103 protein-coding genes, 2 tRNA genes, 1 other RNA gene and 1 riboswitch (2 of these 107 running past the window's edge) are annotated in these 112351 nt (G+C 69.4%); of the genes, 37 read left to right on the forward strand and 69 right to left on the reverse strand.

All coding sequences use genetic code 11. From position 1 onward, the window contains the following. The 3 genes in view from aroA to G5S38_RS01910 are tightly spaced (at most 25 nt apart) and all read left to right on the forward strand, a layout consistent with a single transcriptional unit that may run on beyond the window. Positions 1 to 1380, forward strand: the 3' portion of a protein-coding gene (gene aroA, locus G5S38_RS01900; protein ID WP_165063641.1) for a 3-phosphoshikimate 1-carboxyvinyltransferase. 27 nt of this gene lie to the left of the window's left edge; 1380 of the gene's 1407 nt are visible here — the last part of the coding sequence; its start codon lies off the left edge, out of view; the stop codon is at positions 1378 to 1380. Between the two features lies 1 nt (position 1381). After that, on the forward strand, positions 1382 to 2407 hold the full coding sequence (rsgA, locus tag G5S38_RS01905; protein WP_165063643.1) for a ribosome small subunit-dependent GTPase A: 1026 nt from the start codon (positions 1382 to 1384) through the stop codon (positions 2405 to 2407). 25 nt (positions 2408 to 2432) lie between these two features. Continuing rightward, positions 2433 to 3263, forward strand: a complete 831-nt coding sequence (locus tag G5S38_RS01910) for an inositol monophosphatase family protein (RefSeq protein ID WP_328796073.1) — start codon at positions 2433 to 2435, stop codon at positions 3261 to 3263. 34 nt (positions 3264 to 3297) lie between these two features. Here G5S38_RS01910 and G5S38_RS01915 read toward each other — a convergent pair whose 3' ends face one another. The 6 genes from G5S38_RS01915 to prfB form a co-directional block, all read right to left on the reverse strand. Continuing rightward, positions 3298 to 4014, reverse strand: coding sequence for a hypothetical protein (locus G5S38_RS01915; protein ID WP_165063647.1), 717 nt, complete (start codon positions 4012 to 4014; stop codon positions 3298 to 3300). A 152-nt stretch (positions 4015 to 4166) separates the two neighbouring features. Further along, positions 4167 to 4559: a transfer-messenger RNA gene (gene ssrA, locus G5S38_RS01920) on the reverse strand. 139 nt (positions 4560 to 4698) lie between these two features. Continuing rightward, positions 4699 to 5175 (reverse strand): SsrA-binding protein SmpB, encoded by a 477-nt coding sequence (gene smpB, locus G5S38_RS01925; RefSeq protein ID WP_165063649.1) that lies wholly within the window; start codon positions 5173 to 5175, stop codon positions 4699 to 4701. Positions 5176 to 5314: 139 nt separating this feature from the next. Beyond that, a complete protein-coding gene (gene ftsX / locus G5S38_RS01930; RefSeq protein WP_165063652.1) occupies positions 5315 to 6232 on the reverse strand; it encodes a permease-like cell division protein FtsX in 918 nt (305 codons plus the stop codon). Then, positions 6229 to 6984, reverse strand: coding sequence for a cell division ATP-binding protein FtsE (gene ftsE, locus G5S38_RS01935; RefSeq protein ID WP_165063654.1), 756 nt, complete (start codon positions 6982 to 6984; stop codon positions 6229 to 6231). Before ftsE ends, ftsX begins: the two co-directional genes overlap by 4 nt. 105 nt (positions 6985 to 7089) lie before the next feature. Beyond that, positions 7090 to 8196 carry a peptide chain release factor 2 gene (gene prfB / locus G5S38_RS01940; RefSeq protein ID WP_165063656.1) on the reverse strand — a complete coding sequence of 369 codons (1107 nt, stop codon included), beginning with the start codon at positions 8194 to 8196 and terminating at the stop codon, positions 7090 to 7092. A 61-nt stretch (positions 8197 to 8257) separates the two neighbouring features. Here prfB and G5S38_RS01945 point away from each other — a divergent pair, with 61 nt between their 5' ends. Further along, positions 8258 to 9544: an MFS transporter gene (locus tag G5S38_RS01945; RefSeq protein ID WP_165063658.1), complete on the forward strand. Its 1287-nt coding sequence runs from the start codon at positions 8258 to 8260 to the stop codon at positions 9542 to 9544. A 27-nt stretch (positions 9545 to 9571) separates the two neighbouring features. Here G5S38_RS01945 and G5S38_RS01950 read toward each other — a convergent pair whose 3' ends face one another. The 7 genes from G5S38_RS01950 to G5S38_RS01980 all read right to left on the reverse strand — a co-directional run bounded on the left by G5S38_RS01950 (position 9572) and on the right by G5S38_RS01980 (position 14278). Next, positions 9572 to 10030, reverse strand: a complete 459-nt coding sequence (locus G5S38_RS01950; protein WP_165063660.1) for a pilus assembly protein TadG-related protein — start codon at positions 10028 to 10030, stop codon at positions 9572 to 9574. Further along, positions 10027 to 10482, reverse strand: coding sequence for a hypothetical protein (locus tag G5S38_RS01955; RefSeq protein ID WP_165063662.1), 456 nt, complete (start codon positions 10480 to 10482; stop codon positions 10027 to 10029). The genes G5S38_RS01950 and G5S38_RS01955 overlap by 4 nt, the downstream gene beginning before the upstream one ends. Beyond that, positions 10457 to 10864 (reverse strand): TadE/TadG family type IV pilus assembly protein, encoded by a 408-nt coding sequence (locus G5S38_RS01960; protein ID WP_165063664.1) that lies wholly within the window; start codon positions 10862 to 10864, stop codon positions 10457 to 10459. Before G5S38_RS01960 ends, G5S38_RS01955 begins: the two co-directional genes overlap by 26 nt. A gap of 80 nt (positions 10865 to 10944) precedes the next feature. After that, positions 10945 to 11160, reverse strand: a complete 216-nt coding sequence (locus G5S38_RS01965) for a hypothetical protein (protein ID WP_165063529.1) — start codon at positions 11158 to 11160, stop codon at positions 10945 to 10947. A 96-nt stretch (positions 11161 to 11256) separates the two neighbouring features. Next, a complete protein-coding gene (locus G5S38_RS01970; RefSeq protein ID WP_165063666.1) occupies positions 11257 to 12204 on the reverse strand; it encodes a type II secretion system F family protein in 948 nt (315 codons plus the stop codon). Continuing rightward, entirely contained in the window at positions 12192 to 13052 is an 861-nt protein-coding gene (locus G5S38_RS01975; protein WP_165063668.1) for a type II secretion system F family protein, read from the reverse strand. The genes G5S38_RS01970 and G5S38_RS01975 overlap by 13 nt, the downstream gene beginning before the upstream one ends. A gap of 2 nt (positions 13053 to 13054) precedes the next feature. Further along, positions 13055 to 14278, reverse strand: coding sequence for a CpaF family protein (locus tag G5S38_RS01980; protein WP_165063670.1), 1224 nt, complete (start codon positions 14276 to 14278; stop codon positions 13055 to 13057). A gap of 92 nt (positions 14279 to 14370) precedes the next feature. On the opposite strand from G5S38_RS01980, the gene G5S38_RS01985 reads away from it, so the two are divergent. Continuing rightward, positions 14371 to 15036 carry a TMEM175 family protein gene (locus G5S38_RS01985; RefSeq protein WP_165063672.1) on the forward strand — a complete coding sequence of 222 codons (666 nt, stop codon included), beginning with the start codon at positions 14371 to 14373 and terminating at the stop codon, positions 15034 to 15036. A 53-nt stretch (positions 15037 to 15089) separates the two neighbouring features. Further along, positions 15090 to 15171, forward strand: a tRNA-Leu gene (locus tag G5S38_RS01990). 38 nt (positions 15172 to 15209) lie between these two features. On the opposite strand, the gene G5S38_RS01995 is transcribed toward G5S38_RS01990, so the two are convergent. Both G5S38_RS01995 and G5S38_RS02000 read right to left on the reverse strand, forming a co-directional pair. Then, on the reverse strand, positions 15210 to 15488 hold the full coding sequence (locus tag G5S38_RS01995) for a hypothetical protein (RefSeq protein WP_165063674.1): 279 nt from the start codon (positions 15486 to 15488) through the stop codon (positions 15210 to 15212). A 518-nt stretch (positions 15489 to 16006) separates the two neighbouring features. Continuing rightward, on the reverse strand, positions 16007 to 16675 hold the full coding sequence (locus G5S38_RS02000; protein WP_165063676.1) for an SDR family NAD(P)-dependent oxidoreductase: 669 nt from the start codon (positions 16673 to 16675) through the stop codon (positions 16007 to 16009). Positions 16676 to 16779: 104 nt separating this feature from the next. Between G5S38_RS02000 and G5S38_RS02005 the strand changes: the two genes are divergently transcribed. Next, complete coding sequence (locus G5S38_RS02005; protein WP_235928851.1) at positions 16780 to 17538, forward strand: DedA family protein; 759 nt, start codon at positions 16780 to 16782, stop codon at positions 17536 to 17538. A 4-nt stretch (positions 17539 to 17542) separates the two neighbouring features. Here the strand turns inward: G5S38_RS02005 and G5S38_RS02010 are convergent, their stop codons facing one another. The 7 genes from G5S38_RS02010 to G5S38_RS02040 are packed head-to-tail and all read right to left on the reverse strand — an operon-like array spanning position 17543 to position 23899. Continuing rightward, positions 17543 to 18193 carry a HEAT repeat domain-containing protein gene (locus G5S38_RS02010; protein ID WP_165063678.1) on the reverse strand — a complete coding sequence of 217 codons (651 nt, stop codon included), beginning with the start codon at positions 18191 to 18193 and terminating at the stop codon, positions 17543 to 17545. A gap of 57 nt (positions 18194 to 18250) precedes the next feature. Next, positions 18251 to 18925, reverse strand: a complete 675-nt coding sequence (locus G5S38_RS02015; RefSeq protein WP_165063680.1) for a metal-dependent transcriptional regulator — start codon at positions 18923 to 18925, stop codon at positions 18251 to 18253. 4 nt (positions 18926 to 18929) lie between these two features. Continuing rightward, the gene (locus G5S38_RS02020) at positions 18930 to 20180 is read right to left on the reverse strand and encodes an Nramp family divalent metal transporter (protein WP_165063682.1); all 1251 of its coding nucleotides are present in this window, start codon (positions 20178 to 20180) and stop codon (positions 18930 to 18932) included. 9 nt (positions 20181 to 20189) lie between these two features. Then, positions 20190 to 20822 (reverse strand): RdgB/HAM1 family non-canonical purine NTP pyrophosphatase, encoded by a 633-nt coding sequence (gene rdgB / locus G5S38_RS02025; protein WP_165063684.1) that lies wholly within the window; start codon positions 20820 to 20822, stop codon positions 20190 to 20192. Further along, complete coding sequence (gene rph, locus G5S38_RS02030; RefSeq protein WP_165063686.1) at positions 20819 to 21577, reverse strand: ribonuclease PH; 759 nt, start codon at positions 21575 to 21577, stop codon at positions 20819 to 20821. The genes rdgB and rph overlap by 4 nt, the downstream gene beginning before the upstream one ends. Continuing rightward, entirely contained in the window at positions 21574 to 22413 is an 840-nt protein-coding gene (gene murI, locus G5S38_RS02035; protein WP_165063688.1) for a glutamate racemase, read from the reverse strand. The genes rph and murI overlap by 4 nt, the downstream gene beginning before the upstream one ends. 19 nt (positions 22414 to 22432) lie before the next feature. Next, the gene (locus G5S38_RS02040) at positions 22433 to 23899 is read right to left on the reverse strand and encodes a cryptochrome/photolyase family protein (protein WP_165063690.1); all 1467 of its coding nucleotides are present in this window, start codon (positions 23897 to 23899) and stop codon (positions 22433 to 22435) included. A 54-nt stretch (positions 23900 to 23953) separates the two neighbouring features. Between G5S38_RS02040 and G5S38_RS02045 the strand changes: the two genes are divergently transcribed. Genes G5S38_RS02045 through G5S38_RS02055 form a run of 3 tightly spaced genes read left to right on the forward strand, consistent with a single transcriptional unit; the run spans position 23954 to position 27002 of the window. Beyond that, the gene (locus G5S38_RS02045) at positions 23954 to 25246 is read left to right on the forward strand and encodes a nicotinate phosphoribosyltransferase (RefSeq protein ID WP_165063692.1); all 1293 of its coding nucleotides are present in this window, start codon (positions 23954 to 23956) and stop codon (positions 25244 to 25246) included. 57 nt (positions 25247 to 25303) lie between these two features. Further along, positions 25304 to 25798, forward strand: a complete 495-nt coding sequence (locus G5S38_RS02050; RefSeq protein WP_165063694.1) for a cation:proton antiporter regulatory subunit — start codon at positions 25304 to 25306, stop codon at positions 25796 to 25798. 7 nt (positions 25799 to 25805) lie between these two features. Then, positions 25806 to 27002, forward strand: coding sequence for a cation:proton antiporter (locus G5S38_RS02055; RefSeq protein WP_165063696.1), 1197 nt, complete (start codon positions 25806 to 25808; stop codon positions 27000 to 27002). Positions 27003 to 27047: 45 nt separating this feature from the next. Here G5S38_RS02055 and G5S38_RS02060 read toward each other — a convergent pair whose 3' ends face one another. From G5S38_RS02060 to G5S38_RS02070, 3 genes are read right to left on the reverse strand one after another with little or no spacing between them, the layout of a single operon-like run. Continuing rightward, positions 27048 to 27311: a DUF3039 domain-containing protein gene (locus G5S38_RS02060; protein ID WP_165063698.1), complete on the reverse strand. Its 264-nt coding sequence runs from the start codon at positions 27309 to 27311 to the stop codon at positions 27048 to 27050. A 23-nt stretch (positions 27312 to 27334) separates the two neighbouring features. Then, complete coding sequence (locus G5S38_RS02065; protein WP_165063700.1) at positions 27335 to 28903, reverse strand: ABC transporter permease; 1569 nt, start codon at positions 28901 to 28903, stop codon at positions 27335 to 27337. Beyond that, positions 28879 to 29652, reverse strand: a complete 774-nt coding sequence (locus G5S38_RS02070; protein WP_235928852.1) for an ABC transporter ATP-binding protein — start codon at positions 29650 to 29652, stop codon at positions 28879 to 28881. Before G5S38_RS02070 ends, G5S38_RS02065 begins: the two co-directional genes overlap by 25 nt. Positions 29653 to 29876: 224 nt before the next feature. Between G5S38_RS02070 and G5S38_RS02075 the strand changes: the two genes are divergently transcribed. The 4 genes from G5S38_RS02075 to G5S38_RS02090 are packed head-to-tail and all read left to right on the forward strand — an operon-like array spanning position 29877 to position 33045. Beyond that, positions 29877 to 30569 carry a phosphocholine cytidylyltransferase family protein gene (locus tag G5S38_RS02075; RefSeq protein ID WP_165063703.1) on the forward strand — a complete coding sequence of 231 codons (693 nt, stop codon included), beginning with the start codon at positions 29877 to 29879 and terminating at the stop codon, positions 30567 to 30569. A gap of 45 nt (positions 30570 to 30614) precedes the next feature. Next, a complete protein-coding gene (locus tag G5S38_RS02080) occupies positions 30615 to 31409 on the forward strand; it encodes an ABC transporter permease (RefSeq protein WP_201276553.1) in 795 nt (264 codons plus the stop codon). Continuing rightward, positions 31409 to 32161 carry an ABC transporter ATP-binding protein gene (locus tag G5S38_RS02085; protein ID WP_165063705.1) on the forward strand — a complete coding sequence of 251 codons (753 nt, stop codon included), beginning with the start codon at positions 31409 to 31411 and terminating at the stop codon, positions 32159 to 32161. Before G5S38_RS02080 ends, G5S38_RS02085 begins: the two co-directional genes overlap by 1 nt. After that, positions 32161 to 33045: a hypothetical protein gene (locus tag G5S38_RS02090; RefSeq protein ID WP_235928853.1), complete on the forward strand. Its 885-nt coding sequence runs from the start codon at positions 32161 to 32163 to the stop codon at positions 33043 to 33045. Before G5S38_RS02085 ends, G5S38_RS02090 begins: the two co-directional genes overlap by 1 nt. Positions 33046 to 33053: 8 nt before the next feature. On the opposite strand, the gene G5S38_RS02095 is transcribed toward G5S38_RS02090, so the two are convergent. From G5S38_RS02095 to G5S38_RS02135, 9 genes are all read right to left on the reverse strand, one after another. Further along, complete coding sequence (locus G5S38_RS02095; RefSeq protein WP_165063707.1) at positions 33054 to 34916, reverse strand: ATP-binding protein; 1863 nt, start codon at positions 34914 to 34916, stop codon at positions 33054 to 33056. A gap of 5 nt (positions 34917 to 34921) precedes the next feature. Continuing rightward, the gene (locus tag G5S38_RS02100) at positions 34922 to 36772 is read right to left on the reverse strand and encodes a sensor histidine kinase (RefSeq protein WP_165063709.1); all 1851 of its coding nucleotides are present in this window, start codon (positions 36770 to 36772) and stop codon (positions 34922 to 34924) included. A 99-nt stretch (positions 36773 to 36871) separates the two neighbouring features. Next, positions 36872 to 38131 carry a CDP-glycerol glycerophosphotransferase family protein gene (locus G5S38_RS02105; protein ID WP_165063712.1) on the reverse strand — a complete coding sequence of 420 codons (1260 nt, stop codon included), beginning with the start codon at positions 38129 to 38131 and terminating at the stop codon, positions 36872 to 36874. 32 nt (positions 38132 to 38163) lie between these two features. Further along, positions 38164 to 39039 (reverse strand): glycosyltransferase family 2 protein, encoded by an 876-nt coding sequence (locus G5S38_RS02110; protein WP_165063714.1) that lies wholly within the window; start codon positions 39037 to 39039, stop codon positions 38164 to 38166. Continuing rightward, positions 39036 to 39866 (reverse strand): CDP-alcohol phosphatidyltransferase family protein, encoded by an 831-nt coding sequence (locus G5S38_RS02115; protein WP_165063716.1) that lies wholly within the window; start codon positions 39864 to 39866, stop codon positions 39036 to 39038. Before G5S38_RS02115 ends, G5S38_RS02110 begins: the two co-directional genes overlap by 4 nt. A gap of 1 nt (position 39867) precedes the next feature. Then, positions 39868 to 40899 (reverse strand): glycosyltransferase family 2 protein, encoded by a 1032-nt coding sequence (locus G5S38_RS02120; protein WP_165063718.1) that lies wholly within the window; start codon positions 40897 to 40899, stop codon positions 39868 to 39870. A 204-nt stretch (positions 40900 to 41103) separates the two neighbouring features. Further along, positions 41104 to 42690, reverse strand: a complete 1587-nt coding sequence (locus G5S38_RS02125; protein WP_165063720.1) for a S1C family serine protease — start codon at positions 42688 to 42690, stop codon at positions 41104 to 41106. A gap of 160 nt (positions 42691 to 42850) precedes the next feature. Beyond that, the gene (locus G5S38_RS02130) at positions 42851 to 43681 is read right to left on the reverse strand and encodes a hypothetical protein (protein ID WP_165063722.1); all 831 of its coding nucleotides are present in this window, start codon (positions 43679 to 43681) and stop codon (positions 42851 to 42853) included. Positions 43682 to 43712: 31 nt separating this feature from the next. Further along, the gene (locus G5S38_RS02135) at positions 43713 to 44285 is read right to left on the reverse strand and encodes a hypothetical protein (RefSeq protein WP_165063724.1); all 573 of its coding nucleotides are present in this window, start codon (positions 44283 to 44285) and stop codon (positions 43713 to 43715) included. A gap of 110 nt (positions 44286 to 44395) precedes the next feature. Here G5S38_RS02135 and G5S38_RS02140 point away from each other — a divergent pair, with 110 nt between their 5' ends. After that, positions 44396 to 45598, forward strand: a complete 1203-nt coding sequence (locus G5S38_RS02140) for an aminotransferase class I/II-fold pyridoxal phosphate-dependent enzyme (protein ID WP_165063726.1) — start codon at positions 44396 to 44398, stop codon at positions 45596 to 45598. Between the two features lie 54 nt (positions 45599 to 45652). Here the strand turns inward: G5S38_RS02140 and G5S38_RS02145 are convergent, their stop codons facing one another. Further along, positions 45653 to 46477: a carbon-nitrogen hydrolase family protein gene (locus G5S38_RS02145; RefSeq protein ID WP_165063728.1), complete on the reverse strand. Its 825-nt coding sequence runs from the start codon at positions 46475 to 46477 to the stop codon at positions 45653 to 45655. Between the two features lie 75 nt (positions 46478 to 46552). Between G5S38_RS02145 and G5S38_RS02150 the strand changes: the two genes are divergently transcribed. Further along, entirely contained in the window at positions 46553 to 47563 is a 1011-nt protein-coding gene (locus G5S38_RS02150; protein ID WP_268921033.1) for a LacI family DNA-binding transcriptional regulator, read from the forward strand. Between the two features lie 11 nt (positions 47564 to 47574). Next, the gene (locus G5S38_RS02155; RefSeq protein WP_165063732.1) at positions 47575 to 48462 is read left to right on the forward strand and encodes an NAD-dependent epimerase/dehydratase family protein; all 888 of its coding nucleotides are present in this window, start codon (positions 47575 to 47577) and stop codon (positions 48460 to 48462) included. A 184-nt stretch (positions 48463 to 48646) separates the two neighbouring features. On the opposite strand, the gene G5S38_RS02160 is transcribed toward G5S38_RS02155, so the two are convergent. The 3 genes from G5S38_RS02160 to G5S38_RS02170 form a co-directional block, all read right to left on the reverse strand. Further along, positions 48647 to 48720 (reverse strand) — tRNA-Met (locus G5S38_RS02160). Between the two features lie 141 nt (positions 48721 to 48861). After that, on the reverse strand, positions 48862 to 51807 hold the full coding sequence (locus tag G5S38_RS02165; RefSeq protein ID WP_165063734.1) for a UPF0182 family membrane protein: 2946 nt from the start codon (positions 51805 to 51807) through the stop codon (positions 48862 to 48864). A 74-nt stretch (positions 51808 to 51881) separates the two neighbouring features. Continuing rightward, positions 51882 to 52994, reverse strand: a complete 1113-nt coding sequence (locus G5S38_RS02170) for a YlbL family protein (protein ID WP_165063736.1) — start codon at positions 52992 to 52994, stop codon at positions 51882 to 51884. A 100-nt stretch (positions 52995 to 53094) separates the two neighbouring features. Here G5S38_RS02170 and G5S38_RS02175 point away from each other — a divergent pair, with 100 nt between their 5' ends. Next, entirely contained in the window at positions 53095 to 54474 is a 1380-nt protein-coding gene (locus G5S38_RS02175; protein WP_165063738.1) for a zinc-dependent metalloprotease, read from the forward strand. An 84-nt stretch (positions 54475 to 54558) separates the two neighbouring features. On the opposite strand, the gene G5S38_RS02180 is transcribed toward G5S38_RS02175, so the two are convergent. The 3 genes from G5S38_RS02180 to nudC all read right to left on the reverse strand — a co-directional run bounded on the left by G5S38_RS02180 (position 54559) and on the right by nudC (position 58823). Next, entirely contained in the window at positions 54559 to 55170 is a 612-nt protein-coding gene (locus tag G5S38_RS02180; RefSeq protein WP_165063740.1) for a hypothetical protein, read from the reverse strand. Between the two features lie 964 nt (positions 55171 to 56134). Then, positions 56135 to 57853: an ATP-dependent helicase gene (locus G5S38_RS02185; RefSeq protein WP_165063930.1), complete on the reverse strand. Its 1719-nt coding sequence runs from the start codon at positions 57851 to 57853 to the stop codon at positions 56135 to 56137. Between the two features lie 13 nt (positions 57854 to 57866). After that, positions 57867 to 58823 carry an NAD(+) diphosphatase gene (gene nudC, locus G5S38_RS02190; protein ID WP_165063742.1) on the reverse strand — a complete coding sequence of 319 codons (957 nt, stop codon included), beginning with the start codon at positions 58821 to 58823 and terminating at the stop codon, positions 57867 to 57869. Positions 58824 to 58931: 108 nt separating this feature from the next. Here nudC and G5S38_RS02195 point away from each other — a divergent pair, with 108 nt between their 5' ends. After that, a complete protein-coding gene (locus tag G5S38_RS02195; protein WP_165063744.1) occupies positions 58932 to 59936 on the forward strand; it encodes a phosphotransferase in 1005 nt (334 codons plus the stop codon). Positions 59937 to 60003: 67 nt separating this feature from the next. On the opposite strand, the gene G5S38_RS02200 is transcribed toward G5S38_RS02195, so the two are convergent. Then, positions 60004 to 61341, reverse strand: coding sequence for an MFS transporter (locus G5S38_RS02200; protein WP_235928854.1), 1338 nt, complete (start codon positions 61339 to 61341; stop codon positions 60004 to 60006). 86 nt (positions 61342 to 61427) lie between these two features. Between G5S38_RS02200 and G5S38_RS02205 the strand changes: the two genes are divergently transcribed. Beyond that, positions 61428 to 62288, forward strand: a complete 861-nt coding sequence (locus G5S38_RS02205) for a LysR substrate-binding domain-containing protein (RefSeq protein ID WP_165063746.1) — start codon at positions 61428 to 61430, stop codon at positions 62286 to 62288. Positions 62289 to 62345: 57 nt separating this feature from the next. Here the strand turns inward: G5S38_RS02205 and G5S38_RS02210 are convergent, their stop codons facing one another. Both G5S38_RS02210 and G5S38_RS02215 read right to left on the reverse strand, forming a co-directional pair. Then, positions 62346 to 65669 carry an ATP-dependent DNA helicase gene (locus G5S38_RS02210; protein WP_165063748.1) on the reverse strand — a complete coding sequence of 1108 codons (3324 nt, stop codon included), beginning with the start codon at positions 65667 to 65669 and terminating at the stop codon, positions 62346 to 62348. Further along, positions 65662 to 68799 (reverse strand): ATP-dependent helicase, encoded by a 3138-nt coding sequence (locus G5S38_RS02215; protein WP_235928855.1) that lies wholly within the window; start codon positions 68797 to 68799, stop codon positions 65662 to 65664. Before G5S38_RS02215 ends, G5S38_RS02210 begins: the two co-directional genes overlap by 8 nt. 107 nt (positions 68800 to 68906) lie before the next feature. Here G5S38_RS02215 and G5S38_RS02220 point away from each other — a divergent pair, with 107 nt between their 5' ends. Next, the gene (locus tag G5S38_RS02220) at positions 68907 to 69131 is read left to right on the forward strand and encodes a DUF3107 domain-containing protein (protein ID WP_165063750.1); all 225 of its coding nucleotides are present in this window, start codon (positions 68907 to 68909) and stop codon (positions 69129 to 69131) included. A gap of 2 nt (positions 69132 to 69133) precedes the next feature. After that, positions 69134 to 69442 carry a hypothetical protein gene (locus G5S38_RS02225; RefSeq protein ID WP_165063752.1) on the forward strand — a complete coding sequence of 103 codons (309 nt, stop codon included), beginning with the start codon at positions 69134 to 69136 and terminating at the stop codon, positions 69440 to 69442. Between the two features lie 49 nt (positions 69443 to 69491). On the opposite strand, the gene G5S38_RS02230 is transcribed toward G5S38_RS02225, so the two are convergent. Beyond that, positions 69492 to 70217, reverse strand: a complete 726-nt coding sequence (locus G5S38_RS02230) for a ferritin-like fold-containing protein (protein ID WP_165063754.1) — start codon at positions 70215 to 70217, stop codon at positions 69492 to 69494. A gap of 161 nt (positions 70218 to 70378) precedes the next feature. Here G5S38_RS02230 and G5S38_RS02235 point away from each other — a divergent pair, with 161 nt between their 5' ends. After that, complete coding sequence (locus G5S38_RS02235; RefSeq protein ID WP_165063756.1) at positions 70379 to 71935, forward strand: DEAD/DEAH box helicase; 1557 nt, start codon at positions 70379 to 70381, stop codon at positions 71933 to 71935. A 121-nt stretch (positions 71936 to 72056) separates the two neighbouring features. On the opposite strand, the gene G5S38_RS02240 is transcribed toward G5S38_RS02235, so the two are convergent. Next, positions 72057 to 72908: a PHP domain-containing protein gene (locus G5S38_RS02240; RefSeq protein ID WP_165063758.1), complete on the reverse strand. Its 852-nt coding sequence runs from the start codon at positions 72906 to 72908 to the stop codon at positions 72057 to 72059. Between the two features lie 86 nt (positions 72909 to 72994). Between G5S38_RS02240 and G5S38_RS02245 the strand changes: the two genes are divergently transcribed. Together G5S38_RS02245 and G5S38_RS02250 are read left to right on the forward strand one after the other, a co-directional pair. After that, positions 72995 to 74017, forward strand: coding sequence for an endonuclease/exonuclease/phosphatase family protein (locus G5S38_RS02245; RefSeq protein ID WP_165063760.1), 1023 nt, complete (start codon positions 72995 to 72997; stop codon positions 74015 to 74017). A 42-nt stretch (positions 74018 to 74059) separates the two neighbouring features. Next, positions 74060 to 75676, forward strand: a complete 1617-nt coding sequence (locus G5S38_RS02250; RefSeq protein WP_165063763.1) for an aminopeptidase P family protein — start codon at positions 74060 to 74062, stop codon at positions 75674 to 75676. Positions 75677 to 75721: 45 nt separating this feature from the next. Here G5S38_RS02250 and G5S38_RS02255 read toward each other — a convergent pair whose 3' ends face one another. Continuing rightward, positions 75722 to 76213 (reverse strand): general stress protein, encoded by a 492-nt coding sequence (locus G5S38_RS02255; protein WP_165063936.1) that lies wholly within the window; start codon positions 76211 to 76213, stop codon positions 75722 to 75724. 43 nt (positions 76214 to 76256) lie between these two features. Between G5S38_RS02255 and G5S38_RS02260 the strand changes: the two genes are divergently transcribed. The 4 genes from G5S38_RS02260 (at position 76257) to G5S38_RS02275 (ending at position 80675) form a co-directional block, all read left to right on the forward strand. Next, a complete protein-coding gene (locus G5S38_RS02260; protein WP_165063765.1) occupies positions 76257 to 77615 on the forward strand; it encodes a magnesium transporter MgtE N-terminal domain-containing protein in 1359 nt (452 codons plus the stop codon). After that, positions 77602 to 78183: a DUF1003 domain-containing protein gene (locus tag G5S38_RS02265; RefSeq protein ID WP_165063767.1), complete on the forward strand. Its 582-nt coding sequence runs from the start codon at positions 77602 to 77604 to the stop codon at positions 78181 to 78183. The genes G5S38_RS02260 and G5S38_RS02265 overlap by 14 nt, the downstream gene beginning before the upstream one ends. After that, the gene (locus tag G5S38_RS02270; protein ID WP_165063769.1) at positions 78176 to 79387 is read left to right on the forward strand and encodes an Mrp/NBP35 family ATP-binding protein; all 1212 of its coding nucleotides are present in this window, start codon (positions 78176 to 78178) and stop codon (positions 79385 to 79387) included. The genes G5S38_RS02265 and G5S38_RS02270 overlap by 8 nt, the downstream gene beginning before the upstream one ends. A gap of 370 nt (positions 79388 to 79757) precedes the next feature. Continuing rightward, entirely contained in the window at positions 79758 to 80675 is a 918-nt protein-coding gene (locus tag G5S38_RS02275; protein ID WP_165063771.1) for a LysR family transcriptional regulator, read from the forward strand. 26 nt (positions 80676 to 80701) lie between these two features. On the opposite strand, the gene G5S38_RS02280 is transcribed toward G5S38_RS02275, so the two are convergent. After that, complete coding sequence (locus G5S38_RS02280) at positions 80702 to 81073, reverse strand: Sec-independent protein translocase family protein (protein ID WP_165063773.1); 372 nt, start codon at positions 81071 to 81073, stop codon at positions 80702 to 80704. A gap of 66 nt (positions 81074 to 81139) precedes the next feature. Between G5S38_RS02280 and G5S38_RS02285 the strand changes: the two genes are divergently transcribed. Then, complete coding sequence (locus G5S38_RS02285) at positions 81140 to 81772, forward strand: O-methyltransferase (RefSeq protein WP_235928856.1); 633 nt, start codon at positions 81140 to 81142, stop codon at positions 81770 to 81772. Positions 81773 to 81902: 130 nt separating this feature from the next. Here G5S38_RS02285 and G5S38_RS02290 read toward each other — a convergent pair whose 3' ends face one another. Both G5S38_RS02290 and dapE read right to left on the reverse strand, forming a co-directional pair. Next, on the reverse strand, positions 81903 to 82079 hold the full coding sequence (locus G5S38_RS02290; protein ID WP_165063777.1) for a DUF3117 domain-containing protein: 177 nt from the start codon (positions 82077 to 82079) through the stop codon (positions 81903 to 81905). 98 nt (positions 82080 to 82177) lie between these two features. After that, the gene (gene dapE / locus G5S38_RS02295) at positions 82178 to 83293 is read right to left on the reverse strand and encodes a succinyl-diaminopimelate desuccinylase (RefSeq protein WP_165063779.1); all 1116 of its coding nucleotides are present in this window, start codon (positions 83291 to 83293) and stop codon (positions 82178 to 82180) included. 39 nt (positions 83294 to 83332) lie between these two features. Between dapE and dapD the strand changes: the two genes are divergently transcribed. Further along, complete coding sequence (dapD, locus tag G5S38_RS02300) at positions 83333 to 84277, forward strand: 2,3,4,5-tetrahydropyridine-2,6-dicarboxylate N-succinyltransferase (RefSeq protein ID WP_165063781.1); 945 nt, start codon at positions 83333 to 83335, stop codon at positions 84275 to 84277. A gap of 6 nt (positions 84278 to 84283) precedes the next feature. Here the strand turns inward: dapD and G5S38_RS02305 are convergent, their stop codons facing one another. From G5S38_RS02305 to G5S38_RS02320, 4 genes are all read right to left on the reverse strand, one after another. Further along, positions 84284 to 85582 carry a citrate synthase gene (locus tag G5S38_RS02305; protein WP_165063783.1) on the reverse strand — a complete coding sequence of 433 codons (1299 nt, stop codon included), beginning with the start codon at positions 85580 to 85582 and terminating at the stop codon, positions 84284 to 84286. Positions 85583 to 85663: 81 nt separating this feature from the next. Next, positions 85664 to 86776: a succinyldiaminopimelate transaminase gene (gene dapC, locus G5S38_RS02310; protein WP_165063785.1), complete on the reverse strand. Its 1113-nt coding sequence runs from the start codon at positions 86774 to 86776 to the stop codon at positions 85664 to 85666. After that, complete coding sequence (fdxA, locus tag G5S38_RS02315; RefSeq protein ID WP_165063787.1) at positions 86773 to 87111, reverse strand: ferredoxin; 339 nt, start codon at positions 87109 to 87111, stop codon at positions 86773 to 86775. The genes dapC and fdxA overlap by 4 nt, the downstream gene beginning before the upstream one ends. Continuing rightward, a complete protein-coding gene (locus G5S38_RS02320; RefSeq protein WP_165063789.1) occupies positions 87108 to 88313 on the reverse strand; it encodes a PIG-L family deacetylase in 1206 nt (401 codons plus the stop codon). Before G5S38_RS02320 ends, fdxA begins: the two co-directional genes overlap by 4 nt. Before the next feature lie 132 nt (positions 88314 to 88445). Between G5S38_RS02320 and efeU the strand changes: the two genes are divergently transcribed. The 3 genes from efeU to efeB are packed head-to-tail and all read left to right on the forward strand — an operon-like array spanning position 88446 to position 91866. Next, positions 88446 to 89372, forward strand: a complete 927-nt coding sequence (gene efeU / locus G5S38_RS02325; RefSeq protein ID WP_165063791.1) for an iron uptake transporter permease EfeU — start codon at positions 88446 to 88448, stop codon at positions 89370 to 89372. Continuing rightward, positions 89369 to 90547 (forward strand): iron uptake system protein EfeO, encoded by a 1179-nt coding sequence (gene efeO / locus G5S38_RS02330; protein ID WP_165063793.1) that lies wholly within the window; start codon positions 89369 to 89371, stop codon positions 90545 to 90547. Before efeU ends, efeO begins: the two co-directional genes overlap by 4 nt. Further along, positions 90547 to 91866, forward strand: coding sequence for an iron uptake transporter deferrochelatase/peroxidase subunit (gene efeB, locus G5S38_RS02335; RefSeq protein ID WP_165063795.1), 1320 nt, complete (start codon positions 90547 to 90549; stop codon positions 91864 to 91866). The genes efeO and efeB overlap by 1 nt, the downstream gene beginning before the upstream one ends. A 31-nt stretch (positions 91867 to 91897) precedes the next feature. Here efeB and G5S38_RS02340 read toward each other — a convergent pair whose 3' ends face one another. From G5S38_RS02340 to G5S38_RS02365, 6 genes are all read right to left on the reverse strand, one after another. Continuing rightward, positions 91898 to 92371, reverse strand: a complete 474-nt coding sequence (locus G5S38_RS02340; protein ID WP_165063797.1) for a hypothetical protein — start codon at positions 92369 to 92371, stop codon at positions 91898 to 91900. Further along, positions 92368 to 94287 carry a translational GTPase TypA gene (gene typA / locus G5S38_RS02345; RefSeq protein WP_165063799.1) on the reverse strand — a complete coding sequence of 640 codons (1920 nt, stop codon included), beginning with the start codon at positions 94285 to 94287 and terminating at the stop codon, positions 92368 to 92370. The genes G5S38_RS02340 and typA overlap by 4 nt, the downstream gene beginning before the upstream one ends. A gap of 277 nt (positions 94288 to 94564) precedes the next feature. Continuing rightward, entirely contained in the window at positions 94565 to 96301 is a 1737-nt protein-coding gene (locus tag G5S38_RS02350) for a dipeptide ABC transporter ATP-binding protein (protein ID WP_201276554.1), read from the reverse strand. Between the two features lie 14 nt (positions 96302 to 96315). After that, positions 96316 to 97266 (reverse strand): ABC transporter permease, encoded by a 951-nt coding sequence (locus G5S38_RS02355; RefSeq protein WP_165063803.1) that lies wholly within the window; start codon positions 97264 to 97266, stop codon positions 96316 to 96318. After that, the gene (locus G5S38_RS02360) at positions 97256 to 98185 is read right to left on the reverse strand and encodes an ABC transporter permease (RefSeq protein WP_165063805.1); all 930 of its coding nucleotides are present in this window, start codon (positions 98183 to 98185) and stop codon (positions 97256 to 97258) included. Before G5S38_RS02360 ends, G5S38_RS02355 begins: the two co-directional genes overlap by 11 nt. A 164-nt stretch (positions 98186 to 98349) precedes the next feature. Continuing rightward, complete coding sequence (locus G5S38_RS02365) at positions 98350 to 100005, reverse strand: peptide ABC transporter substrate-binding protein (protein ID WP_165063807.1); 1656 nt, start codon at positions 100003 to 100005, stop codon at positions 98350 to 98352. 250 nt (positions 100006 to 100255) lie between these two features. Here G5S38_RS02365 and G5S38_RS02370 point away from each other — a divergent pair, with 250 nt between their 5' ends. From G5S38_RS02370 to G5S38_RS02380, 3 genes are all read left to right on the forward strand, one after another. Then, positions 100256 to 101053, forward strand: coding sequence for a CPBP family intramembrane glutamic endopeptidase (locus tag G5S38_RS02370; RefSeq protein ID WP_235928857.1), 798 nt, complete (start codon positions 100256 to 100258; stop codon positions 101051 to 101053). Between the two features lie 136 nt (positions 101054 to 101189). Then, on the forward strand, positions 101190 to 101546 hold the full coding sequence (locus tag G5S38_RS02375) for a DUF485 domain-containing protein (protein WP_165063811.1): 357 nt from the start codon (positions 101190 to 101192) through the stop codon (positions 101544 to 101546). Then, positions 101543 to 103159, forward strand: coding sequence for a solute symporter family protein (locus G5S38_RS02380; protein WP_165063813.1), 1617 nt, complete (start codon positions 101543 to 101545; stop codon positions 103157 to 103159). Before G5S38_RS02375 ends, G5S38_RS02380 begins: the two co-directional genes overlap by 4 nt. Positions 103160 to 103276: 117 nt before the next feature. Here the strand turns inward: G5S38_RS02380 and gcvP are convergent, their stop codons facing one another. The 9 genes from gcvP to G5S38_RS02425 form a co-directional block, all read right to left on the reverse strand. Next, positions 103277 to 106294, reverse strand: coding sequence for an aminomethyl-transferring glycine dehydrogenase (gene gcvP / locus G5S38_RS02385; RefSeq protein ID WP_165063815.1), 3018 nt, complete (start codon positions 106292 to 106294; stop codon positions 103277 to 103279). Further along, complete coding sequence (gene gcvH / locus G5S38_RS02390; protein WP_165063817.1) at positions 106294 to 106665, reverse strand: glycine cleavage system protein GcvH; 372 nt, start codon at positions 106663 to 106665, stop codon at positions 106294 to 106296. Before gcvH ends, gcvP begins: the two co-directional genes overlap by 1 nt. 2 nt (positions 106666 to 106667) lie before the next feature. After that, positions 106668 to 107789: a glycine cleavage system aminomethyltransferase GcvT gene (gcvT, locus tag G5S38_RS02395; RefSeq protein WP_165063819.1), complete on the reverse strand. Its 1122-nt coding sequence runs from the start codon at positions 107787 to 107789 to the stop codon at positions 106668 to 106670. A 129-nt stretch (positions 107790 to 107918) separates the two neighbouring features. Then, a riboswitch (glycine riboswitch) is annotated at positions 107919 to 108023 on the reverse strand. A gap of 47 nt (positions 108024 to 108070) precedes the next feature. Further along, a complete protein-coding gene (locus G5S38_RS02400; RefSeq protein ID WP_165063821.1) occupies positions 108071 to 108829 on the reverse strand; it encodes an SGNH/GDSL hydrolase family protein in 759 nt (252 codons plus the stop codon). Positions 108830 to 108909: 80 nt separating this feature from the next. Beyond that, complete coding sequence (locus tag G5S38_RS02405; RefSeq protein WP_165063823.1) at positions 108910 to 109773, reverse strand: ABC transporter permease; 864 nt, start codon at positions 109771 to 109773, stop codon at positions 108910 to 108912. Then, entirely contained in the window at positions 109770 to 110765 is a 996-nt protein-coding gene (locus G5S38_RS02410; protein ID WP_165063825.1) for an ATP-binding cassette domain-containing protein, read from the reverse strand. Before G5S38_RS02410 ends, G5S38_RS02405 begins: the two co-directional genes overlap by 4 nt. A gap of 31 nt (positions 110766 to 110796) precedes the next feature. Continuing rightward, positions 110797 to 111660 (reverse strand): DUF4097 family beta strand repeat-containing protein, encoded by an 864-nt coding sequence (locus tag G5S38_RS02415; RefSeq protein ID WP_165063827.1) that lies wholly within the window; start codon positions 111658 to 111660, stop codon positions 110797 to 110799. A 111-nt stretch (positions 111661 to 111771) separates the two neighbouring features. Beyond that, positions 111772 to 112260, reverse strand: a complete 489-nt coding sequence (locus G5S38_RS02420) for a histidine kinase (protein WP_165063829.1) — start codon at positions 112258 to 112260, stop codon at positions 111772 to 111774. Positions 112261 to 112335: 75 nt separating this feature from the next. Further along, positions 112336 to 112351, reverse strand: partial view of a hypothetical protein gene (locus G5S38_RS02425; RefSeq protein ID WP_165063831.1) — the end only. The gene runs 230 nt beyond the window's last position; the window shows 16 of its 246 coding nt (coding positions 231-246); the start codon falls outside the window, past its right edge; its stop codon occupies positions 112336 to 112338.

Here is a 112351-nt window from a genome sequence, read left to right on the forward strand (position 1 = left end):
GAGTTCAGCCCCTACGGCGATGACGAGCGGCAGGCCGTGAGCGACCCCGGCCCGTGGGCGGCTCCCGTGGCATCCGGGTCCCTCTCCGCGGTGGTCGAGCTGCCGGGGTCCAAGTCGCTGACCAACCGCGAACTGGTGCTCGCCGCCCTCGCGAATAGCCCGTCCACGCTGTTCTCGCCGCTACGCTCGCGCGATTCCTCGCTCATGGTCGAAGCCCTGCGCAGCCTCGGCACGGGCATCGCCGAGGGTGACGACGGAACGTACGGTCCCGACCTCGTCGTCACGCCGGGCGAGCTCACCGGTGGCACCTCCGTCGACTGCGGCCTCGCCGGCACCGTCATGCGGTTCCTTCCCCCCGTGGCATCCCTCGCGCTCGGACCGGTCGCGTTCGACGGCGACGCCGCCGCACGCCGGCGACCGATGCGCACGACCATCGACTCGCTCCGCGCGCTGGGCGTCGACGTCTCCGACGACGGTCGCGGCGCCCTGCCCTTCAGCCTGTACGGCACCGGGAAGGTCGACGGCGGGGAGCTCACCATCGATGCGTCGGCGTCGAGCCAGTTCGTCTCCGGCTTGCTGCTGTCGGCCCCGCGCTTTCGCCGCGGACTCGACCTCCGCCACGAGGGGGAAACGCTGCCGAGCATGCCGCACATCGACATGACGGTCGCAGCCCTGCGGGCGCGCGGCGTCACCGTGGATTCGCCAGAGCCGGGGCGCTGGGTGGTGTCGCCAGGCAGCATCGCGGCACTCGACGTGGTCATCGAACCCGACCTGTCGAACGCGGCGCCGTTCATGATCGCGGCGCTCGTGGCGGGCGGCACCGTCGCCATCCCGCGCTGGCCCGAACAGACCACCCAGGTCGGCGCACACCTCGAGGCGCTGCTGCAGCGGTGGGGTGCGACCATGACCCGCTCGGGCGGCGTGCTGACCGTCGACGGTCACGAGGGCGTTGCCGGTGGCCGGTCGCTGCCGGGGATCGACCTCGACCTGAGCCTGGGCGGGGAGCTCGCACCGGCGCTGGTGGCCCTCGCCGCCCTCGCCGACGGCGCGAGCACCATCACCGGCATCGGCCACCTGCGCGGGCACGAGACCGACCGCCTCGCAGCGCTCGCCCAGAACATCAACGCGCTCGGCGGCGAGGTCACCGAACTGCCCGACGGCCTGCACGTCGAACCGCGCCCGCTCGTCGGTGGTCCGTGGCGGGCATGGGACGACCACCGGATGGCGCACGCCGGGGCCATCATCGGGCTCGCGGTGCCCGGGGTGCTGATCGACGACATCGCCGCCACCGACAAGACGATGCCGGAATTCGCCGAGCTGTGGCGCCACACCGTGGGCGCAGCGCCGGCAACGAGGGTCGATCCCCTCGGCATCTTCTGACGTGAGCTGGCTTCCCGACGACATCGACGATGATGACGACAAGTACGCCGACTACGAGGCCAGGAACCGGCCGAACCCCAAGGGCAACCGCGCGAGGACCAAGACCCGGCCGGAGCACCTCGACGCGGTGACCGGCCGGGTGCTCACGGTCGACCGCGGCCGCTACGCCGTGCTGGTGAACGCGGGCGACCCCGACGAGCACGAGGCGATCGCATCGAGGGCGAGCGAACTGCGCAAGCAGCCCGTGGTCACCGGTGACCTCGTCGACCTGGTCGGCGACACCAGCGGCGACGACGGAACGCTCTCCCGCATCGTGCGCATCCAGGAACGCAAGACCCTCCTGCGTCGCAGCGCCGACGACAGCGACGAGGTCGAGCGCATCATCGTCGCCAACGCCGACCAGATGCTCATCGTCGTGGCCGCCGCGAACCCGGAGCCCCGGCCCCGTCTGGTCGACCGCTACCTGGTCGCCGCGTTCGACGCCGGCATCACCCCGATCCTCTGCATCACCAAGACCGACCTCGTTGACCCCGCGCCGTTCCTCGCGAACTTCGCCGGCCTCGACATCGCCGTCGTCGAGAGCGCCGAGAACGAGTGGCCCATCGAAAGGCTCACCGCGCTGATGAGCGGGCACTCGACGGTGGCGGTCGGCCACTCCGGGGTGGGCAAGTCGACGCTCGTGAACGCCCTCGTGCCCGAGGCGAACCGCGCGATCGGCCGGGTGAACGCCGTCACCGGGCGGGGTCGCCACACCTCGTCGTCGACGGTGTCGCTGCGTATCGGCGACGGCTGGATCATCGATACCCCGGGCGTGCGCAGCTTCGGGCTCGGGCACGTCAACCCCGACAACATCCTGCGCTCGTTCACCGACCTCGCCGCGATCGCCGCCGACTGTCCGCGCGGGTGCACGCACCTGCCGGATGCCCCGGATTGCGCCATCATCGAGCGGGTCGGTGCAGGCGAGCTGGGCGAGATCGGGCGGCTGCGGCTCGACTCCCTGCAGCGCCTGCTCACCGCCCTGGCGTGACCCGGACGCCCAGTACTCTGGACGGGTGACCGAGTACAGCCTGCAATCCGACCTCCTCCTGGCCCGTGAGCTCGCCGACATGGCCGACTCGATCGCGATCGACCGGTTCAGGGCCAACGACCTGCTGGTCACCATGAAGCCCGACATGACGCACGTCACCGACGCCGACAAAGCGGTCGAGGCGGCCATCCGAGGTGGCCTCGCCGACTCGCGGCCCGGCGACTCCATCCTGGGCGAGGAGTTCGGGGGCGATGCGGTGGCCGCGGGCAGCGTGGGCGCGGCCGGCAGGCGACAGTGGATCATCGACCCCATCGACGGCACGGCCAACTACGTGCGCGGTATCCCGGTGTGGGCGACGCTGATCTCGCTGGCGATCGACGGCGTGCCGGTGGTCGGCGTGGTGAGTGCCCCCGCCCTGCGCCAGCGCTGGTGGGCGGCCACCGGCCAGGGTGCGTGGACGAGCGAATACGTCTCGCAGAGCGAGAGGAGCGAGCGCCGCATCTTCGTCTCCGGCGTCACCGAGCTGGCCGACGCGTCGCTCAGCTACAACAGCCTCAAGGGCTGGGACGACGAGGGTCGGCTCGACCAGCTCACCACCCTCTCGCGCGAGGTGTGGCGCACCCGCGCCTACGGCGACATGTGGTCGTACATGATGGTCGCCGACGGGCTCGTCGACATCGCCGGCGAATTCGACCTCAAGCCCTACGACATGGCCGCGCTGGTGCCCATCGTCGAGGAGGCCGGTGGGCGGTTCAGCTCGGCCGACGGCGCATCGGGCCCGTGGGGCGGTTCGGCGATCGCGACCAACGGGCTGCTTCACGACCGCGTGCTCGAGATCGTGGCCGGCGACCGCTGACCCGCAGCACCCCGCCCAACCGGGGTGCGTTCCGCTACCTGCGGCGCTTCGGCGCGACGGTGAGGGCGAAGATGTCGATCATCTTGAGGTCGGCGATACGGATGCCGCGCTGGCTGGCATAGTCGGGATCCGGCGGGGTACCGCGGTACCAGTCGAGCCGGGTCTTGATGACCGAGCCGATCTCCTCCCACGCCTTCAGGCGCGCGGTCTCGATGACGTCGCTGACCAGGTCGTCGTCGCAGCGCAGCCGCTCCAGCTGAACGGCGAGGCTGCGGTACACCACGGCGCGGTTGCGCAGGGCCCGCTGGTCGCCCTTGCGGTAGTCGTGCCCGTGGGACTGCGGGCCGCGCGCCTTGCCCGCGACCTCGCCGATGTGGTCCATGCGGCGCGCGTACCCGACGTGGCGCTCGGAGAGGAGCCCGAGCTCCGTGCGAACGTACTCGGCGAGTTCGTCACGGTCGAAACGGGCGTCGTCGCGCAGCGCGCGGAGGATGATGTGGTTCTTGACGTCCATCGTGAGCGCCGACTTGGCGATCAGCAGCCCCTCCTGGGTCGCTCGCTCGACGGTGCCCCGCTCCGTGGCATCCGACACCGGCTCTTCTGGAGCAGCGGCCTTCTGGCGCGACGCGGCGGGTGCTGCAGCCGCGGGCTCTGGCGGCACTTCGCGCGGAGCCGGCGTGCGGATAGCGGGCGCGCGCGGCGCACGGGGCGGAACCTCTCCCGCCCACGCAGAGCGCAAGGACTTGCGCATCGAAACCCCCTCGCCCGGTAGGAGCCACCCACCGGGATTACCGCCACACTCCCATGCCAGCCGGCAATGCCGGACCGGCACTGCAAGTATGACCGACCACACGCGCGACCGCATGGATAGGGAGGAACTCAACAGCGCGTGACTGACCGACGTGGTGGAGATGGGGGGAATTGAACCCCCGTCCACTGCTGTGGTCCTGTGCCTTCTACGGGTGTAGCCAGTGCAGACGTTCTACTCGGCTCCGGAATTTGCCACTGGCACCTATTCCGACAAGCCCAGCCGTAGTTCGAGTCCCGCTGTGCCCTACGACACAACACAGCAGCAATCTCTCTAAATTACGCCAGTGGCCGGGTAGAGAGCATTCCCGGACTGACGGTCTCTGTAGTAGCTAGGAGAGACTACGCCGCGAGGGCGAAGTCAGCCTTGGCTGAGACAGTGCTGTTTGATTTGGCACTTATGTTTTACCGGGATCGTTTACGAGTTAACCCGGTGTCCTCGACCCGCTTCTCACAGTTGCGCAGGCAATGTCGAAACCGATCATCCCCATGTGCACCCGCTCGGAGTGGTGGCAGTCACGCGCTGTTGAGTTGTCAATCGCCGCACCTCGCGGTGCAGCCCTCTATCTTACGATGGATGCCTGCGCTCCACTACCAGGTCGGCATACTCGAAGCGGTGCCGCAGGAATCAGTCGCCGAGGTTACGGCGGGCGCCCATGGCCCGGTCGGCCTCGCGCTTGTCCTGGCGTTCGCGCAGCGTCTGCCGCTTGTCGTATTCGCGCTTGCCCTTCGCGACGGCGATCTCGACCTTGGCCCGGCCGTCGAGGAAATAGATCGAGAGCGGCACGATCGTGTACCCGCCCTCCTTGATCTTGTTGTGGATCTTGAGGATCTGCTGCTTGTGCAGCAGCAGCTTGCGCTTGCGACGGGGCGGGTGGTTGTTCCAGGTGCCCTCGTTGTACTCGGGGATGTGCACGGCGTCGAGCCACGCCTCGCCGTACTCGACGAACGCGTACCCGTCGATCAGCGACGCACGCCCGGCCCGCAGTGACTTGACCTCGGTGCCGGTGAGCACGAGTCCCGCCTCGTAGGTGTCCTCGATCGTGTAGTCGTGGCGCGCCTTGCGGTTGCTGGCGACGACCTTCTGGCCACGCTCCTTGGGCATTTCACTCTCCGTCGTACTGCTCGCGGGTGCTGCGGAACCGCACTGTTGCGCGAGCAGCCTTCGATCATATCCGACGGAGCCTGCGCGTCACGGCCGGGGCATGCCCGGAGCTCGGCCGGGCAGCGCCGCCTTGGCTCGATCAGACCTTGAGGTAGCGGTTGATCGCCACGCCGGCAGACGCCGCAGCGAGCAGCGCACCGATGACCAGCAGCACGGGCGCCACCAGCAGGGCCTCGGTGATGCCGATGTAGGCCGTCGTGGTCTGCAGGGTCGAGCCGAGGTAGTCGATCACGAAGAACCGCACGATGGCGATCACCGCGAGGGCCGCCAGCACCGAGCCGATCAGCGCGGAGATCACTCCCTCGAGGATGAAGGGCGTCTGGATGAACCGGTTCGATGCGCCGACCAGGCGCATGATGCCGAGTTCCCGCCGCCGGGAGAACGCGGACAGCCGGATGGTGGTGGCGATGAGCAGCACGGCCGCGACGAGCATCAGGCTGGCGATGCCGATGGCCGTGTAGCTCGCGGCGTTGAGGGCCGCGAAGATCGGGTCGAGGTAGCGCCGTTGGTCCTGCACCTCCTCCACCCCGGCGAGCCCCGACAGGCTCTCGACGAGCGCGTCGGACTGGGTCGGGTCGTTGAGGTTGACCCAGAACGCCTCGTTGAGGAACTCGGGTGAGACGAAGTCGGAGAACTCGCTGTCGGAGAACTGCTCGACATACCGGTCGTATGCCTGCTCGTGGCTCTCGAACTCGTAGTCGTTGATGAGCGAGGCGAGGGCGGGCGACGCCAGCTGGTCTTCTACTGCGTCCTTCTGCTCGTCGGTAGCCTCGGTCAGGTTGCAATTGCCGATCTCGGAGGCCGAGGTGCAGAAGTACACCGCCACCTGTGCCCGGTCGTACCAGTAGCCCTTCATCTGGCCGATCTGCGCCTGGAGCAGGATGGCGGCCCCCACGAAGGTCAGCGAGATGAAGGTGACGAGCACCACCGAGACCACCATCGAGATGTTGCGCCGCAGGCCGCCAGCGACCTCCGACATGATCAGGCCGAACCTCACTGTGCTGCCCCCTTGGTGACCGGGTTCGATACCGTGCCGTCGACGGTCTCGCCGAGCGTGGGAACGGCCTGGGTCTGGTACCCGCCCTGCCGTTCGTCGCGCACGACCTGGCCACTGACCAGCTCGATCACGCGGCGCTGCATCTGGTCGACGATGCCGGCGTCGTGGGTGGCCATGATGACGGTGGTTCCGCTCAGCGAGATCCGCTCGAGCAGGGTCATGATGCCCGCGCTGGTGAGCGGATCGAGGTTACCGGTCGGTTCATCGGCCAGCAGGATCGCCGGCCGGTTGACGATGGCCCTGGCGATGGCGACGCGCTGCTGCTCTCCACCGGAGAGCTCGTGCGGCAGCCGGGACGCCTTGCCAGCGAGGCCGACCATCTTGAGCACATCGGGAACGGCCTCCTGGATGAAGCCCTTGCTCTTGCCGATCACCTCGAGCGAGAACGCGACGTTCGCGAAGACGTCCTTCTGCGGCAGGAGGCGGAAGTCCTGGAACACCACGCCGAGGTTGCGGCGGAAGAACGGCACCTTGCGGTGCGACAGCCGACTGAGGTCGTTGCCGAGCACGTGGATGCGCCCCTTGGAGGGGTTCTCCTCCTTCAGCACGAGGCGGAGGAAGCTCGACTTTCCCGACCCGGATGCCCCGACCAGGAAGACGAATTCGCCCTTCAGGATCTCGAGCGTCACCGCGTTGAGGGCGGGTCTCGCGGTACCCGCATAGAGCTTGCTGACTTCATCGAACCGAATCATGACCACCCGAGCCTACGAGGGCCCGGGTACCGTCAGGTACCGACAGGCCGCCCCCAGCGCATTCATAGCCTGCGCAGCGCGGCCGTTGCGGGCCGATTTACCGTTCTATTCCTTGTCGCGCTTACGCCACTTGATGCCGGCGTTGATGAACCCGTCGAGGTCTCCGTCGAACACGTTCGAGGGGTTGTTGACCTCGTATTCCGTGCGCAGGTCCTTGACCATCTGGTAGGGCGCCAGCACGTATGACCGCATCTGGTCGCCCCAGCTCGCCGTGATGACACCGGCGAGTTCCTTCTTCTGTGCCGCCTCCTCTTCCCGCTGCAGCACGAGCAGTCGGGACTGCAGCACCCGCAGGGCTGCCGCGCGGTTCTGGATCTGGCTCTTCTCGTTCTGGCAGCTGACCACGATGCCGGTCGGGAGGTGCGTGATACGCACGGCGGAGTCGGTCGTGTTGACCGACTGCCCACCCGGTCCCGACGAGCGGAACACGTCGACCCTGATGTCGTTCTCCGGCACGTCGATGACATCGGTCTGCTCGATCAGCGGAACGACCTCGACCGCCGCGAAGCTGGTCTGCCGCTTGCCCGCCGAGTTGAACGGGCTCATCCGCACCAGGCGGTGGGTTCCGGCCTCGACGCTGAGGGTGCCGAAGGCATACGGCGAGTCGACCTCGATGGTGGTCGACTTTATCCCGGCCTCCTCGGCGTAGCTCGTGTCGAGCACGGTCGTGGAGTAGTCGTGCTGCTCAGCCCAGCGCAGGTACATGCGCTGCAGCATCTCGGCGAAGTCGGCGGCGTCGACCCCACCAGCGCCGGCGCGGATCGTGATGACGGCAGCCCTGGCATCCCATTCCCCATTGAGCAGGGTCTGCACCTCGAGGTCGCCGAGCACCTTCTGGATACTGGCGAGCTCGTCGACCGCCTCGGTGGCCGAGTCGTCGTCGTCGGCCTCGTTCGCGAGCTGCACCAGAACGGCGAGGTCGTCGAGGCGCGATTCGATGCTGGTGAGCTTCGCGAGTTCGGACTGGCGGTGGCTCAGTGCGCTGGTGATCTTCTGCGCGGCGTCGGGGTCGTCCCACAGGTTGGGCTCCCCCGCCTGCTCGCTCAGCTCGGCGATGTCGGATTCGAGTCGCTCGACGTCGATCACCGAGCGGATATCGGCGAAAGTCGACTGGAGGGCGGCGATCTGGTCGGAGATGTCAAGGTCGGTCATGGCGGCTACAGCCTACCGCCGCGCGTCTGGCTGCCTTCCGCCCGCGGGTAGCATCGAACCGATGACCACCGAAGAGCCCCCATTCCGCTGGCGTGGGATCGCTCTCCCGGCGCTCCTGCCCACCCTGCTCTTCTCGATCGGCGAGGGCGCCATCATCCCGGTCATTCCCATCGTCGCCGACCGCCTCGACGCGAGCCTCGCGGTCGCCGGCTTGATCGCCGCAATGCTCATGGTCGGGCAGCTGATCGGCGACGTACCCAGCGGCTGGCTGATCAGCAGGGTCGGCGAGCGCGCCGCGATGATCGGCGCGGCGTTCATCGCCGTGATCGCGCTGACCGGGGCGACCATCGCTCCCAATGAGTGGGTGCTCGGCGCGGCGGTGCTCGTGATCGGCATCGCGACCGCGGTCTTCGCGCTCGCCAGGCACGCGTTCATGACCACCTTCGTGCCCCTCGCCTACCGTGCCAGGGCGCTGTCGACCCTCGGCGGAACGTTCCGGCTCGGCCTGTTCATCGGCCCCTTCCTCGCGGCCGGCGTCATCCTGCTGACCGGGTCGACCTCCGCGGTGTTCCTCATTCACGTGATTGGATGCCTCGGCGCCGCCGCCACCCTGCTGCTGATGCGCGACCCGTCCGCGACGTTCGGGCCCCGCGTCACCGGTGGGGGCGGCTCGCCGTCGACGGCCGCGGGCGACCTGTCGGCTGACGGATCAGCGGCTGCCGCCGCATCCACTCCCGCACCTCGGCTCGGACTGTTCGCGACCCTGCGCGCCAACCGCGGCGTGCTCGCCCGGCTCGGCATGGGGGCGGCACTGGTCGGGGCGCTGCGGGCGAGCCGCTCGGTCATCGTGCCGCTGTGGGCGGTCAGCATCGGCCTCGGCGGCTCGGAGACCGCGCTCATCATCGGCATCGCCGGGGGCATCGACTTCGCGCTGTTCTACGTCAGCGGCCAGATCATGGACAGGTACGGCCGGCTCTGGACCGCCCTGCCGTCGATGATCGGGCTTGGCGCCGGCCACCTGCTGCTCGCCACCAGCCACGACCTGCCGGGCAATGTCACCTGGTTCATCGCGGTCGCCATGGTGCTCGCCGTGGCGAACGGGCTCGGCAGCGGCCTGCTGATGACGATGGGCGCCGACCTCGCCGACCGCCGGAACCCCGCACCGTTCCTCGGCGCGTGGCGGTTCACCGGTGACCTGGGCGGGGCGAGCGCCCCGCTCCTCATCGCCGGGGTGACCGCGGTGTCGTCGATCGCGATCGCGAGCGGCGTGATGGGCGTGCTGGGCATCGTCGGCGCCGGCGTGCTGCTGCGGTACCTGCCGCGATACGTGCCCCGCTCGAAGCTGTAGGGCTGCGCGCGGCGGCATGGCCCGCCCTCACCCGATGACCGCCCTGGCGACCGCGGTCACCTCGACTCGCACGCCCTCCGGCGCGATGATGCCGAGCACCGGCGGCCGCCAGTACGACGACAGCTGCACGGTGGCGCTTCGGCCGTCCGGGCTCTCGGCACGCTCGATGACGAGGGAATCGAAGTCGCCCGCTGCTGCGGCGTCGATGTACGAGCCGACGGCGGCCGCGACATCCACCGAATCGAGCTCGGCACGCACGCCCGTCTCGGTCACCGTGACGTCGTCGAGGTCGAACGCCTCCGCGCCGACCAGTGCGGCACCGTCGGCGAGCGTGAACAGGCGCTTGCGTTCGAGGTAGAGCGACGTCGCCGCGATGACCAGCAGGATCAGCGCGAGTGACAGGAACCCGTAGAAGATCGTGAGCACGAGGGTGGAGCCGGTGTCGTCCCGCGCCGCCCGCTCGGTCGGCCCCACCTGCCCGCTCATCCCGACCCCCAGAATCGCGACACCTGCTGGGTAGCCGACGACTGCAGCGGAACGGCGACCGCCCCGCCGAGGTCGAGCACCGGGGGCACGAGCGGCAGCGGCACGGTGACCCGCACGGTCACGGTCACTGACCCGCGCCGGGCGAGGCACTCCCCCGTGCTGCATTCGATCTCGACGATGGATGCCGCATCCTCCAGCCCGTAGTCGGCGAGCGTCACGTCGACCGCCCGCTGCGCTGCCGCCTGTGCCGCCGCGGCGTCCTCCGACTGCACGAACACCCGTGCCGCCTGCCGCGCTGCGCCCTCCACCGCGAGCGCTCCGCCCTGGATCGCGGATGCCACGAGCACGAGGTACACGATGGGCAGCAGTAGCACCATGCCCGTGGTCAGGAACTCGAGCGACGCGGACCCGCGCTCGTCGCGCGCGTCATCCCACCTCCTCGACGACGGCATGCCCGGTCACCTCCAGCCCGCCCTCGACGCCCACGAGTCCCAGCACGGGAAGGGGCGCACGCACGGTGACCGCGACGGACGGCATGCCGAGGTAGTCGCCCCTGGTGGCGCTCACGTCGCCCGCGTAGGTCGAGCCGAGGGCAGTGCGGAGCAGGTCACGGGTGCGCTCGGCGCCGTCTGCGAGGCCGTTGTCGGCGAGGGCTGCGACGCGGGCGCCCTCTGCCGCGGCATCCAGCGTCGTATTGCGAATGTGGAGGGCGAGTCCCAGTTGCAGTACCGAGAGGGTGAGCACCGTGAGCAGGGCGGCGACCAGCGTGAACTCGGCCGTGGACGAGCCGCGATCATCGGGCCAGCCCGGCGGGCGTCCCGCCGGCCGTCCCATCGGTCGTCCCGCTGGCGGGCAGGACTGCGCTGCTCGCCGCCCGTCGCGGGGCCGCCCGTGCCGCCTGCCCAGTCGCGTCATCAGAGTCCGGAGACGCGGGCGATCGCCTGCTCGAAGACGCCGCTGAGGGCGGGGCCCGCGACGGCCCAGATCACGAGCACGAGGCCCGCGGTCATCAGAGTGATCAACACCCAGCCGGGCACGTCGCCGCGGTCGTCGCCGAACCGGGTGCTGCGGTGGTCGATGCGGTGCCGCGGTGACGGCGAGGTGATGCGGGCGGAGAGCGATGCATCCATGGTGCTGGTCCTTTCGGGTGGTGGGTTCGGGTTCGGGTGGTGGGTTCGGGTGGTGGGTTCGGGCGGTGGGGTCAGGGACGGGCGCCATGTGGGGTGTCAGAAGCCGAGCTGCAGCACGTAGACGCCCGGGTAGATCGCGAAGATCACGGTCAGTGGCAGGATGAGGAAGACCAGGGGCACGAGCATGGCGACCTCCTTCTTTCCGGCCGTCTCGAGCAGGGCACGCTTCGCCTCGTCGCGGGCGTCCTGCGCCTGCGCGCGGAGTACGTCGGCGAGCGGGGTGCCGCGCTCCAGTGCGCCGACGATCTGGTCGATCGCGCGCGAGAGCGGGGCGACGCGCAGGTCGTTCGCCAGTCGATTCAGCGAATCACCGAACGGCACCCCGGTGTTGACGGCGGCGACGGTGTGTGCGAGTTCGACCGCGAGCTCCCCGACGCACACCCGGGAGACGCGGCGGATGGCGTCGAGGATGCCCTCCCCCGCCGAGAGGCTGAGGGTGAGGAACTCGAGCACCGTCGGCAGTTCGTCGGTCACGCGCGCGACCCTCGCCGTGGCGACGCGCTTGAGCAGGTAGTCGCGGAGGTAGACGCCGCCGATGCCGCAGACCAGCACGATGCCGCACTGCACGATGACCGATACCGATTGGGCACGCGACACGGCGACGGCGACGAGCGTTCCGATGCCGAGTCCGCTGATGCCCCAGAGGAGCTGGCGGGAGCGGAATTCCTCGATGCTCGAGGTCGATCCGGCCTGCCGCAGGCGCACGCGCGTGGCATCCGTGTCCCCCAGCGCACCTCCGAGCAGGGTCAGCAGCCGGTGGGTGATGGGCCCGAGCACAGTGCCGACGACGGGCAGCGGGTTGACCGCGCGGCGGGCCAGCAGGTCGCGGGCGCCCGCCGAGATGTCGATGAGATAGGGCGCCACCCGGTACTGCAGCCTCGGTCGGTTGAACAGCGGGATGAGGCTCACGAGCGACCACAGGCCGAACCCGAGGAGCACGCCGCAGAACGCACCCCACGCGACGAGGGAGGTCACCGGAACCATCGCTGCTCCTCCGGCATCCGCCCGATGCCGAGCATCACGCGGTAGGCGATCACGCTGACGACGAGGCCGCCGACGATCAGGGCGACGCCGGTCGCGGAGTTGTAGGCGGTCGCCGCCTCCGGCCGGGTCGAGAGCAGCGCGAGGATGATCCACGGCGCGGCGACCCCGAGCCTGGCCGCGTTGAGCACCCACGACTGGCGCGCCTCGACCTCGGCGCGCACCGCGGAGTCCTGGCGGAGGTACACGGCGAGGTTGCGCAGCACCGTGGTCAGTTCGCTGCCGCCGACCTCGCGTGACATGCGCATCGTCTCGAGCACCCGGTCGGCGACCGGATCGGCGAGGCGGTCCTTGAGGTTGTCGAGCGACAGGCCGAAGTTGCCGGTCGCGCGGTAGTCGCACTCGAACGAGGCGAACTCGCGGCGCACCGAGGCCGGCCCGGTGTGCGCGAGGGCAGAGACGCTGTCGGGCAGCGCCATCCCCGCCCGCACCGCCGAGAGCAGGTGGTCGACGATGTCTGGCCACACCGCCCGGTTCACGCGGCGCCGGCTGCGGGCCTGGGAACGGATGACGAGTGCCGGCAGCAGCACGCCGGCCGCCCCCGCGCACGCGGCGAGCGCGGTGACGGGCACCAGCGCGAACGCGAGCGCCGTCGTCGCCAGACCAGCGACCAGCGACACGACGACGAGGGTGGGCAGCGTCACCGAGTGCAGGCCGGCCTGGGTGAGCCGGTCTCTCGCGAGGGTCGCGAGTCTCGATGGCCCGGCTCCGGCCGTCGGCCGCGGCCAGAGGAACGGCGAGACGGCGAGGAGCAGGCCGATGCCGAGCACGCAGCCGAGCGCGAGAACCACGGTCAGTCCCTCGACAGCAGCGAGGGCAGGTCGATGCCCCGGCGGCGGTAGCCCGCGGTCTTGGCGGGGTAGCTTCCGGTGGCCGCGATGACCCCGTTGCGCACGGCGAAGATCGTGCTGGCTTCGACGACAGATCCGGCGACAGATCCCGACGTCGCGAGGATCTCGGTGACACGGCGATGGCCGTCGTGCTGGAGTTCGCAGAACACCACGATGTCGATGACCGAGGCGACCGTCGGCACCACGAACGCGGAGTCGATGTTGCGCCCGGCCAGCAGCGGCAGGGTCGACAACTTGACCAGCGCGTCTCGGGCGCTGTTGGCGTGGATCGAGCACATGCCGGGCAGACCACTGTTGAGCGCGATGAGGAGGTCGAGCGATTCGGCCTCGCGCACCTCCCCCACCACGAGCCGGTCGGGGCGCATCCGCAGGGCCTCCTTGATGAGCCGCCGCAGCGTGACCTCGCCGGTTCCCTCCAGGCTGGGTTGCCGGCACTGCATGGCGACGGTGTCCGGCGCCGACAGGTCGAGCTCGAAGGTCTCCTCGACGGTCACGATGCGCTCGCCCGGCGGCGCCGACGACAGCAGGGCGTTGAGCATGGTGGTCTTGCCGCTCTGCGTCGACCCGGAGACAAGGATGTTCTGCCCGGCGAGAACGCTCGCCCGCAGGAATCGCGCGGACTGCCGGGTCAGCGTGCCCAGGGCGACGAGGTGCTCGAGGTGCTTGATGCGGCGGGAGAACTTGCGGATATTGACCGACCAGAACCTGGTCACGTCGGGGATCACGCAATGAAGCCGGGAGCCGTCAGGCAGGGAGGCGTCGACGAACGGGGAACTGAGGTCGACGCGGCGACCCGAGGACTGCAGCATCCGTTCGACCAGGTCCCGGATCTCGGTGGCCGTGACCCTGGTGTCGGTGAGCTCCGCAACCCCGCTGCGCGCGACGAACACCCTGTCGGGCCCGTTGATCCAGATCTCCTCGATCTCGGGGTCGTCGAGGAACGGCTGCAGTACCCCGAACCCGGTGATGGTCGCGATGATCTGGTGCTCGGCCACCGTCTCGTCGCCGAGCATCGGCATCGCCCCGCCGAGCGCCCGCTCGCTGTAGCGCTGCACCTCGTCGCGCACGTACCGGCGGGCGAGGGCCTGGTCGCCGCCGAGATCGACCCCGTCGAGCCGCACGCGTTGGCGCACCTGGTCGGTGATGAACGAGAGCGGGGTGGCCATGGCCCCATGGTGCGTCGGGGGCGGGATCGGCGACCCGAGTTATCCACACTCTGGCCGGTGACCCCGGCGTGATGCATCGTTACCGTGTGCGGATGGGCACGGAGCGGATGGGCACGGAGCGAACGGGTACGCCGCGGGGCCTCGAGCGGCTCGTGTTCTTCACCGACGCCGTGGCGGCGATCGCCATCACGCTGCTGATCCTGCCGCTGGTCGAGGCGGTGGCAGAGTCGGCGACCACAGCGGCGTCGAACGATGCAGCAATGGATGCCGCGCTCGGCGAATTCCTCGGTGAGATCCGCCCGCTCTTCGTCAGCTTCATCATCAGCTTCGTGGTCATCGCGAGGCTCTGGGTCGCCCACCACGCCATCTTCGAGCACGTCGCTGCATACACACCGCGGCTGCTGGTGCTCTCCCTGCTCTGGACGCTGACCATAGTGGTGCTTCCGCTGCCGACCGCGATCATCAGCGAGTTCGACGCCACCCCGCTCGCCGTCGGCATCTATATCGGAACCATGACGCTCAACAGCCTGACGCTCACCACGATCGACTACTCGGTGCGCGCGAATCCGCGGGTCGAATCGGCCGACAATCCGATCGGCGAGGGGTCCGTCGCGGGCAGCACGATCTCGACCGCGCTGTTCATCGTCGCGCTCGTCGTGGGCGTGCTCGTGCCGGCCATCAACCTGTGGGCGCTCCTCGTGCTGCTCGCGTCGGGCCCGGTGGGGGTGGTCGTTCGCCGCATCAGGCGGCCCCGCTGACGGCTGGGTCGACACTGACCGCGCCGACCGCCCCGGCTACACTTGATCCGCTCGCGGGAGTGGTGAAATTGGTATACACGCAGGATTTAGGTTCCTGTGCCGCAAGGCGTGAGGGTTCAAGTCCCTTCTCCCGCACTCGGAACCGATTCACAGGCTCCGTCATCGCAGACGGGTCAGGAATTGCGTAGGGCGGCCACCAGGTCGGGCAGCACCGACGCGTCGGTCGACCAGAACACTCCTGATCCGCCGAGGAGGAAGCAGTCGTCGCCGAGATCGTAGGAAACGCAGAATACATCGCCGTCCGCAGACGGGGTGGACTGGTACCCACGAGACGTCAGGAGGGCACGCAGCTCGGCAATCCCTGCGTCGTTCATCGGCGAGTGGCCGAACCTCCAGGTGTTGTCGGTGTGGGCGAACCCGACCGAGCAGAGCGTTCCGCCGTACTCGATCATGCGCCCCAAGGTTTCAGGATTGGAGCCCACGGCTACCGTCTCGAAGTCCGGTGAGTAGACGAGCCCGTTGGCGGCTTCTCTGGTCTGGTGCTGCCTGTGCTCGTCGGTGAGAAGGCCCCAGCACTCGTCGGACGCATACGGAACGGGCAGTGCCGTGCCGGAAGGGGCACCGACGACCGGTGTCGGAGCGGCAGGATCCGGATCCTCCGACGGGCCCGGAGTCGGGTCCGTGGGAGGTGTCGCCGGAGCCGACGATGACGGCGACGGAGGGACGGCCGCTGGCGCTGGCTGTGACGGAGAGACAGGCGCGGAACCTGAGGGAGAAAGGACGGAACGCTCGGCGCCGACGCAGCCCGTGGTGATCAAGGCGCAGAGGATGATGACGGGGACGATGGGTGCACGCATGGCGCCGCTCCTTGGCTGAGTATTACTCGCACTGTAGCGCTGCGATCGGGGCCGCGGTTCAGTTCCCCGCGGTTGACGCCGAACCGTTACGACGTCGTGAACCCACCCCGCCCCTAGAACGCGGTGCTCGGCAGGTCCTTCTCGTTGTCGACGATCGCGCGGATTACCCGGGCGACGACGGCCTCTGGCTCCAGCCCGGCCGGGAAGGCGGGGGCGGTGCCGGCGATGGGCCGCGTGGTGAGGCCGGTCTCGGTGTGGCCGGGTCGGGCGTCGACGATACGGATGCCGCTGCGGCGCAGTTCCCGCGACACGGCCGTCGTGAACGCGGCCAGGGCGGCCTTCGATGCCGAGTAGGCCGCGAGGCCCGCGGTCGGGGTCTCGGCGACGACCCCGCTCAGCGTCACGATGAACGGTTCCCGCCCGTCGGTTGCCGATGCCGCCAGGTGCGGCATGGACTCGCGGATGAGGCGGATCGGCGCCAGGGCGTTGACCGCGAAGAGCTCGGCGAGCGTGGCGTCCGACAGCTCGCCCACCGGGCCGAAGGCGACGACTCCCGCGGCGATGATGACGCCGTCGATCCGACCGTGTTCCTCGGATGCCGCCTCGACGATGGATGCAGCGGCCAGCTCGTCGCGGAGATCACCCGCAACGCTGCCGGCGGTCGCATCCCGCGCCGCGCCGACGACGGTCGCCCCCTCGGCCTCGAGGGCCTTCGCGAACAGGGAGCCGAGGGCCCCGGTCGAACCGACGACGAGCACAACGGATCCGTGAAGAGAAGTCATGGTGTCAGCCTAGGGAGCCCCGCTGTTCGTCAGTATCACTCCCAGCACACACCCGCTAACCTGACAGCATCGTCGTGCGGGGCGACCCCGTCTCCCCGTTCCCCGTGACTGGAGAATTCGTGCTCGACCTGCTGTCGCTCCCGTTCGCACTGATCCCCTGGCTCGATCCCGAGACGCTGATCCAGGGCTTCGGCGCGTATGCGCTGGTCGGCGTGTGCCTCATCGTGTTCGCGGAGACCGGCCTGCTGTTCGGCTTCCTCCTGCCAGGCGACACCCTGCTCATCATCACCGGGCTGCTCGCCTTCGGCCCGGAGCGGGTGATCGAGATCGACATCTGGTGGGTGTGCCTCGCGATCGGTTTTGCCGCGTTCCTCGGCGGGGAGGTCGGTTACCTGATCGGCCACAAGTTCGGGCCGAAGATCTTCGAGCGCAAGGAGAGCGGCCTGTTCAGCCGCGAGAACGTCGAGCGCACCAACCGGTTCTTCGTGAAGTTCGGGGGCCTGAGCGTGATCCTCGCCCGGTTCGTGCCCATCCTGCGCACGTTCGTGCCGGTGGCCGCGGGCATCGGTCACATGCCGTACCGCAAGTACACGTTCTACAACTTCGTGGGCGCGATGCTCTGGGGGGCCGGGCTCACTTTCGCCGGGTACCTGCTCGGGTACATCCCGCCGGTCAGCCGGTTCGTGCAGGAGTACATCGATGTGATCCTGCTCGGCGCGGTGGTGCTGACGCTGATCCCGACCGGGCTGCACTACCTGCAGTCGCGCAAGCGGGCCCAGGCTGCGCTCCGCGCCGGGGTCACGCCGCTCACCGATGAGGAGATCGTGCTCGACAAGCGGTACTTCGACCAGAAGCCCGACTGAGGGGTCAGGCGCCCTGCGAGTCCGGGCTGGTGTCGGCGGTTGCGTCTGGCCCAGCGGTGCCGGCGGCAGCCTCGCCGGCAGCAGCACCGCCACCAGTAGCCTGACCGCCAGCCGCTCCGCCGGTGCGGGCGATGAGGGCGTCGCGCGACTGCTGGGCGGCCCGGCGCACCTCCTTCTCCGGGTCCTTCACGAGGGCGCCGACCGCGTCGATGTGCTCGGCGGTGCCGACCTCGGCGAGTGCGCGCAGTGCGGCGGCGCGCACCCTGGGCACCTCGTCGGTGAGCATCGCGAGAAGCTTCTGCGCCACGTGGATCTCGCGCACGACGCACACCTTCGCGCACGCCTCGCGCACGCGCCATGCCTGGTTCTCGAGCCCCTCGATGACCGCGGGCGCGGCGGACTGGTTCCAGACGTGCAGCAGCACCCTGGCGCCCCACGCCTCCGGCCAGTACAGCGGCGGAGCACCGTCGAGCACGCCCTGCGCGTGGCGGCCCCCGGCGTAGAGCAGAAAGTCGTCGCCGGCGTTCGCCCCGGCCATCAGCGCGACGGCGCGTTCGACGACCTCGTCGTTGCCGTAGTGCTGCACCGCGAGGTGCAGGCGCTCGTCGGTGGGCAGGTCGAGGGGAACAGAGCGGGGGTTCGGCTGGTTTGGCATGGCCCCCAACGTTAGCGGGTGATCCGTACGCCCGGCGCGGCGGCACCGCGCATGCCGCTAATGCGTGATCCAGATGGATGCCGCGGCGCCCGCATCCAGCACCCGCTCGACGCCCCCGACCCGCACGGTCACCGCACCCGGCACCCCGTCGGTGGCGGCCGCCCCGACCACGGTCACCTCGGACCCGACGACCACGGACTGCTCCCCCAGGCGTTGCAGCAGCGCCGAGTCGCGGTCGCTGATGCGCACGACGGTGCCGGTCGCGCCCACCGCAACGTCCCTCAGCAGGTCGGCGGCGGGGCGCGTGATGCTGCCGTCGGCCGCGGGAATCGGATCGCCGTGCGGGTCGGTCGTCGGGTCGCCGAGCTGCGCGGCGATCACCTCGAGCAGGCGGTCGCTCACGGCGTGCTCGAGCACCTCGGCCTCGTCGTGCACCTCGTGCCAGCCGTAGCCGCAGGCATCGACCAGCCAGGTCTCGATGAGACGGTGGCGGCGCACCATGCGCAGCGCGAGGGCCGAGCCATCCATCGTCAATTCGATCGCGCCGTAAGGGCGGTGCGTCACCAGCCCAGCGGCCTGCAGCTTCTTGACCATCTCGGTGACCGTCGACGGGGCGAGGCCGAGCCGTGCCGCGAGCTCGGACGACGTGATCGGCTTCGGCTGCCATTCGGTGTGCGCGTAGATAACCTTGACGTAGTCCTCGACGACCGTGCCGACGGGCGTGCCAACCACCGCGCTACCCGCCGCTCACCGTGAGCACGATCAGCGCGACGTTGAGGCTCACGATGAGCAGCACGCTGATGCGCAGCAGCCAGCGCACGATGCCGCCGTTCACCTGTTCCTGCATGAGGTCGCGGTCGCCGGTGAGCCTCAGCAGCGGGATGAGCGCGAATGGAATGCCGAAGCTCAGCACCACCTGGCTGACCACGAGCGCCCAGGTCGGGTCGACCCCGGCCCCGAGCAGGGCGAGCGCGGGCACCAGGGTGATGGTGCGGCGCAGGAGGAGCGGGATGCGGCGGCGCAGCAGCCCCTCCATGATCGTGGCCCCGGCGTACGACCCGACCGAGGTGGAGGCGAGCCCGGAGGCGAGCAGTCCGATCGCGAAGACCAGCGCGACCGCCGGGCCCAGCGCGACCGAGATCGCGGCGTGCGCGCCCCCGATGGTGTCTGTGCCGTCGACACCCTGCAGGTTCGCGGCCGCGAGCAGCAGCATCCCGAGGTTGACGGCCCCGGCGATGCCGAGCGCGAACCCGACGTCCCACTTGGTGGCGCGCAGCAGGCGCGTGCGGTCACCGGGCTCCGGGGCGTGGCCGTGCCGGTCGCGCGCGAGCGCCGAGTGCACGTAGATGGCGTGCGGCATGACGGTGGCCCCGAGCATGCTCGCCGCGAGCAGCACCGAGTCGGTGCCCTCGAAGCGGGGCAGGAGTCCCCCGACGACCCCGGCGGCGTTCGGCGGGTTGAACAGCAGGCCGGCGAGGAAGCCGATGGTGACGATGGCGAGCAGCCCCATGATGATCGACTCGAACGGGCGCTGGCCGAAGCGGTTCTGGGTGGCCAGCAGCATGGTCGACACCACGCCGACGATGATGCCGCCGACGAACAGCGGCAGGTCGAAGAGCAGGGAGAGCGCGATCGCTCCGCCGACGACTTCGGCGAAGTCGGTGGCCATGGCGATCAGCTCGGCCTGGCCCCAGAACGCGCGTCGCCGCTTCGGGCCGAGGCGGTCGCCGAGCAGCTGCGGCAGCGAGCGGCCGGTCACGATGCCGAGCTTCGCCGACTGGTACTGGATCAGGCACGCCATGAGGTTCGCGGCGACGAGCACCCAGACCAGCAGGTAGCCGTAGCGGGCCCCACCGGTGAGGTTCGCGGCGACGTTGCCCGGATCGACGTAGGCGACGGCCGCGACGAACGCCGGGCCGAGCAGCAGGATGCCGCGGGGGCTCCGCACCGGCGGCGGTGCGGCTGCGGGACCGGCAAGTTTCGGCATGCCGAAACTTTATACCCCCAGCTGGCTCCGAACGGTGGTGATGATGGCGCCGAAGGCACGAGCACGGTGGCTGTCGGCGTTCTTCTCGTCGGCGGTCAGCTCGGCGGCCGACACCGCGTGCCCCTCCGGCCGGAACACCGGGTCGTACCCGAACCCGCCGTCGCCGACCGCGGCCTCGAGCACCTCGCCCGGCCACTGGCCGAGCTCGACGTGCTCGAACGCGGTGCCGCCCTGCCCAGCCCCAGGCACGACCAGCGCGGCCGCGCAGTCGAAGGTCGCCGTGCGGTCGGCCTCCCCGACCAGGTTCGCCAGCAGCAGGTCGCGGTTGTCGGCGTCGTCACGGCTTCCCGCATAGCGCGCGGAGTGGATGCCGGGTGCCCCACCCAGCGCCGGAACGCTGATGCCGGAGTCGTCCGCGATGGCCGGCAGCCCGGTGTGCTCCGCGGCGGCGCGCGCCTTGATCAACGCATTCGCCGCGAAGGTGTCACCGTCTTCTACCGGCTCCGGTCCGTCGTACCCGACGAGCTCGATTCCGTCGAGCCGCGGCCCGAGGATGCGGCGCAGCTCAGTGACCTTGTGCGCGTTGTGCGTCGCGAGCACGAGCCGCACGGCAGGGGCGGCGCTTGCGGGGGCGTCGGTCATCGCGCGAGCTCCGCGGCGAGCACCTCGGCCTGCATGGCGGTGAGGGTCGCGGTGCCACCGAGCGCGAGGTCGAGCAGGCTGTCGAGCTCCGCGCGGTCGAAGGGGGCCGCCTCCGCGGTGCCCTGCACCTCGACGAACAGGCCACGCCCGGTCACGACGACGTTCATGTCGGTGTCGGCGCGCACGTCTTCGGTGTAGGCGAGGTCGAGCATGGGCGATCCGCCGACGATGCCGACGGAGACCGCGGCGACACTGTCGATGAGGGGCTTGGCGTTCTGGCCGATGAACCGCTTGCTGCGGCCCCACTCGAGCGCGTCGGCGAGCGCGACGTATGCACCGGTGATGGCGGCCGTGCGGGTGCCGCCGTCGGCCTGCAGCACGTCGCAGTCGATGACGATGGTGTTCTCGCCGAGGGACTTCATGTCGACGACCGACCGCAGCGACCGGCCGATCAGGCGCGAGATCTCGTGGGTGCGGCCGCCGATCTTTCCCTTGACCGACTCGCGGTCCATGCGGTCGTTGGTGGCGCGGGGCAGCATCGAGTACTCGGCGGTGACCCAGCCCTTGCCCTTGCCCGACATCCAGCGCGGAACGCCGTTGGTGAACGACGCCGTGCACAGCACCCTGGTGCGCCCGAAGGAGATGAGCGCTGAGCCCTCCGCCTGCTCGCTCCAGCCACGCTCGATGGTGATGGCGCGCAGGTCGTTCGCGGCGCGGCCGTCGATGCGGGTGGGGGCGGGGGTGGCGTCGGTCATGGTTGCCTTTCGGGTAACGAGATCGCGCCGGTTTCGACGAGCTCGACGGTGGAGACCTCGGGGCCGAGGAAGCGGCGCGCGAGGGTGAGGAATGCGGTCTTGCTCTTGCCGGTCGCCTCGAACTGGTAGGTCGGCGGGTCGCCTGCCGACCGTTCGATGCCGTGCTCGATGAGCGTGTTGTAGACCAGCTGGGCGGTCTCCTCGGCACTGGAGACCAGGGTGACGCCCTCGCCCATCACGCGCTGGATGGCGGCCGACATCAGCGGGTAGTGGGTGCAGCCGAGCACGACGGTGTCGACGCCGACCGCCTTGAGCGGTGCGAGGTATTCCTCGGCGACGGCGAACAGCTCGGGCCCGCTGGTGATGCCGGCCTCGACGAACTCGACGAAGCGGGGGCAGGCCTGGCCGAAGATCTCGAGGTGCGGGGCGGCCGCGAAGGCGTCGAGGTAGGCGTGCGACGAGATGGTGCCGACGGTGCCGATCACGCCGACCCGCCCGTTGCGGGTCTGGCGCACGGCGGCGCGCACCGCGGGCTGGATGACCTCGACCACGGGAATGCCGAGGCCCTGGGTGTAGCGCTCCCGCGCGTCGCGCAGCATCGCCGCCGATGCGGTGTTGCAGGCGATGACGATCATCTTGACGCCCTCGGCGACGAGGTCGTCGAGCACCGCGAGGGTGAATTCGCGCACCTGCGCTATGGGCTTCGGCCCGTACGGCGAGTGGGCGGTGTCTCCCACGTAGAGGATCGACTCGTGGGGCAGCTGGTCGATGATCGCCCTGGCCACGGTGAGACCGCCGACCCCGGAGTCGAATATCCCTATCGGCGCATCGGTCACGGGAGTCGAGCTTAGCTTTCTAGAACCCCTGCCGCTCCGCCTCCTGCAAGACCACGGCCTCACGGTCGGCGAGGCGCCGGAGGCCCGCGAGCGGCTGCGCCATGCGGTGGTTGCCGCGCAGCTTCGGCTCCACCCGGTCGAGGAACGCCCAGTACCCGGCGGTGAACGGGCAGGCGTCCGGCCCGAGCCGCACGGTGGGCTTGAACCGGCATCCGCCGCAGTAGTCGCTCATCTTCTTGATGTACGCGCCTCCCGCCGCGTACGGCTTGGTCGCGACGATGCCACCGTCGGCGTGCTGCGACATGCCGATCACGTTGGCGGGCATCACCCACGGGGTGCCGTCGACGAACATGCCGACGAACCAGTCGTTGAGCTGCTTCGGGTCGTACCCGCGCTGCAGCGCCCAGTTGCCGATCACCATCAGCCGCTGGATGTGGTGCGCCCAGCCGTGCTCGCGCACGCCGCCGATGGAGTGGCTGAGGCACCTCGCCTCGATGGCCTCCCCGTCGAGCTCGAGGAACTCCCGCGGCAGCGGGGTCGTCGCGGCGAGCGCGTTGTTGCTGGTGCTGTAGTCCTCGCCGAGGTGCCAGTACAGGTGCCACACGTAGTCGCGCCAGCCGGCGATCTGGCGGATGATGCCCTCGACGCTGGCGATCGGCGCGCGCCCCGCCCTGTATTCGGCCTCCACGGTGTCGATCACGTGGCGCGGGTCGATCAGCCCGAGGTTCATCGGCGCGCTCAGCAGCGAGTGCGCCATGGTCCAGTCTCCGGTCAGCGTGGCATCCTCGAACGGCCCGAAGTCGTTCAGGCGGCTCTCGACGAAGTCCCGCAGGGCGAGCTCCGCCTCCGCGCCGGTCGCGGCGAAGCGACGTGGCCCGTCGTCGCCGACCAGGTGGATGTCGCCGTCGGCCTGCCACCGGTCGAGGTCGCGCCTCACCTCGGCATCGATCTCGTCTTCCTCGGGCCACCACGGATCGGGCAGCCCGAGCGACACGGCGCCCTTCGGCGGCGACTGCCGGTTGTCGTGGTCGTAGTTCCACTGCCCGCCCGCCGGGCCCTCGCCGTCCATCAGTACGCCGGTGCGCACGCGCACCTCGCGGTAGAAGTCCTCGAGCAGGATGCGCTTGCCGCCGCGATTCGCGGCCCACGCGGCGAACTCTCCCTCGCTCGACACGAACCCCCGGCTGGGCAGGATGCTGGCACCGATGCGCCGCACGTAGGCCCTCGCGCCGTACGAGGTCGGGTCGATCACCTCGAGGTCATCGCGCCCGGCAACCACGTCGCCGTACTTCTCGACCCGGTGGTATTCGACGCGGTCACCCAGCTCGGCGGCGCGGTGGCGCATCGCCGACAGGATGAGGTGGGCCTTGGCCCGGTGGATGGGGGCACGGGCCAGCACCGACTTCGCTTCGACCAGCAGCATCCGCCCGCCGTCGTCGAACTGCTCGCCCAGCTGCCCAGCAAAGATCCACCGCGTGCGTTCCATGTGACCCCTCCGAGGTCGAATGCTAACCCGGGTACCGCTGGCTAGGCTCTCAGGATGACGACTGCCCTGTTGACCGATCGCTACGAACTGACGATGATCGACGCGGCCATCCGCTCCGGCACGCACGACCGCGAGTGCGTGTTCGAGATGTTCACCCGCCGCCTGCCGACCGGTCGTCGCTACGGCATCGTCGCCGGCACCGGGCGCCTGCTCGACCTGATCGCCGACTTCAGGTTCACCGACGCCGAGCTGCAGTGGCTGCGCGACGAGGCGATCGTGACCTCCGCCACCCTTGACTGGCTCGCCGACTACCGCTTCGCCGGGTCGATCCAGGGCTACCAGGAGGGCGAGGTGTTCTTTCCTAACTCGCCCATCCTCGTCGTGCAGGGCGGGTTCGCCGAGGCCGTGATCCTCGAGACCCTCATCCTCAGCGTCTTCAACTACGACTCCTCCGTGGCGAGTGCCGCGGCCCGCATGGTCGGCGCCGCCGACGGTCGCCCGCTCGCCGAGATGGGCTCCCGCCGCGCCACGGAGTGGGGCGCCGTCGCTGCCGCACGGGCGGCCTACATCGCCGGGTTCGGCGCGACCAGCAACCTCGAGGCCGGGCGCCGCTGGGGCATCCCCACCATGGGCACCGCCGCGCACGCGTTCACGCTGCTGCACGACACCGAGGAGGCCGCCTTCCGCGCCCAGGTCGACGCGCTCGGCCCCTCGACCACCCTCCTCGTCGACACCTACGACGTCACGGCAGCGGTCGCCCTCGCGGTGGAGGTCGCGGGCACCGAGCTCGGCGCGGTGCGGATCGACAGCGGCGACCTGCCTGAGCAGGTCGCGGCGGTGCGCCGCCAGCTCGACGACCTCGGCGCCACGAACACCCGCATCACCGTGACCAACGACCTCGACGAGTTCACCATCGCCGCGCTGCGGGCCGCCCCCGTCGACTCGTATGGCGTCGGAACCTCCGTGGTGACCGGGTCGGGGCATCCGGCGGCCGGGATGGTCTACAAGCTGGTGGCCAGGCGCGACGACGACGGCGAGTGGATTCCGGTCGCGAAGAAGTCGGCCGCCAAGGCGACGACGGGCGGCAGGAAGCATCCGGTACGCGACCTGGCCGGGGGCGTCGCCACATCGGAGACCATTCACGTCGGTTCCGACCCGCAGCCCGCCGAGGGCGCCCGCGCGCTGCTGGTTCCGCTGGTGGTGGGCGGGGTCGCCGACTCCCGGTACACCGGCGCCGCAGGAACCGCGCTGGCCCGCGAGCACCGCGCGGCTGCGGTCGCAGAACTGCCCAAGAGCGCCAGGCGGCTGGGCCGCGGCGAACCCGCGATCCCCACCGTCTACGCCTGAGCGGACCAGGCGGGCACCCATCCCTGAGGCCGCTGCGGTGGCGGTAGTGTGGCGACCGTGAGCGTGATAGTTGAGAAGATCGAGTTACCCGGCATTGGAACGCGGCACGACGTGCTCACCCAATCCGGCCGACGCATCGGCGTCGTCTCGCACCGCACCGGGGAACGCGAGATCGCCCTCTTCGACATCGACGACCCAGACGCCAGCAGCGACTCGATCGAGCTGACCGACGGCGAGGCGTCCGCCCTCGCCGACGTGCTCGGCGCCTCGGTGATGCTCGGCCAGCTGGTCGGCATCCGCGAGCAGGCCGCCGGGCTCGCCACCGAGCAGCTCGTGCTGCCCGCCACCTCTCCCTACGCCGGCGCGAGGCTCGGCGACACCCGGGCGCGCACCCGCACCGGAACGTCGATCGTCGCCATCGTGCACAACGCCGATGTCATCCCGTCGCCCAGGCCAGATACCCCCCTGCTCGCCGGCGACACCGTCATCGCGATCGGCACCCGCGCCGGCCTCGACGCCCTGTCGCGGCTGCTCACCGTCGGACCCGGCTAACCGCGCCATGCACGAGTCCACGCTGCTGCTCATCGAGGTCGGTGCGCTGCTGCTGGGGCTCGGGTTCCTCTCCCGGATCGCCGCGCGGTTCGGCCTCTCGCCCATCCCGTTCTACCTGATCGCCGGGCTCGCGTTCGGCAACGGCGGCGCGATCTCGCTCTCCGCGAGCTCCGAGTTCTTCGAGACCGGTGCCGAGATCGGCGTCATCCTGCTGCTGCTGATGCTCGGCCTCGAATACACCGCGACCGAACTGCTCAGCAGCCTCCGTCAGTCCCGCATGGCCGGACTCGTGGATGCCGCATTCAACGCCCTCCCCGGGGCGGCGTTCGCTCTGCTGCTGGGCTGGGGGCCGGTGGCCGCCGTGGCCCTCGCGGGTGTCACCTGGGTGTCGTCGTCCGGCGTGATCGCCAAGGTGCTGCGCGACCTGCGGCGGCTCGGCAACCGCGAGACCCCGACCATCCTCTCGATCCTCGTCATCGAGGACTTGGCGATGGCGTTCTACCTACCGCTGCTCTCGGCCCTGGTGATCGGGGCGGGGCTGCTCGCGGGCGCGACGGCCCTGGTGATCGCGATCGTCGTGGTGCTGGTGATCCTGTACCTGGCGCTCCGGCACGGGCGGGTCGTCTCCGCCCTCTTCGCGCCCAACCACGCGGAGTCGCTGCTGCTCGGCGTGCTCGGACTCACCATGCTGGTCGCCGGCTTCGCGCAGCACGTCAACGTATCGGCGGCCGTCGGGGCGTTCCTGGTCGGCATCGCGCTGTCCGGGCAGGTCGCCCACAACGCGCAGCAGCAGCTGTCACCGCTGCGCGACCTGTTCGCCGCGGTGTTCTTCGTCTTCTTCGGGCTCGCGACGGATCCGGCCGACATCGTGCCGGTCCTGCTGCCCGCGATCCTGCTGGCCGCGGTGACCATGGCCACCAAGACCTACACGGGGTACCGCGCGGCTGCCGCCGCCGGATTCGGGCGGCCTGCGCGCTGGCGCACCGGCCTGACGCTGACGCCGCGGGGCGAGTTCTCCATCGTCATCGCCGGCCTCGCCTTCAGCGCGGGCGTCGAGCCGCAGCTCGCGCCGCTCGCGACCGCCTACGTGCTGATCACCGTGATCTGTGGCCCGCTGCTCGCCCGCCTGCCGGAGGCGGCCTGGTTCCGTGAGGCGGTGCGTCCAAAGCCGGCGCGATCCGCGCGGACCCCGGTCACCGAGTAGCTGGTCTCCTGCTCAGCGGGAGCCGACCGAGGTGCGAGACTCGCGCTACTCGGTCATCTTCTCGTAGATCTCCTTGCAGGTCGGGCAGACCGGAAACTTCTGCGGGTCGCGCCCGGGCAGCCACACCTTGCCGCACAGCGCGATCACGGGGTTGCCCGAGAGCGCAGACGCGAGGATTTTATCTTTCTGCACGTAGTGCGAGAACCGCTCGTGGTCCCCGTCTTCCAACTGCTCCTGCGTGAGGAGTTCTTCGAGTTCGCGGTCGAGGGTGTCCGTGCCGCCGCCGCCCTGCTGAGTGTCGCCTGCCATCCTTCGATGGTAGTAGCCGGGGGTCAGCTTCGCTGGGTGAACGCCAGCAACTCGGGTGCCCGACGGCTGAAGATCGCTCCGCCGATCAGCGCGCCGCCCACGAATACAACGAGCCCCACTGCCAGACCGACCCAGAACGAGCGCATGGTGAGCTGCGGGTCGATCAGTCCGTACATGCCGAGCAGCAGCGCGGGGAGGGTGAGCAGCACGGTGGCGCCGAACGCCAGGGACTGCACGAGCGAGGCGACGCCACCGCTCGCCTGCGGCTGGCTGAACGGGCTGTCACCCGGCCGCACCGTCGGGTAGGGAAAGCTCGCCGAGGTGATGCTCGAGATGCCGAGCCCGCACAGCAGGATGCAGCTCGAGACGCCGACCAGCGACCACGCCACGTCGGGGTCGCCGTACGCCGACGCCGACACTGGCGCCCCGATCGCGATCAGCGGAATGCCGAGTGCGAGCACCGGAATGGTGCGCCCCACCCGGTCGGCGAGACCGGAGACGTTCGCCGCGACATGCATCCACAGCGCGGTGCTGTCGCCTGCGATGTCGTTGTGGATGGTCCAGCCGAGAAAGAGGCAGATCACCGGGAGCGGCAGCAGGGCGAGATTCTGCCAGTAGACCCCGCTGATCAACAGGATCACGATCATCAGCAGCGGCACCACGGGCACGATGACCAACTGCACGCGATACCGCGAATCGCGCATCCAGTAGGTGAGGCTGCGTGCGGCGACGGTCCAGGCAGTGGATGCCGGCAGCCAGCGGAACCAGCCGAGGCGCGCGTAGCTGCGGGGCCGCGATTCGCGGTGCGGCGTCACCAGCATGCGCCCGACCAGCAGCAGCCACGCGCCCGCGAGCACCGCGACGAAACCGAGGGCGATGAGCAGCGCGAGCACCGCCGCGCCGTACTCACCGACCGCAGCGTGCGCGGGCGCGGCCCACGCCGCACCGAGGGGCGTCCAGCCGGCGGCATCCGACACCCTGGCCAGCATGGCCGGCCCGTCGTCCTGCCAGTCGATGCTGCTGATGGCGGCGAGCGCCGGGGCGATGCTCACCAGCACGATGAGGGTGACGAGTCCGCTGAGCTCACGCGCGCGCCGACTGGCGAGCACGAACGCGGCGAGCGACGTCGTGACGCGGGCGCCGAGCACGCAGGTCACGACGATCACGGCGGCGCTGACAATCGCGAAGAAGGTGGGGCCACCGCCCCGGCTCCAGGTGACGACCTGCGCGACGGCGACGATGGCGATCACCAGCGCGGGAACGCCGATGAACGCGGTCATCGCGAGCAGGCCGGCGAGCCTCGTGGTGGGGATGCCGAACTGGCCGAACCGCCGGGGGTCGAGGGTGTCGTCGACGCCGAACGCGAGCGGGATGAGCAGGAACCCGAGCACGACGAGCGAGCCAGCGGCCACCACGATGTCGCCCGCGACGTCGGCGTCGGCGAGGCGCAGGCCGGTGAGGGCAGCCACCGCAAGGAATGCGGCAGCGAGGCCGTAGACGAGCGCGACAGCGACCCCGACGATCTGCCAGGGGCTCCGCCGGAACGTGTTGGCGAGCAGTCGGAGCTTCAGTCCGAGAAACTGTGCAGCCACTCCATGCCCTCCGCGGCCTTACGACCACCCGCGAGTTCGACGAACCGGTCCTCGAGGCTGTGGAATCCGCGCACCTCGCGCATGGTGCCGCTCGCGAGCACCTCGCCGCCCACGATGATTGCAACCGAGTCGCAGATGCGCTGGATGAGGTCCATGCTGTGGCTCGACAGCACGACGGTGCCGCCTGCCGAGGCGTAGCGCTGCAGGATCTCGATCACGTTGGCGGCGGAGACCGGGTCGACCGCTTCGAACGGTTCGTCGAGGATGAGCAGGCGCGGCGAGTGGATCATCGCCGATGCGAGGGCGATCTTCTTGGTCATGCCGGCCGAGTAGTCGGTGACCAGGCGCCCGAGCGACCCCTCGAGGCCGAACGCGACGGCGAGATCGGCGGAACGGGATGCAACGGTGGTGCGGTCCAGTCCACGCAGCGTTCCGGCGTAGTGCAGCAGCTGGGCCCCCGTGAGCCGGTCGAACAGGCGGAGCCGGTCGGGGAGCACGCCCATGTTGCGCTTCGCGGCCACCGGGTCTGCCCACACGTTCGCGCCGTGAACGAGCACCGTTCCGGCATCGGGCCTCAGCAACCCCGTGACCATCGACAGCGTCGTGGTCTTGCCTGCACCGTTCGGACCGACGATGCCGTAGATGGTGCCGGCCAGCACGGAGAGCGAGATGTCGTCGACCGCGACGACGTTCCCGTAGCTCTTGCGCAGGCCCTCGACCACCAGCACGTTGTCGGTTTCACGATCCACGGTCACACCGTATCAACGCGCACTCGAGACGGCCGCCGGAAATTGGTATTGCGTCACGAATGCGACACGGCTATCTGCTAAAGTCTGCCCAATCCGGGGGGTGCCGGGTATGGTCGAGAGTGCACAACGTTGTGTCTACCCGCGAGTCATGGGATGAACACCCGGTAAATTACCGTCGAACACTGCTTTCAGACTCGCTCCAGGTCAACCCGAGGAGACTAACCGTGAGCACGCAGATCGTCATTCTGGCAGCAGGAATGGGCAGCCGACTCGGTCGGTCACTGCCCAAGCCCCTGACCGAACTCAGCGATGGTCGCACCATCATGCAGCAGCAGTTCGACAACATCCACGACGCATTCGGCGATGACGCCGCCGTCACGATCGTCGTCGGATACAAGGCCGAGCACATCATCGAGGCCTTCCCCCAGGCCACCTTCGTGCACAACGAGCAGTACGACCAGACCAACACCTCGAAGAGCCTGATGCGTGCGCTGCGTGCATCGGCGACCGGCGGCGTGCTGTGGATGAACGGCGACGTCGTCTTCGACCCCACCGCGCTGCACCGCGCGGCCAAGGTCGTTCGCCGCGGGCAGTCGTTCGTGTCGGTCAACCGCGAGAAGGTCTCCGACGAAGAAGTCAAGTACACGACCGACGCCGAGGGGTACATCCGCGAGCTCTCGAAGACCGTGAAGAACGGTCTCGGTGAGGCCGTGGGCATCAACTACGTCGCGAAGCACGACAAGGCGGCGCTGCTGCGCCAGCTCGGCCGGGTCGACAACCAGGACTACTTCGAGCGCGGCATCGAATTGGCGATCGAGCAGGACAAGCTACGATTTGAGCCGATAGACATCTCCGACCTCTACGCCGTAGAGATCGACTTCGCGGAGGACCTCGAGAGGGCGAACCTCTTCGTCTGACGCCAGGGTCTCGGCATGTCTCCGTCGTAGAGGATTCCACTCGCCGTGACCGCTCTTCCCGCACGTCCGCAATGGACGGCGATCGGCCGCTACCGGCATGCGCTGTGGCTCCTGGCCAGCCGCGACCTGCGCGTGCGGTATTCGACGTCGGTGCTCGGGTACTTCTGGTCGATCCTCGACCCGCTGGTCATGGCGGGTATCTACTGGTTCGTCTTCACGCAGGTGTTCGACCGTTCGGTGGGCGAACAGCCATACATCGTGTTCCTCCTCGCGGCGCTGCTGCCGTGGATGTGGTTCAACGGGGCCGTCTCCGACTGCACGCGCGCGTTCCTCAAGGAATCGAAGCTCATCAGGTCGACGAAGATCCCCCGCACCATCTGGGTCACCCGCCTGGTGCTGTCGAAGGGTATCGAGTTCCTCGCGAGCATTCCCGTGATCATCGTGTTCGCGCTGTTCACCGGGGCAACCCCGCACTGGGAAGCGCTGCTGGTGGTGCTGGCGATCGCGATGCAGGCCGTGCTCATCGTGGGTATCGGGCTCATCGTCGCGCCCCTCGTCGTGTTCTTCCGCGACCTGGAACGCGCCGTCAAGCTCGCCCTGCGCTTTCTGTTCTACGCCTCCCCCATCATCTACAGCCTCGGCGACCTGCCTGAGGGCCTGCAGCTGTGGGCCGCGTTCAACCCGCTCGCAGGCATCTTCTCGCTCTACCGGGCGGCGTTCTTCCCCGGAGAGCTCGACTGGGTCGCGGTCGGCATCGGCGGTGCCGTCACGCTCGCGCTGCTTGGCATCGGCATCCTGGTCTTCCGCGGCAACGAGCGCGCCGTGCTGAAGGAGATCTGATGACGGCCACCGTCAGCGACCCGGTCATCCAGGTCTCGGGAGCCGGCATCCGGTTCCGCCGCAACCGACGCTCCCGACGCAGCTTCAAGGACCTGTTCTCGCGCAGCAGGCGCACGGCCGGCTCCGGCGAATTCTGGCCGCTACGCGACGTGAGCTTCTCCGTCGCGCCCGGGGAGGCCATCGGCGTCGTCGGACGCAACGGGCAGGGCAAGTCCACGCTGCTCAAGCTGGTGGCGGAGGTCATCCTCCCCGACGAGGGCAGCGTCCGGGTCGGCGCGGGCGTGGCCCCGCTGATCGAGATCACCGGCGGATTCGTCGATGACCTCACCGTGCGCGAGAACGTCTTTCTCACCGCGGGCCTGCACGGCATGCGCAAGCCCGAGATCGAGGCCCGCTTCGACGAGATCATCGACTTCGCCGAGATCGGCGACTTTCTCGACACGCCGTACAAGCACCTCTCGAGCGGCATGAAGGTGCGCATCGCATTCTCGGTGATCAGTCGGCTCGAAGAACCGGTGATCCTCGTCGACGAGGTGCTCGCGGTTGGCGACAAGGGCTTTCGCGAGAGGTGCTACCGGCGGATCGAAGAGCTGCTCGAGGGCGGGCGTACGCTGTTTTTCGTGTCCCACAACGAGAAGGACCTCAAGCGCTTCTGCAGTCGGGGCCTCTACCTCGACAAGGGAGCCCTGGTGCTCGACGCCCCCATCGGCGATGTGCTGGCCCGCTACAACAGTGACTACGGAGTGAAGTAATGAGCCAACTCGGACACACCCCACCGCAGGTCGAGAAGGGGATCGAGCGGCTGCTGTCAGTGCAGCGGCCCCTCGTGCTGTCGCATGTGCGCAGCATCCGTCGCCACCACCCCGATGCGAGCCCGGCGCGGGTGATCCAGATCCTCGAGCGGCGGTACCTCACCGCGGTGACCGGCGGCGGGGCCGCGGTCGGCGCGAGCGCCGTGCTGCCCGGGGTCGGTGTCGGGGTCTCGCTCGCACTCTCCGGCGTCGAGACCGCGGGCTTCCTCGAAGCGAGCGCCCTGTTCGCGCAGTCGGTGACCGAGGTGCACGGCATCGCGGTGACCGACCCGGAGCGGGCCAGGACCCTGGTGATGGCGATGATGCTCGGCACAGCGGGCTCCGACCTGGTGCGCCAGCTCGCCGGCCAGGTGACCGGCAAGGGCCAGAGCCGCTCCGGCTTCTGGGGTGAGCTCGTGACCAAGAGCCTTCCCCAGGCGGCGATGGGCAACATCGCCGACCGGCTCAAGCGCGACTTCGTGCGCCGGTTCGCCACGTCGCAGAGCGCGACCGTGCTGGGGCGGGCCATTCCGTTCGGCATCGGCGCGGTCGTCGGCGGAACGGGCAACAACATCCTCGGCCGCCGGGTGATCAAGAGCTCGCGCGACGCCTTCGGGCCCGCGCCTGACTGGTTCCCCATCGACCTCGAGCCGCGTGCGACGCCCGACAAGCCTCGCCTGCCGCTCGTTGCGCTGCGGCGGCGCATCAAGTTCCGCGGCGACAAGGACCTGCCACCCGTCGACTCCGACGCCTCCGACGTGTTCGCCGACGACATTGACGGACTCGACGGGCTCGAGGACATCGACGGGCTCGACGCCTCCGACCTTCCGGAGCGCAACCGCTAGCAGCCGGTTCAGCCGAGCGGCAGCACCATCGTGAACACGGTGCCGACCTCTTCCTCGCTGGCGACGTCGAGGCGTCCGCCGTGCGAGGTGACGATGGCGCGCGTGATGGTGAGACCAAGTCCCACCCCCTGAACGGCGTGCCGGGTGGCGGTGGAGGCCCGGAAGAAGCGGGAATACAGCTTGTCGAGCTCGTCGGCCGGGATGCCGATGCCCGTGTCGCGCACGCTGAGGCGCGCCTCGGCATCCACCACCTCGAGCGAGACCGTGACAGTGCCGCCTCCCGGTGTGAACTTGACCGCGTTCGAGATCAGGTTGTCGCAGGCCTGGCCGAGGCGGAAGCCATCGCCAGACACGATGAGCGGCGTGCGATCCGCGTCGCCGCACAGCCGCACGCCCTGCGACTCGGCCATCGGGGCAGCCGTCTCGAGGGATGCCGCCACGATCGCCCGCAGGTCGATGTCGGCCTTCTTGATCACGACGCCGCCGGACTCGACCTGAGCGGTGAACATGAGGTCGCCGACGAGGCGAAGCAGGCGGTGCGCATTGCGCTCGGCGACGCTGAGGTACTCGAGCCGCTCGTCGGAGAGCGGTTCGTCGTCGGTGTCGTCGCGCAGCAGCTCGATGTAGCCGAGGATCGAGCTGAGCGGCGTGCGCAGCTCGTGGGACACCAGGGAGATGAACTCGTCCTTGAGGCGCGCGACCTCGAGCTCGCGGGTGATGTCGTTCGCCACGAAGATGAACCCGACCGGGTGCCCGTCGGCGTCGGTGCGGAGGGTCACTGCCACGCGGACGCATACCCGGCTGCCGTCGGCCCGCACGTAGATCCACTCGCGCACGTCGGCGTTGCCCTCGGCGGCGACGATCACGAGCACCCCCAGGGCGAGCTGGTCATCGGTGAGGTTCGCGACGTCGTCGTGGAGGGCGACCTCGGCGGCGTCGGCGGTGGTTGAGTCGGTGGTGCCGGGGTCGGCTGCGGGATCGGCTGCGTCGGCATTGATGTCGGCGTCGGCGAGGTGGTTCGACGGCAGGGTGAGGCGGTGGACGTGCTTGCGAAGCTCGTCGCGGTCGTGGAAGTCGTAGATGTACCGATGGCCCTGCGTCTCGATCGCGCGGAGGCCGAGCAGGCCCTCCGCCCCGGGGTTCCACACGTCGATCAGCCCGGTGAGGTCGGTGCCGATCACCGACTGCTCGGTGACGGCGTCGAGCACGCTGCGGGTGAGCTGGTCTGCGGCGAGCAGACGGGTCTCCTTGACCCGGAGGTCGTCGGCGGCGCGGCTCGACTGGTCGAGCCGCTCGGTGAGCTCCTCGGCGAGCGCGCGCACCGAGTCGAGGTTGCGCCGCCCCCGGCGGGCGAGCTCGTTTACCACGGCCGCCCCGAGGGTGATGACGAGGGGCATGAAGAACACCCGCAGAATCTCGTTGGTGGTCTCGGGGAGACGGCCGGCCAGTACGTAGGTGAGCAGGATCGCGATGGCCGTTCCGGCCGCGCTGACGACGATCCAGCGCCTGCCCTCCTCCGCGGCGATCCACAGTACGGGTAGGAAAAGCAGCCCGTGGAACACGGAGACTCCCCCGCCGGTACTGGCCCTGAAGAGCCCGATGGCGAGCAGCGAGATGAATGGAACGACGAGCATCCAGCGCGGGTTCACCCTGTGGAACCGCACGGTGAAGAGCACCGCGACGGCGGTCGCCACCGCCATGGCCGCAATGCCCCCGTAGAGCACGGCCCGGTTGGTCACCAGGATCGAGTCGACGTTGACCGCGAGCACCGCCGCGATGGAGAAGGCGATCAGGGTCGGTACCTGCCGGAGGATCGGGGTCGTATCGGCGATGAGGAGCTTCGCCGCGCCAGCGCGGACCAGTGATGTCATGGGCGTCAGCTGTCTCGTGAGTCGTGCCCGGTCGCGGCGCCGACCGCGACGGCGGACCCACCGTCGAGTAGCGGAAGGAACATCGTGAACGCCGTGCCGACGCCCTCGGTGCTCTCGACGTCCATCGTGCCGTCGTGGGCCGTGACGATGGCGCGGGTGATCGACAGTCCGAGGCCCACCCCCTGCACGGCGTTGCGGGTCGCGGTCGATGCCCTGAAGAACCGGGAGTACAGCTGGTCGAGTTCGTCGGCGGGGATGCCCATGCCGGTGTCGGCGACGCGGACGATGGCCTCGTCGCCGTCGGTGCCGAGGGTGATCGTCACCGTTCCGCCCCGCGGGGTGAACTTGAGGGCGTTGGATACGAGGTTGTCGATGGCCTGGCCGAGCCGCAGCGGTTCGCCGTTCACGAACACCGAGGTCAGCGGCAGGTCGCCGACGAGGGTCACGCCAGCCGAGTGCGCGGCGGGGCGTGCCGAGGTGATGCGCTCCTGCACGATCGTCGACAGTTCGAGGCGCCGGGTGTCGAGGGGCAGCTGCCCGGATTCGACCTGCGCGGTGAAGAGCAGGTCGCCGACGAGGCGCAGCAGGCGGTTCGCATTGCGCTCGGCGACGGAGAGGAACTCGAGCTGCTCGTCGGAGAGCGGCGCGATGTCGTCGTCGCGCATCAGTTCGAGGTAGCCGAGGATCGAGCTGAGCGGTGTGCGCAGTTCGTGCGAAATGAGCCCGACGAACTCGTCCTTGAGGCGGGCGACTTCGAGGTCTCGCGTCACGTCGGTGCCGACGAAGATGTACCCGATGGTGGCGCCGCTGTCATCGACGCGCGGCGTCACGGCCACCCGCACCGACAGGCGCGTTCCGTCGTCGCGCACGTAGGTCCAGTCGCGCACCTCGGCCGACCCGAGGCGGGCCGATTCGACGAGGGCGGAGAACCCGGGGTTCAGCACGGTCTCGCCCGGGGGGTAGTTCAGTTCCCTGGAGCGTTCCTGCAGCTCCTGCTGCTCGTGGAACTCGAACACGAAACGCCGGCCCTCGACCTCGTGGGCGGCGAGCCCGAGCATCACGGCGGCGCCGGGGTTCCAGACGTCGATCAGGCCGGTGAGTCCGGTGCCGATGACGGACTGCTCGGTGACGGCGTCGAGCACGCTGCTGGTGAGCTCGTCAGCGGTGCGCAGCCGCTCTTCGTTGCTGCGGAGGTGGTCGGCGGCGGTGGTCGCGGCCGACAGGCTGATGCGCAATTCTTCGGCGAGCAGCTGGACGGATGCGGTGCTCGCGCGTCCGCGGCGGGACAGGTCGTTGACGACGGCGGCGCCCAGTGCGAAGACGAGCGGCACGACCCATAGGTGCAGCCACTCCCTGGCGGTGTCCGGCAGGGCGGCCCCCGCGGCGTAGGGCAGGCAGAGGGCGATGAAGGTGGCGAAGGCGGCAACCGCGACCCAACGCCTGCCGGCCTCCGCGGCGATCCAGATGACGGGGAGGATGAGCACGGCGGTGAACGGCGACACCATTCCCCCCGTACCGAGCCGCAGCAGGGCGAGGGCGGCCAGGGCGATGCCCGGCACGACGATGTGCCAGCGGGTACGGCTCTCGAGGGCCGCGAACCGGGCGGAGAGCACGGTCGCGAGCAGCATGAGTGCGGCGCTGACCGCGACTGCGGCACCGTCGGTGATGAAGAACTCGGAGAAGGCGACGGAGAGCACGAAGCAGACCCCGAAGGCCAGCGCGGATGGCAGGTTGCGCATCGCGGGCGACGGCATTCCGGTCGGCGTCGTACGGGGCCCTGGGCTGCCCGCCTCAGGTTCGACAACTACCGTTCCGGGGGCGCCGGGGCGGTCGGAACGGCGCGCGTCTCCAGCCATCAATTCCCCCCGGCATTGTGTTGTGTCGATGCTATCGGTCGCAGCCCTCCGCCCGGCGCCCGCGGCACCCCCCGTTCGCGTCGCGGCTGTACCCCGCGATCAGGCGGCGGGTGCCGGAGGGGGCGTGTCGTCTGCGGCGTGCAGCGCGGCGTGCCGGTGCCATTCGGCGTCGAGGCGCTCGATGGCGGCGTGGAAGCGGCGGGTGGCCTCCCCCGGCGCGGTGTCGCCGAAGTAGTAGTGCACCCAGTGCTCGAGGTCGGCGAGGATCGCGGAGTCGGTCGCGGCGCGGTCTACGGTCGCGATGACGTCGGACGCCGCATCCGCAGTCAGCCAGACCGCGCTGCCGAGGAACCCGTCGCTGTCGATCTCCGCCTCGGGGCTCACCGGCCTGGTCACGATGATGGGCTTGCCGGTCGCGAGCCGGTCGTAGACCATCGCGGAGATGTCGGTGATCGCGACATCGGCCGCCACCAGCTGCCAGCCCATGCCTGGGCCGTCGTCGAAAACGTGCTGCGCGGTCGCGTCGGCGGCGTTGGCCGCGGCGATGGCGCGGATGATCGCGGTGTTCGCTCGCCCGTATGCCGCGTCGACCACCCCGCTGCGGGGGTGCGGCCGGTAGATGACGCGGTAGCGCTGGTCGGCGAGCAGCGCCGTGACCAGGGCCACCCCGTGCGTCGCGACGGAGCCATAGGACGCCGAGGCACGGTCGCCCTCCCAGGTCGGGGCGTACAGCACGACGGTGCGGCCGTCTGGCAGGTACGGCAGATCGCCGGCGAAGTGGTCGGCCTGGGGTCGGCCGATCGTGATCGCACGGCGGTCGAGGTCGAAGTCCCACAACTTGCGGCCGAGCCGGTCGAGGGCGGCCTGCCCCGCGACGAGGCTGTAGTCGTAGGCCTTGAACTGGTTGGTGACCATGTAGACCTTGTCGCTCTCCCCGTGGTTGATGAAGACGTGCCACATGCGGGCGTATCGCATCATCTGGAAGTTCCGCGGGTTCTGGTTGACGTAGAGCACGACGTGCACCTGCTGCGCGGCGACGAACTCCTCGAGGTCGACGACCTGGCGCAGGTACAGCACCGGAACGGGCGACTCGTCCATGAGCAGCACCGCGGCGCCAGGCGACCGCGAGATGATGGCGACCGGCCAGCGCTTCGACAGTTCGGCCAGCGGCGCGTACCACTGGCGGATCTGGTACATGTTCACCTCGCTGTCGGCGAAGTACACCGCGATGGTGATGGAGCCGGGCTTCGGTGTCTCGTTCGTGGCGATGCGGCGGCTGAGGCGCTGGCGGGAGACACGGGAGCGCCACAGGTTGCCGACGACCCGCTTCGCGATGGTCACGTCATTGAGCAGTGGCACAGTGGTTCTCCGAATTGTTGGGGGGAGACCGATTAGACCACCGGGGGACGCCCGGCCCGCGTCATCCGCACCACCGTTATCCACCTGATACGGCGGCGCTCCCCCGGCGACTCGCGCCACCCCTCGAGCCAGCCGCCAAACCAGGCACGGAGCCCGGCGGGGCGTCGTGCCGAGCGCAGCAGCTGGATGGCGGTCCACGATGCCACGTACAGCGGGATGAACGGCACGGGGAGGTTGCGCCGCGCGAGCCAGACCCGATTGCGGGCGTTGAGCCGGTAGTAGTACGAGTGCCTGGTCGGGTTGATCGCCGGGTGGTGCGCAACCAGGTCGCCCGCGTACCAGGTGCGCAGCCCCTGGTCCCAGACCCGCCAGGCCAGCTCGATGCCCTCGTGGGCGTAGAAGAACGGCTCGGCCCAGCCGCCGGTGCGCACGAACACGGCGCGCGGCATGACGATCGCGCCCTCCCAGACGGAGAACACGTTGCCGGGCTCGGCGGGGTCGCCCTTGCGGATACGCGGCACCCAGCGCAGCGGACTGGTGGCCCCTGACGGGTCGATGACGCGGGGCTGCAGCATCCCGATCCCTGGATCGCGCCTGATGCGGGCGATGGCATCGGCGAGGAAGCTCGGGCTCGGGATGCTCGCGTCGTCGTCGAGGAAGAACAGGTACTCACCGGTCGCGGTGGCGGCGCCCCGGTTGCGCCCGGCCGGGATGCCGAGGTTCTCGGGCAACGCGAGCGCCCGCACGCCGTCGGGCAGCCCGGTGGGCGCCCATCCGTTGCCGACGACGACGATGTCGACCTCGACGCCGGCCTGGGCGAGGATCGAGTGGATGCCGCGATCCAGGTCGTCAGGCCGGGTGCCCTGGGTCAGCACGACCGCCGACACCGTGGGAACGGCGCTGGTCACCCGCGCACGCGCTTCGACGCCATGATCGCGACGAAGTGCCCGATGAGCGCCAGCAGCGACAGCGGCAGCAGCACGCAGACCAGGATGCGGTCGGCCTCCGGCCCGCCGATGACGAGGCCGACGAGAGCGGTGGCGAACGCGATGATGGTCAGCTCGACCGAGTGGTACAGGCGGTGGAACGGCACGAACCGGGCTGCCCTGCGCAGCCGGGCGATGATGCGGCCGCTGGGCTCCGCCTCCGACTTGCGGTCGGCGAGCTTCTCGAGGCCCGCACCGGCCCGGGCGACGTGCACCATGTCGTTCAGCGCCTTGTTCAACACGATCACCAGGGCGAGCGCAAAGCCGATCGTCGTCCACACGAAGTCGACGGGAACGTCGAACGGGTAGCCGGCGGCGCGGATGCCGAGCGCGATGGGGATGAGCGCCTCGGTGGAGTAGTGGCCCACCTTGTCGAGGAACACCCCGGCGGGCGACCGCGTGTTGCGCCAGCGGGCGACCTCCCCGTCGCAGCAGTCCACGAGCATCTGCAGCTGCCCGAGCACGAGGGCGAGGGCGGCGCCGCCGATGCCGGGGATGAGCAGCGCGAACGCCGTGCTCCAGCCGACCAGGATCATCAGGCCGGTGACGCCGTTCGCCGAGATGGAGGTCTTGAGCAGCAGCCAGGTCAGGTAGGGCGACAGGTCGCGCAGGTAGAGCGACGCCGTCCAGTGCTCGGCGTTCGCCCGCTGGCGCACCTCGGGCGGCTGGGTGACGTCGCGCAGCTCGGCGATCGACCGTGGACGTGCCTGTGGGGGCCTGGCCGGTCCGGCCTGGGAGTGGGCGGTCATGTCACCTTCCCGTGTGCGCCGTGATGTTCCTCGTCAGCGTGAGGAAGCCCAACACGAATCCGGAGCCCCACGCGAAGTGGATGCACGGCAACACTACGAGATACCTGAGGGCAGTGCGAAAACCGTCGCTGCGTGCCACCGGAACGGTCGCCCCGCCGACGAACAGCGCGTAGACGGCGGGGATGGCGAGTGCCGCCCGCGCCCATTTCGGCAGGAGGCCGGTGGATGCCGCAGCGCCGACGATCGCGGACGCCGTGACGCCCACCACCATCGCCGGCGGAACGAAGTAGCGCACCGAGTTCGAGGTGGGAAAGCGCCTCGCGAGTTCGCCCCGCCAGATGCCGGTCGCGACGAACTGCCGGATGAGCGCGCGCAGGCTCGACCGCGGGCGGTAGGTCACCGTGAGGCGCGGGGTGAACCAGACCAGTCCGCCGGTGGCGCGCAGCCTGCGGTTCAGCTCCCAGTCCTGGCCGCGCTTGATGGTCTCGTCGAACAGGCCGACCTCGACGAGTCGGTGTCGCTGGAACACGCCGAGGTAGGCGGTCTCCGACGGGCCTTCCGTACCGCCGACGTGGTGCGGGGTGCCGCCGAGGCCGGCCCGCGCACCGTAGGCGCGGGCGACGGCCTTCTCGAACGGGGTGGTGCCGACGGCGAGCATGATGCCGCCCACGTTGTCGGCGCCGGTGCGCAGCAGTGTCTCGACGGCGACGCTGGTGTAGTTGGGGGGCAGCACGGAGTGGGCGTCGACGCGCACCACTATGGGGTGGGTCGACGCGCGGATGGCGGCGTTGAGCCCGCCGGGGGTCGACCCGAGTTCGTTGGGGATGCGACGGATGCGGGGATCCTGGGCCACCAGCTCGTCGATCACGTCGTTGGTGCCGTCGACGCTGGGCCCGAGGGCCAGCACGACCTCGAACGGGCCTGGGTAGTCCTGCGCCGTGAGGCTGAGCACGGCGGCCTCGATGTGCTCGACCTCGTTCAGCACGGGCATGATGTAGGACACTCCGGGGTGCGTGTCGTGCTCGCTCGGCATGCTGTCCCGTCGTCGGCTGGTCTGCCGCGGTGCTGTTCCGCGGGGGTCTCGTACCGTGGCGATCGAATGCCGCGGTGGTCTGGCCGCGTCGTGCGTGCGGATGACGCCGATGAGCCTAACAGGCGAAAAACCCGCACCAGCTGCGGTAGCAGGTGCGGGTTTCCCGTGCTCGCGGCGGCGGCGTGGAAGGCGCCGCCGACGCCGTTACAGTGCGCCGAGCGTCACGTCGGCGGTCGAGGTGGCGCCGTCCCTGACGTAGGTGACGGTGGCGTCGGAGCCGGCCGCGAGGGCCCGCACCTGGGCGGTGAGGTCGGTGCTTCCGGTGATCGGCAGTCCGTCGAACGAGGTGATGATGTCGCCGGCGCGCAGCCCGGCGTTCGCCGCCGCGCCGTCGGCGCTGACGTTCTCGATGCGGGCCCCGACGACCGTGGACTCGGTGTCGGTGGCATCCGACACCGACGCCCCGAGCAGCCCGTGGCTGCCCTCGCCCGTCTCGATGATCTCGTTGGCGATGCGCTTGGCGAGGTTCGCCGTGATCGCGAAGCCGACGCCGATGCTGCCGGCCGTCGACGAACCGCCGGAACCGGCGCTCGCGATGGCGACGTTGATGCCGATCACGCGTCCCTCGTCGTCGAGCAGGGCGCCACCGGAGTTGCCGGGGTTGATGGCGGCATCGGTCTGGATGACCGAGAGCGCGATGGTCGACGTGGCGGTGGGTGCCTGCTGCTGCTGGTCTGGGGTGTCGAACTGCCAGAAGTCGAACGGACCTTGTTCGCCCTGGTTGCTGTCCGGCGCCTCTTCGGTGTCGGGGGCCGCGGCCGAGGCGACGGTGATGCTGCGGTTCAGCGCGCTGACGATGCCGTTGGTCACCGTGTTGGCGAGCCCCAGGGGCGCGCCGATCGCGATGGCGGTGTCTCCGACGTTGAGCTTCGACGAGTCGGCGAACTCCGCCGGCTGGAACTCGGTGTCGCTGTCGACCTTGATGACCGCGAGGTCGGAGATGGGGTCGGTGCCGACGATCTCGGCCGGGTACAGGCGTCCATCGGAGGTCTGGACCGACACGGTCGGGGCGCCGGTAGCGCCGTCGAGGGTCACGACGTGGGTGTTGGTGACGATGTAGCCGTCGGCGCTGAGGATCACGCCGGAGCCGCTGCCGCCGGATCCGTTCGAGCCGTCGGCGACCGAGATGGTGACGACAGAGGGGCCGGCCTGCGCGGCGACGGCCGTGATGGTCGTCGCGTCATCGGCGTCGTTGACCGTGATGTTCGCCGGCCCGGACTGCTGCCCGGCGAGCAGGGTGCCCTGGGCCGCGGTGAGGGCGACGGCGGTCACGCCGGCTCCCGCGACGCCGCCGACGAGCGCACCGACGGCGAGCGCCGCAATGATGCCGACGGTCGCACCGCGCTTGGCCTGCCCCTTCGGCGCGGCACCGACCTGGGCTGGCTGGTCGCCGGAACCGGTGGGCGGCTGCGGGGGCGATCCGTAGGTCGAGTTGTACGGCGGCGCCGAGAGTCCGGAGGCCGGCGGCAGGTAGCCGGATGCCGCGGGGGGCGCGTAGACGGACTGCTGGGGTCGCAGCGGCACGGTGGGCTGGGTGGAGCCGTTGCCGTTCTGCCCGGGCCGCGTGGGGTGAATGGGAACGGTGGGCTGGGTGGAGCCGTTCGTGTTCTGCGGGGGCTGTGTGGGCTGCAGCGGCACAGTGGGCTGCGTTGCGCCTGGTTCATCGTCGCGGCGAGGGGTGTTCTCACCGGGAGGGCGGGAGCCGTAGGGGTTTTCGGGTCCGTCTGACATGGGGTGCTCCTTCCAAGCGCTGCTAGCTTGAGCCGACAGCCTATGAATCCTATTTGGACGCGCTGAGAGCGGGCCGAAGCGAACTCCGACAACGCGAGGCGATCGGGACGGCGTCACGCCACCCGGGATCGGACCGGTCGTGCTCCGGCGGAGTGACGCGTCAGCACCCCAGGCCGGCTCGCGCAGAGGAACAGTCGCCGCCGACGAGCACTGTGTCTGCGCGCTGCACGGTGGCTGCCATCGGTGCCGACGGAACGGGCACCGAGCCCGCGATGGCGATCCAGTCGGTCTGCCCAAAGGTGTACTCGGCGCTGAAGTCGACGGTCAGGGTCGCGGTGACCTGGCCGCTGCCGGAGTAGACGTGGCTGGTGGGGGTCGGACTGAATTCCGGCAGGCCAGCAGCGGCCCACGACGAACCGGGTTCGGACACGACAGCGGTCGTGCCGTCGCCGTACGACCAGCGATACGCGACCGGGGTGAACCGCACCGACGCGGGGAGGCCGATGAGCAGGCCCTCCTGCACCTGCGGGCCGGCGTCGACCCAGAAGTTGGTGTGCAGTCCGACGACAGCCCATCCGTTCGGCTCCATGCGGGGCACCCCGACGACCGGTTGGAAGTTCACCAGGTCGGCGAGGGTGATCGGTCCGCGACCCTCACCGGGAACCGCGTCGGCGGGCGCGGTGATCGTGTACGGGTTCTGGCAGACGAGGCCGCACGGTGCCGGGGGGCCGACGGGGGCTCCGGCGCCTGTGCCTGTTCCGGAGCCTGAGCCTGAGCCCGCCGAGCCACCGGCGCCGGCGCCGTTGCCGTTAGCGCTGCCGGAGCCTCCGGTACCCGGCCGGGTGCCGGGGTCGGTGATGTTGACCCCGAGGTCGACGCCTCCGGAGCCGATGCCGACCGATGGGGTGCATGCTCCGCTTCGATAATCACCCGGGGAACATGAGGCAAGAGCCGCAAATGCAGCCGACGGAACGGTAAGAGCTAGAGACATCGCTACTGCGGCGCCCCATACGGAAAGTCGCCTAATCACAGATGCCCCCGCCATCCCACGGTTCCTCATGCGAGACAGTGAGGGTTCTCGACGCGGTCATCCATCTGAGTGACGCCACGAGCGCGTAGGTCGCCGGCCGGCCCTCTGACACCACGGAGTTGCCCTGTTCGTCGAGAATCTCTACATCCGAGACGTCAAGACACGCATAGATCTGGGCGCCTTCAGGCTCAGACCTGCCGACCAGTTGGGTTGCATCAACGAGTGAGGTACTAGCAACGCTGCTATTTCCCTCCTGACGCCAGCCCCGTTCGGCGTAATCTGCAACCGAATCAACAGCAGCCGACAGTGCTTCGTCAGTCGCGTATGAATCCAGAGCTCTGCTATCCAGGTCCTGAAAGGCATGATCCAACGCATCTTGGTACTCCGCGTACGCCTCGGTGGCCGCGGCGAGCGCTTCCTCGTCCGACGCGAACACGGGCTCGTCGCTTGCAGACGCTGACGGCGTCGGCTCGACCTCCGGCGCGTCGGCCGTGCACCCGCCCAGCAGCGCGACAGCCACCAGCGCGGCCGTCACCGCCGCCGGAACCCGCTGCACCCACACCATGGTTCGACGCTAAGTCACGTCCGTTCCGCAGGCCAGAAGTTTCCACAGCGCCAACGTGCCTACAGTTGAACCCCAGCCCGAGAAACTCCACCGCGATGACGAGGACCGACATGACCATTCCGGGAGCCTGGTCCCGCACCGCGCGGGCGGCGATGCTGCTCGGTGACGACGGCATGCTGCATCCAACCATCTTCGCGGAGATGTCCGCCCTGGCCGCCTCGACCGGATCGATCAACCTGGGGCAGGGGTTCCCCGACGAGAGCGGACCCCGAGAAGTGTTGGATGCCGCCTGCCGCGCCATCGCCGACGGCCACAACCAGTACCCGCCCGGCATGGGCGTTGCCGTGTTGCGCGCGGCGATCGCGGACCACCAGCAGCGCTTCTACGGAATGCCCGTCGACCCCGGCACGCAGGTGCTCGTCACCGCCGGAGCTACCGAGGCCCTCGCTGCGACACTGCTCGCCCTGCTCGAACCGGGCGACGAGGTCGTGACCCTCGAACCGTTCTACGACGCGTATGCCGCGATCATCGGGCTGGCCGGCGCCGTGCACCGCACCGTGCGACTGCGCGCGCCCGACTTCCAGCCCGACCTCGACGAGCTGGTGGATGCCGTCACCGACCGCACCCGCGTCATCCTGGTCAACACCCCGCACAACCCCACCGGGTCGGTGCTGCCCGCCGAGACGCTGCAGCTCATCGTCGAGCTGGCGCACCGGCACGACGCGATCATCGTGACCGACGAGGTGTACGAGCACCTCACCTACGACGTCGCGCACGTGCCCGTCGCGACCGTGCCCGTCGCGAGAGAGCGCACGGTCACCATCTCGAGCGGAGGCAAGACGTTCAACACCACTGGCTGGAAGGTCGGCTGGCTGGTCGCCCCGCCCGAGCTGCTCGGGCCGATCGTCGCGGTGAAGCAATACCTGACCTACGTGAACGGCGCCCCGTTCCAGCCCGCCATCGCCGTCGGGCTCGGCCTCCCCCGCGAGCGTTTCGACGCCATCGCGCTCGACCTGCGGATCAAGCGCGACATCCTCGCGGCCGGCCTCTCCGCCGCGGGCTTCGGCGTGACGCTCCCCCAGGCCGGCTATTTCGTGATCGCGGATGCCGCGCCCCTCGGTTTCGACGACGCAGCCGCCCTGTGCCGCCGCCTGCCCGACCTCGCTGGCGTCGTCGGCGTGCCCGTGACGGCGTTCGTGCATCCCGAGCACCACGGCGACTACCGGTCACTGGTGCGGTTCGCGTTCTGCAAGCGCATCGACGTGCTGGAGACCGCATCGGCACAGCTGGCGGGGCTCAGCGCGCGCACCTGAGCGGGCGGCATCCACCCCCTGCCGGGTCGGCGACACGACCCGCGCACGCGGCGATCAGCGCGGGACCACCCGGTACCGCCGCAGCTCGAGGGCCGGGTTCGTCTCGCGCACGCTGTCGATGCGCTGCCGGGAGATCCACGAGACTGCCACGTCGGACTGCTCGCCGATGGTCGCGATCTCGACTCCCATCGGATCGACGATCATGCTGTTGCCAGCGCCGATGGGCGGGGCGTGGTCGGCCGCGGCGACGTAGACGGTGTTCTCGATCGCCCGCGCGGTGACCAGCGTGCGCCAGTGCTGCTCCTTGAGCGGGCCGCGCACCCATTCGGCTGGCACCAGCACGACGTCGGCGCCGGCGTCGACGAGCACCCGGGTGGCCTCGGGAAAACGGATGTCGTAACAGGTCTGCATGCCGATCGTGAAACCGTTTACGGCGAAGAGCTGCGGCGGCTCGATGTCGCCCGCGCGCACGAACTCGCTCTCGCGCTGCCCGAACGCGTCGTAGAGGTGCTGCTTGCGGTAGGTGGCGACGACCACGCCCGCGGTGTCTACCGCCACGACGGTGTTGGAGAGGCGCTCGTCGTCGCCCGCCACCCGCTCCACCATGCCGGCCGCGATGTGCACGCCGAGCACCTTGGCGAGCGCTGCGAGGCCCCGAACGAAGGGTCCGTCGAGCGGTTCTGCGGCCGCAACGGCCTCGGGCCCCAGTTTTGGGGTGAAGAATGATGAATACTCTGGAAAAACGACGAGGGCGGCTCCCCTGGCGGCCGCGAGGGTGGCGAGATCCCTGATATTCCGGAGGTTCTCGGCCGTGTCGTCGCCCGGGGCGAATTGTGCCACGCCGATCGCCATCGTGCCGTTTGTGTCGTTGAGCGTCATGCGGCCAGCCTAGGACGCAGTTCATAGCTAGTTCCCGGGTTACACTCACATCTCCAAGAGCCCAGGGGAAAAAGCATGGCAGTGACACGCGCGGATGTAGCTCGACGGGCGGGTGTTTCGCCCGCAGTGGTGAGCTACGTTCTGAACCCCGGTTCGCGCCCGGTCTCGGCCGCGGCGCGCGCCCGTATCGAAGCCGCGATCGCCGAACTCGGCTACCGGCCCAACGCCGTCGCGCAGGCGTTGCGCCGCTCGGCCACCATGTCGATCGGCCTGATGGTCTCCGACCTCGCCAACCCCGCCATCGCCGCGGGTGCCAGGGCGATCGAGGACATCGCCTACGACCGCGGCTACGTGCTGTTCATCGGCACCGTCGGCCACGACACGGCCCGCGAGGAGCGCTACCTGCAGAGCTACGTCGACCGGCAGGTCGACGGACTGATCCTCGTCGGGGCGCACGCCACCGAGATGCTCGAGAAGCTCGCCAAGCAGGGCCTCCGCATCATCGTGCTCGGCGCCATCGAGCACGGCCTCGGCATCTCGTCGATCATGGCCGAGGGCAGGGCCGCAACCGAAGACGCCGTGCGCCACCTGATCGAGGTGCACGGGCACACCCGCATTGGCTGTATCACCGGCCCGTCGAACCAGCTCGGTGCGGTCGAGGAGCGCGTGAACGGGTGGCGTTCGGCGCTCGCCGACGCGGGACTCGCCAATGACGACAGCCTGCTCTACCGCGCGCCCGCCTTCAGCAGGACCACCGGGCACGACGGCGCCGCACACCTCCTCGATACCGCGAAGCCCACCGCGATGTTCGTCGCCTCCGACGTGCAAGCGGTCGGCACCATTGGCGCGATCCGCCGCCGCGGCCTGCAGGTACCCGAGGACATCGCCCTCATCTCCTACGACGGCTCCGAGCTCTCGACCCACGCATATCCGCGGTTCACTACGATCGACCCCGACATCGGTGCACTGGCCGAACTCGCGATGAAGCGCCTCATCGCGCTCCTCGACAAGAGCCAGACCGAAGAGACCCACGACGTACTGCCCGCACAACTCGCCATCCGCCGCAGCTGCGGATGCGTCGAATAATGGAGAGAACAATGAAGATCCTCATCACCGGAGCCCACGGCAAGGTCGGCAAGGGGGTCACCAAGGCGGCGATCGACGCCGGCCACGAAGTGTGGACCACCGACCTCAGCCGCCCGGGATTCGAGCGCAAGGAGGAGGGCACTCCGCGTTACACGCAGGCCGACCTCACCGACGCCGGCCAGGCCTACGCCGTCGTGCACGGCGCCGACGTGGTCATCCACATCGCCGCCATCCCAGAGCCGACCGGCAACCCGCCACACGTCGTCTTCCAGACCAACATGATGGCCACGTTCAACGTGCTCGAGGCGGCGGTCAGGTACGGCGTGCAGCGCTTCGTCTACATCTCGAGCGAGACCGTGCCCGGCTTCTTCTTTCCGGAGCGCGACTTCCTACCCGACTACGCGCCGGTCGACGAGCAGCACCCGATCGCGCCGCAGGACCCGTACGCGATCTCCAAGCACTTCGGCGAGCAGTTGATGGATGCCGCGATCCGCCGTTCCGATATCCGGTGCATCACCATCCGTCCCAGCTGGGTGCAGACCGAGGCGAACTACGAGCAGAACCTCGGCCCGCAGGTGCGTGACGCGTCGGTGCTGAGCCCCAACCTGTGGAGCTACATCGACGCCTACGACCTCGCCGACGCGATCGTGCTGGCCGCGGAGAGCGACCTGCCAGGCCACGAGGTGTTCTACATCGCCTCGCCCGACAACGTGGGCGGGCACGACTTCGCGGCGGTGCTGAAGGAGTACTACGGCGACACGATCGAGCTGCGCGACATCGACCGGGTCGACGCGTCGGGCATCAGCAGCGCGAAGGCGCAGCGCATGCTCGGCTGGACCCCGAAGCGGTCATGGCGCGACTACCTCGACGCCGACGGAAGGCTCATCGCGACGTCATAGCGCGCTGACGTACGAATAGCGAGAAGGGCCGGAACAGTCACTGTTCCGGCCCTTTCGCATTCCGGCGGGTGGCGTGTGGCCGGGCAGGTGGCCGGGCCAACACAGAAGGGCCAGCCAACACAGAAGGGCCAGCCAACACAGAAGGGCCGGACCAGTCTTTCGACCGGTCCGGCCCTTCTTCTTGTTGCGGGGACAGGATTTGAACCTGCGACCTCTGGGTTATGAGCCCAGCGAGCTACCGAACTGCTCCACCCCGCGGCACAAGAAGAAACACTACCAGACGTTCGTGCACTCCGTTACCGCGAGGTGTCCGGCAGTGAAACGGACGATGCCCGCCCCCAACCGGATGGTCGGGGGCGGGCATCGGTGGCGCTTACGAAGGCGCCTGTGCGGCGGGGATTACTCCGACGCGGCCAGGGCCTGCTCGATGGCCGTCTGCAGCCGCTGGTCGGCTTCTGCGGCGCCAACGAGGTCGTTGGTCGCATAGGCGTCGGCGCGGTCCGAGAGGGCCTGCTGGGCGTCTGCCAGGGCCGCGTCGAGCACGGCGTTGCCGGTCGACTGCGTCGGGGCATCTGCAGGCACGTCGGCGGGCACGTCGGCGTCAGGCGTGTCCTCGGCGGGCTCCTCGGTGCCGTCGGGCACCTCGGTGTCATCCGGGACCGTCGGCACTCCGCCGTCGCCAGCCACGGCACCGGAGTCACCGGCGAAGAGCGAGTCGAGGGCCGCATCCAAGGTGTCCTCGAAGGCGATCTGGTTGCCGAACGACACCAGCACCTTGCGGAGGATCGGGAAGCTGGTTTCCGCAGTGGACTGCACGTAGACCGGCTGCACATAGAGCAATCCGCCGCCGACTGGGAGGGTCAGCAGGTTGCCTCGCCTCACCTCGGTGTCACCCCGGGTCAGCAGGGCGAGCTGGTTGGCCACCTCGGTGTCGGTGTTGAAGTCGTTCTGCACCTGTCCTGGTCCCGGCACGGTCTCCTGGCGAGGCAGGGTGAGCAGGGTGAACTGGCCGTAGTTCTCGGCCACCTCGCCCGCCGTGCTTCCGGCGTTCGCATTGACCGCCATGTAGCCGGTCAGCACGTTTCGCGTTCCCTCGCCCTCGGCGTCGGGGATGTAGGTGGTGTAGAGCGAGAAGTCGGGCTCCTCCGCTCCCGGCACCTGCATGGTGAGGTAGTACGGCGGCTGGAACTGCGCCGTCGCGGCCGACTGGGTCGGGTCGTTCGGCGTGATCCACGCGTCGTCGTTCGAGTAGAACGAGTCGGTGTCGGTCACGTGGTAGGTGCTGAGGATCGCGCGCTGCACCTTGAACAGGTCGGCCGGGTAGCGAACGTGGCTGAGCAGCTCACCCGACATCTCGGTCATCGGAACGACCGTCGACGGGTAGATCTTCTGCCAGGTCTGCAGCACCGGGTCTTCTTCGTCCCACGCGTACAGCACCACTTCACCGCTGTAGGCGTCGACCGTGGCCTTGACCGAGTTGCGGATGTAGTTGATGTTGTCGATCGCGTAGGCGGGTGCCGGCGTGTAGGTGTCGACGATCGCGTTGCTGAGCTGCTGGATGTCGGAGTACGGGTAGTTCGCGCTCGTCGTGTATCCGTCGACGATCCACAGCACCTTGTTGTCGACGACCGCGGGGTACGCGTCGCTGTCGAGGGTCAGGTACGGGGCGACCTTCTGCACGCGCTCACGGGGGTCGCGGTCGTAGAGGATCTGCGACTCGTCGTTCACCGCGTCGGAGAGGAAGATCTCCTCAGACTGGAACTTGATCGCGTACAGCAGCTTCTTGAACACGTTGTCGATGGTCGGTCCGCCGTTGCCGGCGTACGTCGTGGTGGTGTTCTGTGCTTCCTCGTCTTCGGCAGACGGGTAGTCGAGTTCGACCGGCCGGGTGCCTTCCGGCGCACCGACGATCGAGAACTCCGGCGACGACTCACCGAAGTAGATGCGGGGTTCGTAGTCGGTTCCCAGCGCGCCCTCGGACGGGATGCCCGACTGCAGGAAGACCGGCAGGCCCTCCGGTGAACGCTGGTTTCCGTAGGCCGCGACGACGCCGTACCCGTGGGTGTAGACGAAGGTGCGGTTGTAGAAGTTGTTCGCCGAGCCGAGGCCCTCGAGGTCGAGTTCACGGGCGGCGATGACGGTGTCCTGCACCTGTCCGTCGATCTCGTAGCGGTCCACGTCGAGGTCATCGGGGAACTGGTAGTACTGGCGGAACTGCTCGAGCTGCGCGAAGGTGCGGGTGACCAGCGCGGGGTCGATGATACGGATGTTGGCGGTGGTCTCCGCGTCGCCGCGGAGCGCGCCGGCCGCGGTGTCCGTCGATGGCGTGAAGTCCTCTTCCACGACATCGGCCACACCGTACGCCTCCCGCGTGCCCTCGATATTCCGGTCGATGTATTCGGCCTCGAGGCTTCGCGCGCTCGGGTTGACCTGGAAGTTCTGCACGATGAACGGGTAGACGGTGCCGACCAGCAGTCCGCTGATGAGCAGCAGCGCGGTTCCGATGATGGGCAGGCGCCAGCGCCCGATGATGGCCGTGACGATGAACAGCACGGCGACGAGGGCGGCGGCGATCGCGAGGATCTGGCGGCCGGGGATGACCGCGTTGGCATCGGCGTACGAGGCTCCGACGAGCAGCCCGCTGCCGTTCTGCGACAGGGTGGCGTACTGGTCGAGCCAGATGCTGAAGGCCTGGATGAGCAGGTAGACCGCGGCCGTGATGGACAGCTGGATGCGCGCCTGCTTGGAGATGCGCACCTCACGCCCGTTGAAGCGCAGCGCGCCGTACAGGTAGCAGGTGGCCAGTGCGGCGATGGCGGAGATCAGCACGACGGCCGAGGCGAATCCCGCGACCGACTGGTAGAACGGCAGCTCGAACAGGTAGAACGAGACGTCGAGGCCGAACTGCGGGTCGGTCTCCCCCGACGGCGTGCGGTTCAGCCACTGCAGGGCGACCGGCCACCGCGAGGAGCTCGCGACACCGGCGAACAGGCCGAGCACGGCGGGGATGCCGATCATCGCGAGCCTGCGGAGCGGCTCGATGACCTGCTGGTAGCGGTCGAGCTGGGCGTTCAGCTTGGCGTAGACCGGGCGGGCGCGGAACGCCAGCGAGATGCTCAGGTAGACGGGAACCGCCATGGCCAGGAACCCGATGATGAACATCACCGACCCGGCGATCCAGCCGGTGGTGAGCACGTTGGTGAACCCCAGCTGCTCGTACCAGAGCCAGTCGGTGAACAGGCTGGCGAAGATGAAGAAGACCACGACCAGGGCGGCGATGACACCAGCCGTAATGGCGAGCGTCGATCTGGCGCGGGAGGCGGGGCGGGTGTCCGTAGACGTCAAGAGGGTACTCCTGGCTTAGGTTGGCGGTGTCAGCCCATCTTAAGGGCGGCCCGCTGCGAGTATCCCCGCGCCGGTCACTCTCCGGTAACGGTGCAGACCGGAAGTGCGCTCAGGTCTCCGTCGGAGGCGATGGTCTCGAGCACCGTGACGGCGTCGTCGAGGGTCGAAATGGCGTAGACGTCGAGCCCGTCGGGAATGTGCCCGACCACCTCGTCGCAGTTCGCGGACGGGGCGAGGAACTCGGTGGCCCCCGCGTCGACGGCGCCGTACAGCTTCTGGCGGATTCCGCCGATTCCGCCGACCGTTCCATCGGCGGTGATCGTGCCGGTGCCCGCGACGTCGGCCCCGCCGGCCAGCGAACCCGGCGTGAGCTTGTCGATGATCCCCAGCGCGAACATCATCCCGGCGCTGGGGCCGCCGACCTGCTCGAGCCGGATCTCGACCTCGAACGGGAAGTCGTATTCGGTGGCCACGCTGATGCCGACCACCGGGGGTGACCCCTCGCCGTCGGCCAGTACCGGAGTCACCTCGAGGGCGAGCTCGGCGCCGCCGCGTAGGACCGTCAGGGCGACGGGCTGCCCGGTGCCGTTGTCGGCGATGATCGAGCGCAGCTGTGTGACGTCGACCGGTTGCTGGCCGTCGACGTCGACGATGACGTCTCCCGCCTCGACGATCCCCTCGGCCGGGGTGCCATCCGGAACCTCGGCAACGGTCAGGGTGCTGTCGAGGTCGTAATCGAGCTGCCCGAGGGATGCCGCCACTGCGTCTTTCTGCGAGTTCTCCATGTCGACCGCGCTGCGCTCCTGCGACTGCTCGACGGTCTCCCCCTCCGGGTACACGGCATCGACCGGCACGACCGCCCGGCTCGGATCCACCCAGGAGGTGACGATCTCGAACCACGGCGGCGGCGACTCTCGGTTGCCCACCACGTTGACGGTCAGCAGGCTCAGTGACCCCTCCGTGGGGTAGGTCGTTTCACCGGGGATGTCGATGAGCGGCTCCTCGACGTCGTCGACCACGACGTCGCCGAGGGTGTCGAAGACGGGACCCGGGCGCTGGATGACGTAGGGCGACGGCAGGAGGCCGAGCCCGAGGACGGCCACGAGGCCGGACGACAGGATGATCCATCCCACGCGCCTTCGCTTCGGCAGGCGGGCGCTCGGGCCCGCGCCTCCCAACAGAGTCATTGCGGTCCTTTCACGGTGTTCGCCACGGGCGCACAGCGTGATGCCAGAGCGGAGGCCAAAACCCAGTCTTGCAGACGGGCCACGGGCTAGCGTAGATCGCATGCCTGATGATTCGCGGCAAGATCCGGAAGATGAATTCCGCGAGATGCTGAGGGAACTGCTTTCGGGCAATTCCGACATAGACCCTGCCCAGCTCGCCAAGGCGGCTGGCCTGCCCAACGATCCCGCCATGATGGCCCAGCTCATGAGCCAGCTGCAGAGCGCCATGCAGCACCAGGGCGACGGCGTCGACTGGAAGATCGCTTCGGAGCAGGCGAAGGCCATCGCGTCGAGCGAGACCGTGGCGACGACCCCGGCCGAGCGTGCCCAGCTCGACCAGGCGTTCGTCATCGCCGCGCTCTGGCTCAGCGAGGCCACCGTCGTCTCCGAGCTGACGGTGAACCCGCGCCTGATGAGCCGTTCGGAGTGGGTGAACGCCACCATGCCGGTGTGGACCCAGCTCGCCGAGCCGGTCGCCCTGAGCATCGCCGACGCGCTCACCGACGTGCTCAAGCAGCAGGCCCCCGAAGAGATGTCCGGCATGATCGAGGGCGCCAGCCGCATCATGCGCAACGTCGGCGGAACGCTGTTCGCCATGCAGCTCGGCCAGGTGGTCGGGCAGCTGTCAGGCGAGGTCGTCTCCGGCGGCGACATCGGCATCCCGCTGCTCGATGCCTCGGGCGGCGTCGACCTGCAGGCCGCGATCCTGCCGCAGAACATCGCGGCATTCGGCGACGGACTCGACATCGAGACCGACCAGGTGCAGCTGTACCTGGCAGTGCGGGAGCTCGCGCACGCGCGCCTGTTCCGTCACGCCAAGTGGCTGCGCCTCGGGCTGATGACGTCGATCACTGAATTCGCCCAGGGCGTGCGCGTCGACACCGGCAAGCTCGAGGAGCTCGCCGCCACCTTCGACCCGTCGAACCCCGAAGAACTGCGCGAAGCGATGGTGAGCGGCGCCCTGATCCCGCCGAAGTCCGACGCGCAGCGCGCCGCGCTCGATCGCCTCGAGACCATGCTCGCCCTGGTCGAGGGCTGGGTCGACGTGGTCACCGCGCAGGCGACCACCCGACTGCCGAAGTCCGCGGCCATCGCGGAGACCGTGCGTCGCCGTCGCGCCGCCGGTGGGCCCGCCGAGTCAGCGTTCTCCACCCTGGTCGGCCTCGAACTGCGCCCCCGCCGGCTTCGCGAGGCCGCAGCGATGTGGCAGCGCGTTACCGACGAGGTGGGCGCGGAACGCCGCGACGCCCTGTGGTCGCACCCCGACGTACTGCCGACCTCGGCAGACATCGACGACCCGGGAGCACTCGTCGCGCGCCTGCTCGGCGGCACCCCGGAACCCGACGACGTCGACCAGGCGATCGCCGACCTGCTCAACGACACGACCGACGACCGGCCGCACGAGAACACCGACGGTTCGGCCGACGAGCCGAAGGCCTGACGGCACTCGATCTCGTCGGATTCCCGGTCGTCGCCTCAGGGCGTCGGGCGGGAATTCCTCATGTCGTCGCTCGGGGGTTTCGCCTCAGGCCTTGGGCCGGGAATTTCTTAGGGCGTCGACGATCTGCTGCCACTGCGGCTCCACCCGGTCGGCGAGGGTGGCGAAGGTCTCGTCGCTGATCCCGGGATTGCGCAGCGCCCGGAGCGTCAGCTCCTGGGTGGGGTGCGCATCGACCACCTCGGAGACGAATGCGTCGCCGACGGCCTCGTTCTGTACGAGAAGATCCCAGAGCGCGGGATTCGACGACGTGATGAACCCGCGCAGCACGCCCAGCGGTGTGGACGGGTTGAGCAGTACCCCGAGGATCACGGGGCAGTCGTGGATTTCGGCGAGCCAGGTGAGGGTCTCGGCGCTTGCTGCCGGGTTGGCCGCCACCATGGCCCGCGCTGCTCCTGCGTTCGGCACGGACGGGTCGACCGGGCCGCGGGCGATCGCGTCGAGTACCGCGGGCGGGGTCATCGTCGAGGCGGCGAGCGCAAGTGCCTGGGTCGCGGCGTCGTCGGCCGCGGGCGACCCGGCATGCGCGGCGTCGTCGCCCTCCCGCTCGTCGCCGGGCTTCTGCTCGGCAGCGCGGTTCTCGATACCGCGATCCTCGACAGCACGGTCGGGCGACTCGGGGCGATCGGTGCTCATCATCATGTTCTCCTGCGGCTTGCGTATACCACGTCGGGTGGTGCGCGATAAGGACACCACGGTCCCCCGACATCCACCAGACCCCCAAGTGAGGTATCGTCTCGTTCCTGAGGGGTCCGGTGTCGTTACCCGGGCTCCTCTGCCGCACCAGCGCCTGTGGACGCTCTCGCGTCAGGGCCCCCGCCCCGTGGAATCATTCCCGCCATGGTGCTGCAGCTCGATCCCCGGTTCCCCCTGGTGTGGCGTTCCCCGCACAGCCTGCAACTGGGTGTCGATCGCCCCGCTGCCGTGCTGCACGACGTGACCGATGCGCAGGAGCGTATGGTGTCGGCACTCGTCTCCGGAATCAGTCGCCCCGGACTCGCGATGGTGGCCCGCTCCGCGGGGGCTGACGTCGGCGAGGTCGATGAGCTGCTGCGGGCCGTGGCTGGCGCGATGCGGCCGCCCGCGGCATCCACCCCACCGCATTCCGTGGTGCTGGTCGGACACGGGGCCACGGTCGACCGGCTCGCCGAGTGCCTGGCCGGGGCTGGAGTGGTTCCGCGGGTGGTCGGCCTCGATGACGAGGAGGCGGCGAGTGGCGAGGCCGGCGTGGGAGTGATCGTCGCCCACTACGTGGTGGACCCGGCATACTTCGGGCTGTGGCTGCGGCGGGACCGGCCGCACCTCGCTGTGCTGTTCGGCGACGCGAGCGTGCGGATCGGCCCGATGGTCGAGCCGGGCATCGGGCCGTGCCTGTGGTGCGTCGAGCGGGCCAGGTCGGATATCGATGCCGCGTGGCCGGCGATAGCGTCGCAGCTGTGGGGAAGGCGCAGCCGGCACGATGCCGGGCTGGTCGCCACGGAAGCGGCGGCGCTGGCCAGCCGGATGATCCTGGCGCGGCTGGTCGTGCAGGCGCCCGGCGCGGCGAGTGCAGCCGAGGCGGGTACGGCGGACTCCCTCAGGGTGGATGCCGCCACCGGAGTCACTACGCGCGAGACCTGGCGCCGGCACCGGGAGTGCGGCTGCGGAGCTCTTCCAGAAAACGCGACGGTCGACGAACCGCGGATCGCTGTGGCTGGGCCTCGGCCCACGAGAGGTGCAGCCGCTGGCGGGCCCGCGTGATGCCGACGTAGAGCAGGCGGCGCTCCTCGTCGATCGCGGCGAGCGTCTTGGCGTAGCTGATCGGCACCAGTCCCTCGCTGATGCCGACGAGGTACACGGTGTTCCACTCGAGGCCCTTGGCGGAGTGGAGGGTGGCGAGGGTCACGGCCGCCATCGTGGGTTCGTGCTGCCCCTCGGCACGCTGGGCGAGGTCGTCGGAGAACGCGCGGAGGGTGGTTCCCGGGGTGGCCGCTTCTGCGAGCTTCATGAGCTCGTTGAGGGACTCCCACCGGTCACGCACCGCCCCGCGGGAATCGGGGGCATCCTGCATCCACCCCAGGGATCTGAGTACATCGCTCACGGTCTTGAACAACGGCTCGACGGTGTTCGCGACCGCCGCTCCCTTGAGCATCATCATCGCCTGCTTGACCTCGGGCAGGTCGAAGAACCGCTGCCCGCCGCGCACCTGGTATCGCACCCCGGCATCGCCGAGGGCCGCCTCGAGGACGGCGCCCTGCGCGTTGACGCGGTACAGGATGGCGATGTCCTGCGGGCGGGCGCCTGCGGCGATGCGGTCGGCGATCTGCCCGGCGACGGCCCGCGCCTCCGAGCGGTCGTCGCGGTAGCTGATCACGGTCGGCTCGACCGGGCGGCCCTGGGCGGCCGTCGCGGCACGCAACGTGAGCGACCCGGCCCGGTCGCGCATCAGGCGGTTCGCGGTGTCGACGATGGCCGGCGTCGACCGGTAGTTCTGCTCGAGGCGCACCACGGTGGCGTTGCGGTACCGCGAGCCGAAGCCGAGCAGGTTGTCGGCGGATGCCCCGGCGAACGAGTAGATCGTCTGGCTGGCGTCACCGACCACGCAGAGGTCCTCGCGATCGCCCAGCCACAGCTCGAGGAGCGCCTGCTGGAGGGGCGAGACGTCCTGGTACTCGTCGACGACGAAGAACCGGTACTGCTCGCGCACCTGCTGCGCCACCCACGGTTCGGTCTCGATCATGCCGGCGGTCGCGAGCAGCACGTCTTCGAAGTCGAGCTGGCGGCGCTCGTCCTTGACCCGTTCGTACGCCGCGTGCAGCGCGACCATGCGGTCGACGGTGAGCGACGACGGCATGGCACGCGACTCGGCGGCCGTCGCGTACTGGTTCAGGGTGAGGCGGGAGACCTTGCGCCACTCGATCTCGGCAGCGAGGTCGCGCAGGGTCGGCGTGTCGAGTTTCAGCCGCAGGGTCTCCGCGGCGTGCGCGATGAGGCGCCCCTTGGATTCGAGGATGCGCGGCATGCTGCCGCCGACCACCTGGGGCCAGAAGAATCCGAGCTGCGAGAGCGCGGAGGCGTGGAAGGTGCGCGCGGCGACCCCGCCGGCGCCGAGCTCCCGCAGCCGCCCGCGCAGTTCGGCGGCGGCACGACTGGTGAAGGTGAGTGCCATCACGCGGCCGGGAGGATAGACGCCGGATGCCACGCCGTACGCGATGCGGTGGGTGATGGCCCGCGTCTTGCCGGTGCCCGCTCCCGCGAGCAGGCAGACCGGCCCGAGCAGCGCCTCTGCGGCCACCCGCTGCTCGTCGTCGAGCCCGTCGAGCAGGGACTGCGCGGTGGTCACCTGGGGCACCCGCTCACCAGTCGACGCGGTCGGGGATCGGGCCGCCGAACCAGTGCTCGAGGATGGCGCGCGCGATCGACGCGTGGCCGGGCAGCGCGATCTCGTCGAGCGACGCCGCGAGCTCCACCCTGCTGAACCAGCGCAGGTCGAGGATCTCCTCGCCGTCCGCGGCGAGCGTCGACTCCCTGGACGGGTCGACGGTCGCGATGAAGCCGAGCATGAGCGACGCGGGAAAGGGCCACGGCTGCGAGCCGAGGTAGACCGGGTCGACGATGCGGATGCCGGACTCCTCGTAGACCTCGCGCACGACCGCGTTCTCGAGCGACTCCCCCGGCTCGACGAACCCGGCGAGCAGCGAATACCGGTTGGCCGGCCACATGGCGTTGTGGCCGAGCAGGATGCGGTCGTCGGCGTCGACGATCCCGACGATGATGGCCGCGTCGGTGCGTGGGAAGAGGTCGCGGTCGGTCGCCCGCAGCTCGTCGCCGTCGGGCATCACGCGACGCACCCAGCCGCCCTCGGCCGACATGGTCGGCTGGCCGGTGCGGGGCGAGAACGCGTGCGATTCGTGCCAGTTGGCGAGGGCAAGGGCCTCGGTGAACAGCCCCGCCTCGAGGTCGCCGAGGGACGCACCCAGGGTGCGCAGGTTGCCCCAGGATGCTGCCGCGAACGCTTCGGCCGTGGCATCCATCACCACTGCCGCGAGGTAGGCGGTGCCGTCGTCGAGGGACCGGCCCAGGTAGAGCAGCAGCGCGTCGGTGGCGACGCCGGTGGGCAGGTCGCTCGGCGCACGGAGGGCGAGGCCGGTGCCGCCGTCGGCGAGCAGGGCGCTGCCGTCCGAGAGCACGATGACGCGGGTCGTCGGGTCGGCGAGCAGCTCGTCGAACAGCTCGGGCCGCGACCTGGCCAGGTAGTCGCGATCGATGCGGTGTCGCGAGAGCGGCAGCCGGTCGGTGAATCCTGCGGGCATAACCGTACCTAACACGTCGGGAGGGTGACTGTCTCCGGACCGTCACCGGGCTGGGGATTCTGCGTGGCGGTGGAACAGAGCCCCCGCGGAACGACCTACCCTGTCGGTATGGCCAGATCCCCCTTAACTCTAGCTGCGCTGGCCACTTCGGCCGTTGACGCGCTCGACGTGACCTCCGCCTCCCCGCTCGGCTCGACGGGCAGCGCCACCGACGCCGCCCTGCTCTTCACCCGCGACGGTTCGCGCCTGATCGTGCGCGTGCCGCGAACGAAGTCGTCGGATACCGCGCTCGGCGCCGAGCTCACGAGCCTGCGCGCCCTGAGCGGCGGCATTCGCGCGCGCCTACCCTTCCCGGTGCCGACGTTTCTCGGCGACGCCCCCGCCCCGCCCACCAGGGCCTTCGTCTACGACCACCTGGCAGGCACGCCCGTCGACGTGACGCGCATCGGCCGGGGTGACCCGCTCGCGGCGAACATCGGCCGGGGTATCGCCGCGGTGCACTCGCTGCCGACCAGCTTCGTCGCCGATGCCGACCTGCCCATCGTGCGTCCGCTCGACGCGCTCACCTCGGTGTCAGCCATCATGGACCGCGCCACCTCGACCGGGCTGGTGCCTGCCGCGCTCGTCGACCGCTGGGAGCACGCGACCGAAGACGCCGCGCTCTGGCAGTTCGCGCCGACGGTCATCCACGGCGACATGAGCTCGTCGGTCATCCTGCACGAGGGCGATGCGGTGACCGGCATCCTCGGCTGGCACGCGCTGAGCGTCGGCGACCCCGCGCGCGACCTGTTCTGGGCCCTCGGCTCGACGACGACCGGGGCCGCCGATGGCATCTTCGAGGCGTACAACATCGTGCGCGGCTCGACCGACCGGCAGACCCGCAAGCGCGCCATGCTCTATGCGGAGCTCGAGATCGCGAAGTGGCTGCTGCACGGAACCGAGCAGCGCAGCACCGACATCGTCGACGACGCCGTCGCGATGCTGCACGACCTCGTCGACGTGGTGCAGCACGACGGCACCCGCAACATCGACACGAACACCCGCCCGGTCATGACGGTCGAGGAGGTCGAGGCGATGCTCGACCGCGACGAACGGCACCCCGAGGGCCGGTAGCGGTCGGTCGCCGGTCGACGCATGCGCGGGGCGGCGCACGCGCGGGTCGGCGCGCTTACCGTTGAGGTCAGCTGGCCCGGCGGGTGCGGCGCACGATCGTGACCGGCGCCCGCGGGGCGCGCAGGTTGACCCGGAGGGTGAGCTGCCCGGTGCGCGCGAGGATCGCCGCGATCGTGACGCCCGCGATCGCCGGCACGAGGCCCGCGACCACCATGGCGGTGCGCGCGCCATACTCCTCGGCGATCCAGCCCATGAGCGGTCCGCCGATGGCCTGCCCGCCGAGCAGCACCATGATGTACAGCGACATGACGCGCCCGCGGATGCCGATGTTCGACGACAGCTGGGTCATCGATTCGGCCGCGGTCGCGAACAGCAGTCGCGACAGCCCGAGGCCCACCAGCAGTACGAGGAACGCGCCGCTCGACGGCGCGAGCGCCGCGAGGATGGTGACCACCCCGAACACGATCGCGGCGCCGACGATGGACCGCAGCCGCAACGTGGTGCGCCTGGTCGACGCGAGCGCTCCGAGGAAGGCACCGACCGCAGCGGCCGAGCTGTAGAGGCCGTAGCCGGTCGCGCCACTCGCGTACGTGTCATCCGCCATGGCCGTCAACAGCACCGGGAGCGACATTCCGAACGTCGACACGAAGGCGAGGGTGACCATCGACCAGAAGATCGCGGGCTTGGATGCCACGTAGCCGAGCGCCTCGCGGATCTGGCCGCCCGACCGCCCCCGACGCGGTGCCGGGCGCAGCTCCGAGGTGCGCATCAGCGCCAGCGCGCCCACGACGAGCAACGCGGCGACGGAATTGACGCCGATCGACCACCCGGATCCGACGATGACGATGAGGTAGCCGCTGATCGCGGGGCCGATCAGGCCGCCCAGGTGGAAGATCGACGCGTTGACGCTGATCGCGTTGCGTAGCCGCGAGTTGCCCACCATCTCGCTGACGAAAGCTGCACGCGCTGGCCCGTCGATGGCGGCGGTGGTGCCGAGCAGGAACGCCGCGAGCAGCACGTGCCACACCTCGACCACGCCGGCGAGGGTGACCGCGGCGAGCGTCGCGCACAGCACACCGACGATGGCCTGGGTCGTCATGAGCACCGCACGCCGGTTGAGGCGGTCGGCGATCACGCCGCCGTAGGCACCGAACAGCAGGATCGGTCCGAACTGCAGCATCACGGTGATGCCGACCATCGTCACGCTGCAGGTGAGCTCGAGCACCAGCCAGTCGACGGCGATGCGCTGCATCCAGACCGAGGTGTTGGAGATGACCTGCGAGATGACGTAGAGCCGGTAGTTGCGGATGGCCAGCGAGGCGAAGGTGTCGCGCAGCCGCGGCCGATCGAGCAGCATCGGGATGGGTTCGGTGGCGGGCGTCTGGAGATCGGTGAAGGTAGCCACTGATTCACCGTAGGCGCGCCCGCAGCATCATCGAACTGAATGCGGTCTATAACACCTATTCGATTTGACAATGATAGCGTTCGGTCATGTTCGATCCGGTGCTGCTCAAGACGTTCGTGGCCGTCGCGGAGACGCTGTCGTTCACCCGCTCCGCCGAGCTGCTCGGGATCAGCCAGCCCACCGTCTCGCAGCAGGTGCGGCGACTCGAGAAGGCGGCGGGACGGGTGCTCGTGGCCAGGGACACCCGCGACGTGAGACTGACCGACAACGGCGACGCGATGGTCGGGTTCGCCAGGTCGATCCTCGCCGCACACGACGAGGCGGCCGCATACTTCACCGGGTCGGCGATGAAGGGCCGGCTGCGCTTCGGGTCGGCAGACGACCTCGCGCTGACCCAGCTGCCGCTGATCCTCCGCGACTTTCGCCAGCTGTACCCGCACATCAACCTCGAGCTCACCGTCAACCAGAGCGGCGTGCTGTCGCGGCGCCTCGCGGCAGGGCAGCTCGACCTGGTGTTCGTCAAGCAGGAGCCGGGCGCGTCCGATGGCCGGGTCGTGCGTCGGGAGCGACTGGTGTGGGCGGCACACAAGGCGATGTCGCTGGATGCCGCGGCCACCGTTCCGCTGATCGCCTACCAGGCGCCCAGCATGAGCCGGGCTGCCGCGATCCGTGCCCTCGAGGACGCAGGGCGCACCTGGCGGATCACGTGCAACACCCGCGAGGTGAACGGGGTGATCGCGGCCGCTCGGGCGGGTATCGGCATCGCGGTGTTTCCGCAGACCATGGTGCCGCCCGACCTCGTCGACGTGACGAACGCCTTCGACCTGCCGGCCCTCGGCGAGGTGGAATTCGCGCTGCTCGCGAATGCCGCGACGGCGAGGGCACCCGTCGACACGCTGATCTCGGCGATCCTCGGCCGACCGAGCTCGCTCACGCCGGCCGGGTAGCGAACCGGGGGCAGCGCCGGGTGCAGCGACCCGGGTGCAGCGCCGAGTGGTCGGCGATCACGAGTCGGCCGGGGCAAGGCCCATGGCGTCGCGCCAGCGTGCCACGAGCTCGTTCTCGTCGAAGATGCGGTCGGGGGCGATGACGGTGTCGTCGGCGACGAAGTAGAACACCGCGTCGACGAGCGACGGGTCGATGCCCTTCCACCGGGCGAACGCGAGCCGGTAGAGCGCGAGCTGCAGCTGCTTCTCTTCGAGGTCGACGGCGCCGCGTGGTGCCTTACCCGTCTTCCAGTCGACGACCTGGTAGCGGTCGCCGTATCGGTAGACCGCGTCGATCTTGCAGACGATCACCTGCCCGTCGAGCGGCAGGTGGATCTCGCGCTCCACCTCGACCGGGCGCTTCTGCGCCCACTCGCTGGCCTCGAAGGTGGCGATGAGCTTCGCGAGCCTGGCGGCGTCTTCCGCAGGCTCCCCCGACTGAGCGAGGGAGTCGGCGGGGTGTTCCGGCGGGTTGTCGGCTGCAGCGCCCCCTGGGCGCCTATCACTGGGGTGTTCGCCGTCGGGTGCGGCAGCAGCATCCATCTCGACGGCGAAATCCACGTCGTAATCGAGGTCGAGGTCGAATGCGCCCGGCTCGACGTCAATCGTCTCGAGCGCCCCCGCGGCGCCGTAGCGATCCTCGACCCAGGCGTGGAAGAGGGTGCCGAGGCGGGTCGCCCGGTATGGACGCTCCGGCATGGGGCGGCGAAAGGACTCGGCGACGGATGCCGGGTCGGTGACGTAATCCTTGAACCGCGAGGCCGACACCCGGCGAGGCAGGGTGACGAGGTCACCGGTGGCGAGGCGCCGTGCCCGCTCCTCGAGCAGGCGAACCAGGTCGGACTCCCATTGCCCGCCCTCGCCGGGAACGGCGTCGCGCACGAGCTCGGCGGCCTGCTCAACGGCGCGACGGCGCCCGCCCAGCGGATCCATCGGCCACCGCATCAGGTCGGGCTCGCTTCCCAGCGGGTTCTCCTCGTACTCGCTGCGCTCCGGCAGCGCGGGGATGATGCCGCGTTCGGCGAGCGGGAGGAGGAAGGGACTGGGCCCGCGCGCCTTGGAGTGCCCGGCCCAGAACGACCCGGTGATGAGCAGGGAGTGGCGGGCTCGCGTGACGGCGACGTATGCGAGCCGTCGCTCCTCCTTCTCGTGCCGGGCCCGCACGGCGTCGCGGAACTCTTCCCTTGCCGCGACGAGCTCCTTGCGGGTCTCGGCGCCGCGCCAGGCGAAGACCGGCAGCTCGGCGCTGTCACCGCGGAATTCGTAGGGAAGCGCACCCCATGCGAGCCACCCGGAGTGTCCTTCGTTGGGCGTCGCGGGAAGCTCGCCACCCACCATGCGAGGGACGACCACGAGATCGTGCTCGAGCCCCTTGGCCCCGTGGATGGTCATGAGCTGCACCGTGCCAGGCTCAGGCTCCTCGGGGCGGGGCATCAGGTTGTCCCGCCATTCCGCCTCGCGCAGCCAGGCCAGGAACCCCGAGAGCGACGGTCGCTCCTCGACTCCGACGTAGGAGTCGAGTGCATCGAACAGGGCGTCGATGTTCGCCCCGCCAAGGGGCAGCGTGTCGTTGGCGACGACCTCGATGTCGAGGCGCAGCTCCTGTTCGACGAAGGTGACGTAGTCGAGCAGGTCGAGGCCGGTGCGGGAGCGCAGGGTCGCGAACGTACGGGCGGCATCGCGCAGCCGCTCGAGCCCGACCGCACTGAATCCCTCGAGGGCGGTGTGGCCGTCGCGGGCGGTTCCCACGAAGTCGAGCGCGTCGACGACCGAGGCCTGCTGCTCGTCGGTGACGGCGGCGCGCAGCACGGCGCGCAGCTCCTCGTCGAGGGGACGCTGCGCGTAGTCCCGCCTGCCGAGCCACGACGCGACCTGGCGCAGGGCCTCGAGGTCGCGCACCCCGATGCGCCAGCGCGATCCGGCGAGCAGTCGCACGAGCTCGGCACCGGCCGACGGGTCGCTGGCGACCGTGAGGGCGCTGACCAGGTCGGCGATCTCGGGCTCTGCCAGTAGCCCGCCGACACCGAGCACGTGGAACGGCACGTCGTGGCGGCGCAGCGCGTCGATGAACACCGCCTGGCTCTTGCGCGCCCGGAACAGCATCGACGCGGTGGGCGGTGCCGAGCGCGGCCCCGCCTTTCCGGGCTCGGCGAGTTTCGCCTTGAGCCAGACGGCGACGGTGTCCGCCTCGTCGAGCACCGTCTCTTCGAATGCGACCTGCACCGGCAGGTCGGACGCGGTCGCCGACGCGGTCAACCTCTCCACGCCGACCCTGCTCTCGGCGATGAGCGGGTCGATCAGGGCGTTGGCGACCGACAGGATGCTGCGCCCGTTGCGCCAGCTCGTGGTGAGCGCGTACTGCTGCACGGCGGTGCCCGCACCGAACTGTGCGGCGAAGCCCTCCAGGTTGGCGGCACTTGCGCCGCGCCATCCATAGATCGACTGGTTCGGATCGCCGACAGCCATCACCGGGTGGCCGGCGAAGAGTTCGGCGAGCAGCCAGGTCTGCACGACGCTGGTGTCCTGGTATTCGTCGAGGAGCACCACGCGGTACCGGTCGCGGTAGTCGTCGACGACCGACGGCACCCCCCGCACGATCTCGAGGGCGAGTGCGACCTGGTCGGAGTACTCCACGAAACCGCGGGTCGCCTTGGCCGCGTCGAACTGGGCGGCGAGGTTGACGAGCGCGGGCAGCGCACCGACCTTGCGGGCCATGTCGTCGACCTCGGCGTACGCTCCCCTGCCACCGGGGGCGAGGTCGGCGACGAACGCGAACTGCGCTCCGAACGACGCGACCGCGGCCGGGTCGACCACGTTCTCGCTCATCGCGTGACTGAGGGTGAGCACGTCTTTCGTGAGGCTGTCGACGCCGCGCGACATCAGCGGCAGCCTCGGGTCGGTGCTCCGCACAACGATGTCGCGGGCGAGCTGCCACGCGGAGGCCTCGCCGAGCACCGCACCGTCGCTCTCCCTGCCCAGGCGCACGGCGTTGTCGCGAAAGATCGTGTTCGCGAACGAGTTGTAGGTGGCGACGACCGGGGGCTCGAACGGGTCGTACTCCCCCGCGAGTCCCTTCGCGGCGAGTTGGGCGATGCGGTCGCGGATACGCTCGGAGAGCTCGCCGGCGGCCTTGCGGGTGAAGGTGAGCCCGAGGATCTGCCCCGCGGTCACGTGACCGTTGGCGAGCAGCCACAGCACGCGGCCCGCCATCGTCTCCGTCTTGCCGCTACCCGCGCCGGCGATGACGATGGCCGGGGTCATGTCGGCCTCGATGACGCGTTGCTGCTGCTCGGTGGGGCGCGGCAGGCCGAGCGCATCGGCGATGTCGATCGCGCTAATCACTGGTGACCGCCTTCACCCGGGTGAGGGCGGCGGCGGAGTTGCCGACCGCGGCCCAGCCGGTGACCTCGACCTCGCCGTCGAAGCCCGACGCGGCCATGACCTCGGCGGCGTCGAGGATGCGCTGCCGGAACGCGTCGAGCTCGTCGTCGTCGAGCGGTGCCTGCTCCGCCTCGCGATAGCTGCGCCCGGCGATGCCCTTCTTGACGAACAGCAGCTTCGCTCCTCCCGGCTTGTGGTCGCCGAGCGGGTCGAGCACGTCGTCGAGTTGCCCGGCCGCGTAGGCGAGCTGGTAGGCGCGCAGCTGGGCGTGGCGGGCGATGTCGTCGGCGCGGGTGATGGGGTTGCCGGTCTTGAGGTCGACGATCACGACCGAGCCGTCGGCTGCGCGCTCCACCCGGTCGATCGACCCGCTCAGTTTCGCCCGGCCGAGGGCGAGCTCGAACCTGGCCTCCGCCGCGGCGAGCCCCTTGCCGTCGCGGGCGAAATCGGCGAGGTACTCTGCGACGCCGGCCGCGAGGGTGCGGGCCGCGCGCTTCTGGAACTCCGAGATCCACGGTGACTCGAAGCTCAGCTCGGCCCACCGACTCTCGATCGCGGCGGCGAGTCCGTCGACGGTGTGGTCGGTCGCGGTCTCCATCGCCCAGTGGATGACGGTTCCGAGGCCCATCGCGGTGCTGGATCGCGACCCCGCGACACGGTCGACGAACCAGTCGAGCGCGGACTTCTCGACCCTCTCGAGCTGCGACGGCGACACCGGCACGGTCTCGTCGTCGCCGTACAGCGGCGCGTCGGTCGACGGGTCGAGCAGCCCGTGCCACTCGGCGGGGTCGGCGCCGGGCAGCCCATCGCGGGCCATGGTGGCGAGGGCGGATGCCGCGGCGGCGCGGTCTGCGGCCGACCGGTGTGGCAGCACCAGCTCGCGGCGCAGCACCCCGGTCAGGCGGCGCAGCGACAGCGGGCGCATGGTCGACGTGTCGGTGACCGGCAGGTCGGGTGGCAGCAGGCTGAAGAACACGCTCGGCGCCTCGTCATCGTTGGCGACCGCGGAGACGATGACCCGGCGGCGGGCGCGGGAGACGGCGAGCGCGAACATGCGCAGTTCGTCACCGAGCACCTGGGCGCGGGCATTCACGGTGCTGGTGTCGATGCCGGTGACGATGTCGACCAGCGCCTGGGGGTCGAGCAGCGAGCCGCGAAGGCGGAGGTTCGGCCAGCTGCCCTCCTGCACGCCGGCGACCACGACGATGTCGACCTCGAGGCCGACCACGCCCGATGGGGTGGTGACCAGCACCGCCTCGTCGTGTGACTGGGGCGAGAGGGTGTCTTCTGGCACCTCGGCGTCGAGCACGCCGTCGAGGAACACGCTCGGGGGGCTGCCTGGCGAGCGTTCGACGAAGCGGCGGGCGGCGGTGAAGAGGGCGAGCACGCCGTCGAGGTTGCGGTTAGCCTCCGGCGCGGTGATGCCGGCCCCGAGTGCCTGGTCTCGCCAGGTGGTGGCGAGCCCGCTGCGTTCCCATACCAGCCAGAGCACCTCCTCGATGGTGCCGCCGCGCACCACGGCGGCCCGCACGGAGGCGAGCATGGTGGCCATGCGGTCGGCGGAGCGTGCGACACGGTGGTCGATGGTGATGAACCGGCCAGGCGAGGCGAGCCCGTCGACGAGCAAGTCGTCACTCGTGCGGTCGCCGCCGCCGGAGAGTTCCTCGGCCCTGAGGGCGAGCCGGAGCCGGCGGAGCCCGAGGCGATCCAGCCCGCCGAACGGTCCGAGGAGCAGGTCGGTCGCGGCGCCCGGGGTGAGGGGCGAGCGGCCCATGCCCACGTCGACGACGGTGAGCATGGCACGCGCGGCGACGTCGTCGCGCAGCGGCCTCCCGCCGACCGAGGTTCTGGTGGGAACGTCGGCGAGGGCGAGAGCGCGCGCGACGGCGGGCACCTGGGCGCCGCTGCGCAGCACGACCGCCATCGAGCTGAATGGCACGCCGTCGAGCAGGTGGCTGCCGCGCAGCAGCCGGGCGATCGATGCCCACTGCCGGGACGGGGTGGCGGCCTGGATGCGCACGATCGCCTTCGGCGCCGGCGCGCCCGCCGCGAGCGCGGCACGCTGCGGGCCGGCCGCTGCCGTGCCGATGCGCTGCACGATCGTCGACGTGAGGCGGCGCAGCTCGGCACCCTGCCGGTGCACCGTGCCGAGGTACAGCACCGCGGCGTCTGGCACGCCGAGCACGCTGGGGAGTCGGCCGAGCGAATCCGGCTCGCCACCGCGGAAGGCATTCGCCGCGACATCCGGATCACCGAATGCGACCACGGTAACCCCCCGCGCCGCGAGCGCGGCGAGGAGCGAGATGGTCGACTCGGTGGCCTCCTGCAGGTCGTCGACGACCACCAGGCGCAGCGCCTCGATGCGCTCGCTGACCAGGCCGGACTGCAGCGCGCGCACCGCGGCGCCCACCAGTTCGGCCGAGTCGTACTGGCCGGGACGCAGCCACGCGCTCACCTGGGCGTATTCGTCGAAGAACTGCGCGGCCGCCGCCCACTCCGGGTGGTCGTGCTCGCGGGCGAGTCGTCGCAGGTCGTCGTTGCTGACGCCGTACTCGGTGGCACGCATGAGCAGGTCGCGCAGTTCGGTGCGGAACTCGCCGAGCGCGCGTACCTGCGGGCCGAGCTCGGGCGGCCACTCCGGCCCGGTGCCGTCGTCGAGGTGGCCGGCGAGCAGGTGGCTGATGTCGCTGTCCTGCTCGCCACCGGTGATGAGGCGTGGCGGTGGCTCGCCGGTGGTGGATGCCGCCGCCGCGACGATCTCGAAGGCCAGCGAGCCCACCGACCTCGCGAGCGGACCATTCGTGGGCACCGCGAGGCGCACCGCCAGCGTGTCGCGCAGCCGGGTGGCAGTCGATCGGTTCGGGGTGATCGCCACGATGCTCTCCGGAGCCCACCCGAGCCCGAGCACGCGATCGGCGACCAGCTCGACGAGCGTGGCGGTCTTGCCGGAGCCCGGGGCGCCGATCACCGCGGCCGACCGGCACGGCGCAAGGTCGATCACCGCCCGCTGACTGGAGTCGAGGGCGACCGGAGTTCCATTCACGCCCGCGGGATCGCTGGCGTCGCGACGCTGGAATCCGGTGCTGCTCACGGGGTCCACGGTAACTCGCCGCACCGACATCACCCCGCCGACCGCCGCCGTTCCGCTGACAACGAACGGGTTCAGAACGCCCACCGGCGATGTCGTAATGTGAGCGAGTGGACATTCGCATCGGCATCATCAACTCCCCCCGTGAACTCAGCTTCGAGACCAACCAGACGGCAGGCGAGATCGAGAGCCTCGTGACCGCAGCCCTCGAGGCCGGTGCGGGTCACCTCTCGCTCAAGGACGACAAGGGCCGCATCTACCTTGTTCCGACCGCGACCCTCGGATACGTCGAGATCGGTTCCGACAGCTCACGGCGCGTGGGGTTCGTCGCCTGACGATGGAACTCTTCTTCGTCGCGGTGATCGCGGTGGTGCTGGGCGTCGTCGCCCGGTACATCACGCCGGGTCGTCACACGCACGGAGCCGCGCTCGTACCCGCAATCGGCGTAGCAGCCGCCGCGCTCGTATGGACGGTGCTGACCTGGGTCGGCATGCCGTTCGACGGCGGGTGGATCTGGGTGATCACCATCGCCGTCGCCGTAGCCGCACCGCTGGTCGCCGCGAGGATGCTGCCGGGTCGTCGTGCGGCCGCCGACGAGCGCCTGCACGAGAAGCTGCTCGGCTCTACCCCTCGGGTCGCGTACTAGCGCGAGATCCGTCGGGACCGACCGAATGGGTCGCCGCAATCTCAGGCGATCAGGCCGTGAGGCCGAGGGCGTCCATGCGACGGGTGTGCGCCGCGATCAGCTCGGTGAATACCGGCTCGAGGCGCGCTTCATCTGGGCGGGTGTTCTCCGGCACGGCGAGCGCCGACCTCGCGACGAGCAGCGTGTCACCGACGAGCCGCCTGCCCCACATCGCGAGTCGCGATGCGAGCTGCGGATTCGCCGCGATGGCCTCGCGCAGTTCCTTGACAATGGCCTCGTTGCCGATGTCGGTTCCGAGCACGGCGGTCACCCGTCTCGCCTGCTCCGACGGAAGTCCGCCGGCGAGGCGCATGAAGAAGTCGTCGAGCAACCCCGCGGTGACGTAGCAGGTGACGAGGTTCTCGTACCAGTCGCTGCCCACCGTGACGCGCTGGAAGCGGTCGATGTCGCGCGTGTACGGCTCCATGGTCGCGCCGGGCTCATGACCGGTGCGGTGCAGCTCGTGGATGAGCCCCTCGTATTTCGCCATCGACAGCTTCGCGACCGTGCTCATCGCGTTCTTGCCGTGGATGGTGGGCGCGGTGGCGACGGCGCGCGCCGCCGTCTCGAAGATCGACAGCTGCAGGTAGGCGGCCCGTCCGAGGTAGGTGGTGGGGTCCGGCGTGAGTTCGCCGAGGGCGACCCGGTTGACGTTCTCCGCACCGTTCTTCAGGGCGCGTGGGCGAACCCGGGGAGAGTCGACGCTGTTCCCTCGCCGCTGAAAAATGGACACCACGCGGCTAGCCTAGCCGCGACATCGTCGGCGCCCCACACCGCGCTGCGCACTGTAACCCCTCCGGCGCACTAAACTGTGCCCAAGCCCCCTATCTGACGGGGGCACCTACGCCCCAGGACCAAGCGGGCGTAACCGCTTACTGACGACAGGGCTATTCTCTCGTGACTTTTTCCGAACTCAAGATCGACCAGGACATGGTCGACGCGCTCGCAACCAAGGGCATCGTCGAACCGTTCCCCATCCAGACCCAGACCATCCCGCTCGGGCTCGCTGGCCAGGACATCATCGGCCAGGCCAAGACCGGAACGGGCAAGACCCTCGGCTTCGGACTCCCCCTCCTGCAGGCGCTCGGCACCGACCCGGAGCCCGGCGTGAAAGCGCTCGTCGTCGTGCCCACCCGGGAGCTGTGCGTCCAGGTCGCCGAGGACCTCGTGCTCGCGGCATCCAATCGCTCCACCAAGATCGCCGCGATCTACGGCGGCAAGGCATACGAGGGCCAGATCGAGCAGCTCAAGGCCGGCGCGCAGGTCGTCGTCGGAACGCCCGGCCGCCTGCTCGACCTCGCGAGCCAGCGGATGCTGTCGCTCAAGGACGTCAAGGTCATGGTGCTCGACGAGGCAGACAAGATGCTCGACCTCGGTTTTCTCTCCGACATCGAGAAGCTCTTCGCGCAGACCGACCCGTCCAGGCACACCATGCTGTTCTCGGCCACCATGCCCGGCCCGATCGTCGCCCTCGCGCGCCGGTTCATGAACCGCCCCATCCACATCCGCGCGACCGACCCCAACGAGGGGCTCACGCAGGCGAACATCAAGCACGTCATCTACCGCGCGCACAGCATGGACAAGGACGAGGTCATCGCCCGCATCCTGCAGGCCGAGGGTCGAGGCAAGACCGTCGTGTTCACTCGCACCAAGCGTGCTGCAGCGAAGCTCGTCGAGGAACTCAACGACCGCGGGTTCAATGCCGCCGCCGTGCACGGCGACCTGAACCAGGAGCAGCGCGAGCGCGCCATGGCCGCGTTCAAGGCGGGCAAGAAGGACATCCTGATAGCGACGGATGTCGCGGCTCGCGGCATCGACGTGAACGACGTGACGCACGTGATCAACCACACCATCCCCGACGACGAGGACACCTACCTGCACCGCGCGGGACGTACCGGCCGCGCGGGCAAGACCGGCATCGCGGTCACGTTCGTGGACTGGGACGACCTGCACAAGTGGACCTCGATCAACCGCGCGCTCGACTTCGGCCAGCCGGAGCCGCTCGAGACGTACTCGTCGTCTCCTCACCTGTTCACCGACCTCGACATTCCGGCCGGAACGCGGGGACGCCTCGCGAGTGCTGGGCCCGCGCGGGTGCGCGAGCCGCAGTCGAAGACGTCGGATCGCGGCGGCCGTGACGGTGGACGTGGTGGCTCGGGCGGACGCGGCGGTGACTCGTCGGGCGGCCGCGGTGCGGGCGGACGCGGCGGTGACGGCGGCGGCGCGTCGGGTGGCGGCGACCGTACGCGGTCGCGTTCGGCACGGCAGGGGTCCGGTGCGCAGGCGTCGGGCGGCCAGGGCGATGGCGCCGCGGCATCCACTGCCTCTACGGGGTCGGGTGCGTCGAGTGACGCCGTCTCGACCGAAGCGAAGTCCGAGGGAACGCGCTCGCGTAGCCGCCAGCGCACCCGTCGCCGCAACCCCGGCGCGACCCCGCCGGCAGCAGCCAGCTAGGCGAGAATTCGACGCGTAGTCCTGACGGGGCGTTCCACGGTGGTTATCGTGGGGCGCCCCGTTCGTCGTGTGCGTGGGTGGTCGGGCAGCGTTCACCACGCGCGCGGGGCTCAGCGCGGGTTCAGCCGGTGTACGGGCGCGAACCGGTTCCCCGGGCGATGAGCCGTTCGTACACCTCGGGGGCGGTGCTGTTCTCGGCCAGCCGGTTCGGCTTGCCGTCGCCGTGGTAGTCGCTCGAGCCGGTCGTGGCGAGGTCGAACTTCGCGGCCAGTTCGGTGAGGCGGGTGCGCCCGCTCGTGGTGTTCTCGCGGTGGTCGATCTCGAGTCCGAAGAGGCCCGCGCGAACGAGTACGGCGAGGCGGTCCTCGGGGATGACCGCGTCGCGCCCTCGGGTGCCGGGGTGCGCAAGCACTGGAACCCCGCCGGCCGCGACGACGAGTTCCACGGCCTTCAGCGGGTCGGGGGCGTAGTGCGGTTCGAAGTATCCGGCTCGCGGGTGCAGGATGCTCTCGAATGCGGCGCTGCGGTTGGGCACGTGGCCGCGGGCGACCAGGGCGTCGGCGATGTGCGGGCGACCGAGTGTGCTGCCCTCCCCCGACTGGGCGAGCACGTCGTCCCAGGTGAGGTCGTAGTCGGCCGAGATGCGCTCGACGATGTGTTCGGCCCTGCGCAGGCGCGACTCGCGGATGCGGGCCGTCTCCGTGACGAGCCCCGAGTTCTCCGGATCGAACAGGTAGGCGAGCAGGTGCACACTGCGCCACCCGACCTGGGTGCTCAGTTCCATGCCGGGCACCACGGTGAGGCCGGTTCCGGATGCTGCGCCGAACGCCTCTGTCCAGCCCGCCGTCGAATCGTGGTCGGTGATCGCGATCGCACCCAGCCCGGCGGTGACGGCGGCCCGCACCAGCTGCGACGGCGTTTCGGTGCCGTCGGAGACGCTGCTGTGGGTGTGGAGGTCGATGGGGCCGAGCATTCTGTCATCGTATGCCGACGCTCCTGACTGCCCGACCGCGGCGCGTGCGCGGTCATGGCTCCGGCCACCGATAGGCTGAAAATCCCATGGTCAGACGCATCCTCGCCGCAGCCCTCGTGCTCATCGCGGCGGCGATGCTTCTCCTCGCCGCGTGGCCGCAGCTCGTCGGTGCGCAGATGCTGCCCGTCGTCGCGCAGGTGGTGTCGCTGCGGGCGATCGCCGGCGGTATCGCGGTGGTGCTGCTCGTCGTGATCTTCCTCCTCGCGGTGATGGCCCGGCCGTTCCGCAGGCTGGGTGCATCGTTCGCCGTGATGCTGCTCGCCTTCATCGCGGTCACCGGCGCAGTCCTCGCCACGCGCGGGTTCGGCGACAACACCGGGAACGCCGCGGGCGATGCGCCGGACGACGGCATCACGGTGCTGGCCTGGAACACCCTCGGCGACGAACCTGGATCCCGGGTCATCGCCGACCTCGCCCTCGAACAGGCGGCCGACGTTCTCTCCCTGCCCGAGACCACCGAAGCGGTCGCCATCGAGGTCGCGACCATCATGCGCGACGCGGGGCGCCCGATGTGGGTGCACCACGTGGCGTTCGACGACGTCTCGAAGGCGCGTTCCACCTCGATCCTCACCAGCTCAGACCTCGGCATGTACTCCGTGGACGACACGCGCGGCAACACCTCGGTCGTGCCGTCGGTCATCATCACGCCGGACGACGGCACGGGCCCCACCTTCATCGCCGCCCACCCGGTCGCCCCGATCATCGGGTACATGGACGACTGGTCGAGCGACCTCCGCTGGATGGCCGAGGCGTGCGTCGGCGAAGACGTCATCCTGGCCGGCGACCTCAATTCGACGATCGACCACTACCGCGGGCTCAGCACCGAGCCGACCACTCACTTGGGCGATTGCGTGGATGCCGCGGCCGCGACTGGCGACGCCGCCGTCGGCACCTGGCCCACCGGTCTCCCCGCCCTCCTCGGCTCCCCCATCGATCACGTGATGGCCACCGAGAACTGGCAGGCCACGTCGTTCTCGGTGATCCGCGACCTGGACGAGGCGGGGAGCGACCACCGCCCGATCGTCGCGCACCTCGTTCCCGCGGGCTGAGTCACTCCCGGCAGGCTTCCCGGCCGGTGAGAGAATGGGGGAATGGCTGACACAACCGAGACCACTCCCCCGCGCGCGACGGCGAATCGATCGACGACGCCCGCATCCGACGTGTTCTCCGACTTCATCAGCAGCAACTGGGCAGAGCGCGACGAGGTGACTCCGGCTCCCCGTGAACAGGCGTCGTACGCTGCCGCCCGGCGCGAGAGGATCAGCCGGCTGCATCCAGGACGCACCCTGGTTTTTCCGGCCGGGGACCCCAAGGTGCGGTCGAACGACACCGACTACCCGTATCGTGCGCATTCCGCTTTCGCGCACCTCACCGGGTGGGGCAGCGACACCGTGCCCGGCAGCGTGCTCGTGCTCACGCCGACTCCTGGTGGGACGGTCGCCGGGGAGACTCCCGCAGACGAGCCGACCGCGGGCGGGCACACCGCCGTGCTGTACTTTCGCGAGGGTGCCGGTCGCGATTCCGACGAGTTCTACGCGAACTCCGATATCGGGGAGTTCTGGACGGGGCCGCGCCCCTCGCCTGCCCACGTGACTGCGGACCTCGGCATCGAGACGCGCAGCCTGAGTGAACTCGCGGCGGTGCTCGATGGCCTGGATGCCAATGCGCTCGTGGTGCGGGGAGCCGATCGCGAGATCGCCGACGCGGTCGACGCCACGCGCACGCTGCTCGAGGCTGGCAGCGCCGGCGACACCCCCAGCGCTCCCACCGATGCCAGCGTGGCGGGCGCGGGCGCCGCTGATCCCGGTGACACCGCCGACGCGGCGGACTCCGCGGCGGACGAGCACACCGACGACTCCCTGGCTCGGGACGCGAGCGAACTCCGCCTGGTCAAGGACGACTTCGAAATCGCCGAGATGCGCGCGGCCGTCGCTGCGACGGCGCAGGGATTCGACGACGTGATCGCCGACCTGCCCGCGATCGTCGCCCACCCTCGTGGTGAGCGCCTCGTCGAGGGCACCTTCTACCGGCGGGCGCGAGCCGAGGGCAATACCGTCGGGTACGACACGATCGCGGCTTCCGGTCCGCACGCGTGCATCCTGCACTGGACCCGTAACGACGGGCCCGTGGTGCCAGGTGACCTCATCCTGCTCGACGCCGGCATCGAGCTCGACAGCTACTACACCGCTGACATCACCCGCACCTTCCCCATCTCGGGAACGTTCACCGATGTGCAGCGCCGCGTGTACGAGGCGGTGCTGGAAGCTGCGGATGCCGCGTTCCGCATCGTTCGTCCTGGTATCCGGTTTCGCGAGATCCACCAGGCGGCGATGGCAGTCATCGCGGAGCGAACCGCCGAGTGGGGACTGCTCCCCGTGAGCGCCGAGGAGTCGCTGCGGCCGGAGAACCAGTTCCACCGGCGCTACATGGTGCATGGAACCAGCCACCACCTCGGGATCGACGTGCACGATTGTGCCCAGGCGCGGCGCGAGTTGTACCTCGACGGCGTGCTCGAGGCCGGCATGGTCTTCACCATCGAACCGGGCCTGTACTTCCAGCCCGACGACCTGAGCGTGCCGGAGGAGTACCGCGGCCTCGGCGTGCGTATCGAGGACGACATCCTGGTGACGGAGACCGGGGCAGAGAACCTGTCGGTGCACATTCCGCGGACCGCCGATGCGGTCGAAGCGTGGCTTGCTGGGCGGTAGCAGCGACCGCGGTCGGCTAGGCAGCGGGCGGTCTCCTCGAGCCGGTCAGCCCTTCGGCAGTGGCCGGTCCATCAGTTCCTGCGCCCGCACGGTCAGGTTCGGGTCGACGATCACCTCGTACGCACTGGCCATCACCTGGTTCACCGAGGTGAAGTCGCGGCGACGACGATTGAGGGCGTAGGAGACGATCGCGAACGCCATACCGAAGCCGGCTCCGATGAGAACCGCCGCTCCGACGAACACGAACGACGCCGGCTCGGTCGAGAAGAGGAACAGCACGAGGCCGAAGAACAGTCCGATCCAGGCACCGCTGAGGGCACCCGCGCCAGCCGCCTTGGCCCAGGTGAGCTTGCCCGTGACCCGCTCGACGGACTTCAGTCCGCTCCCCACGATCGAGACCTGCTTGACCGGGAACTCGGCCTTCGCCAGGTGGTCCACGACAGCCTGCGCCTCGAGGTAGGTCTCGTAGCTGCCGAGCACGTCCCCGCGGGGAAGGCTGGGAGAAACGGGTGAACGTCGGGCGAAGGGGCTGGGCATGGTCACCAAATCATTGTCCCATCGACCAGATATGGTTTTACCCGTGAGTGCCGCGAGAGTCTTCGTCGCCCGGCTCGCCGGGTGCTCCGTTTTCGACCCCGCTGGCGACAAGGTCGGGCGGGTGCGCGACGTCATCGTGGTGTACCGCAACGCGCAGCCACCCCGCGTCGTGGGGCTCGTGGTGGAGGTCCCGGGCAAGCGCCGTGTGTTCCTCTCCATCGGCCGCGTGACGAGCATCGGTTCCGGCCAGATCATCACCACCGGCATGATCAACCTCCGCCGCTTCGAGCAGCGCGGTGGAGAACTGCGCCTCATCGCCGAGATGCTCGGCCGTCGCATGAAATTCGTCGACGGTTCCGGAACCGCCATCGTCGAGGACATCTCGATCGAAGAGCGCGAACCCAGTGAATGGGAGATCACCGAGCTCTTCCTCCGTCGCCCGAAAACCAGCGCGTCACCGTTCGCGAAGGGCCAGACGACGTTCGCCAAGTGGTCGGAGGTGCGCGACACGACCGTCACCGGCGAATCGCAGTCCGCCACCCAGTTGCTCGCGACCTACGAAGAGCTGCTGCCGGCCGACCTCGCCAACGCCCTGCTCGACCTGCCTGAGCAGCGCATGATCGAGGTCGCGGAGGAACTCTCCGACGACCGCCTCGCCGACGCGCTCGAGGAGATGCCCGAGACCGACCAGGTCGGCATCCTCAACCAGCTCGGCGACGACCGGGCAGCGAACGTCCTCGACCAGATGCAGCCGGATGACGCGGCCGACCTCATCGCCCAGCTGAGCGACGAGCGCGGCGAGGTGCTCCTCGACCTCATGCAGCCCGAAGAGGCCGAAGACGTGCGCATGCTGCTCGCCTACGCGCCGGACACCGCCGGTGGGCTCATGACCACAGAGCCCATCATCGTCAGCGCCGACGCGACCGTCGCCGAGGGACTCGCGCTCATCCGGCGCCACGAGCTCGCCCCGGCCCTGGGTGCCGCGGTCTGCGTCACCCTTCCTCCGTACGAGCCGCCCACCGGCCGCTTCCTCGGCATGGTCCACTTCCAGCGCATGCTGCGCTACCCGCCGAACGAGCGTCTGGGTACGCTGCTCGACCGCAACCTCGAGCCCGTGCGCGCCGACGCGTCGGCGGCCGAGGTCTCGCGCATCCTCGCGAGCTACAACCTCGTGTCGGTCCCCGTCGTCGATGTGAACCAGCGACTCGTCGGAGTGGTCACCATCGACGACGTGCTCGACTACCTGCTGCCCGACGACTGGCGAAGTACCGACAACGATGAACCCGTGCTGCCGCCGCGGGCACGCGCGCGGCAGTACACCTCGACGGAGACCACCCCGATCGCCGTCGGGACCCCACCACCGAACCGCAGCCCGAGGAGGTCGAACAATGGCACGAGCTAACCGCCTCGAGAACCGGCTCGACTCCCCCAAGGGCCTGCGCACCGGCCTCGGCCGCTCGGGGCAGCGACAGAGCCGCGACCGCTTCGGCCGGTTCACCGAGGGCGTCGCCCGCGCGATGGGCACGCCATGGTTCCTGCTCGGGCTCACCGTGTTCTGCATCATCTGGGTGGTCTACAACTCGTACGTTCCCGTCGACTGGCGGTTCGACTCCGCCGCCCTCGGTTTCACGGCGCTCACGCTCATCCTGTCGCTGCAGGCGTCGTATGCTGCCCCGCTCATCCTGCTCGCCCAGAACCGGCAGGACGACCGCGACCGCGTGCAGTTCGAGCAGGACCGCCAACGCGCCGAGCGCAACCTCAACGACACCGAGTACCTCGCCCGTGAGGTCGTAGCCTTGCGGCTCGCGATGAAAGACGTGGCGAGCAAGGACTTCATCCGTGCCGAGCTCAGGTCGCTGCTCGCCGACCTCGACGAACAGCACGTCGAACAGCGCGCCGAGCAGCAGGCGGAGCAGCAGGCCGACCGCGCGGAACGCGACGCCCGCGAGCGAAGCACCGCGCGTGACTGACGGCAACCAGCCCCCAACCACCCCGCCGCCCGCAGGCCAGCCCGCCCGGGAGCAGCCCGCCGCACAGCAGCCCGCAGCGTCCCCCCTCAAGGACAGCGTCCTCACCGCCCTCACCAGGGTCATCGACCCGGAGATCCGCAAGCCGATCACCGAGCTCGACATGGTCGAATCGGTCGCGGTGGACGCGGCGGGGCGCGCCACCGTCGTCGTGCGCCTGACGATCGTCGGATGCCCGGCGTCAGACCGCATCGAGCGCGATGTGACGGATGCCGCGGCATCCGTCACCGGCATCACCGCAGCCGACGTGCGGCTCACCGTCATGACGCCCGAGCAGCGCGCGGCCCTCACCGACAAGCTCCGCGGCGGTCGCGAGAAGAGCATGCAGTTCGGCCCCTACTCGCTCACCACGATCTACGCGATCTCGAGCGGCAAGGGCGGCGTCGGCAAGTCGACGCTCACCGCCAACCTCGCGGTGTCGCTCGCCGCCCGAGGGCTGGCCGTCGGGCTGATCGACGCCGACGTGTTCGGGTTCTCTATCCCCGGCATCCTGGGCATCGCGAACGCGAAGCCGACCCAGATCGACGGCATGATCCTGCCGCCGGTCGCGCACGGCGTGAAGGTCATCTCGATCGGCATGTTCCTGCCCGAGACGACCGACGGCTCCGCGACCGCCGTGTCGTGGCGCGGCCCGATGCTGCACCGCACCATCCAGCAGTTCCTCACCGACGTCTACTTCGGCGACCTCGACGTGCTGCTCATCGACCTTCCCCCCGGCACCGGGGACGTCGCCATCTCACTCGGCCAGCTGCTGCCACAGGCCCAGGTCATCGTCGTCACGACCCCGCAACCAGCCGCCGCCGACGTCGCGGGGCGATCCGGCGCCGTTGCGCGCCAGACCGGCCAGCGCGTGATCGGCGTGATCGAGAACATGGCCGGACTGCCGCAGCCCGACGGAACGGTGCTCGAACTGTTCGGCTCGGGAGGCGGCGCCCTGGTGGCGAGGCAGCTCTCCATCGGGCATGAGGCCGTGCCGGTGCTGGCGTCGATTCCCCTCAGCGTCGCGTTGCGCGCGGGCGGCGATGGCGGGGTGCCCGTGGTGGTGTCCGACCCGATGGATGCCGCATCCATCGCCATCACCGCCGTCGCGGGTGGCCTCGGTCGACGCGGTCTCGTGGGCAGGCCCCTCGGCTTCAGCGTCCGCTGAGACGCACCGCGCCAACGCGAGCACCCCGAACGCGAGCACCCCGAACACGACGAAGCCGCGCACACCCATCGGGCGTGCGCGGCTTCTGCGTCGGGGGGAGGGGCGGCCTCAGCCGCGGGGGCCTAGTAGACCGGGCGGGTCGGGATCGCGCGGTAGCCGTCGCGGAGGGTCATCGAGATCGTGCCGGCGATGCTGGCGAGGCCAATGATGCTGAGAATGCTGAGGGTGATGATGGCGAACATGATTGACCTTTCTGACTCCGGGTGACAGGAACACTGTTTCGGGAGTGATGGATGATTGGTTCCATTCCACACCTCGTGAGCGTGAAGGACAATCGAATCTTTCTTGGCCCACGATGTAGTGTTCCTACATGGACGTGCGCCGACTCGAACTGCTCAGGGAGCTCTCCGAACGCGGCAGCATCACCGCCGTCGCACGGGCGACGCAGCGCACCGCGTCGGCCGTGTCGCAGCAGCTCAAGGTGCTCGAACGCGAGGCCGGAGTGCCGCTCACCGAGCGCTCGGGGCGCGGCGTCATCCTCACCGGAGCGGGCCGCGCCCTCGCACGGACCGCGACCGATGTCGCCGTCGCCCTCGAGCGCGCCGACGCCCTGTGGGAGAACTTCAAGCACGCACCCCAGGGCGAGGTGACGCTCACGACCTTCCCCACCGCCGGCCAGATGCTGCTCCCCGGCCTGCTCACCGTCGTCGACGAGCTGCCGGGCCTGACACTGATCTGCAGCGACCAGGATCCCCTGCTGCCCGACTTCGCCGACCTCACCCCGAACTTCGACATCGTGGTCGCCGACTCCCCCGGCACGCTGCCGTCGTGGCGGGAACGCGGCCTCGCCGTCGTGCCCCTGATGCAGGAGCCGATGGACGTCGGCCTCCCCGAGGGGCACCGGCTGGCGAAGAAGAACACCCTGCACGCGAGCGACCTGGTCGACGAGGTCTGGCTGGGCACGCCGGACGGATACCCGTACGACCGCATCCTGCGCGAGATCGAGGTGACCAACGGGTCGCCGGCCCGCATCGGGCAGCGGTTCCTCGACAACGGCATCATCGAGGCGCTGGTCGCGGCCGGGCACGGCATCGCGGTGCTGCCGCGCTACACGACGACGGTGGGCAACGGCCTCATCACGCGCCCGCTCAGCGGCATCAGGGCCACCCGCCAGATCTCGGCGCTACTGCGACCCGACCGCGCCGAGCGTCCCTCCGTGCGCCGGGTGGTCGACGAATTGCGCACCGAGGCACAGCGCGTGCAGGCCGAGCACGATGCGACGCCGTGACCGGCCGCTGGAGCCCCGAGAACCGCTCAGGTGGACTCGGTGTCGTACGGGGTCGGTTTCGCCTCCCGCAGCAGCCGCTGGCGCTTCGCGTATGCCGACTCGACGACGGGACGGGGCATGGATGCCGCCGCCGGCGTCACCTCCGGCTCGTCGAGCAACGCCTCCCGGATGATGCGGCGCGGGTCGTACTGGCGGGGGTCGAGTTTCTTCCAGTCCACCTCGTCGAACTCGGGACCCATCTCGTCGCGCATGCGATCCTTGGCACCGTCGGCCATCGTGCGCACGGTCTTGACGAGCTTCGCGAGCTGGGCCGCGTAATGCGGGAGGCGGTCGGGTCCGAGCAGGAACACGGCGAGTATGCCCAGAATGAGAAGCTTGTCCATCGTGAGCCCGAACATGCAATCAGACTAATCCCGAAACCCCGAACGCCAGCCATACGCTGGAGCCAACCGAGGAGCAGCACAGTGTCTATCAATGAAACCAACTGGCGATATGCCGACGACTTCGTCACCGAGAGCGAGCACATCGCCGCCGCCAGGTCGCAGTCCGTCGAGCTCGGCATCGACGCGGTCTCCCCCGCGGTCGGCGCGCAGATCGCCGTCGTGGCTGCAGCGACCGACGCGACGAGCATCATCGAGATCGGCACCGGCGTGGGTGTGAGCGGGTTGTGGATGCTCACCGGCGCGGTGCGGGCGCACCTGACATCCATCGATATCGAGGCCGAGCACCAGCTCGAGGCACGCAAGCGGTTCACCGAGGCGGGCATCGCCGCAAACCGCATCAGGCTGATCACCGGTCGCGCGCTCGACGTGCTTCCGCGCATGAACGAGCGCTCGTACGACATCGTGCTGGTCGACGCCGACGCCGGGAAGGTCATCGAGTACGTCGAGCACGGCCTGCGGCTGGTGCGAGCCGGTGGCACCGTGCTGGTGACCCACGCCCTGTGGAAGGGACGGGTCGCCGACCCGGTGCAGCGCGATGACACGACGGTCGGATACCGCACCCTCCTCAAGGAGATCGCGGGATCCGACGCCGTGATCAGCGCGCTGTCACCGGTCGGCGACGGCCTGCTGCAGCTCACCAAGCGCGGTGACTGAACGCACGGCCGAAGGGCCCGGCAGCAGTCGATCCTGCCGGTAGTGCTGGGCCTGCCATGGGTTCTGGCCTGCCGGTGGTGCTGGGAAGAAGGCGATGCTTGCCGAAGCAGCGGCTTCTGTGGTGCTGCTGTTAAGAGGCGGCAGCGACGACCCCGGCGAGAGCGTCGTGCAGCTCTTTCGCCTCGGCGTCGTTGACGGAGACGACGAGTCGTCCCCCACCTTCGAGCGGAACACGCACGATGATGAGGCGTCCCTCCTTAACAGCCTCCATTGGTCCGTCTCCGGTCCTCGGCTTCATGGCTGCCATGATGGATCCCCTTTCGTGGAATTACATCCATTATCCTGCATATTTGCGCGATGTGAAAACGAGTGTCTTTCACACGTATTGCAGTTGCAACCGATTCGTCACGATGCGGGGGCGGCGGAGAGCCAGTCCCGCAGTCCGCGTTCGCACTCGGTGATCTGCTCGACGGCGACCCGCTCGTCATCGGCGTGCGCCTTGAGCGGGTCTCCCGGCCCGTAGTTCACGGCGGGGGTTCCGAGGGCGGAGAAGCGCGCGACATCCGTCCAGCCGTACTTCGGCTTGGCGTCGGCCCCGACGGCGGCGAGGAACTCCTGCGCGAGCGGGTCGGTAAGGCCGGGGCGCGCACCTTCGGCCAGGTCGACCAGGTCGACCTGGAACCCCGCGAACACCTCGCGTACGTGCGCCTCGGCCTCGGCCCCCGAGCGGCTCGGCGCGAACCGGTAGTTGACGTGCACCATGCACTCGTCGGGAATGACGTTGCCCGCCACTCCCCCGGTGATGCCGACCGCGTTGAGCCCCTCGCGGTAGACCAGGCCGTCGACGTCGACGTCGCGGGGCTCGTAGGCGGCAAGCGCCGCAAGGATGGGCGCCGCGTCGTGGATCGCGTTGTGGCCGACCCAGGCGCGGGCGGAGTGGGCGCGCTGGCCGAACGTGCGCACCTCGACGCGCAGGTTGCCGTTGCAACCGCCCTCGACCTGGGAGCCCGTCGGCTCGCCGAGGATGGCGAAGTCGCCGGCGAGCAGGTCGGGGCGGTTTCTCGCGAGGCGCGCCAGGCCGTTCTGAGCCTCGGACACCTCCTCGTGGTCGTACCAGATCCAGGTCACGTCGACGGTCGGCGCGGTGAGCTCGACGGCGAGCTTGAGCTGCACGGCGACGCCCGCCTTCATGTCGACGGTGCCGCGGCCCCACAGGTATTCGACGCCGTCGATGGTCTCGAACCGGGTGGGCAGGTTGTCGTTCAGCGGCACGGTGTCGATGTGCCCGGCGATCACGACACGCTTCGCCCTGCCCAGGGTGGTACTCGCCACGATGGCGTCGCCGTCGCGCAGCACGGTGAGGTGCTCCGCCCCCTCGAGGCTCAGCATGATCGCGTCGGCGATGGTGCCCTCGTTGCCGGACACCGACTCGATGTCGCAGAGCTGCTGGGTCAGGGCGATCGATGAGGCGCTGAGGTCGAGCACGGGAACGGGCAGGGTCTGGTCGGCTATGGGCATCATGCGAGTTTATCGCCGACCCGCACTGGGTAGCCTTGAGCCATGACGGAACGCGCTGCCTGGGGCTTTGGACTCATCACCACTTCGACCGACGGCACGGTGCTCGACACCTGGTTCCCGTCGCCGGCGCTCGGCTCAGTGCCGGCCGGCCGGGAGCGCCACATCGTGCCGTCCGAGCTCGAACCGTTCGTCGGCGACGACCCGAAGCGCGGCGTGCGCGTCGACTTCATCACCGTCGAGATCGATCTGGATGCCGCTCCCGCGTCGACCCCGGACGCCTACCTGCGACTGCACCTGCTGAGCCACCTGCTCGTGCAGCCCAACAGCATCGCGCTCGACGGCATCTTCGGGCACCTGCCCGTCGTCGCCTGGACGACCGCGGGGCCGATGCATCCATCGGACTTCGCCAGCGCCCGCCCCCGGCTGCAGCGCGAGGGCATCTCGATCACCGGCCTCGACAAGTTCCCGCGCCTGCTCGACTACGTGACCCCGGAGCGCGTGCGCATCGCCGACGCCTCCAGGGTGCGCCTCGGCGCCTACCTGTCGCCCGGCACCACGGTGATGCACGAGGGATTCGTCAACTTCAACGCGGGGACCCTGGGCGCATCGATGGTCGAGGGCCGCATCTCGCAGGGCGTCGTGGTCGGCGACGGCTCCGACATCGGCGGCGGAGCGTCGATCATGGGGACGCTGAGCGGCGGCGGCACCCAGCGCGTGTCGGTGGGCGCGCGCGCCCTGCTCGGCGCGAACTCCGGCATCGGCATCTCGATCGGCGACGACAGCGTCGTCGAGGCAGGGCTCTACGTCACGGCGGGAACCAAGGTGTCGGTGATCGGCGCCGCCGCGGACGGCGCCCAATCGGTCAAGGCCGTGCAGCTCAGCGGCGTGCCCGGGTTGCTGTTCCGCCGCAACTCCGCCACCGGCGCCGTCGAGGCGCTGTCCCGCTCTGGCCGGGGCGTGCAGCTGAACACGGCGCTGCACGCGTAGGTACGGCTAGCGGGTCGGCCACTCCCTGGCCGGCTCGCCGATGTAGAGCTGCTGCGGGCGACCGATCTTCGTCGCGCCGTCCTGGGTCATCTCGCGCCAGTGCGCGATCCAGCCGGGCAGGCGCCCGATCGCGAACAGCACGGTGAACATGCGCGACGGGAAGCCCATCGCCTTGTAGATGACGCCGGTGTAGAAATCGACGTTCGGGTACAGGCGGCGTTCCATGAAGTAGTCGTCGGCGAGCGCGACGGCTTCGAGCTCCTTGGCGATGTCGAGAAGGTCGTCCTGCACGCCGAGGGCGGCGAGTACCTCGTCGGCGCTCTCCTTGACGAGCTTGGCGCGGGGGTCGAAGTTCTTGTAGACACGGTGCCCGAAGCCCATCAGCTTGACGCCCTGCTCCTTGTTCTTGACGCGCTGCACGAACTTGTCGACGCCTTCGCCCGACTCCTTGATGCCCGCGAGCATGGTGAGCACGGCCTCGTTGGCTCCACCGTGCAGCGGGCCGTAGAGGGCGTTGATGCCGGCGCTGATCGACGAGAACATGTTGGCCTGCGTCGAGCCGACGAGGCGGACGGTCGACGTGGATGCGTTCTGCTCGTGGTCCTCGTGCAGGATGAGCAGCCGGTCGAGCGCCTTGGAGACGACGGGGTTGACCTCGTATGGCTCGGCCATGACCCCGAAGTTGAGCTTGAGGAAGTTGTCGACGAAGCTCAGCGAGTTGTCGGGGTAGAGGAACGCCTGGCCGAGGCTCTTCTTGTGCGCGTATGCGGCGATGACCGGGAGCTTCGCGAGCATGCGGATCGTGGTGATTTCCACCTGCTCGGGGTCGTGCACGTCGAGGGAGTCCTCGTGGTAGGTCGACAGGGCGGAGACGGCGCTGGACAGCATCGACATCGGGTGCGCACTGTGCGGGAGGGCGTCGAAGAACCTCTTGAGGTCTTCGTGCAGCAGGGTGTGGCGGCGGATCTTCTCGTCGAACTCGCCGAGCTGGTCGGCGGTCGGCACGTCACCGTAGATGAGGAGGTATGCGGTCTCGAGGTAGGTCGAGTTCTTGGCGACGTCTTCGATGGCGTAGCCGCGGTAGCGCAGGATGCCCTTGTCGCCGTCGATGTAGGTGATCGCACTCTTCGTCGACGCGGTATTCACGAAGCCCTGGTCGAGGGTCGTGTATCCCGTCTGCTTGGTCAGCGTGGAGATGTCGATACTCGACGCCCCGTCTGTGCTGCGGAGGATGGGGAACTCGGCGGACCCACCGGGATAGGTGAGTGTGGCCTTGTCGTCGGGTGTCGTGGCGTCATCGTTCACGCGTACAGCCTAAATGGCAGTCGCGCCCAGCCGTGACATCCGGCGGTTCACCGCCGATGTCGCGCGAACCCGGCCGCCAAGTCAGGCGAACGAGGCCGCGCGGAGGCGCTTCGCGGCCTCGCCGACCCGCTCGTCGGTGGCGGTGACCGCCAGCCGGACGTGGCGCTCCCCCGCCGGCCCGTAGAACGACCCGGGGGCCGCGAGGATGCCGAGGTCCGCGAGCGCGGTGATGGTGCTCCAGCTGTCGTCGCCCCTGGTGACCCAGAGGTAGAGTCCCGCCTCGCTGTGGTCGATGCGGAACCCGGCCGCGAGGAGCGCGTCGTGCAGTACCGTGCGGCGCGCGCGGTAGCGGTCTCGCTGCTGCGTCACGTGCTCGTCGTCGCCGAGGGCGACCAGCATCGCCGCCTGCACGGGATCGGGGGTGATGAGCCCGAGGTGCTTGCGGATCGCCACGAGGCCACTGACGGTGTCGCGGCATCCAGCGATGAAGCCGGCGCGGTACCCGGCCAGATTGGACTGCTTGCTGAGGGAGTACACCGCGAGCACGCCGGAGGTGTCGCCGCCCGTGACCGCGGGATCGAGGATGCTGGGAGTCGGGCTGCCCGCCCACGGGGCGTCCCAGGCGAGCTCCGCGTAGCACTCGTCGCCCGCGATGACGGCGCCGAGCTCGCGCGCCCGGTCGACCGCGGCGCGCAACTCATCGACGCCGAGCACGCGTCCGTCGGGATTGCCGGGACTGTTGACCCAGACCAGGCGGGTGTTCTCCGGCCACTCGGCAGGGTCGTCGCTCGCGACGACGGTCGCGCCGACCAGGGCAGCCCCGATCGCGTAGGTCGGGTATGCGGTGCGCGGCACCACGACGACGTCGCCCGCGCCGATACCGAGCCAGAGCGGCAGGCCGGCGACGAGCTCCTTCGAGCCGATCGTGGGCATCACCTGGTCGACGGTGAGGCCGGCGACGCCGCGACGGCGGTCGAACCAGTGCGCGATGGCCTCGCGCAGTGGAACGGAGCCGATGACCTGCGGGTAGGAGTGCGCATCGGTCGCCGCCGAGAGGGCGTCACGGATGAGCGCGGGCGTCGGGTCTACCGGCGATCCGACGGAGAGGTCGACGATGCCGTCAGGGTGCGCGCGTGCCCGCTTCGCGAAGGGAACGAGGGCGTCCCACGGAAAGTCGGGAAGGGAGAGCGTCACACCGAGTGTTCGGCGCCGACGGTCTGCGGGGGAAGGGCCTCGATGATCGGGTGGTCCTTGTGGATGACCCCGACCTTCGCGGCGCCGCCCGGGGAGCCGACCTCGTCGAAGAACTCGACGTTGGCCTTGTAATACTCGGCCCACTGGTCGGGCACGTCGTCTTCGTAGTAGATGGCCTCGACGGGGCACACGGGCTCGCACGCGCCGCAGTCGACGCACTCGTCGGGGTGGATGTAGAGCATCCGGTCACCCTCGTAGATGCAGTCGACGGGGCATTCGTCGATGCACGCCCGATCCTTGAGATCGACACACGGAAGAGCGATGACGTAGGTCACGGTGCGGTGGTTCCCTTCGATGCAGACGAAGTCTTCATCGTACCCTCCGCTGGCTGGACGGCTTTCGGCCACGCCAGCGCGAGGAACGCGATGCCGACCGACCCGTACAGCCAGACGTAGCCGAGGGTCGACTGCGGAATGAGCACCGATCCGCCCGCGCTCTCGAGCGAGAGGATGCCGACGGCGGCGAGCAGCCCGACCGTCGCCGCGCCCGGCAGTAGGCGCCCGTCGGTGAGCACGCGCAGCCCGACGACGAGGGCGGCGACGGTGAACAGCGCACCGATGACGCCGAGAGGCACCGCGACGCCGAGGTCGACGCGCACCTGGTGTACGACGGTTCCGAGCGCGCCGATGGCGAGGCCGGCGACGAGCGAGAGTGCGATGGCGACTGCCGCGGAGCCCGGGCCCGGTGGTGGTGGGGTGGATGCCGCATCCATCGTCTCGTCGATGAGCCGGAACCTCTCGACGCTCGCAATCGGCGCGACCTGGCCACCGGACATGACCATCGTGTCGCCGTCGACGGTCAGCTGGCTGCGGTGGGCGCGCAGGGCGAGGATCTTGCGGTCGAGCACCGGGGTCACGTCGACCTCGTACTCGACGAGGTCCACGCCGGGACGGTCGACGCCATCGGGGCTCTCGTAGCCGCCAGAGCCGTCTGGGCCGCCGAGGTCGTCGGGTTCGATGGCGAAGAACGGCACGTCCATGACGCGCGCGGCCGTTCGGGCGGCATTGTGGGCCGCGATGTGGTCGGGGTGGCCGTAGCCGCCGTAGGCGTTGTAGCTCACGACGGCGGTCGCGCCGGTCGCGGCGATGACGGTGGCGACATCGGCGGCGACCTCCCCGCTGTCGGCCGCGGCGAGCGAGTCGGCCTGGAGCGACGGCGGTGCCTCGGCGCCGTACTCGCCCCACACCATTCCGGAGTCGCGGTAGCGGCGGGGCTCGCGGCCCGCCATGCGCGCACTCGGCTCGCCGAGGAAGCGGTGGTCTGTCACGCCGAGCGCCCGCATGGCGGCGGCGAGCTCGACCTCGCGGTGCGCGGCGAGGGCATCTTGCCGCTCGACGAGGTGCTGCAGGTCGGCCGGGACGACCTCGCCGCATTCCCCGCGCGTGCAGGTGAGCACCGTCACGCCGGAGCGCTCGTCGACCAGTGTCGCGATGGTCCCGCCCGACGAGATGGTCTCGTCGTCGGGGTGCGCGTGCACGAACAGGACGTGCCCGGATGCCGGGAGGTTCTCGGCCCTCCGTGGGCTCTCAGTGGACAGGACGCACGCCCGGGCCTAGAGTCGGCGTTTGTAAGGTTAGGCTAACCATAGTTCAACTCCTGAAAGACGCCGGTGCTCGCAAACTTCCTGATCGGCCTCCGCGAAGGCCTCGAGGCCGCGCTGGTGGTCGGCGTACTGATCGCGTACGTGAGGCGAATCGGCCGTCACGACGTCATCCAGCGTATCTGGCTCGGTGTCGGCCTCGCTGTCGCGGTGTCGCTCAGCCTCGGCGCGGTACTCACCTTCGGCGCGTACGGCCTGAGCTTCGAGGCGCAGGAGCTGATCGGCGGGGCACTGTCGCTGGTCGCTGCCGCGTTCGTGACCTGGATGATCTTCTGGATGCTGCGCACGGCGCGGGACCTGAGCGGCCAGCTCCGATCGCACGTGAACCGCCACCTGGACGGCAGCGGATGGGGACTCGTCCTCGTGGCGTTCTTCGCCGTCGGCCGCGAGGGAATCGAAACTGCACTCTTCATCTGGGCGGCCGTGCAGGCCACCGGGGAGACGACGTTCCCGCTGCTGGGGGCGGCGGGCGGCATCGGCGTCGCCGTGGTGCTCGGCTACCTGATCTATCGCGGGACGCTCCGCATCGACCTCACGCGCTTCTTCACCTGGACGGGCGCGTTCCTCATCGTGGTCGCGGCCGGCGTGGTCTCCTACGGCGTCCACGACCTGCAGGAGGCCGGCGTGCTGCCGGGGCTGCGCGCCCTCGCGTTCGACGTCAGCGGCATCATCCCGCCGTCGAGCTGGTACGGCACGCTGCTCAAGGGCACCGTCAACTTCTCGCCGGCGACGACGTGGCTCGAAGCCATCGCGTGGGCCTGCTACGTCGTGCCCGTGCTGACGGTGTTCATCGTGACCGCGCGGCGGCAGCGTGCACGACCGCGCACGGCGGCGCCTGCGGGGGCTGCCGTCGCGGACACCGCTGCCGCGGCATCCACCCCACCATCCAGCACTGCGGATCGCGCAGCAGCGCCAGCACAGGGAGCATCCTCATGACCGCACCGACTATACGATTCGGCCTTTCCGCCCTGACGGCGATCGCGGTCGCCGTCGCGCTCGCCGGATGCGTCGCAAACAGCCAGCGGGCGGATGCTGCGGCACTCTCGGTCGAGAGCACAGCCGACGACTGCGTCCTCTCCTCCACGAGCGCACCCAGCGGAACCGTCGCATTCGACGTCACCAACAGCACGGACATCGCCACCGAGTTCTACCTGCTCGCCGACGACGGCCTGCGCATCGTCGGCGAGGTGGAGAACATCGCACCGGGCGCCCCCCGCACCCTCACCCTCGCGTTGCAGCCCGGGGAGTACTTCACCGTGTGCAAGCCGGGCATGATCGGTGACGGCGTCGGTCGTGCCGCATTCACGGTCACCGATTCCGGCTCCACCGTCGAACCGACCGGTGACGAGGCCCAGCGACTGGACGCCGCAGCAGCCAACTACGTCGCCTACGTCAAGGACCAGGTCGCGCAGCTCGTGCCGGCCACCCGGGCCTTCCTCGACGCATACCGCGCCGGCGACGACGACACAGCGCGGTCGCTCTACGCCACGTCGCGGGCCTACTACGAACGCATCGAACCGGTTGCCGAGTCGTTCGGCGACCTCGACCCGTCGATCGACTTCCGCGAGGCGGACGTCGCCGAGGGCGACGAGTGGACCGGCTGGCACCGCATCGAGAAGGACCTGTGGCCGCCGGCGGATTCCGGGTACGTGGCCCTCACCGCCGACGAGCGTTCCTACTTTTCCGACCTGCTGACCACCGACACGCAGGCGCTCTTCGATGCCGTGTACGCCACGGACTACTCGGTGACCATCGACGCGATCAGCAACGGCGCCATCGGACTGCTCGACGAGGTCGCCTCCGGCAAGATCACCGGAGAAGAGGAGATCTGGTCGCACACCGACCTCTGGGACTTCCAGGGCAACCTCGAGGGCGCGCGCGTCGCCTACGAGGGTGTCAGGGACATCGTCGAGCCGGGCGACCCCGAACTCGTCGGGACCCTCGACGCGGAGTTCGCGGAGCTCGAGGCGCAGCTGGCCACGTTCGGCAGCCTCGAGTCGGGATTCACCTACTACGACGACCTGACGACGGACCAGGTGAAGGGGCTCGCGGACGGCGTCAACGCGCTCGCGGAACCCCTCTCCCGGCTGACCGCCGCACTGGTGGACTGATGGCTGCGGACGAGGCACCCGGCGCAGAACGTCTCACCGCGACACCGTCGGCGAACGAGCAGCCCGGGCTTTCCCGTCGCCGTCTGCTCGGGCTCGTCGGCGCCGGTGCGGTGGGCGCGGGGGTCGGCATCGCCGCGGACCGGGCCGTGCTCGCTGCGGGTGCGGCGATGACGTCGGGGGCGGCATCCAGTTACCCGTTCTACGGAACGCACCAGTCGGGCATCGTCACCGCGGCCCAGGACCGCCTGCACTTCGCGAGCTTCGACGTGGGAGACATTAGCCGCGACGAGCTCATCTACCTGCTCAGGGACTGGACCGTCGCCGCAGCCCAACTGACGCGCGGCCTCGATGCCGGGGACGGAGGCGCGGTCGGCGGCGCATACGACGCACCACCCTCTGACACGGGCGAGGCCATCGGACTGCCTCCCGCGGGGCTGACGATCACGGTCGGCTTCGGGCCCGGCCTGTTCCAGTCGGCGGACGGGCGGGACCGCTTCGGCCTGGCATCCCGTCGCCCGGAGGAGCTGATCGATCTGCCGCACTTCTCCGGGGACGCGCTGGTCGAGTCGCAGACCGGCGGGGATCTCTGCATTCAGGCCTGTAGCGACGACCCCCAGGTCGCCGTGCACGCGGTTCGCAACCTGTCTCGAATCGCTTTCGGTCGCGCATCCATCCGCTGGTCGCAGCTGGGATTCGGGCGCACGTCGTCGACGACCCGTGGGCAGGTGACCTCGCGCAACCTGTTCGGGTTCAAGGATGGAACGGCCAATGTGAAGGCCGAGGACACCGCGCTCGTGAACGACCACGTGTGGGCATCGGCCGCACAGTCGCAGCCCTGGATGGCCGGTGGCTCGTTTCTGGTCGCCCGCAAGATCCGCATGACCATCGAAACCTGGGACCGCGCGTCCCTCCGCGAGCAGGAAAGGGTCATCGGCCGCACGAAGGGCGATGGGGCGCCACTCACCGGCGGTGACGAATTCGCGGGACTCGACCTTGACCGCACCACCGGAGACGGGATACCGCTCATCGACGAGGCCGCGCACGTTCGACTCGCGCACCCCGACAGCACGGGAGGAGCAGTGCTGTTGCGCCGGGGATACAACTTCGTCGACGGCAACGACGACCTCGGGCGGCTCAGCGCCGGACTGTTCTTCCTCTGCTACCAGAGCGACCCGCGAACCCAGTTCGTACCGGTGCAGGCGAACCTCGCGGCGAATGACGCGATGAACGAATATGTGCGGCACATCGGGTCGGCGATCTTCGCCGTGCCGCCCGGCGCCTCGGAGGGCAGCTACCTGGGCGCTCCGCTGTTCGCGTGATGCCCCGACGCGGCTTCGTGGATGCTGCGGCTCAGGCCGCGGGGGTCACGACGTAGGTCGCGGTGACGACGTCGTCGGAGCCCGTGGTGACGGTGAGGATCACGGTGTACCGGTCGGAGGTGAAGGTGCCGAATCCGCTGGTCTCGTCGGCGTTCACCGCCGAGCCCTCGAACCCCGCCCCTTCGAGCGCGGTCTGCGCTGCGGCGAATTCGCCGGCGTTCGCCAGGGTTGTGCGCACGACCCAGCCGGTCGCGTCCGTCCCGGCCCCGCCGCCCGCGACGGTGCCGGTGAGCGGCACGGCGTCGGTCGGGAAGCCGTTCGGTACGTTGCCGTCGGTGGAGACGCCCGCGCCGCCGAGTACGTCGGTGACGGCGTCATCCACCCCGCCCCGCACCTCGTCGACGACACCGCCGACCACGTTGTCTGCCACGCTGCACCCGGCGAGGGTCGTCATTCCGCCGAGGAGCAGCGCCGCGGACAGCGCCATCCGGACCCTTCGGGTCATGCGTTCTGCTTCTTGAGGCGGGAGGTCGACCGCGCCCGGGCGTTGGCATCGAGCTCGACCTTGCGGATGCGCACCACCTCGGGGGTGACCTCGACGCATTCGTCGTCGCGCGCGAACTCGAGGCACTCCTCGAGCGTGAGACGACGCGATGGCGTCATGCGCTCGAAGGTGTCGGAGGTCGACTGGCGCATGTTGGTGAGCTGCTTCTCCTTGGTGATGTTGACGTCCATGTCGTCTGCGCGTGAGTTCTCGCCGACGACCATGCCCTCGTAGACCTCCTGGGTGGGCTCGACGAAGAACGTCATGCGCTCCTGGAGGTTGACGATCGCGAACGGGGTGACAACGCCGGAGCGGTCGGCGACGATGGACCCGTTGGTGCGGGTGACGATCTCGCCGGCCCAGGGCTCGTAGCCGTGCGAGATCGCGTTGGCGATACCGGTGCCCTTGGTGATGGTGAGGAATTCGGTGCGGAAGCCGATGAGGCCACGCGACGGCACGAGGAACTCCATGCGCACCCAGCCGGTGCCGTGGTTGCTCATGTTCTCCATGCGACCCTTGCGGGCGGCCAGCAGCTGCGTGATCGCGCCGAGGTACTCCTCGGGGGCGTCGGTGGTGAGCTGCTCGAACGGCTCGTGCACCTTGCCGTCGACGCGCTTGGTGACCACCTGGGGCTTGCCGACGGTCAGCTCGTAGCCCTCGCGACGCATCTGCTCGACGAGGATGGCGAGGGCAAGCTCGCCACGGCCCTGGATCTCCCACGCGGCGGGGTTGCCGATGTCGACGAGCTTGATCGAGACGTTACCGATCAGCTCGCGGTCGAGGCGGTCCTTGACCATGCGCGCGGTGAGCTTGTGGCCCTTGACCTTGCCGACGAGCGGCGAGGTGTTGGTTCCGATGGTCATCGAGATGGCCGGGTCGTCGACCGTGATCGTCGGCAGCGGCCGAACGTCTTCTGGGTCGGCGAGGGTCTCACCGATGGTGATGTCCTCGATGCCAGCGACGGCGACGATGTCGCCGGGGCCCGCGGATTCGGTCGGAAAGCGGGTCAGCGCCTTGGTCTTGAGCAGCTCGGTGATCTTGACGGTCTGCACGCTGCCGTCGTGGCGGACCCATGCGACCTGCTGGCCCTTGCGGATCTCGCCGTGGAAGACACGGAGCAGGGCGAGGCGGCCGAGGAACGGCGAGGCGTCGAGGTTGGTGACGTGGGCCTGCAGGGGGTGCTCATCGTCGTAGACGGGGGCGGGCACATGGGTGAGGATCGCGTCGAACAGCGGCTCGAGGTCGTCGTTGTCCGGCAGGGTGCCGTTCTCGGGCTTGTTGTCGCTCGCGGCACCATTGCGGCCGGAGGCGTAGACGACGGGAACGTCGAGCACGGCGTCGAGGTCGAGGTCGGGCATATCGTCTGCCATGTCGCTGGCGAGGCCGAGGAGGAGGTCCTGGCTCTCGGCGACGACCTCGTCGATGCGCGCGTCGGGACGGTCGGTCTTGTTGACCAGCAGGATGACGGGCAGCTTGGCTTCGAGTGCCTTGCGCAGCACGAAGCGGGTCTGCGGAAGCGGGCCCTCACTGGCGTCGACGAGGAGCACGACACCGTCGACCATGGACAGGCCGCGTTCGACCTCTCCGCCGAAGTCGGCGTGGCCGGGGGTGTCGATCACGTTGATGGTGATCGGTCCGCCTGCGCCGTGCTCCGAGGCGTGCTTGCCGTTGTAGGAGATCGCGGTGTTCTTCGCGAGGATCGTGATGCCCTTTTCGCGCTCGAGGTCGTTCGAGTCCATCATGCGGTCTTCGCCCTCGAAGTGGGCGTCGAAGGAGTTGGTCTGCTTCAGCATCGCGTCGACGAGGGTGGTCTTGCCGTGGTCGACGTGGGCGACGATAGCGACGTTGCGCAGGTCTTTGCGGGTGGCAATGGCCATTGTGTTTGTGTCCTTGGTTACTGGGCACCGTCTCGGGCGTCTGGCAGCCTCGATCGGATGATGCGCGAGGAGGCATGACCAACACCCAGCGGGCGCTGGAGTGGGAGTCTCTGGGATCCGCAGGATCACGTCGGTGGTGCCCTGCGCCCGCCAGTCTACCGCGCCGCGCCTGATACGGGGTTCGCCCCCCGTTTCCGGGGGGCGAACTCGGGTGCCTCGGCCATGGATCGGCCGGTGCGGGGCGACGGTCGACTGGCGTCGCCTGACCGTCGTGCGGTCAGCGGCCGAACTCGAAGTGCGCGCCGGGGATGGCCTCGAGAAGGGTGCGGGTGTATTCCTCCCGCGGGTTGTCGAAGACCTCGTCGGTGGTGGCCCGCTCGACGATCTTGCCGCTCTGCATCACGCACACGGTGTCGGCGATGAGCCTGACCACCGCGAGGTCGTGCGTAATAAAGAGGTACGTGAGCTCGAGCTCGGCCTGCAGGTCGGTGAGCAGTTCGAGCACCTGGCCCTGCACGAGCACGTCGAGTGCGGAGACCGCCTCGTCGAGCACGAGCACGTCGGGCTTGAGGGCGAGTGCCCTGGCGATGGCGATGCGCTGCCGCTGGCCACCCGAGAGTTCGTTCGGGTAGCGGTTGACGGTGGATGCCGGCAGCGCGACTTGCTCGAGGAGCTCGTACACGCGTGCCGAGCGGGACTTCTTGTCGCCGATCCCGTGGGCCCTGAGCGGCTCGGAGATCGTGTTGCCGACGCTGTAGACCGGGTCGAGCGATCCGTACGGGTCCTGGAACACGGGCTGCACGCGGCGGCGGAACTTGAGCAGGTCGGCGCCCTTGAGCTTCGCGACATCCTGCCCATCGAAGCGGATCGACCCCGACGTGATGGTCTCGAGCTGCAGCATGAGCTTGGCGACGGTGGACTTGCCGGAGCCGGACTCCCCCACGATCGCGGTCGTCGTGCCGCGCGGCATGGTGAACGAGACGCCGTCGACTGCCTTGAGCTCGTCGGTCTTGAATCCACCGCGGCGGATCCGGTAGATCTTGGTGATGTCGTCGACGGTCACCAGGTTCTCGCTGGGGCCGCTGTCGCGCGCGTCGGCCTTGGCCATCATGCGGTCGTCGACCGAGCCGATCGACGCGATGTCGAGCTTCCTGGTGCTCTCGGGACGGCGGGCGGACTGGATGCGCCGGGAGGCAAGGTTCGGGGCCGCCGCCACCAGCTTCTGCGTGTAGGGGTGCAGCGGGTTGGCGAGGATGTCCACCGAACGGCCGGACTCCACGACCTTGCCCTTGTACATGACGACCAGCTGGTCGGCGCGCTCGACGGCGAGGCCGAGGTCGTGGGTGATGAACAGCACCGAGGTGCCGTAGTCACGCGTGAGGGTCTCGATGTGGTCGAGGATCTTGCGCTGCACCGTCACGTCGAGCGCCGAGGTGGGCTCGTCTGCGATCAGCAGCTTGGGGCGCGACGACAGGCCGATGCCGATGAGCACGCGCTGGCGCATGCCCCCGGAGAACTGGTGCGGATACTGCTTGAGGCGCACCTCGGCGTCGGCGAGACCGGCCTGCTGCAGCACCTCGATGGTGCGCGCACGCGCGGCCTTACCCTTGGCGACACCGTTGGCCCTGATCGCCTCCTCGACCTGGAAACCGATGTTCCACACCGGGTTGAGGTTCGACATCGGGTCCTGTGGCACGTAGCCGATCAGGTTGCCGCGCACGGCCTGCATCTCCTTGGGCGCGAGCGTCGTGAGGTCGCGTCCCTCGAAGAGGATCTGGCCGCCGGTGACCTTGCCTGCACCGGGCAGCAGGTCGATGATGGCCTGCGCGGTCGTCGACTTGCCGGAACCGGACTCCCCCACGATGGCGAGGGTCTGGCCGGCCTCGAGGCGCATGCTGACGCCCTCGACGGCCGGAATGAAACCGCGCTGGGTCTTGAATCCGACCTCGAGGTTCTTGATCTCGAGGAGCGGTGCGGCCGCTGCGCGGTCGCTGGAGCTCTGCGGGGAGGTCATTGCCTGGTTTCCAATCATCGGCGGGCCCGCGCCTTCGGGTCGAGCGCGTCGCGCACGACGTCGCCCAGCATGAGGAATGACAGCACGGTGAGGGACAGCGCCGCGGCCGGGTAGAACAGCACCATCGGCGCCGTCTGCACCGATGTGCGGGCCTGCCCGATGTCGTTGCCCCACGACATGATGTTCGGCGGCAGCCCGATTCCGAGGAACGACAGCGTCGCCTCGGCGACGATGAACGATCCGAGCGACGTCGTGGCGACGACGATGACCGGGGCGATGGCGTTGGGGAGCACGTGCCGGATGAGGATGCGGAACCGAGACACCCCGAGCGCGGTGGACGCCGTCACGTAGTCGGCGCTGCGGGCGGAGAGAACGGCGCCGCGCATGATGCGGGCGATCTGCGGCCACGCGAAGATCGCGAGTACCAGCGCGATGACGACGGGGGTGCGCTCCGGCAGCACGGAGATGAGCACGATGGCACCGAGCACGGTGGGGATGGCGAAGAAGATGTCGCCGACGCGCGAGACTACCGCGTCGAGGAATCCGCCGTAGTAGCCGGCCAGGGCGCCGATGACGATGCCGAACGCCGTGACGAGCGCGGTGGCGAGCAGCCCGACCACGAGGGAGGCCTGCGCACCGAATATCACGCGCGCGAACACGTCGCAGCCCTGGCGGGTGAAGCCGAATGGATGCCCCGCTTCTGGCCCGCCGTTGCTGTTGGGCAGCAGGCACCCCGAGTTCGGGGCCTCTGCGGTGAACAGCCGGGGGAACACGGCGACGAGCACGATGACGAAGATCAGCGAGAGGGCGATCCAGAACATCGGCCGGGTGCGCATGGCATCCCACGCGTCGGCCCACGTGCTGCGCGCCTTATCGGTCTCGTCGAGGCTGTCGACGACGTGCACCGGGGTTGCCGACGCGTCGGCGACGAAGTGCTGCGAGGTCTCTGGCAGGTTATTTGACATAGCGGATCCTGGGGTCGAGCGTCGCGTAGAGCAGGTCTACGAGCAGGTTGGCGAGCATATAGATGATCACCATCACGGCGACGAAGGAGACCACGGTCGGCCCCTCGCCCAGGGTGATGGCACGGAACACGGTGCCACCCACCCCGTTGATGTTGAAGATTCCCTCGGTGACGATGGCGCCGACCATGAGCGAACCGATGTCGACACCGAGGAAGGTGACGACCGGGATGAGCGAGTTGCGCAGCACGTGCACGGTGACGACACGCGGCCGGGACAGGCCCTTGGCCGTCGCGGTGCGCACGAAGTCGGCGCCGACGTTGTCGGCGACGCTCGCCCTGGTGAGCCTGACGATGTAGGCGAACGACACCGAGGCGAGCACGATGGCCGGCAGGATCAGGTCCTGGATGGGCGCGCCCGGTCCGACCGTGGTGCGGAACAGCCCCAGTTGGATGGCGAAGACGTACTGCAGGATGAAGCCGAGCACGAAGGTCGGCACCGAGATGAGCAGCAGGCTCACCACGAGGGCGCTCGCGTCGAAGAGCTTCCCCTTGCGGAGGCCCGCGATGAGCCCGACCAGGATCCCGGCGACGGCCTCGAAGAACAGGGCGAGCATCGCGAGGCGGAAGGTGATCGGGAACGCCTGGGCGAGCAGGTCTTCGACGGGGCGGCCGGAATAGGTGGTGCCCAGGTCGCCGGTGAGGATCCCGCCGACGTAGAGGAAGTACTGCACGATGAACGGCTCGTCGAGGTTGTACTCGGCCCGAATCGCGGCAATCACGCTGTCCGGCGGAGGTCGTTCTCCGAAGAGGGCGGCGATGGGGTCTCCCGGGAGGGAGAACACCATGAAGTAGATGAGGAACGTTGCCCCGAAGAAGACGGGGATCAGCTGGAGGAGTCGCCTCCCGACGTATCCGAGCATCAGTCGGCCGTACCGGAGTTCTGGAGCATGGAAATCGCAATCATTGGGAAATCAAGTCGTGGGGAGTCATTGCTTCGGGGTGTGGTGACCACGCGCCAGACGCCCGGGAGACTGGCGGCCTCCCGGGCGTCGGCGGTGCTGGTCACCGACCAGCGTAAGGCTGATTAGCCCTTGGTGATTTCGTAGTACAGCGGCACGGAGTCCCAACCGAAGGTGACGTTGTCGACGGTGTCAGCCGACACGCCGGTCACGTTCGAGTACCACAGCGGGATGGTGGGGAGGTCCTCGAGGAGGACTTCCTGTGCATCCTGGTAGACGGCGTTGGCGTCTTCGACGGTCGCGGCGGTCGATCCCTCGGCGAGCAGCGCGTCGAACTCTTCGCTGCTGTAGTCCTCGTAGTTGGAGCCTGCACCGGTCTGGTACAGCGGCGCGAGGAAGTTGTACAGCGACGGGTAGTCGGCCTGCCATCCGGCGCGGGTGGCACCGGTGAGGGCGTCGGAGTCACGGTCGCCGAGTGCTTCGGCGAAGGTGGCGTACGGCTTGCCCTGGGCGGAGATGCCGAGCGTGTTGCCGATGCTCTGCGTCACGGCGTCGACCCATGCCTGGTGTCCTCCGTCGGAGTTGTAGGCGATGTCGAACACGGTGTCGCCGTAGGGCGAGATCGCGTCGGCTTCTGCCCACAGTTCCTGGGCACGCTCCGCGTCGTATTCGAGCACGTCGGCACCCTCGAGGGAATCCGTGTAGCCGTCGATCACCGGGGAGGTGAAGTCGGTGGCCGGGGTGCGGGTTCCTTGGAAGATTACGTCGGTGATCTCTTCGCGGTTGATCGCGTGGGAGATCGCAGCGCGGCGCAGCTTGCCCTCTTCACCCGACCAGTGCTCGAGGTAGTAGGGCAGGTTCATGCCCTGGAAGATTGCGGCCGGCTGGTTGACCGCGCGGTCACCGAACTCGTCCTCGTAGGTCTCGAACGCGCTGTCCGGAACGGCGTCGAGCACGTCGAGGTTGCCACCCTGCACGTCGGCGTATGCGGCGTCCTGGCTGGCGTAGAACGTGATGGTCAGGCCATCGTTCTGCGGTTCGCGGGGGCCGTCGTAGTCGGGGTTGGTGACGAGGTCGATTCCAACGTCGTGCTGCCAGGCTCCCTCGCCGTCGAGCATGTACGGGCCGTTGCCGATCGGGTTCTCGCCGAAGGCTTCCATGTCCTCGAACGCGACCTCGGGCAGCGGGTAGTAGGCGGTGTAGCCCAGGCGCAGCGGCCAGTCGGCCTCGGGTGCCGACAGCTCCACGGTGAACGTGGTGTCGTCGACGACCGTCAGGCCGCTCATGGTCTCGGCGGTGGGCTCGGTGACGACGTTGCCCTCGTCGTCGAGCTCGGCCTGCACCTCGTCGTAGCCGACGATGTTGTCGAAGAAGTACGAGGCGCTCTGGGCGTTGGGGCCGTAGGCGCCGTAGTTCCACGCGTCGACGAAGGAGTTCGAGGTCACCGGGGTTCCGTTGGTGAACTCGAGGCCATCGCGCAGGGTGACGGTCCAGATGGTCGAGTCGTCGGACTCGATGGACTCGGCTGCGTCGTTCTCGATGGCGCCGTCGGCGTCGTAGGTGACCAGTCCGGCGAAGATGGAGGTCGTGATCTTGCCGCCGCCCGTCTCGGTGGTGTTGGTCGGGATGAGGGGGTTCTGCGGTTCGCTGCCGTTGGTGGTGATGATTCCATCGCCCGCCTGTGCAGCGTCGTCGTCTGCGCCTGCCGAGCATCCGGTCAACACGAGCGCCGAGGCGACGCCCATGCCGGCGAATGCCAGGCCGAGTCTGTTGCGTTTCACTGTTCCTCCTGTGCAAAGTGCGCGACGGCAGCACGAAATGGACTGGGCCGCGCGTGGATGTAAGTACCCTAAGTGGGGGTTTTCGTGACGCAAAACTGAGGGAAGAAAAGTTACACAGCGGAAACCCTGACGTGGCTTTCGAGCGTCGTCTTCAAGAATGTTGCGTGAATGACCGGATATCTGCACGATTCGGTCGTTTGAGGGTCGCTCGGTAACTTCTCGGGCGGCTCCAATGTCCGGACTTCCCGAGATGCGGAGATCACCAGTGCCCAATCCACCCCTCGGTGCGGTGCCCTCCCGGGGACGGATCGGCGCGGAGATCGCCATCGTGCTGGGGCTCTCGCTCGGCGCGTCGGCCGTCTACTCGCTCATCTCGATCATCAACGCGGCGACCAGGGAAGAATCGATCGGGTCGCAGACGACGACCCTGAACCGGTCGCTCAGCCCCCGCCCGATCTTCGACCTGGTGTACCAGCTGCTCGCCATCGCGGTCGACCTGGTGCCGGTCGCCCTCGTGGTGTTCCTGCTCTGGAGTTCTGCGAGGCCACACCTCGCGCGCCTGGGCATCGACTTCTCGCGCACCGGCCGCGACCTGGCATCGGGAGCTGCCCTCGCGCTCGTCATCGGCGTACCCGGCATCGTGCTCTACCTCGCGGGCCGCGCCCTCGACCTGGGGCTGAACGTGCAGGCTGCCGCCCTCGACGACCACTGGTGGACGGTGCCGGTGCTGCTGCTCTCGGCGGTGCGGGCGGGCGTGCTCGAAGAGGTGATCGTGATCGGCTACCTGTTCGCGCGCCTCACCGACCTCGGCTGGCGACCGTGGACCATCATCGTGGGCGCAGCCCTGCTGCGTGGCAGCTACCACCTCTACCAGGGGGTGCCCGCGTTCTTCGGCAACCTCGCGATGGGCATCCTGTTCGGCTGGCTCTACCGCCGCTACGGCCGACTGCTCCCCCTGGTGTTCGCGCACATCCTCATCGACGCCGCGGTCTTCGTCGGGTACGGCTGGGCGGCGGCGACCTTCCCCGACGTGTTCGGCGCGTCGTAGCGCCCGTTCACGGCGCGCAGTCTCGTGAAACACGCCCGAGCGTGGCGCTGGCGATCGATCCTGAGAGGCCCTTATGATTGGCGCGCCGCACACCGCCGTGCGCACGCCTACGGGTGAACCCATCTGAGGGGGATTTGTGAGCAACGCTGCACCGCATTCCACGCCCGCCACACCGGTCATCGATTATCAACAGGTCGAGAGCAAACCGAACTTCGTCGCCCTCAAGAAGAAGCACCGGAGTTTCGTTTTCCCGGTCGCCATCGGCTTCCTCGCCTGGTATTTCGCCTACGTCCTGCTCGCGGACTACGCCCACGAGTTCATGGCCACCCCCGTGATCGGCAACATCAACATCGGCCTGCTGCTCGGGCTCGGCCAGTTCGTGTCGACCTTCGCGATCACCACGTGGTATGTGTCGTACGCGAACCGCACCCTCGACCCGATCGCCGCCGAGATCCGCGGCGAGCTCGAGACCATTGAGGCGGCCCACAAGTGAGCGCGGGCGTCGTGCTCGCCGCGGCAGCGGACCCCGGGGTCGGCAACCCGGTCCTGAACATCTCGATCTTCGGGGCATTCGTCGCCGTCACGCTGATCGTCGTGCTGCGGGCCAGCCGCAACAACAAGACGGCAGCCGACTACTACGCCGCCGGTCGCTCGTTCACCGGCCCCCAGAACGGTACGGCCATCGCGGGCGACTACTTGTCTGCGGCATCCTTCCTCGGAATCTGCGGCGCGATCGCCATCAACGGCTACGACGGATTCCTCTATTCGATCGGATTCCTCGTCGCGTGGCTGGTCGCGCTGCTGCTCGTCGCCGAGCTGATGCGCAACACCGGCAAGTTCACGATGGCCGACGTGCTGTCGTTCCGCCTCAAGCAGGGACCGGTGCGCCTCGCGGCCGCCACCACGACCCTCGCGGTGTGCTTCTTCTACCTGCTGGCGCAGATGGCCGGCGCCGGCGGGCTCGTCTCGCTGCTGCTGGGCATCAACGACCGTGTCGGCCAATCCGTCGTGATCGCGGTGGTCGGCATCCTGATGATCATCTACGTGCTCGTCGGCGGAATGAAGGGCACCACCTGGGTGCAGATCATCAAGGCTGTGCTGCTCATCGCGGGCGCCGGCATCATGACCGTCTGGGTGCTCGCGATCCACGGCTTCAACCTGTCGACCCTGCTGGGAGCGGCCGCCGAGCTCGGCGGCGAAGGCGTGCTGAGCCCTGGCCTGCAGTACGGCCTGACCGACCTGTCGCGCCTCGACTTCATCTCGCTCGCACTCGCCCTGGTGCTCGGCACCGCGGGACTTCCGCACGTGCTGATGCGCTTCTACACGGTTCCGACCGCCAAGGAAGCCCGCCGCTCTGTGGTCTGGGCCATCTGGCTGATCGGCCTGTTCTACCTGTTCACCCTCGTGCTCGGCTACGGCGCGGGAGCGCTGGTCGGTGCCGACACCATCCGGGCGGCCCCCGGTGGCGTCAACTCGGCGGCCCCGCTGCTGGCGTTCGAACTCGGCGGCCCGGTGCTGCTGAGCATCATCTCGGCGGTCGCGTTCGCGACGATCCTCGCGGTCGTCGCCGGGCTCACCATCACCGCGGCGGCCTCCTTCTCGCACGACGTGTACGCCAGCGTCATCAAGAAGGGCAAGCCCTCCCCCGGCATGGAGGTCAAGGTCGCACGCATCACCGTCGTGGTCATCGGCATCCTCGCCATCATCGGCGGCATCGGCGTGCAGGGGCAGAACATCGCCTTCCTGGTCGCGCTGGCCTTCGCCGTCGCCGCGTCGGCGAACCTGCCGACGATCATCTACTCGCTGTTCTGGAAGCGCTTCAACACCCGGGGCGCCCTCTGGAGCATGTACGGCGGCCTCGGGTCGGCGATCTTCCTGATCGCGTTCTCGCCGGTCGTGTCAGGCAGCGAGACGGCGATGATCCAGGGGGCCGACTTCTCGTGGTTCCCACTGAACAACCCCGGCATCGTGTCGATCCCGCTCGGCTTCATCCTCGGCTGGCTGGGCAGCATCTCGCAGCGCACGCTGGAGAACCCGGTGATCGCCGCCGAGATGGAGGTGCGCTCGCTCACCGGGCACGGAGCCGAGAAGGCCACCGACCACTGATTCGATAGCGCTGCATCCACTACAGAGGGGCCGCCCGATCACCCGATCGGACGGCCCTTCCGCAGTTCACCGTGCTGCCAGCGCTACTCGAATGCCAGTGCTACTCGAATGCCGGTGCTACTCGAAGGCCTCCGGCGGCGGGCACGAGCACACCAGGTTGCGGTCGCCGTACGCCTGGTCGATGCGCCTGACCGGCGGCCAGTACTTCGACCTGATGAGGCTGCGAACCGGGTACACCGCCTCTTCCCTGCTGTATGGATGCGTCCACTCACCGTCGATGACGGACTGTGCCGTGTGCGGGGCGTTCCGCAGCGGGTTGTCATCGGCGGGGTAGCCCCCGTTCGCGACCACGTCTGCCTCGTGGCGGATCGCGATCATCGCCTCGATGAACCGGTCGATCTCGGCGAGGTCTTCGCTCTCGGTCGGCTCGACCATGAGGGTGCCCGCGACCGGGAACGACATCGTCGGCGCGTGGAATCCGTAGTCGACCAGGCGCTTGGCGACGTCGTCGACCGTGACGCCGGTGGCCGCGGTCATCGGGCGCAGGTCGAGGATGCACTCGTGCGCGATCAGCCCGTTGTCGCCCGAATACAGCACCGGGTAGTGCTCGCGCAGCCGCACGGCCACGTAGTTCGCGGCGAGCACCGCAGCCCCCGTCGCCTCGCGCAGGCCGGCCGATCCCATCATGCGCACGTAGGCCCAGGAGATGGGCAGGATGCTGGGCGAGCCGTACGGCGCGGCCGACACGGCACCGCGGTGCCACGTCGCCGGTGCCGCATCCGGCTCGGTCGGAAGCGGGAAGGTCGATGACTCCGGGTACGACGGACCGTCGACGAACGGCACGCCGCCCGCTCCGACGAGTTCCGACGCGCGCGACCGGCGGCCGGCGGCGTCGCGCTGGCCGATCAGCTCGCGCTGCGCCATCGGGTGGCCTGGCAGGTACGGGGCCAGGTGCGCCTTGGCGGCGACCGGACCGACGCCGGGCCCTCCCCCGCCGTGTGGGATGCAGAACGTCTTGTGCAGGTTGAGGTGCGAGACGTCGCCGCCGAAGTCGCCGAACCGCGCGAATCCGAGCAGCGCGTTGAGGTTCGCACCGTCGACGTAGACCTGGCCGCCCGCGTCGTGCACGGACTTGCAGATCGCGCCGACCTCGTGCTCATAGACCCCGTGGGTCGACGGGTAGGTGATCATCAGCGCGGAGATGGTGTCGGCGTGCTGCTCGATCTTGGCGCGGAGGTCGGCGAGGTCGACGTTGCCGAGCTCGTCGCAGGCGACCACGACGACGCGCATTCCGGCCAGCACGGCGGACGCCGCGTTGGTTCCGTGGGCGCTCTGCGGGATGAGGCAGACGGTGCGCTCGGTGTCTCCGCGGCCGAGGTGGTAGCCGCGGATCGCGAGCAGCCCCGCGAGCTCGCCCTGGCTGCCCGCGTTGGGCTGCAGCGACACCGCGTCGTAACCGGTCACGTCGGCCAGCCAGTCCTGCAGCTGCTCGATCATGGCCAGGTAGCCGCCGACGTCGGACTCGGGCGCGAACGGGTGGATGTTCGCGAACTCGGGCCAGGACACGGCTTCCATCTCGGTCGCCGCGTTCAGCTTCATGGTGCACGACCCGAGCGGGATCATCCCGCGGTCGAGCGCGTAGTCGTAGTCCGAGAGGTGCTTGAGGTAGCGCATCATGCTCGTCTCCGAGCGGTGCGTGTTGAACACGGGGTGGGTGAGGAACTCGCTCGTGCGCTGCAGGTCGAGCGGGATCCAGGCGTCGATGTCGCGCACGTACGGCTCGTCGGAGAGTTCCTCGCCGAGCAGCACGGCGACGGCGCGGAGGTCGTCGGCCGTGGTGGTCTCGTCGACCGACAGCTGCAGGTGGCGGTCGTCGACCAGGCGGAAGAGGTAGCCCGCGCGGTGGGCGCGCTCGACGATGGCCGTGGCATCCGTCTTCGTCCTCAGGGTGAGGGTGTCGAAGTAGTTGGCCGACAGCAACGTGTGCCCGGCTTCGCTGGCCGCGTGGGCGAGGATGCGTGCCTTGCGTGTCACGCCGAGGGCGATCTGGCGCAGGCCCTGCGGGCCGTGATAGACGGCGTACATCGAGGCCATCACGGCGAGCAGCACCTGCGCGGTGCAGATGTTCGAGGTCGCCTTGTCGCGGCGGATGTGCTGCTCTCGCACCTGCAGTGACAGCCGGTACGCCGGGTGGCCGGCGGCATCCTGCGAGACGCCGACGAGGCGGCCGGGCAGCTGGCGTTCGAGTCCCTTACGCACGGCCATGTAGCCGGCGTGCGGTCCGCCGAAGCCGAGCGGAACACCGAAGCGCTGGCTAGTGCCGACGGCCACATCGGCACCGAGCTCGCCTGGTGAGGTGACGAGCGTGAGGGCGAGCAGGTCGGCCGCGACGACGGCGATGGCGCCCATACCCTGCGCTGCGGCGATGACGGCGGAGGGATCCCACAGGCGACCGGACGCCGCGGGGTACTGGGCGAACAGGCCGAAGGCGTCGTGTCCGGCGAGCGGGTCCGCCCCACCGAGGGTCGCGAGCGGCAGTTCGACGAGCTGGATGCCGACGGCGGCGGCCCGGTTGGCGAGCAGCGCCTTGGTCTGCGGCAGCGCGTCGGCGTCGACGATGAACACGTCGGTCTTCGCCTTGGATGCGCGGCGCGCGAGCAGCATGGCCTCGACGACCGCGGTGCCCTCGTCGAGCATCGACGCGTTGGCGGTGGCGAGGCCGGTGAGGTCGCTGACCATGGTCTGGAAGTTGATGAGGGCCTCGAGGCGGCCCTGCGAGATTTCCGGCTGGTACGGCGTGTACGCGGTGTACCAGCTGGGGTTCTCGAACACGTTGCGCTTGATCACCGCGGGGGTGATCGTGTCGTAGTAGCCGAGGCCGATCATCGACCGGTTCACGGTGTTGCGGTCGGCGAGCCTGCGCAGTTCGGCGAGCGCTTCCCGCTCGGTCGCGGCGGGCGGGAGCACCGAATCTGCGGCGTCGCGAAACGCATCGACGTGAATGGACGCGGGCACGGCGGCATCCACCAGCTCATCGACGCTGCGGTACCCGATCGCCTCGAGCATGGCGGCCTGCGACTGCTCGTCGGTGCCGATGTGGCGCGACGCGAATGCGGCGAGGTCGTGCTGTGCCATCACTCGCCGACCAGCGCGGTGTACTCGTCGAAGCTCATGAGCTCCGGAAGGGCCTCGAAGCGCACGCGAATGAGCCACCCTTCGCCGAACGGGTCGCTGTTCACGAGCTCCGGCGCGTCGACGACGGCCTGGTTCGACTCGGTGACGGTGCCATCGACGGGGGCGAACAACTCGCCGACCGACTTGGTCGACTCGATCTCGCCGACGACGGAGCCGCTCGCGATGTCGGAGCCGGCCTCTGGCAGGTCGACGAAGACGACGTCGCCCAGCTTGTCTGCCGCGTATGCGGTGATGCCGACCGTCGCCACGTCGTCCTCCACCAGCACCCACTCGTGCTCGGCGGTGTACTGCAGGTCTTTTCTGTCTGGCATGGTCATGCCTCTCTGGAGTAGAAGGGAAGGGGGACGACGGATGCCGGGATGGCGGTTCCGCGCACGTCGACGGTGAGTTCGGTTCCGGTAACGCTGGCGGCGGGGTCGACGTAGGCCATGGCGATCGGGTATCCGAGGGTGGGCGACAGTGCCCCGCTGGTGATCTCGCCGACCGTGGCATCGCCCGACAGCACGGCGTAGCCGGCGCGACCCGCGCGCCTGCCCGACATCTGCAGGCCGACGAGCACGCGGGCATCGGCCGGCGCGCCCGCCTCGACCGCGGCGCGTCCGACGAAGTCGCCTTCCTTGCCCAGCGCGACGACACGACCGAGGCCGGCCTGCGCCGGCTGGGTGTCGAGGCCGAGCTCGTGGCCGTAGAGGGGCATGCCCGCCTCGAGGCGCAGGGTATCCCGGCTGGCGAGGCCGGCCGGCACGAGTCCACTGCCCGCCCCGGTCTCCATGATCGCGTCCCACAGGGCGGGGGCGACCTCGGGCGACAGGTAGAGCTCGTAGCCGTTCTCGCCGGTGTAGCCGGTGCGGGCGACGAACAGTGCGTGCTCGCCGAATTCGCCGGCGATGGCGCGGTAGTACTTGAGCTCGGCGAGACCGGGAACGCCGATGCCCGGCACCTCGAGCAGGATCTCGAGGGCACGGGGGCCCTGCACGGCGATGAGGGCGATGTTGTCGCTCTCGTCTTCGACGGCGCAGTCGAACGGCGAGCAGCGGTTCAGCAGTTCTGCGGCCACGACCTCGCGGTTCGAGGCGTTCGCGACCACGAGGTAGCGATCCTCGCCGGTGCGGTAGACGACGAGGTCGTCGACGATGCCGCCGTCACGGTCGAGCATCAGGCTGTACTTGGCCTGGCCGACCGCGATGGCCGAGAGCTTGCCGGCGAGCGCGTAGTCGAGGGCGTCGGATGCCTCGGGCCCGAGCACCAGGATCTCCCCCATGTGCGACAGGTCGAAGAGGCCCGCTGCCGTGCGTACGGCGTGGTGCTCTACCAGGTCGCTGTCGTACCGCACCGGCATCTGCCAGCCGGCGAAATCGGTGAAACTGGCGCCGGCCGCGACGTGGATGTCGTTCAGCGGGGACAGTCGGTCTGTGGTGGGAAGTTGGTGGGTCACGAGTTCTCCAGGTCGTCACGTCGTCCGCTAGTGGTGGGCTGCGGGCACACGTGAGTGATGCTGTGGGAACTCCCCCTCTGTGACGGGCCGACCGGCTGGGTGCGCCGGTCGATTCTGGTTCAGAGTGGCCTGTTCGATGCGGTACACGTACCTGAGAGATTGGTGGGGAGTATTGCACCTTCGGTGTCCGGGGAAGCGTCGAAACGCTGGCCCGGACTCTCCCGCATCGCGTTGTGGGCCCGTTATTCGATTGTCGTGCCAGCCTAGCAATCACCGTGCCGTTAAGGCGGGTTGCGGCGGTTCGTGGCTGGCACGCTCCATGCCCGGCACAGCTCCTGCGCCCAGGCCGCGAACAGGCCGGCATAGGGAACCTGTTGCCCCTCCGGCCGCCACAGCTGCCCTCGCAGGTGGGGCGGGAACGGCACCGTGGTGCAGCGCGGGCGGGCATCGATGAGCTCGTGGGTGATTGCATTGAGCATCCGGGCCTGGTGTCCGGCGGCCATTCGACCCGCACGCGAGATGCTGCCCGCATTCTCCATTGGCGGGATGTCGGTCACCAGCACGTGCGCATCGACCGGGATGCGCTCGAGCACCGCGTCGAGCGTCGCCGTCATCTCCCGGCGCCAGCGGGCGCGCGACGTAAGCATCAGGGTGTCGGTGACACCGATCATCAGCACGACGACGTCGGTGGAACAGAACCTGGGCCGTTCGGCGTCGATGGCCTCGACCGTGCGCCGCAACCGGAACCCCGGTACCTCCACGGAGGCCCACTCGGCGCCGCGACCGGTGACGAACGCGTGCTGGCGGGCGAACTGCGCGGCGACGGCCAGTTCGTGGGTGAGCACGCCCATGCCGACGGCGATGCCCTCCCCCAGCACGAGGATGCGGTCGGCCGACTCCCCCGGCACAACGCCCGAGGTGGCATCGGACGGGTAGATGTCGAGGCTGGAGTCGCCGCGCCGGATGATGAATTCGGCGGCGGTGAGCCCACGGCCCCATGCGCGAACGATCTCTCGCCCCCGAGTGAACCTCTGGTACACGGCACCCCTCACGATTGCTGACCGGCCTGGTCGGTGGATGCATCCTGTGGAGGGTAAGTATGCGCCACAACTCGCCGTGCTCAGCGCACCGACTTGCGCTCGTACAGCGCGATCGACCACGCGAAGCCGACGACGGTCAGCAGCACGCACCAGCCGATCGCGAGCGCGGGGTTGCTGCCGAACGGGGTTCCGAGCAGCAGCCCGCGCACGGTCTCGATGAACGGGGTGAACGGCTGGTAGTCGGCGAACCCCTGCAGCGCATCGGGCATCGAGGCGGTCGGCACGAACCCGCTGCCGAGCAGCGGGAGCAACGACAGTATGAGCGGCAGGTTGCTCGCCGTCTCGACGGACTTCGCCTGCATGCCCATGCCGACCCCGAGCCAGGTCACGGTGAACGCGATGGCCGCGAGCAGCCCGGCGACGGCCAGCCATTCGACGGGCGACGCGGTCGGACGAAAGCCGATGGCGATGCCGACGACGAGAACGAGCGCCACCGCGATGAGTGCCTGGATGGTGTTGCCCAGCACGTGCCCGGCGAGCACCGCGGCGCGGGAGATCGCCATGGTGCGAAAGCGCGCCGTAATGCCCTCGGTCATGTCCATCGACACGGTGGTCGCGGTGCCGCCCGCCGTGCCGGCGATGGTGACGAGCAGGATGCCGGGCATCACGTAGGCGAGGTACGCGGCACGTCCGCCGGTCGCCTCGACACCCGGCGCAACTGCACCGGGCAGGCCGGCGCCGAGGGTGCCGCCGAACACGAAGACCAGCATCAGGAGGAAAACCACGGGCACCACGATGGTGAACACCGACAGGCCCGGGTAGCGCACCATGTGCAGCAGATTGCGATGCAGCATGGTGACCGCGTCGGCGACGACGTGCGTCGGGGGCCTGGTGGATGCCGCCCGCCGACCTGATGGCGCGGGGGCGGTATCGAGCGTGGTCATGATGCGGATCCTTTCGTGGGTGTGGTGGTGCCGCGGTTCTCGCGGGGGGTTCCGCCGGTCAGGGCGAAGAACACGTCGTCGAGGTCGGGGGTGTGGATGCTGAGGTCGTCGATCTCGAGGCCGGCGCGGTCGAGGCGGTCGAGCAGCGCGCGGAGTACGCTGACCCCACCGTCGGTGGGCACGGTGAGCGAGAGCGCGGCGGTGTCGGCAGGCACACCGTCGGCCGGCCTGGTGGCCCCGCTCGATGCGAGGGCGTGGGCGGCAGCATCCAATGCGCCCTCGTCGCGAAAGCGCAGGCGGATGTGTCCGCCGGGAACGAGCCGCTTCAGTTCGTCTGGCGTGCCATCGGCGACGATGTTGCCTCCGTCGAGCACGGCGATGCGGCCCGCCAGCTCGTCTGCCTCGTCGAGGTACTGGGTGGTGAGCAGCACGGTCGTGCCATCGGCGACGAGGTCGCGCACGATCTGCCACATGGTGTGCCTGCTGCGGGGATCGAGGCCGGCGGTCGGCTCGTCGAGGAACAGCACCCGAGGAGCCTGCACGAGCGTCATCGCCAGGTCGAGGCGGCGGCGCATTCCGCCGGAGTAGGTGGCGAGCGGTTTTCGCGCGGCGTCGACCAGGTCGAACTGCTCGAGCAGCTGCGCGGCGCGCGCCCTCGACCGTTTCGCGCCCAGGTGTCGCAGCCGCGCCATGAGGAGCAGGTTCTCCTCCCCCGTCAGCAGCGTGTCGACGGCGGAGAATTGGCCGGTGAGGCCTATGGCCGCGCGCACGCCGTCGGGGTCACGCGCGACGTCGCATCCATCGACCGTGGCGGTGCCGCCGTCGGCCCGCACGAGGGTGGAGAGGATGTGCACGGTGGTGGTCTTGCCCGCGCCGTTGGGGCCGAGCAGGGCGGTGACGGTGCCCGCGGCGACGGTGAGGTCGACGCCGTCGAGCACGGTGGTGGTGCCGTAGGACTTGCGGAGCCCGCGGATGTCGATTGCGGCGGTCATGGGGTCGTCTTCTTTCGTGTCGTGGTCCGCACTACCTGGCGCGCTGGATGCTGATGTCGCTGTGTGCGGTGCGTGCCCGTACCGCGACGGTGGCGTCCGGGGCCGCCGTAGCGTCGGCGGGGGCGGGTGCGCCCTCCGAGTCAAGTTCGTTGCGCACCCGGCCGCCCTTGGTGGAGAGGTCGAGCCAGGCGAGCACGCCGGGGCGCACGCCGACCGAGACCTGTCCGTAGCCGCTCTCGACGTCGATGGACCCGGCTGACACCCGCGAGAGCCGGATGCTGCCATAGGCCGTCTTGGCGGTGACGGATGCGTCGGCGCGCACGACCTCGAGGTCGCCGTACGACAGCTTGGCGTCGAGGGCGCCGGTGGCCTCGCCGAGCTGGATACTGCCGTGGGACGCCCGCAGCAGCGCGTCGCCGGCGATCGTGTCGATGCGGATCTGCCCGTGGTCGGCCGTGACCTCCGCGCTGCCGTCGATCGCTCCCACGGTGGCGTTGCCGTGACCGGCGCGCAGCCACAGGTCGGCGGTGGCGTCGATATCGACGGGACCGGTCATGGCCTTGATACGGGTGGCGCCCAGGCGCCCGGTCGTGCGCACCCCGCCGTACGAGAGCTCGGCGGTGACGCGCGATGAGGTCGGCAGCTCGACGCGCACGTCGACCGACTCGGTCGGTCCGATGATACTGATGCGGGCACGCGGACCCCGGATGGTGAGCCGCCGGCCATCGAAGTCGACGGAGGTCTCCTCCACGCCGCGGCGGTCGGCCGCCTTGCTGGCGCTGGTGGGAGCGACGGTCACGACCGTATCGGCGCGATCGGTCGCGATGAGCTCGACGGCGCCGACCTGGAGGGTGATGGCGACGTCGATGGGATCTGGTGTCTGGTAGCTGGGCATGCTGGCGCTTGCCTTTCGTTCGGGCGTTCGCGGGTGACAGCGCGGCGGCATCCGGGCGCTGTGGATAGACCCCGCGGTCGCGGGGCTACTGGGGTGCGGCGGGGCGCGTGTCTAGCGCGCCCAGCCCACGAAGCTGTCGCCGGTGCGGAGCGTTCGCTGCACCGACCGTCGCTGCTTCGGTTCGAGGCCGGCCGCGATGGCGCGGACCAGCCAGCTGTTGACCGATATGCCGTCGGCGGCGGCCGCGTCGTCGACCCGCGCCTTGAGGGCGTCGGGCAGGCGCAGCGTGGTGCGCGAGGTGCTCGCGTCGTCGTAGTCGATCGACGACCCGCCGCGCTCGTCGCCCTCGGGTTCTGCGGCCGGTGGGGTCACGACGAACTCGACGTCGCGGCCGCGCAGGCGCAGGTCGACCGATCCGGGTGCGAGGTCACGGGTGATCTCGCCGGCCGCGGCCGACAGGGCGTCGAGCAGCACGAGCCGGGTGGCAGCGTCGAGGCCGGTGGCGAGTCGTTCGGCGGCGGCACGGGTGTCGTCCGTGCCGTTCGCCGCGGCATCCATCAGGTGGCGCTGCAGGTCGGTGACGTACTGCTCGAGTTCCATGCGTCGAGTATGACACCACAATGGTGTCATTACAAGGATGAGTGGTGTCAGAATGGTGCCACTGGCGATTGCCCGCTATCGCGGCGGGTCA

The sequence above is a fragment of the Marisediminicola senii genome (assembly GCF_011057645.1).
GTDB classification, from domain to species: domain Bacteria; phylum Actinomycetota; class Actinomycetes; order Actinomycetales; family Microbacteriaceae; genus Marisediminicola; species Marisediminicola senii.

What these genes read in the sequence shown, in the direction of transcription:
- G5S38_RS02405 (WP_165063823.1), bottom strand. Translation starts at nt 109,773, where the DNA reads ATGACCACGCTCGATACCGCCCCCGCGCCATCAGGTCGGCGGGCGGCA.
- G5S38_RS01955 (WP_165063662.1), bottom strand. Translation starts at nt 10,482, where the DNA reads ATGCCGTCGTCGAGGAGGTGGGATGACGCGCGCGACGAGCGCGGGTCC.
- G5S38_RS02340 (WP_165063797.1), bottom strand. Translation starts at nt 92,371, where the DNA reads ATGACCCGAAGGGTCCGGATGGCGCTGTCCGCGGCGCTGCTCCTCGGC.
- G5S38_RS02240 (WP_165063758.1), bottom strand. Translation starts at nt 72,908, where the DNA reads ATGCTCGGCCCCATCGACCTCCACACCCACAGCAGCGTCTCCGACGGC.
- G5S38_RS02180 (WP_165063740.1), bottom strand. Translation starts at nt 55,170, where the DNA reads ATGATGAGCACCGATCGCCCCGAGTCGCCCGACCGTGCTGTCGAGGAT.
- G5S38_RS02125 (WP_165063720.1), bottom strand. Translation starts at nt 42,690, where the DNA reads ATGTCAGACGGACCCGAAAACCCCTACGGCTCCCGCCCTCCCGGTGAG.
- G5S38_RS02350 (WP_201276554.1), bottom strand. Translation starts at nt 96,301, where the DNA reads ATGACCTCCCCGCAGAGCTCCAGCGACCGCGCAGCGGCCGCACCGCTC.
- dapE (WP_165063779.1), bottom strand. Translation starts at nt 83,293, where the DNA reads ATGATGCCCATAGCCGACCAGACCCTGCCCGTTCCCGTGCTCGACCTC.
- G5S38_RS02055 (WP_165063696.1), top strand. Translation starts at nt 25,806, where the DNA reads ATGCACGAGTCCACGCTGCTGCTCATCGAGGTCGGTGCGCTGCTGCTG.
- G5S38_RS01965 (WP_165063529.1), bottom strand. Translation starts at nt 11,160, where the DNA reads ATGGATGCATCGCTCTCCGCCCGCATCACCTCGCCGTCACCGCGGCAC.
- G5S38_RS02170 (WP_165063736.1), bottom strand. Translation starts at nt 52,994, where the DNA reads ATGACTCTGTTGGGAGGCGCGGGCCCGAGCGCCCGCCTGCCGAAGCGA.
- ftsE (WP_165063654.1), bottom strand. Translation starts at nt 6,984, where the DNA reads ATGATTCGGTTCGATGAAGTCAGCAAGCTCTATGCGGGTACCGCGAGA.
- G5S38_RS02150 (WP_268921033.1), top strand. Translation starts at nt 46,553, where the DNA reads ATGGCAGTGACACGCGCGGATGTAGCTCGACGGGCGGGTGTTTCGCCC.
- G5S38_RS01960 (WP_165063664.1), bottom strand. Translation starts at nt 10,864, where the DNA reads ATGGGACGGCCGGCGGGACGCCCGCCGGGCTGGCCCGATGATCGCGGC.
- G5S38_RS02245 (WP_165063760.1), top strand. Translation starts at nt 72,995, where the DNA reads ATGGTCAGACGCATCCTCGCCGCAGCCCTCGTGCTCATCGCGGCGGCG.
- G5S38_RS02415 (WP_165063827.1), bottom strand. Translation starts at nt 111,660, where the DNA reads ATGCCCAGCTACCAGACACCAGATCCCATCGACGTCGCCATCACCCTC.
- G5S38_RS02225 (WP_165063752.1), top strand. Translation starts at nt 69,134, where the DNA reads ATGGAACTCTTCTTCGTCGCGGTGATCGCGGTGGTGCTGGGCGTCGTC.
- G5S38_RS02265 (WP_165063767.1), top strand. Translation starts at nt 77,602, where the DNA reads ATGGCACGAGCTAACCGCCTCGAGAACCGGCTCGACTCCCCCAAGGGC.
- G5S38_RS02175 (WP_165063738.1), top strand. Translation starts at nt 53,095, where the DNA reads ATGCCTGATGATTCGCGGCAAGATCCGGAAGATGAATTCCGCGAGATG.
- G5S38_RS02250 (WP_165063763.1), top strand. Translation starts at nt 74,060, where the DNA reads ATGGCTGACACAACCGAGACCACTCCCCCGCGCGCGACGGCGAATCGA.
- G5S38_RS01950 (WP_165063660.1), bottom strand. Translation starts at nt 10,030, where the DNA reads ATGAGCGGGCAGGTGGGGCCGACCGAGCGGGCGGCGCGGGACGACACC.
- G5S38_RS02420 (WP_165063829.1), bottom strand. Translation starts at nt 112,260, where the DNA reads ATGGAACTCGAGCAGTACGTCACCGACCTGCAGCGCCACCTGATGGAT.
- G5S38_RS01915 (WP_165063647.1), bottom strand. Translation starts at nt 4,014, where the DNA reads ATGCGCAAGTCCTTGCGCTCTGCGTGGGCGGGAGAGGTTCCGCCCCGT.
- dapD (WP_165063781.1), top strand. Translation starts at nt 83,333, where the DNA reads ATGACGGAACGCGCTGCCTGGGGCTTTGGACTCATCACCACTTCGACC.
- G5S38_RS02090 (WP_235928853.1), top strand. Translation starts at nt 32,161, where the DNA reads ATGAGCCAACTCGGACACACCCCACCGCAGGTCGAGAAGGGGATCGAG.
- G5S38_RS02145 (WP_165063728.1), bottom strand. Translation starts at nt 46,477, where the DNA reads ATGACGCTCAACGACACAAACGGCACGATGGCGATCGGCGTGGCACAA.
- G5S38_RS01970 (WP_165063666.1), bottom strand. Translation starts at nt 12,204, where the DNA reads ATGGTTCCGGTGACCTCCCTCGTCGCGTGGGGTGCGTTCTGCGGCGTG.
- prfB (WP_165063656.1), bottom strand. Translation starts at nt 8,196, where the DNA reads ATGACCGACCTTGACATCTCCGACCAGATCGCCGCCCTCCAGTCGACT.
- gcvP (WP_165063815.1), bottom strand. Translation starts at nt 106,294, where the DNA reads ATGGCACAGCACGACCTCGCCGCATTCGCGTCGCGCCACATCGGCACC.
- G5S38_RS01985 (WP_165063672.1), top strand. Translation starts at nt 14,371, where the DNA reads ATGGGCACGGAGCGGATGGGCACGGAGCGAACGGGTACGCCGCGGGGC.
- G5S38_RS01980 (WP_165063670.1), bottom strand. Translation starts at nt 14,278, where the DNA reads ATGGCCACCCCGCTCTCGTTCATCACCGACCAGGTGCGCCAACGCGTG.
- G5S38_RS02115 (WP_165063716.1), bottom strand. Translation starts at nt 39,866, where the DNA reads ATGACCGCCCACTCCCAGGCCGGACCGGCCAGGCCCCCACAGGCACGT.
- efeO (WP_165063793.1), top strand. Translation starts at nt 89,369, where the DNA reads ATGACCGCACCGACTATACGATTCGGCCTTTCCGCCCTGACGGCGATC.
- efeB (WP_165063795.1), top strand. Translation starts at nt 90,547, where the DNA reads ATGGCTGCGGACGAGGCACCCGGCGCAGAACGTCTCACCGCGACACCG.
- G5S38_RS02275 (WP_165063771.1), top strand. Translation starts at nt 79,758, where the DNA reads ATGGACGTGCGCCGACTCGAACTGCTCAGGGAGCTCTCCGAACGCGGC.
- smpB (WP_165063649.1), bottom strand. Translation starts at nt 5,175, where the DNA reads ATGCCCAAGGAGCGTGGCCAGAAGGTCGTCGCCAGCAACCGCAAGGCG.
- G5S38_RS02040 (WP_165063690.1), bottom strand. Translation starts at nt 23,899, where the DNA reads ATGGAACGCACGCGGTGGATCTTTGCTGGGCAGCTGGGCGAGCAGTTC.
- G5S38_RS02135 (WP_165063724.1), bottom strand. Translation starts at nt 44,285, where the DNA reads ATGGTGTGGGTGCAGCGGGTTCCGGCGGCGGTGACGGCCGCGCTGGTG.
- G5S38_RS02140 (WP_165063726.1), top strand. Translation starts at nt 44,396, where the DNA reads ATGACCATTCCGGGAGCCTGGTCCCGCACCGCGCGGGCGGCGATGCTG.
- G5S38_RS02020 (WP_165063682.1), bottom strand. Translation starts at nt 20,180, where the DNA reads ATGCCGAAACTTGCCGGTCCCGCAGCCGCACCGCCGCCGGTGCGGAGC.
- rph (WP_165063686.1), bottom strand. Translation starts at nt 21,577, where the DNA reads ATGACCGACGCCACCCCCGCCCCCACCCGCATCGACGGCCGCGCCGCG.
- G5S38_RS02410 (WP_165063825.1), bottom strand. Translation starts at nt 110,765, where the DNA reads ATGACCGCCGCAATCGACATCCGCGGGCTCCGCAAGTCCTACGGCACC.
- G5S38_RS02130 (WP_165063722.1), bottom strand. Translation starts at nt 43,681, where the DNA reads ATGTCTCTAGCTCTTACCGTTCCGTCGGCTGCATTTGCGGCTCTTGCC.
- G5S38_RS02000 (WP_165063676.1), bottom strand. Translation starts at nt 16,675, where the DNA reads ATGACTTCTCTTCACGGATCCGTTGTGCTCGTCGTCGGTTCGACCGGG.
- G5S38_RS02085 (WP_165063705.1), top strand. Translation starts at nt 31,409, where the DNA reads ATGACGGCCACCGTCAGCGACCCGGTCATCCAGGTCTCGGGAGCCGGC.
- G5S38_RS02045 (WP_165063692.1), top strand. Translation starts at nt 23,954, where the DNA reads ATGACGACTGCCCTGTTGACCGATCGCTACGAACTGACGATGATCGAC.
- G5S38_RS01995 (WP_165063674.1), bottom strand. Translation starts at nt 15,488, where the DNA reads ATGATCGAGTACGGCGGAACGCTCTGCTCGGTCGGGTTCGCCCACACC.
- G5S38_RS02370 (WP_235928857.1), top strand. Translation starts at nt 100,256, where the DNA reads ATGCGGAGATCACCAGTGCCCAATCCACCCCTCGGTGCGGTGCCCTCC.
- G5S38_RS02290 (WP_165063777.1), bottom strand. Translation starts at nt 82,079, where the DNA reads ATGGCAGCCATGAAGCCGAGGACCGGAGACGGACCAATGGAGGCTGTT.
- G5S38_RS02360 (WP_165063805.1), bottom strand. Translation starts at nt 98,185, where the DNA reads ATGCTCGGATACGTCGGGAGGCGACTCCTCCAGCTGATCCCCGTCTTC.
- G5S38_RS02155 (WP_165063732.1), top strand. Translation starts at nt 47,575, where the DNA reads ATGAAGATCCTCATCACCGGAGCCCACGGCAAGGTCGGCAAGGGGGTC.
- G5S38_RS02195 (WP_165063744.1), top strand. Translation starts at nt 58,932, where the DNA reads ATGGCCAGATCCCCCTTAACTCTAGCTGCGCTGGCCACTTCGGCCGTT.
- G5S38_RS02060 (WP_165063698.1), bottom strand. Translation starts at nt 27,311, where the DNA reads ATGGCAGGCGACACTCAGCAGGGCGGCGGCGGCACGGACACCCTCGAC.
- G5S38_RS02205 (WP_165063746.1), top strand. Translation starts at nt 61,428, where the DNA reads ATGTTCGATCCGGTGCTGCTCAAGACGTTCGTGGCCGTCGCGGAGACG.
- nudC (WP_165063742.1), bottom strand. Translation starts at nt 58,823, where the DNA reads ATGCCCGCAGGATTCACCGACCGGCTGCCGCTCTCGCGACACCGCATC.
- rdgB (WP_165063684.1), bottom strand. Translation starts at nt 20,822, where the DNA reads ATGACCGACGCCCCCGCAAGCGCCGCCCCTGCCGTGCGGCTCGTGCTC.
- typA (WP_165063799.1), bottom strand. Translation starts at nt 94,287, where the DNA reads ATGGCCATTGCCACCCGCAAAGACCTGCGCAACGTCGCTATCGTCGCC.
- gcvH (WP_165063817.1), bottom strand. Translation starts at nt 106,665, where the DNA reads ATGCCAGACAGAAAAGACCTGCAGTACACCGCCGAGCACGAGTGGGTG.
- G5S38_RS02355 (WP_165063803.1), bottom strand. Translation starts at nt 97,266, where the DNA reads ATGTCAAATAACCTGCCAGAGACCTCGCAGCACTTCGTCGCCGACGCG.
- G5S38_RS02095 (WP_165063707.1), bottom strand. Translation starts at nt 34,916, where the DNA reads ATGACATCACTGGTCCGCGCTGGCGCGGCGAAGCTCCTCATCGCCGAT.
- G5S38_RS02010 (WP_165063678.1), bottom strand. Translation starts at nt 18,193, where the DNA reads ATGCCAAACCAGCCGAACCCCCGCTCTGTTCCCCTCGACCTGCCCACC.
- G5S38_RS02100 (WP_165063709.1), bottom strand. Translation starts at nt 36,772, where the DNA reads ATGGCTGGAGACGCGCGCCGTTCCGACCGCCCCGGCGCCCCCGGAACG.
- G5S38_RS02280 (WP_165063773.1), bottom strand. Translation starts at nt 81,073, where the DNA reads ATGTTCGGGCTCACGATGGACAAGCTTCTCATTCTGGGCATACTCGCC.
- G5S38_RS01945 (WP_165063658.1), top strand. Translation starts at nt 8,258, where the DNA reads ATGACCACCGAAGAGCCCCCATTCCGCTGGCGTGGGATCGCTCTCCCG.
- G5S38_RS02255 (WP_165063936.1), bottom strand. Translation starts at nt 76,213, where the DNA reads ATGCCCAGCCCCTTCGCCCGACGTTCACCCGTTTCTCCCAGCCTTCCC.
- G5S38_RS02120 (WP_165063718.1), bottom strand. Translation starts at nt 40,899, where the DNA reads ATGCCGAGCGAGCACGACACGCACCCCGGAGTGTCCTACATCATGCCC.